Below are 113,608 nucleotides of genomic sequence, written 5' to 3'. Positions count from 1 at the left end.
GACCGAGGTCATGCCGGCCGACGTCCTCGAATCGTTCACCCAGTTCACGGGTAATCCCGCACCCCAGACGAAGATGGTCACCGTTCAAGGGCAGCCGGACTTCGACCAGGCGCTGCAGGTCACGGTGACCGGGCAGCCGAGCTCGTCCGGCCTGGACGGCGAGTACTCCTTCGGCGTGGGCGTCCCGTCCGCGCAGCCCACGGTCAAGGACGAGGCGATGCTGGCCACCTTCTGGGCGCGGTCGGTCACGCCGACCCCGTCCGGATCCGGCCTGGCCCACTTCGTGTTCGAGCAGAACGGCGGGAGCTACAGCAAGTCCACCCAGGCGGCGATGAAGTTCGGGGCCGTGTGGCAGCGCTTCCAGCTGCCGTTCCGGATGGCCGCCGACTACGCGGCCGGGCAGGTCCGCGTCAACTTCTGGCTCGGGTACGGGCCGCAGGTGCTGCAGATCGCGGGCGTGTCGGTGCTGCGGTACGGACCGGGGACCCCGGCCGGGTGGCCGCAGGCCACCTACGCCGGTCGCGACGCGGCCGCGTCCTGGCGGGCCGCCGCCGCCGACCGGATCGAACGCGACCGCAAGGGCAACATCTACGTCAAGGTCGTCGACTCCCAGGGCCACCTCGTCCCGGGCGCCACCGTTCAGGCGGAGATGACCAGGCACGCCTTCAAGTTCGGCTCGGCCGCGGACGGTGTGCGGCTGATGACCCAGAACACCGCGGGGCAGAAGTACCGCGACACGCTGCTGGCCAACTTCAACCAGTTCACGCTCGGCAACAACCTCAAGTGGAACCACTGGGAGAACGTGACCGAGCGGAACACGTACACGCTGCCCGCGCTCCAGTGGGGACGCGACAACGGCCTGTTCGTCCGCGGGCACACCCTGATCTGGCCGTCGTGCGGCAACATGCCCGCCGACGTCTGCGGCCTGCGCAACGACCCCGCCGCGCTGCGGAACAGGATCGACACCCACATCACCGACGAGGCGAGTACGCTCGCCGGCAAGATCGACGAGTGGGACGTGGTCAACGAGCCGTACGCCAACCATGACGTGCAGAACGTGCTCGGCGACGGCGAGATCGACCGCTGGTTCCGGCTGACCCGGCAGGCCGACGCGGGCCCCAGGCTCTACCTCAACGACTACGACATCATCGAGGACAACGGCTGGGAGGTCCGCCACCAGGACCAGTTCGCCGCCCTGGCCCGCTCGCTGAAGGACGGCGGGGCACCCATCGGCGGGATCGGCATCCAGGGGCACTTCGCCGGTGAGCAGCTCACCTCGCCGCAGGACCTGATCACGCTGATCAACAAGTTCGGCGGGATCGGCCTGCCCGTCGCGATCACCGAGTTCGACGTGGGCACCACCGACGAGCAGCTCCAGGCCGACTACACGCGTGACTTCCTCACCGTGATGTTCAGCATGCCGCAGGTCACCGGGGTCAGCACGTTCGGGTTCTGGGAGGGCGACACCTGGGATCCCAAGCGGGCCCTGTTCCGGACCGACTACACGCCCAAGCCGAACGCCGTGGCCTGGCGCGACCTCATCTACGGCAAGTGGTGGACCAGGGCGACGGCCACGACCGGGGCGACCGGATCGACCACGGTGCGGGGCTTCCTCGGCGACTACACCGTCAAGGTCACGGCCGGCGGCGTCACCAAGGAGGTCGCCGTCTCGATGCCGACCATCGCCGGCAAGGCGATCACGGTTGTCGTCGGCTGATGTCAGCACATCGAGTCGGCTCATCGAAAGGAAAGTCCATGTCAGCCATTCAGCTCAGCCGCCGGCAACTCCTGGGGGCCGCCGTCGCCACCGGCGGCGCCGCGTTCCTCGCCGGCTGCGGCGACTCCCGGCAGAACGCCGCCCCGGCGCAGGGCACCACGCTGGCGTACTGGGACTGGTACGTCAGCCAGGCGCCGTGGGTGGACAACGAGATCAAGCTCTTCCAGCAGGCCAACGGCAAGACCACGATCAAGAAGACCACCCAGGTCACCGACAAGTACCTCGACCTCGTGGCGCTGGCCTTCCGCAGCGGCACCGCCCCCGACGTCCTCCTGCTGCCCACCAAGCCGAAACTGGAGACGCACGTCGGCGAGGGCTGGCTGATGCCCCTGGACAAGTGGGCCACCCCCGAGTGGCGGTCGAGGTTCCCCGCCAACAGCTTCGTCGAGGGCGTCAACATCTTCGGCGGCAAGGTCTACTCCGCGCCCTTCAGCGGCCTGGCGCCGGCGCTGCAGCTCTACATCCACAACGGGGTCTTCAAGGAGGCCGGCCTGACCAACCCCGACGGGACGGTGCTCATCCCGAAGACGTGGGACGACATCACCCGCGCCGCCGAGGCGATCACGAGCAAGAGCGGCGGCAAGGTCTTCGGGCTCGGCTTCGGCAACGCGCAGAAGGGGGCCCTGCCGTGGCTGATCGAGCTGTTCTGCCGCGGCGCCGGGTCGCCCGGGGGCACCCAGTCGGTCGACTACCGCACCGGGAAATGGGCGTACGGGACCGACCGCAACTACGCCGACTTCCTCGCTCTGCTCCTCGACTGGAAGAGCCGCGGCTTCATCTACCCGAACTCGATGAGCATCTCGGACGAGCAGGCCAGGGCGTTCTTCTCGAAGGGCCGGTTCGGCATGATCGTCGGCGGCGTGTGGAACCAGGCGCCCTGGGAGGAGGCCGGTTTCAAGGACTACAGCCTCATGACGCTCCCGTCGCCCACCGGCACCCCGCAGGGCTTCTTCTACGGGGCCCCGGGCAGCTACCTGATGGGCATCTCGGCCAAGGCCAGGAACCCCGACCAGGCGTGGGCCTGGCTCGACTGGTTCTACAGCCCCGCCGCCGGCAAGCGCTGGGTGCAGGGCGGCTACGGCCTGTCGGTCTACCCCGAGAACAACGACCCGGCGGGGGTGACCTCGCCGACGTTCAAGCAGTACGTGGCCATGGCGAACACGGCCCTCGTCGGCCCGGTGCCCGCCATCCGCAACCCGGAGATCGCCAAGGTGGAGGTGGCGCCGGTCCAGCCGGACCTCCCGGACGTCGCGGCCGGCATCTACACCGGCCAGCTCAAGGACACGCCCAAGGCGCTCAAGGAACTCGAGGACCGCCTCAACGGCGCCCTGGGCGAGGCCGTGTCGAAGGCCCGCGGGCAGGGGCTCAAGGTCAGCATGGACGACTACGTGTTCGCCGACTGGGACATCGCCAAGCCGTACACCACCAAGCGCGGATGAGCTGATGACGGACATCCAACTGGTCGGCCGGCCCCGCGCGCTGATCGCGGGCAGGGCGTCCCGCCTGCGACGGCGGATCGCCGCGGCGCGCTGGTCCTACCTGTACGTCCTGCCGATGCTGGTGCTGCTGCTGGCGTTCGTGATCTACCCGATCATCGCGTCGCTCGGCTACACCTTCTACCGGTGGGACGGGATCGGCGAGCCCGGCGACTTCGTCGGGCTCGCCAACTTCGCCCGGGTGATGACCGACTCCATCTTCTGGGGAGCCCTGCGCAACACGTTCTTCTACGTGCTGCTCGTGGTGCCCGTCCAGCTCGTTCTCGCGCTCGCGCTCGCCCTCGTGCTGAACAACCGCCGGCTGCGCGGCAGGACTCTGTACCGGACGCTCTTCTTCCTTCCGGTGGTGACGTCGGCCGCGGTCGTCGGCGTGGTCGTCCAGCTGCTCTTCTCCAATTTCGGCGACGTGGTCAACGACGTGTCGATGTCGATCGGCCTCACGGACGAGTACGTGGACTGGCTCGGCGACCCGAGTTTCGCGATGATCATCATCATCGGCGTCGGGATCTGGCACACGCTGGGCTACAACCTCGTCTATTTCCTGGCCGGTCTGCAGACGATCCCCGACGAGCTGTACGAGGCGGCGCGGCTCGACGGCGCGGGCGCCCTCGCGAGCTTCCGCTACATCACCGTCCCCATGCTCAGGTCGGTGGGGGTCGTCATCGTCCTGCTGTCGGTCATCGGCTCGTTCCAGGTCTTCGACCTCGTGCAGGTGCTCACCAACGGCGGGCCGTACTTCGCCACCGAGGTCGTGAACACCTACGTCTACCACCTGGCGTTCGGCGGGTTCGGCGGCACCGGCGTCGAGCGGGACGTCGGCCTGGCCTCGGCGGCGTCGTTCTTCTACGGGATGCTGCTCATCGTCTTCGCCGTGGCCCAGGCCCTCTTCCTGCGGGTGCTGGTCAAGCGCAGGGGAGGTCGCGCATGACCCGGCGCGCGCCGTGGCTGACGCACGCGTTCCTGCTCCTCGGCGGGATCGCCTGGCTGTACCCGTTCCTGTGGACGCTGGGCAGCTCGCTGAAGAGCACCGACGAGTTCTTCGGCCGCGGCCTGAACCCGCTGCCCGGCACGCCGCTGTGGGCCAACTACGGGCAGGCCTGGCAGGGGGCGTCCTTCGGCCAGTACTTCCTCAACACCCTCACCATCACCGTCGCCACGGTGGTCATCACCCTGCTCGTCACCGCCATGGCCGGCTACACGCTGGCCCGCACCGAGTTCCCCGGCAAGGGGCTCGTCCTGGTCGTGGTAGCGGGGACGGTCTTCCTCCCCCACGGCTACACCATCATCCCGATCTTCGACATCATGGACGGGCTCGGCCTGCTCAACAGCCTCTGGTCGATCATCATCGTGCAGTCCGCGGGCGGGATCGTCTTCGGCACCTTCCTGTTCATGGGCTACTTCCGGGCCATCGACCACTCGCTGGAGGACGCCGCCCGGGTGGACGGGGCCGGCTTCCACCAGGTCTTCTGGCGGATCATGCTCCCGTTGTCGGGTCCGATGCTGGCTACAGTCGGCCTGTTCACCGCCATCTCGGCGTGGAACAGCTTCTTCATCCCGCTCGTGTTCACCCTCGCCCGTCCCGAGCTGCGCACCCTGGGCGTCGGGATGTACGCCTTCATCGGCGAGAACTCCACCGACTGGACGCTGCTGTGCGCCGGCTCCGTCATCACGCTCGCCCCCATCATCGCGATCTTCCTGGTGCTGCAGCGGTTCTTCGTGAACGGACTCGCCGGCGCCGTCAAGCAGTGACAGAAAGGTTTCCGTGTCCCATCCCCGGGGAGCCGGTCACCCTCTCCGGTGCAGAACAGGATTGAGCGGGGTGTCCGGGACGGCTCCCACCTCGGCTCCGGGCAGCCACGCACGCAGGTCGTGCCGCTGGTTGTCGTTGACCGGCCGGGAGACCGTGATGTCGGCGTCCATGTAGATCACGGTCATGACCCGGCGCGGGAGGTCCGAGCGGTTCGGCGCGGCGTGGTGGAACGTCCACCCGAGGTGGTAGCTCACCTCGCCGAGCCGGTACGGCGTCTCGACCGACGGGAAGTCCCGCTCGGCCAGCGCCCGCTGCAGCTCCCGCTCGGACTCGTCACTGATGGGCAGGTCACGGCCGTACTCGAAGCGGTGGCTGCCGGCGGCGAAGGCCAGCGGCCCCATCTCGGCCGGCGTCTCCTGCAGGGGGATCCAGACCGTCACGGTCCGGTCGCCGGCCAGCGGCCAGTAGTACTGGTCGGCGTGCCACGGGGTGAGCCCGCCGCCCGGCTCCTTGTACAGCGCCTGGTCGTGATAGAGCCGGACGCCGTCCACGCCGAGCAGCTCGGCCGCGATGCGGGCCAGACGCCGGGAGAAGACGAACTCGCGGACGAGGTCGCTGTGCCGCCACAGGTTGGTGACCTGGAGGAACGCCTTGCCGTACGTGTCGCGTTCGGCGAGGGGGAGGTGCTGGGTGTTCAGGTCGATGACCTTCGCGGTGATCTCGGGTTCGTACGCCGCGATCGTCCCGGCGTCCAGCACGCCGGGCAGTTTCACGAAGCCGTTGTCGTCGAAATGCCGCAGCGCGGCGGCGTCGAGGTCGTACCGGGACCCGAGATCGTGGGGTGTGATCGTCATGTGACCAGCCTCGCCGCACCCTGGTGTTCGAGCCACGCGACGGATGACCGATTCCGATACTTTCATGACGACGGAGCACCATGCGCGCGTTCTACGAGCACATCGAGGCCACCTCCCAGCTCTCTTGGACGCTGTACGTCCGCCAGGCCACGCACTTCCGCTTCGCCTGGCACTTCCACCGCGAATACGAACTGACCCTGATCACCCAAGGCACCGGCACCCGGTTCGTGGGCGACTGCGTCGAGGAGTACGGTCCCGGCGACCTGACCCTGATCGGCCCTCAGCTGCCGCACACGTACCAGTCGGTGCCCGGTCACGGCAGGCACGAGGCGATCGTCGCCCAGTTCCGCCGGGACTTCCTGGGACGGGACTTCTTCGACCGCCCCGAGTTCGCCGACGTGGCCGCGCTGCTCGAACGCTCGGCTCGGGGGCTGGGCTTTCCCCCGTACGCCGTGGACCTCGGTGACCTCGACGCGATGCCGCCGCCCGAGCGGACCCTTGCGCTGATCGACGCGCTCGTCCGGCTGTCGCGTCGCGCCGATGCGCGCCCGCTGGCCGGCGACCGGTACGTCCCCTCCCTCAACGGGGCCACTCGCGACCGCATCGACGCGATCGTCCGGCTGCTCAACGAGGAGTACGCCGGGCCGGTCACGCTCGAAGCCGTCGCCCGCGCCGCCCACCTGGCCCCGGCCTCGGCCAGCCGGTTCTTCCGCCGCACCACCGGTGCCACGATCACCGGCTACCTCACCATGCTGCGGGTCAACGCCGCCTGCCGGTTGCTGAGGGAGACCGACCGCACCGTCTCCGGCATCTCCGCCGACTGCGGCTTCTCCAACCTGTCCAACTTCAACCGCCGTTTCCGGGAGCTGAGGGGCATGTCGCCACGCGAGTACCGGGCGCTCTGGCGGACCTGACAACGGGACCACGGCTGCCGGCTCTTCGCCGGCGGTCGAGCGTGCCGGTCAGGGATGGCTCGTCGAGCTGGCGCGCGGGGATGTTCCTCGACCTGTTCGGCATGTCTCCGCAGCCCTTGCCCGTCGACGATGCCTTGACCCCGGCTCACCGCTCCGGTCCCACCCAGAGGCCATGTCGCTGGACGGGACCCTGAGCGCACGCGACCATAGCTTCATATGCCAGCAAACCAGCTAGGAATAGCACTCTTCGGGCGGCAGTCCGAACAGCGGCGTCTCGGCGATTTCGTGGACGGCGTCCGCAAGAGCGGCGGGGCGATGCTGGTACGCGGCGAGGCGGGGATCGGGAAGTCGGCCCTGTTGCTGGACACGGCGGGGATCGCGGCCGCGCGTGGCATGCGCATCTTGCGGACGGCCGGTGTGGAATCAGAGACGCACATGCCCTTCGCCGGTCTGCATCAGATGTTGCTCCCGCTGCGTACCGAGATCAGGGAACTGCCCGCCCCGCAGCGCGACGCGCTGGGAGCGGCGTTCGGGTTGACCGACGCCCGGGTGCCGGACCCGTTCCTCATCGCCCTGGCGGCGCTGAACCTCCTGGGCGAGGCCGCCGCCCGCTCGCCCGTCCTGCTCCTCGTCGAGGACGCTCACTGGCTGGACCGCGCGAGCGCCGACGTGCTCGCGTTCGTCGCGCGGCGGCTGGACTCCGAACCGATCGTGCTGCTGGCCGCGATACGCGACGGTTTCCAGAGTCCCCTTGACGGGGCAGGGCTGCCGGAGTTGCTCCTCGATCGGCTCGATGACACCGCCGCGACCGCCTTGCTGGACTCCTGCAGCCCCACCCTGACGCCGGCGGTGCGCACACGGGTGCTGCGGGAGGCTGCGGGAAACCCCTTGGCCCTCGTCGAGCTGCCGATCGCCGCGCGGGACAGGAAAGGGCCCCTGCCGCCGGGGTGGCTCCCGCTGACCACCCGGCTGGAACAGACCTTCACCGCCCGCATGTCGGGGTTGCCATCGACCCTTCGGACCGTGCTGCTGGTGGCCGCGCTCAACGACAGCACCGCCCTTTCCGAGGCCCTCGACGCCACCGCGCTGATCACCGGCGTAACGGTCACGGCAGAAGATCTGGCTCCCGCCGTCACCGCACGGCTGGTCGACGTGGACGAAGCCGCGGTGTCGTTCCGGCACCCGCTCATGCGCTCGGCGATCTACCAGGGAGCGAGCATCTCCCAGAGGCACGCGGTGCACGCCGCCTTGGCCGACGTCCTCACCGACCGGCCGGACCGTCGCCTCTGGCACCGTGCGGCGTCCACCCCCAGGCCGGATGAGAGCATCGCCGTCGAGCTGGAGACCACGGCCAAGAGCGTGCGACGTCGGGGCGACCTGTTGTCGGCCGTCGCGGCCCTGGAGCACGCGGTCAGGCTCAGCGAGAATCCCGCTCACCGGTGTGAACGGCTGGTGCGAGCCGCCGAGTACGCGGCTGAGATGGGACGGCGCGACATCGTCATGCGACTGCTGGGAGAAGACGAGCAGCCGCAGCTGTCGGCCCAGCAGCAGGCCCGTATCGTGTGGATCCGCGAGAGCTTCCAGGACGGCATCCGTGACGACAGCGCGGCAGCGCACTCTCTGGCCGATCTCGCCGAGACGATGGCGGCGCAGGGGGACGTCGATCTCGCGCTGAAACTCCTGTCCAGTGCGTCCCTGCGATGTTTCTGGGCTCATGCTGACGAGCGGTCGCGGCAACGCGTCGTCACCGTGGCCGAGGGCCTGCCCGTCGACGATCTGGACGGACGACTGCTGACGGTCCTGGCGTTCGCGGCTCCGATCGAGCGTGGCAAGGTCGTGATCGAGCGATTGCGCCATCTGGCCGCCCACCCGACCGGCGGGCGGCCGGCGGCCCGCCTGCTCGGCAGTTCGGCGTTGATGGTGGGGGCGTTCGACCTGTCGGAGGAGTTCTGCGCCGCGTCGCTGCCGGCCCTGCGCGCGCAGGGCCGGCTCAGCCTCCTGACACGGGACCTCGGGGCACAGGCGTGGAGCGCGGCCCGGCTGGCCGACCTGAGCGTGGCCATCCCCGCGGCCGAGGAGGCCGCCCGTCTGGCGCACGAGACGTCCCAGCCGCTGATGCACGCCATCGCTCAGGCCTCGGGCGCGGTGCTCGCCGCGCTGCGTGGCGAGCAGGATCGCGTGGAGAGCCTCGCGGTGGCGGCCGAGCAGGTGGCCCTGCCCGTCGGGGCCCGCCCCGTGCTGGCCACGGTGCAGCTCGCGCGTGGGCTCGCCGCGCTGGGCGAGGGACGTTACGCCGACGCCTTCGACCATCTGCGGCGGATGCACGACCCCGCCGATCCGGCCTTCCACCTGGCGCTGCGCTGCTTTTCCCTGGCCGAACTCGCAGATGCGGCAGCGCACAGCGGTCAAGGTCGCGCGGTGGCCGGCATCATCGAGGAGTTGGAGGCGGTGGCGCTCACCACGCCGTCGCCGTCCTTGCACGCCGACCTGCGCTACGCCCGGGCCGTTCTGGCCGATGAGGCGGCAGCGGAGCCCTTCTTCGATGCCGCGCTCGGGGCCGACCTGCGGCGATGGCCCTTCGTACGGGCTCGGGTGCTGCTGGCGTACGGTGAATGGCTGCGGCGCCAGCGGCGTACGGCCGAGTCGCGCGCGCCCTTGCGTACGGCTCGCGAGACGTTCGACGCCTTGGGGGTGATCCCCTGGAGCGAGCGAGCACGCCAGGAGTTGCGGGCCTCCGGCGAGAGCAGCCGCAGGCGCAGCAGCGAAGCGCGCGACGTGCTGACCGCGCAGGAACTCCAGATCGCCCAGATGGCGGCCGACGGCCTGACGAACCGGGAGATCGGCGAGAAGCTCTATCTGTCTCATCGAACCGTCAGCTCCCACCTCTACAGGATCTTCCCCAAACTGGGCATCACCTCTCGATCGGCGTTGAGCACGGCCCTGCGCGTGTGACGCTCGGTGACGCAGTCATGTGACGCTCGCGAGGCGGGCAAGGGGCTTCCTACGGTGAGGCCATGACCACAGGGAGATCCTTCAGAAACGGCAGCACGCCGACCGTCGTACTGGTTCACGGCGCCTTCACGGACGCGTCGAGCTGGGCGGGCGTGATCGCCGAGCTCCAGGCTTCCGGGATCCCCGTGACCGCGGTGGCCAACCCGCTGCGCGGACCGGCCACCGACGCCGCCTACCTCGCCGGCGTCGTCGCCGCGATCGACGGTCCGGTCCTGCTGGTGGGTCACTCCTACGGCGGTGTGGTCATCACCCGGGCGGGAGCCCAGCCGGGCAACGTGATCGGGCTGGTCTATGTGACCGCTTTCGCCCTGGAGGAAGGGGAGAGCGTGCTGGACGTCACGGGCCGCTTCCCCGACAGCCTGCTGGGCCCGGCGCTGCGGCCGGCCGTCTTCCGCACGGGCGATGGAGAGGAGGCCGTGGAGCTGTATCTCAAGGACGACCAGTTTCCCGCGGTGTTCGCCGGCGACCTGCCCCGGCGCCTCACCTCGGTGGCGGCCGCCGCGCAGCGCCCCATCGCGGCCGTGGCGTTCGAGGAGAGCTCTCCCGCCGCGAGCTGGAAGACCCTGCCGTCCTGGTACGTCGTGGCGACCGCCGACCAGGCGATCCATCCCGCCGCACAGCGTTTCATGGCCCAACGCGCCGGGGCCGACACCATCGAGGTCGACGCCTCACACGCGATCGCGCTGTCGCAACCGGCAGCCGTGGCCGGCCACATCCGCACCGCCGCCACCGCAACCCAGGCCGTCCAGCACACCCATCCGGCATGACAGCCGTGTTCCTGAGGAGCAACCGATGACCGCACCGACCATTCCCGTCATCTTCATCCACGGCCTGTGGCTGCACGCCACCTCCTGGTCCTCCTGGACCGAGCTGTTCACGACCGCCGGCTACGACGCGACGGCTCCCGGCTGGCCGGGGGACAGCGAAACCGTCGAACTGTCCAGAAAGGACCCCGACAGCATCGCCGACCACGGCATCGACGACGTCGTCGCCCACTACACGGAGATCATCAACGCTCTGGACGTCAAGCCGATCCTGATCGGCCACTCCTTCGGCGGCATGATCGCCGAGAAGCTGCTCGGGCAGGACCTGGCCAGAGCCGCGATCGCGATCGACGCCGCACAGATCAAGGGGGTGCTGCCGCTGCCGCTGTCGGCGCTGCGCTCGACCCTGCCGGTGTTCAAGAACCCGGCCAACAAGCACCGGGCCGTCTCCCTCACCCTCGACCAGTTCACCTACGCGTTCGGCAACGCCATCCCGGCCGAGGAGGCCGCCGAACTGTACGAACGCTGGACCATCCCCGCGCCGGGCAAGCCGCTGTTCGAGGCCGCCGCCGCCAACTTCTCCCCCCACTCACCCGCCAAGGTCGACACCGGCAACAACGCCCGGGGGCCGCTGCTCCTGATCGCCGGCGGCAAGGACCACACTGTCCCCGAGACCGTCACCAAGGCGACCCTCAAGCAGTACCGGGACTCCACCGCGATCACCGACTTCCAGGAGTTCCCCGACCGCGGCCACTCCCTGACCATCGACCACGGCTGGCGTGAGGTCGCCGACGCCTGCCTGACCTGGCTCACCAGGAACAACCTTTAGCCGAAAGCGTTGATCGCCGTCACCGGTCAACGCTGCGGATCGTGCCTCGGCAGGGCAGGATCGCGGTGGTGACCGGTGCCGGCCAGGGAATGCCTGCTGCACCGGTCGGGTATGCCCTGGCATTCGTCCGGCCCGAAACGGAGCCGACTCCCCGAGGAGCCGGCTCCCTCTTCCATGACGCCTTTGATCACTGTTGACCGTCTGGATCGAGCCACGTCGCCTCAGAGCACAGGACGCGTGCGGCCTCGTGCGGCTCCGCCTCTCGCACGACGTACCAGTTCGCCCGGCCGTTGTACCGTTCGGGGCGGAGGATCGTGACGATGCCCGACGCGTAGATCTGCCGGGTGTAGGGGTCGCGGGCATGAACCTGCCGGCCGACCACGAGACTCTCGTCGAACGGCAGGCCGTCGATGATCTCGTCTTCCCATCGCCAGAGGCGCCGGGTGCTCCCGGGATGGAGACGCTCGACTCCCCGCTGCTGGTAGGGCATGGAGAACTCGCGGGCGTGTCGAGGGTTCAGGTCCTTGGCGATGCGTTCGTCGTCGGCGAGCTCGCGCAGGCGCTCTTCCTGGACGTGCGGTTCCCAGCCGTCGAAGCCGTGCGGCAGCCCGAACATCTGGTCGGCGCGGGCGAAGTAGCGATCGACGTAGGGATCGTGGAAGCGTCCCGGCCGGTCCTTGAGGCCGTCGAGGACGTCCTCGGTGATGGGCGTGTCGTCGGAGACGTCGGCGCCCTGCTCCCGAAGCCAGTCGTGGACCGTGACGCCCGTCTCGGCGAGCCGTTCCTCCAACCGCCGAAGCCGGTCACCGAACTCCCCGGGCTGCATGGCGGCCCACTCCTGCGCCGTGGAAACGGGGACGAGTGCCTGGCGGGGCTCCAGCGGCGGAGGCAGCATCTCGGGCGGGAGTGGCAACGGCACGTACTCCTTGGGCATCCGGATGAAGCGCTCCATCGCCCGCATATGAATGAGAGGGTCGAAAACATCGCGGATGGGCCAGAACCGCAACAGCCATCGCAGGTCGGGGGCGTCCTCACCCCGCGCGTCGACCGTTCGCACGTGCGCGGTCAGTCCGTACTGGAAGCACGGCGGGCCGATGAGGAAGTCGTGGCCTCGCCCGTCCATCATGGAAGCCAGGTGGATCACTCCGCTGTCAGCCACGAATGTCGGCTGATCGACTTGCGTCCATGAGTCATCGACACCTGGTGGCTCGGCGTCCCATGCCTCCATGCGGACGGCGGCGATGTAGTGGTAATCCTCCGGGTCTGGGCTGCTGATCGCGGGAAGATCGGTGTCCGCGAGACCGAATTCTCCGTACTCCACGTATAACTCGTCCTCGATGCTGCGGAGCAGTCGCGCCATGGTGCCCTTCCATCGTCCAAGCGGCAGTTGATGATCAAGGACAGCATGCCGTACAGGTGTGACAAACTCGGCCGCCGGCTCGTCGCTGATGCGCGGATAACCCCACGAGGCGATTCCGGGCCAGGCGCGGCACCGCTTCCTCGGCGTCCGTACGGATGGTCGGACGGCGCGGCACCAAGCTTTCGCCTTCCTTGAGCCGGTCACGATTCGAGCCGACGTTCCAGCGAGGCGACGGTGGGCCGCCCGTCTTCGACGACGTTGCCGCCCGTACCGGCGGCGTCGCAGCCGTCGCTCGTCGTGCGCCGCCCCCGGTCGCGCGGGTTCCGTGCCGCAGACGCGAAGCCCTCCGGCGACGTTTCCTCCCTGGCGATCGGCCCGGGGGCGGTCCTCAGCCCGCTCGGGGACGCCGACGGCAAGTTCCTCGGGGCGTCGCCCTCACCCCGAATGGGGCCCCCGCGTACGTCATCAACAGCGACTCGGACGCGCTCACTCTTTTGGCGTGGTCAGCTAGCCGTCCGAGCCGGCATCCGACGGCGGTGCCTCGACGACGAAGACCAGGAAGGCAAGCTTGCCCGCGAAGTCCTGGAAGTCGTCCGGGAACAGCTCACGGGCGGCCGGGTCGGGCTGCGGCTCGCTGATGACGGCGAGGCGGAAGCCGGCGGCGGTGAAGGCGTCGGTCATCGCGTGCAACGGCCTGCGCCAGAAGGTCATCGGGAAGGACTTCCCGTCGAACGTCCACTCGTCGGTATAGCTGGTGGTCGCGAAATAGCTGCGCCGAGGAGGACTCTGGGTCACGTGCTCCACGAAAGGGTGGTTCACCGACGCGATCAGCCGGCCGCCGGGCCTGAGCACTCGCCGAATCTCGGCCAGTGCCGGCCCCCAGTCCTCCAGGTAGTGCAGCACCAGCGACGCGACCACGTCGTCGAACGCACCGTCGGCGAACGGCAGGGGGTCGCTCAGGTCGGCCACCTGCAGGTTCGAGTCGTCACCGAGCCGCTGCCGAGCCAACGCCAGCATCCCGGCGCTGGAGTCGATGCCGGTGACGACGGCACCGCGGTCGCGTAGCACGGCGGACAGGGGGCCTGAGCCGCAGCCGGCGTCCAGGATCCGGCGACCGGCCACGTCTCCGACGAGGGCCAGGATCGAGTACCGCGCCCAGTACTCGTTCAGGATGTTGTTCTCGGTTTCCGCCGAGTACGCCTCGGCGAAACCGTCGTAGTCGTTCACCTGGTCCGGATCTGCGGGCTGGGTTGCGGGCGAAACCCAGGATGGATGCCCTGCGGCGCCATTCTCGGACACGTCGGTTACTCGTTCCATCGTCGCAGCCTAGCGATCTTGGTCTCGTACATCTGGCTTTTTGTGTCAAAGTTCCACGATGCCCGAGGGAGTCCATCTGCTGATCGCCTGGCGCGTGATCCTTGGCAATTCCTCAAGGATCAACAACAACCCCTCCCCCACCACCCTGCCCCGTGATAGATCCCCGGGCTGAGCGAGACCGACATCAAGATCCGCCCCATCGGCCAGGAGACGGCCACCGCAGTCGTGCGGGCCGCCCCAAAACCCGCAGGTTGGCCCTTCGTGGGCCCGAGGTCCATTTCACGGCTTTGCGATCACCCCTGACTTCACACTTGCTTTAGGGGTGTCCGCGATGCATGCAGCGCGGTTACCTTGGCTTCATCGAGCTCGCACGCGGAATATTCAACGCGAATCCCAGGAATGGGAATTTCGCCGACACCGTGCTCTGAGGGGGACCGGAATGCTGAGCTCCGTTGAAATTGTTGTGGGTCTTTTCCCGGGTCAGGGAGCCTATCTGCCGGGCGCTCTGCCACGGCTACGCGCACATGATCCCGGCACCGCCAAGGTGATCGAAACCATTGACACGGTGGCGGACGGCATTCTCGGAAAAGGCCTGAGCCGGGCCTTTTCCGATGATTCCGTCGATCAATTGGTCGAAGCGGCGCCGGACGTGCTCCAGCTGGCTGTTTTCGCCACTTCGGTCGCCGCCTTTCGTGCGCTCTCCGATCAGGGAGCGCGGTTCAGCGTGCTCGTCGGGCACAGTCTCGGCGAAATCGCGGCGCTGGTCGCCGGTGGCGCGCTGGACGCCGCCGAGGGCGCGGAGATCCTCTGCCACCGGATCACCGTGCTGCGCGAGCACGACACCAGCGGCGGCGGGCTGCTGGCGCTGGGCTGCGAGCCCGACCGGGCCCAGCAGATCCTCGACCTGCTGGCGACCTCCGGTGCCGTGATCGCGGTGGACAACGGGCCGGCGCAGACGGTGGTCGCGGGGCGGGCGGACGCGCTGCGCCGCACGGCGACGATCGCCACCGCGATCGGGCTGCCGTCGACCACACTGCACTCGCCGCATCCGTTCCACAGCCCGCTGCTCGCCCAGGCGCGGCAGGAGCTCGCCCGCCGGCTCAGCGGATACGGCCGGAGGGGCCTGCGCATTCCCGTCTTCTCCCCTATTCTCGGCCGCTACTACCGTGATTCCGACGACCTCGGCGAACTGCTCGCCTCCCACCTCGTCACGCCGGTGCGGTTCGGACCCGCCGTGGAGCGGCTGCACCGCTCGGGCGCCGGCGTGTGGGTGGAGGTGGGCGCGGGACGCGCGCTGACGTCCCGGGTCCGCTCGATCGAGTCGTCCGCCTCCGTGCACACGCCGCTGCTGCCGGACCTGGACACGCTCCGCGAGACCGGCCAGTTCCTGGCTCCCGCCGCCGAGCCACGTACGGTCCGGCACACCGGCACGACCATGACGTACCCGCCCGCACCCGCCGCCGTGACACCGGAGCCGAGCACGCCTCCCGCAGTGACACCGGAGCCGAGCACGTCTCCCGCCCCGGTTCCGCCGCAGGACACGAGCGCGCCCTCCGCCCCGACGCCGCCGGCGGAGACACCCGCAGGGTCCACGTCGAGGGAGACGGTCGCCGTACGGGTGCGTGATCTCTACGCCACCACGCTGGAGTACCCGGAGGAGGTCTTCGAGGACGGCGCCGAGTTGGAGGCCGACCTCGGCGTCGACTCGGTCAAGCGGGTGGAGCTGATGGGCAGGCTCGGCGTGCTGTTCGAGCTGGGCCCGCCGCCTGACGACATGCGGATGGCCGATTACCGGACGTTCGGCCAGGTGGTGGACTTCGTCCTCGACTCGCTGGCCAGGGCGGGCACGACATGACGGGCTTCCAGGGCCGCGTCGCCCTCGTCACCGGCGGCGCGGGCAGCGTGGGCGCGCGCATCGTACGCTCGCTCGCCGAGTCCGGCGCCAGGGTGATCATCAACTGCTTCCACTCCTACGACGAGGCCAGGACCCTCGCGGCCGAGCTGGGCGACGGCGTCGAGGTGATCAGGGCGTCAGTGGCCAAGCCGGATCAGGTACGGCGCATGTTCGACCAGGTCAGCGCCACCCACGGACGGCTGGACCTGCTGGTGAACAACGCCGCGGGCGGGACGTTCACCGCCTGGGACGAGCTCGCGGAGGAGCACCTGGACCAGGCGTTCGAGGTCAACGTCAAGGGCGCGCTCTGGTGCGCGAGGGAGGCCCGCCCGCTGCTGGCCCGATCCGGCGCGGGCTGCATCGTCAACGTCTCCTCGCTCGGCGCGTCTTACGCCCCGGCCAACTACCTGCCGATCGGGCTGTCCAAGGCGGCTCTGGAGGCGCTGACCCGCTACCTGGCGGCGGAGTTCGCCCCGGACGGCATCCGGGTGAACACCGCCTCCGTCGCGCTCATGGACAATCCGGTCGGCCGCATGTTCCCGGGGTTCGAGTCGGTGAGCGCCAACCTGGTGGCGGCCACCCCGCTGGGGCGGCTGGCCACCCCGGACGACCTGGCCGACCTGGTCCTGCTGCTGGCCTCTCCCGGCGCGGGATGGATCACCGGGCAGACCGTGGTGGCGGACGGCGGCATGTCGTTGCAGCGCCGCGCCACGTCCCCAGACCCGGAGCAGAAACCAGGCCCGGAGCAGAAGCCGGAACCGGAGCCTGAGCCAGAGCCGGAGACGTATTCCGATCACGACGTGGATCCTGTCGCGGTGGTCGGCATGGGGCTGGCCGTGCCGGGGGCCAACGATCCGGACGGCTTCTGGTCGCTGCTCATGGAGGGCGCGGAGCTGTTCGTCGACGTCCCGCCGGATCGCTGGTCGATGGCGGGCTTCCACGACGACGACCCGGGCGCCGCCGACAAGACCTACCAGCGCCGCTCGGGCTTCATCACCGGTTTCACGCCGCACCGCAAGCTGGCCGCCGAGCGGCCGGACGACGGGCTCGACTTCACCACGGTGTGGCTGCGGCACAGCGTGCACCAGGCGCTGGAGGGCGTGGCCAGGCGGGACGGCGACACGTACACCGCCTGCTTCGGTTTCACCCCCGACGGCAGCCAGCACCTGCAGGAAGCGCTCATCCGCGAGGAACTGGGCGAGGTCCCCGACTCCGTGCTGTGGCACGGTGACGCCACCCGATCGCAGCCGTTCCCGCACCGGATCGGTGCCAGCGCCATCGAGGGCCTGTTGCCGGCGGACACCCGGCTGCTCATGGTGGACACCGCGTGCTCGTCCTCGCTGTACGCGATCGACCTGGGACTGCGTGACCTGTTGTCCGGCCGGGCCGACGTCGCCGTGTGCGGCGGGGCGTTCGCGCTGGTCCCCAGCGGGTCGGTGCTGTTCTCCAAGCTGTACGGGTTGTCCAGGAGCGGAGAGGTGCGCGCGCTCGACAGGACCGCCGACGGCGTGCTGTTCTCCGACGGAGCGGGCGCCGTGGTGCTGAAGCGGCTGTCCAGGGCGCTCGCCGACGGTGACACCGTGTACGGCCTGGTCGCCGGGGTCGGCCTGTCCGCGGACGGCAAGGGCAAGGCCATCTACGCGCCGTCCAGCGCGGGCCAGGAGCTGGCCGTCGCCCGCGCGCTGGACAAGTCGCGCGTGGAAGCCGGCGAGGTCGACTGGGTGATCGCGCACGCCACCGGAACCCCGGCGGGCGACGAGGCCGAGTTCCTGAGCCTGCGCGCGGCCTACGCCGGGACGCATCCGGTCCAGGTGACCTCGAACAAGTCCCTGATCGGCCACACGGGCTGGGCGGCCGGGGTGGTGTCGGTCATCCACGCTCTTCTGGGGCTGCGGCACGAGGTCATTCCCGCTCAGCACCGCTTCTCGGCGGCCCCGGACAGCTTCGGCCTGGAGTCGTGCAATCTGGAGATCCCCGAGCGACCCGTGCCCTGGCCGGCGCGGCCGGACCGGCCGCGCACCGTGGCCGTGTCCGGCTTCGGTTTCGGCGGCACCAACGCGCACCTGCTGATCCAGGAGTTCCGGCCGGGCCGTCGCGGAAAGGCCGGCTACGGAGCCAGGACCGGCGAGCCCATGGTGATCGTCGGCTGGTCGGCGCACGTGCCCGGCGCCGAGAGCAACACGCAGGTCGCAGAGTGGGCGCAGGGCAGGCACATCCTGCCGAACTCCTTCGGCGACGGCTACCCGAGCCCGCCGTTCGCCCGGCTGCGCCTGCCGGCCTCCACGATCCGGGCGACCGACCGCACCCAGCTCATGATCATCGAGTGCATGCACCGGATGGACCCCCGGATCCGCGAATTCTGCGGGCGGCACAGCCGTACCACCGGGGTGGTGGTGGGCCACACCGGGCCCACCAGGAACGCGGTCCTGTACGCGATCCGCGCCCACCTCGACGAGCTCGACCGCCAGGCCGTACCCAAGGCGCAGGAGCTGCGTGAGCGCGTGACCGGACTGATCGCCGCGCCGGACGAGGACTCCTTCCCAGGCGAGATGCCCAACGTCATCCCCGCCCGGCTGTGCAGCTACTTCGACCTGCGTGGGCTCAACATCGCCGTGGACGGCGGCGGAGCCTCGCTCGCCGACGCCTTCGAGGTGGCCGAGTGCTACCTGGACTTCGGCGACGTGGACGCGGTCCTGGTCGCCGCGAGCAACGGCAACAGTCTCACGTCCTGGGGCCGCCTGCTGGGCTGCGGGGAGATCGGCGAGGGGACGTTCCTGTTCGCGATCACCAGGAAGTCGCTGGCGCTGGCCGAGGGCCTGCCGGTGCTCGCCGAGGTGTCCGTGGAGTCCACCGTGGAAGAGATGCTGGAGGCCATCGCATGACCCGCGCGAACTTCCTGGGCGCGCAGGGCGGGCGCGAGCTGATCGCCTTCCTGAGCGGCGCGCAGAGCCGGACGGCGGTCGAGCTCAGGGCCGACCGGCAGGCGAGCCCGCGGGTGATCCGGCTGAGCAGGCAGCCGAAGGCGGCCAATCTGCTGGACCGCCACGTGATCGAGCTGGCGCCCGCCCCACGGCGGCCGATCCGCTCCGCCCCGCCCGCGATCCCGGCGGACTCCGTCGTGCTCACCAACTCCACCGCGTTCCGCACCGCGCTGGCCCACCAGGACGGCCAGGCACCCCGGCACGTACGGGTGCTGGTCGACGCCACCGATCCCAGCCTGCGCGAGGCCCGCTGGTCGGACCCGGTCCGCGAGCTGCTCGCGCTGCACGAGCGCACGTTCATGACGGCCAAAGAGTGCGCGCCACGCCTGGCGGGCGGCTCGTTCGTGGTGAGCGTGGTGGGCGGCGTCACCGAGGCGGGGGTGCCGCTGCCCGTCACCGGGTTGTTCACGGGTCTGGTCAAGAGCCTGGCGCTGGAGCTGCCCGACACGAACGTGCTCGCCACCGTGCATGCGGCGGCGCCGCTGGAGGAGGTGCTGGCCACGGTGAGCGCCGAGCTGGGCGCCGGCCAGCTCCTCCCGGTCACCTATCACGTCGGCGGGCGCCGGCTCACCCCGCGAGCGGTCCCCGCCGAGGCGGTGCCGGCCGGGATGCCGGACGGGATGCCGGCGCTGGGCCAGGACTCCTTGGTGGTGGCCGCGGGCGGGGCGCGCGGCATCGGCGCGCCGATCCTCACGGCGCTGGCCGGGCGATACCGCCCGCGCATCGTGATCCTGGGCAGCTCCCGGTTGCCCGGCGACTCCGGGGAACTGCCCGAGCGCAGCACGTTCATCAGGGCCCAGCTCAACGGGCCGGACCGGGTCAGCGTGGCCGAGGCGAACGCCAGGTTCGACCGGCTGCGCGAGCAGCGGCAGGTCCGGGACACGCTCACCGAGCTGGAGCGGCTGTCCGGACCTGGGCGGGTCCGCTACCTGCGCTGCGACCTCCGGGACCCGGACGCGGTCAGGCATGCCGTCGACTCCGTGGACGGCCCCATCGACCTCCTGCTCAACGTCGCCGGCACCAACCGGGCCTCCGACGTCACCGCGAAGTCCGTCGGCGACTTCCGCACGGTGCGTGACCTCAAGGTGCATACGTACCTCAACCTCAAGGAGGCGCTGCGCGGGCGGGAGCCGCGCCGCTGGTGCAACTTCGGCTCGTTCATCGGGCTGACCGGCCAGCGCGGCGAGACCGACTACGCCGCGGCCAACGACTTCCTCAACATGGCCGCGATGAGCGCGGAGAACGAGTTCACCATCGGCTGGACACTCTGGCGCGACGTCGGGCTCGGCGCCACCCCGCTGATGCGCGCCTTCCTCGCCGAGATCGACGCGTACACCCCGATGCCGACCGAGGAAGGCGTCGACCATTTCCTCACCGAGCTGACCGCCGTGCGGGACGCGCCGGCCACGGTGTTCCTGGGCGACAAGGAACGGGAGCTCGTCAGGGGCATCCGGCCGGAGTTCCTGGACTTCTGCATGGGCGAGGCGCGCGCGCTGCCGTACATCGACACGGTGCTGCGCCGCAACGCCACGGAGCTGGTCGCGGAGCGCACGTTCACCCTGGACAGGGATGGCTATCTGGAGTTTCACCAGGTGCGCGGCTATCCGACCCTGCCCGGCACGTTCGTGCCCGAGCTGGCCGCGCAAGCCGCGGTTTCGCTGGTGCCGAACCGGGTCCCGGTCGTCTTCGAGGACCTGCGGCTGGAGTCGTTCCTGCGGATCTACCGGAAGGACCGGCCCGAGGTCAAACGGCTCACCGCCACGCTGCTGCGCACCGACGAGCGCGAGTCGGTGGTCGCCGTCCGCGTGCTGGGCGACGTGGTGGCGCCGAACGGCGTGACCGTCGCCCGCGACAAGCTGCACTTCTCGGTCACCGTACGGCTGCGCGACGCTCCCGTGCCCGGCCCGAGGTGGACGCACTGGGACGAGCACGGCAGCAGGCCCCTCCGCGACCCCTACCACGCGCCCGGGTCGGACGTACTCCTGCGCGAGGTGTTCCGGTCGACCACCGGCACCCGGGAGCATCCGCTGGGACGGCGAGGCCGGCTCGCGCTCGACGCGCCGGCGCTGCGACGCTGGTTTCCCGACCTGCTGGTCCCCTCCGTCACGCTCGACGGTCTGGTGCGCGTGGCCGTCCTCCACACCGTCGCGGACCGCTGGACGCCCGTCGCGATCCCGCGCACGGTCCGCCGGATCGACCTGTACGGCGGCCACACCGACCTGACGCTCGCCGCGCTGACCGAACCGGTCGAGCTCTACGTCACCCCCGTCGACCTCGACCTGGAGGATCCCGAGCCGGAGAACCGGGCGATCGCGGTGGCCGCCGACGGCGAGGTGCTGCTCCAGGTGAAGGACATCACGGGCGCCATCGTCGGCTACGTGGACCAGGAGACCGGCCAATACCTCGACAGGGAACGATTCGACCGCCAGGAGCGCTCATGACCCGCCAAGGAACCTGCCCTGTCGCCCACGGCCCGGCCGGGCTGCCGGTGATCGGTGACGCCATCCCCTACTTCAAGGACCCGCTGGCCTACACCCTGCGCATGCAGGAACGCGACTCGCTGGTGTCGGTCAAGCTGCCCATCCCGTTCGTGCAGGTCACCGAGCCGGAGGCGATCGAGCGGGTGCTGCGTACCAACCCGGACAACTACGTACGGGGCAAGCTCTACCGCGGATTCTCCGGCGTCATGGGCTCCGGCCTGCTGACGCTCGACACCGACCAGTGGCGCGGGCCGCGCAAGGCCGTCCAGCCCGCGTTCAGCCTGCAACTCGTGCGGAGCAACGCGCGCGAGGCCGTCGGCGCCACCGAGGAGGTCGTCCGCCGCTGGACGGCGCACGCGAAGTCCGGCGACGTCGTGGACGTGGCACCCGACCTGATGGACATCGCCGCCAGGGTCCTGGGCATGGCGCTGATCAGCCAGGACCTGTCGGGCACCGACTACGCGCGAGCCGCCGCGATCGCCAACAAGGTCATCTTCACCCGCACGATCATGGGCTTGCCCGCCATGATCCCCTCCTTCGTGCCGACCCGGTATCACCGCGACCGGAAGTGGGCGGACCGGGTGCTCGACGGCATCATCCACCGGGTGATCAGCTCGCGCCGCGCCGGCGGCGAGTACGGCTCCGACGCCGCCGGGCAGCTGCTCGGCGCCGGTCTTTCCGAGGCGGAGGTGTCGGACAACCTCCGCACCCTGCTGCTGGCCGGCTCCGACACCACCGGCCAGGCGCTCGCCTGGACCATGTACGAACTGGCCAGGCACCCGCAGGCCCGCCGCGCCGTCGAGCGCGAGGTCGACGAGGTGCTCGCGGGCCAGGCGCCCGCACCCGACCGGCTGGGCGAACTGGTGCAGACCACGGCCGCGATCAACGAGGCGCTCCGGCTGCACCCGCCGGTCTGGCAGTTCCCGCGCGACGCCGTCGAGCCGGACTGCCTGGCCGGCCGCACGGTGCCGGCGGGGACGACGGTCCTGCTCAGCGTGTACGGCACGCACCGCTCACCGGAGCACTGGTCCGACCCGGAGGCCTACGATCCCCGGCGTTTCCTCGACGACACCCAGGGCAAGCGGCACAAGTACGCCTTCCTGCCGTTCGGCGGCGGGCGGCGCATGTGCATCGGCAAGGGGCTGGCGATGGCCACGCTGGTGACCGCGGTGGCCATCCTGTCGCAGCGCTACCGGCTGCGGCTGTCGGGTGCGCACACGGTGCGCAGCGGACACTACGTGACTCTGTTCCCCAGCGGCGGGATCCCCGCGGTCGTGCAGGAGCGGACGTGACGACCGCCGCCCCGGTCCGCCCGCACCTGGTGTCCTTCGACACCACCTCCTTCGTCCGGCCGGTCCGTCGCATGATCTGGGAGCCCGTACCGCACCCGCTTCCGCCTCCCTCCCCTGTGGCGCGGCGGCTGCTGGTCATCGGCTCCGACGCGGAGCTGGCCGCGGAGGTGGCGCGCGCGCTCGGCGCGGACCTCTGCGTGCCCGGCCGCGAACCCGAGCGGGACGACTGGGACGGGATCATCGACCTGAACGTCGTGGGCGTCCCCTACCGGTTCGACGGCGGGGAATGGCGGGACGCCCTGGCCAGGACGACCCGGATGGTGCAGCGCAGATACGGTGCCTGGGGAGCCGACCCCCGCGCCGACCGGTACTGCTACATCGCCGTCACCGCCATGGGCGGGCTGATGGGTTACCACGACGGGGCGATCGACTCCCCGCTGGGCGGAATCTGGGCCGGCTTCGCCAAGTGCCTGCCCCGCGAGCTGCCCAACCTCGCGGTGAAAGTCCTGGACGTCGACGCCGTCGACCCGGCCCGCCTGGCCGAGCTGCTGACGGCCGAGCTGGCGGCCTGGGACCTGTTCGAGATCGGCTACCGGCAGGGAGTCCGCCACGCCTTGAACGCGCGGCCGAGCCCGGAACCGCCGCCCCGCGTCGAGCTCGGGTCCGACGACGTGGTGCTGATCTCGGGGGGCGCCCGTGGCGTCGGCTTCGCCCTGGCCCGCGGGCTCGCCGAGGAGGTCGGCTGCCAGGTCGTGGTGACCGGCCGCGACGAGCTTCCGGCCGACGCCGGCTGGCTGACCATGGACGACGCGGACTACTCCGAGTACTGCCGGGCCAGAGTGCGATCCGCCCGCACCGCCAGGGAACTCCGGGACGTACGCGCCGCGCTCAAACGCGAGGCCGAGCTGCGGCAGGTCGGCGCGAACCTGGCAGCGGCCCGGCGGGACGGCCTGCGCATCACGTACGAGCCGTGCGACTGCGTGCGGCCGGAACAGGTCGACGCGCTGTTCGCCCGCATCCCCGATCCCAGCGTGATCGTCCACAACGCGGGCATCGATGTGCCGACGAGGCTCGACAACAAGACCCCGGAAGACGTGGTGCGAACGGTCGACGTGAAGGTGACGGGCTTCGCCAACCTCACCCGCGCGGTGCTCCACACTCCCGGGAGGCGGGACACGCTCAAGGTGTTCTGCAACGTCGGCTCGCTGGCCGGACGCATGGGCGGCATGATCGGGCAGATCGACTACGCGGCGGGTAACGAGGCTCTGTCCAGGCTCGGGTTCTGGGCGCGCAACACGCTCGGGCTGCCCGCGCAGACGTTGTGCTGGCCGACCTGGGAGCGGCTCGGGGTCATCGCCAACTACGACGCTGCGGTCCGCTACGTGTCCACCATCGATCCGGCCGAGGGAGTCCGGCGGTGGATCCGCGAGCTGCGCTCCGGCCACACCGGGGAGGTCATGTTCATCGGCCAGGTCGGCAGCATGCTGGTGCCCACTCAGCTACGCGGCTTCCGGCTCTTCACCGGGCATCCGGATCTGCCCAGGTTGCACGGGCTCGCGCATTTCCTGGGCTCCGTCGAGCTGTTCGAACCGTCTCGCCGGCTACGCAGCAGCGTGATCCACACGCCGGGCTCTCATCCGTGCCTGAACGAGTTCACCGTGGACGGGCGTGCCGCGCTGCCGATCTCGGTGCTGATCGAGCAGGCGTGCTCGGTCGCCGACTGGGTCGTGCCGCCGGACCGGCCGCCGCAGCACCTGGTCGAGGTGCGGGACGTGCAGGTCCGGCTGTCCGCGCTGGTCCTGGCCCCGGACGGGAGCCGGTTCACCACCCGGGCGCTGGGCGAGACCCTGGAGGAAGGCTGGAGCGTCCAGGTCACGATCACGGCGGAGACCGGGGAGACGGCCGGGTCGATGCGACTGCTCTACCGGTCGTCGCCGCCGGCGCCTCCGCCGTCCGTGCCGCCATCGGTCACGCGCGGCGTGGCCGCTTCTGGCGGGCGGCTGGCCTGGTCGGGGCTGGTGCTCGGCGCGGGAGACCGGCTGCCCGCCGTGACCGCCGCCGATCTGTGGACGTCGCCGTTCCCGCCGCAGCACGGGATCGCCCCCGCCGCGCTCGATGCCGTGGTGCGCCGAGCGGGGCCGGTGACGGGCGATGTCGTCGAGATCGCCCGTGTCGTTCCGTATCCAGGGGCGCAGCAGGTCGACGAGCTCCGTCCGGTCGCCGGCGGCTGGGCCGGGCTGAGATCAGGCCGCCAGGTCCTGTCCGTCGAGGGGGTGGCGGCCGGGCCCGCCCTGCCCAGTCCCTGAGCCCGCCCGAGGGCCGTTGCGGCGAGCGCGTCAAAGAAGCGTCAGTGCCTTGGCCACGCCCGGGTCGCGCCCGGTGGCCAGGTCGAGGGCGGTCATGGGGGCGTAGTGGTCGACCGGGACGCCGATCGTGTCGATGATCTCGCGGGCGGGCCCGAGGTGCCGGACCTTGGGCAGGAGCAGGATGCTGCCGTCGTCGAGGAGGTATCCGTCGCTGGGGCCGGAGACGGCCCCGGCGGTGCGGGTCCCGATGAGAGTGCCGAGGTCGTTGTCCTTGACGGCCGCGCTGAAGTCCTCGCAGGCCGAGGCGCATCCGCGGTCGGTGAGGACGACCAGGCGCGAGCCGAGCAGCGGGATGCTGTCGTCGGTCCGGTTGGGCACGCAGTCGCCCTTGAGCGGGCAGAAGTAGCTGGTGACCTTGCCGTGCGCGAACGCGCCGAGCAGCCGCGTCACCTCGCGAGGTGACCCGCCGCCGTTGCCGCGCAGATCGAGGACCACCGCCTTCGGCTTGTCCTTCAGCTTGGCGATGACCTGGTCGGCGGCGCCTTCGTAGAATCCGGGCAGCTGGACGTACGTGACGCCGTCGGAGAGCTTCTTCGACGTCACCGCCGGAGGCTGCTGCGTGACGGGGCCCTCTCTGAGCTCGACGGTGCGGGTCCGTCCCGTTGTGGGGCGCTTGAGCGTGAGCGTCACCGTGCCGGCGGCGAAGGCTTGGACGATGCTCTGGTTCACGGTGTCCCCGATGAACGGCGGTATGCCGTTGGCCTTGACGATGATGTCGCCGGGCCTGATGTCGGCCTTGGCGGCGGGGCTGCCGGGCAGGACGCGGGTGATGAACAACGGCGGCCTGGCCGCCGGGTCGAGTTGCGGGCCCTGCTGGGCCGACACACCCACGATGCCCGTCCCGACCGGCCCGCCTTCCGGTGGAGGAGTCGGCCTGACCGCGCGGGCGTGGTTGTCGTGCAGTCCGGCGACCATCGCGATGATCGCCGCGCGCAGCGCGGGCACGTCACCGGCGCCGAGGGCTTTCGCGAAGGCGGCCCAGTCGGCGTCGCGGTTCCCGGTCAGTTCGGGCAGCTGGAGGTCGGGCCGATCGGCGCCGCGCCGCATCAGGTCCTGGGTATAGGCGGCGAAGGCGCTCTTCAGCAGCGCCTTCGCATCCATGCCCGGACCGCTGTAGTAGTTGTCCAGTACGCAGAAGTACGCCTGCCGGAGCGTGTTCACCGAGGTCGGCGGCGCAGACTCCGGCGGTGGCCCGGTGAGGGCGGTGCAGCGCTCGGCAGGCGCGGAGGTGGGTGCGGACAGGGAGCAGGCCGCCATCAGGATGGCGGCGCAGAGGGATTTGATCACGCCGCCAGCGTGGCCGGAAGCGGGTTGCTCGGCTGTGAACGGATCCGTTAACGCCGCTGTTACCCCGATTCGGGTACGAACATCGCTATGCGGGTTCTGGTGGCCGAAGACGAACGAGACCTGGCCGATCTCGTGGCGGTGGGGTTGCGTCGCCACGCCATGGCCGTCGACGTGGTGTACGACGGGGTCGCCGCGTCGGAGCGGCTGGCGGTGAGCGACTACGACGTTCTCGTACTGGACCGGGACCTGCCCGAGATGCACGGCGACCTCGTGTGCCGTGAGCTGGTGGCGCGCGGGAGCCGTACACGGATCCTGATGATGACGGCGGCCGCGGCGGTGCCGGAGCGGGTGGCCGGCCTCGGGATGGGGGCCGACGACTACCTGCCCAAGCCGTTCGACTACGCCGAGCTGGTCGCACGGGTGCAGGCGCTGGGGCGGCGCAGCCAGGCGCAGGTGCCGCCGGTGCTGATGCGGCACGGGATCGTGGTCGACACCCACCGGCTGCAGGCGTCGCGGGACGGGCGGCACCTGCATCTGTCGCTCAAGGAGTTCGCCGTCCTTGAGGTGCTGATGAGGGCGGACGGCGCGGTCGTGAGCTCTGAACGGCTGCTCGAAGAGGCATGGGACGAGAACGTCGACCCGTTCACGACGGTGGTGCGGGTCGTGGTCAGCCGCTTACGCGCGAAGCTGGGCGATCCGCCCTGCATCCAGACCGTTCCCGGCGCGGGATACGTGCTGTGACGACGGTCCGGGTACGACTCACCCTGATCTACTCCGGATTGTTCCTGCTGACCTCGACCGTGCTGCTGGTCACGGTCAACCTGCTGCTGCGCCACGCGCTGGACAGGAGGATCGGGCGGATCGGGCCGCTCCCGGTGGCGCCGGCGGCGCCGGCGGGGCCGGGCCTCGCGGACCATCAGCTGCCGACGCTGCCCGATCTGGTGGACGAGGTGATCGACTACCAGTGGGGGGTGACCGTGGCGACGGTCGGAATCCTGACGCTGGTGTCAGTGATCGTCGGCTGGCTGGTCGCCGGGCGGATCCTGCGGCCCGTTCACCGGATCACCGCCACGGCGCAGCGGCTGTCCATGTCGACCCTGCACGAACGCATCGCGCTCAGCGGGCCCAAGGACGAACTGAAGGAACTGGCCGATACGTTCGACGCGATGCTCGACCGCCTCCAACGCTCCGTCGAGGGGCAGCGGCGGTTCATCGCGAACGCGTCCCACGAGCTGCGGACCCCGTTGGCCGTCCAGCGAGCGGCGATCGAGATCGGCCTTCCTGAAGACGTCGGCGAGATCCGCGACAAGCTCCTGTTCCACAACCACCGCACCGAGAGCCTCATCGACGCCCTGCTGGTCCTGGCCCAGGCGGAGCACGGCCTTGAGAAGAGGACACCGGTGGCCCTGGACGAGGTGGTGCTGCTCGTCCTGGCCGAAGGCGGCTCGGACGAGGTCACCGTGACGACGCGGATCGAACCGTCAGTCGTCGACGGGGATCCGATCCTGCTGAGCCGGCTCGTCACGAACCTCGTCGACAACGCGGTTCGCTACAACCATCCCGGCGGAACCGTTGAGGTGACGCTCTCCCGTGGAGTCCTGAAGGTCCGGAACACCGGCCCGCACGTGCCCGAGGAACGTTTCGGCGATCTCTTCGAGCCCTTCCGGCGGCTGCAGACGACCCGTGGACAGGGCGCCGGGCTCGGGTTGTCGATCGTCGCGTCGATCGCGAAGGCTCACGGAGCCGACGTGCGAGCGAGCCCCAACCCGGGGGGCGGGTTGGAGCTCGTCGTGATCTTCGCGGAATCCGAGGATGCGGTGCCTGGCGCCTGAGTTCAGGCGACGACAGGTTCGCCGGTCAGGGCGACACCGGCCCGGCGCATTTCGTCCAGTGCGGTACGCGTGGTGTCGGCGGCGACGCCGGCCGTGTAGTCGAGCAGGACCCGCACCGTGAAGCCCGCGCGCGCTCCGTCGAGTGCCGTGGCCTTCACGCAGTGATCGGTCGCGATGCCGACGACGTCGAGTTCGGCGATGTCACGGGCCTTCAGCCAGGCGGACAGTGTCGTGCCGTCCTGGGCCGAGCCCTCGAAACCGCTCTTGGAGGCGGAGTGGGCGCCCTTGTAGAAGACCTCGTCGACGTGCCCGGAGTCGACGGCGGGCGCGAAATTCGGATGGAACTCGCCTCCCTCACTGCCGACGACGCAATGCACGGGGAATGAGTCGTGGAAGTCGGGGTTGTCGGAGAAGTGGGCGCCCGGATCGATGTGGTGGTCACGGGTGGCGAGGACGAAGGCATACTGCCCATCGGCGCGCCGGACCAGCTCGGCGATGGCGGCGGCTCGATCCGCGCCACCCTTCACCGGAACGCTGCCGCCCTCGCAGAAGTCCTTCTGCACATCGACGATGATCAGTGCACGACTCACGGAAATCCCCTTTCCTCGGGTGAGTCACATCCATCCAATTGTGACATTGAGTGCAAGCAACCTCACTATACGTGTTCATGTCAGGGGGTAGAAGGGAGCGCGCCGCTCGTTCGCCCGTCTCCCGCGGGAGCCGCAACCTGCCGTTCGAGCAGCCGATGGCGCTCGGCTCGGCCCAACGCTCAGCGGAAGACGCCGCTGTAGGCGTTGAGGGCGGGCTGGCCGCCGAGGTGGGCGTACAGGACGTTGGAGTCCTTGGGAATCTCGCCGCTGCCGACCAGGTCGATGAGCCCGGCCATCGACTTGCCCTCGTAGACAGGGTCGATGATCATGCCTTCCAGCCGTCCGGTGAGCCTGATGGCGTCGAGGGTGGACTGCACGGGGATGCCGTACCTGTCGCCGGCCCAGCCTTCCAGCACCGTGATCTCCTCCTCGTGCAGGTCCCGGCCCAGGCCGATGAGTTCGGCCGTGGCGCGGGCGATCTTCGCCACCTGGGCACGCGTCTCGGCGAGCTTGGCCGAGCCGTCGATGCCCAGCACGCGCCGGGGACGATCCTGGCCCGCGAAGCCGGCGATCATGCCTGCCTGGGTGCTCCCGGTGACGCTGCACACCACGATGGTGTCGAAGAAGACGTCGAGCTCGCGTTCCTGCCGCTGCACTTCGTACGCCCAGTTGACGAAGCCGAGACCGCCCAGCGGATGGTCGGACGCTCCGGCGGGGATCGCGTACGGGCGGCCGCCGGCGGCCGTGACCCCCTCCAGGGCTTCGTGCCAGCTGTCCTTGAGCCCGATCCCGAAATCGGCCTGGACCAGGCGGACGTCGGCGCCCATGATGCGCGACAGCAGGATGTTGCCGACCTTGTCGTTGACCGCGTCCGGCCAGTCCACCCAGCTCTCCTGCACGAGTACGGCCTTCAGCCCGACCTTGGCGGCGACCGCGGCCACCTGCCGGGTGTGGTTGGACTGCACTCCCCCGATGCTGACCAGGGTGTCCGCGCCCTGGGCGAGGGCGTCGGGGATCAGGTACTCCAGCTTGCGGGTCTTGTTCCCGCCGAACGCCAGCCCGCTGTTGCAGTCCTCCCGCTTGGCCCAGACGCGGGCTCCGCCGAGGTGGTCGCTGAGCCGGTCGAGGCGGTGGACGGGGCTGGGACCGAAGAGCAGCGGATAGCGCTCGAAATCGTCGATGGACATGTACGGCTCCTCAGGTTGAAGGCTCGTTCTCGGAAGCGGCGGGCATGGCATCGAGGAGTGGGACCAGGGTCCCCCAGTTGGCGCGTACGGCGAGCGCCGCCCCCTCCACGTCGCCGGCCGCGCACAACGCGATGATCCGTTCGTGTTGCGCGACCGACCCCCGGCCGCTCAGGGAGGAGAACCGCATCCGCTCCACGCGCCGCAGCACCGGCGTGAACTGGTCAAGAACGGCACGTATCGCATGATTCGCGGACGCGATCACCGGGATGCCGTGGAAGGCGTCATCGGCGGCGAGCGCCGCGTCCGCGTCGTCGCGGCGCAAGGCATCGGCGAAACGCGCGTTGGCCTCGCGCATGGCGTCGAGTTCGCCGGCGGACAGATTCGGCAGCGCCTCCCGTACGGCGAGCTCGTGCATGGCGGCCGTCACCGACTGGGCGGCGCGCACGGACCGGACGTCCACCGTGCTGACGATGGTGTAGCGGCCGGGCTTGGTCCGCACCAGCCCGGCCTGCTCCAGACGCGTCAGCGCCTCCCGGACGGGAGTGCGGCTCACGCCCAGCCACTGTGCCAGATCGCCGTCGTTGAGACGTTCACCCGGGGCGAGCGTGCCATCGACGATGGCGTCTCGGATGGCGCGATAGGCGTTCTCCCGGAGAAGCGACCTGGCGACCACTCCTCGGCTCTGTGGAACCGGCATGCAATATATTGCATGACGCATGTCGCGAGGAGTCAAGCCCCCGTCTCAGAAACGCCCGGCTGGGTGAAGGAGGCCGCTGGCGCAGATGCGGCGGATTCCTTCACCCAGGTCGTCGGCGGAGGCCGCGAGCGACAGGCGGATGTACTCGCCCGAGCGTTCGCCGAAGGCCGGGCCGGGGCCGACCGCGACGCCGTGCTCGGTGATCAGTCTCTTGGCGATCTCCATGCCGTCGAGATCCCGGTTGCCGGTGCGCATCCACAGGTAGAAGGCGCCCTGCGTCCGGTAGACGTCGAAGCCGTGGGCGGCGAACTCCCCGACGGCGAGGTCGCGGTTGGCCCGATAGGTCGCGACCATCGCGCGCTGCTCGTCTTGCGGCCCGGTGAGCGCGGCCCGTGCCGCGTACTGACCCGGTGTGCTGATGCAGGAGACCATCGGCTCCTGCAACCGCGTGATGATCTCCGCGAGCGACGGCGGCGCCGCCAGGTAGCCGATGCGCCAGCCGGTCATCGCGTACGTCTTGGAGAAGGTGAACACCGAGATCGTCCGCTCCGCGCCGCCGACGGCCGCCGTGGAGGCGAAGGTGTCGTCGAACACGACCTGGTCGTAGCACTCGTCGGAGACGATCCACAGGTCGTTCCGCTCGGCGAAGGCGATCAGCTCCGCGAGGGTCCCGGCCGGGAACACCGACCCCACGGGGTTGGACGGCGAGTTCAGCATCAGCACCTTGGTGCGCGGCGTCACGAGCCGTTCCAGCTCGGCGAGGTCGGGGAGGAACCCGCTCTCGGGCGCCAGGGAGTAGGCCGTGGTGGAGGCGCCGAGGATCTTCCCGAACGCGATGTAGTTGGGCCAGGCCGGGTCCGGGATCAGGATGTCGTCGCCCGGCTCGACCAGCGCGGTGAGCGTGGCGAACAGCGCCTGCACCCCGCCGGCCGTGACCACGATGTCCTCGGGGCGGGCGTCGAACCCGTTGACCCGCTTGATCTTGTCGCTGAGCGCCGCCCGCAGTTCGGGGATCCCGGCGTTGGCCGTGTACTTGGTCCGCCCCGCCGCCGCGGCCTCGTCGGCCGCGCGCACCACGTGCGCGGGCGTCGGGAAGCCGGGCTCGCCGATCTCCAGCCGGATCAGGTCCGGGCGGGTGCCGGACATCGCCGGATCCATGATCGTACGGATGCCGTTGTGCTTCATGCCTGCGACGGCGGGGGCAGCGCGCATGCTTGGCTCTTTCCTGGAGGACCGCGTCCGGCGGTCAGTGAATGCTGCGGAGGAACTGCTCGGTGCGCTCGTGCCGGGGGTGGTCGAAGAACTCCTCCGGCGAGGCCGACTCGACGATGCACCCCTGGTGCATGAACACGACCCCGGGCACAGGATCGGGGGACACGACCAGCAGCGGGGTCGTCGGGTGCCACGCGCGGATGATGTCCAGGAAGCCAGTGAACGGGTCCAGCAGCGCGCTGCCACCGAGCTCCAGGGGCGCTGAGCCCGAGGACTATTCCTGATCGAGCGCGACCGCCTGCCGGATGTAGCCACGCAATGCGTCATGGTTGAGGGCGTCCGGGCTCTTGAGCTTGACGTGCCTGGTGGTCTTCCCCACACCCTCCAGCAGGCCGTGGTCGTCGTCGAACTCCGCGCCTCGCGCGAACGCGAACGTGATGTGCGTCTTGCTGTGGCTGATGATCGCGAGGATGGTGCGGCCCTTCCACGCGGGGGAGCCGCGGCTGATCACCTCCGATGCGTCCGGCGCACCCTCGGCCATGAGCTCTCGCAGGATACGGACGATGGTCTGGTGCTGTGGCAGCAGCTTGGTCCGAACGAACTCATCTACGTCGGCACTGGACATGGCACGGCCCTTCTCGGCTACGGGTGCTTCGATGCGCCGCCCATGGTGCGAGGTGGTCTTTACGGTTTGTTTACGCTCACCGCGACATCCCGGTCCGCTGGAGGGCGAAAGAGCGTAAACAGACCGAAGGCGCCTTCGCGCAGGGTTGAGCACGACACGAACCCGAGGGAGGCCCGAGATGCCGGACGCCACACCACTGCGGCTGGTGATCATCATCGGCAGCATCCGCCGCGGGCGGTTCGGCCCGACCGCGGCTTCCTGGTTCGTCGCCCAGGCCCGCACGCGCCGGGAGCTGAACATCGATCTCGTCGACCTGGCCACGGCAGGTCTGCCCGACACCCTCACCGATCAGGACGAGCTCGTCCCGGAGCCGGTACGGGCCCTTGCTCCCAGGCTGGCCGCCGCCGACGCGTTCGTGGTGGTCACACCGGAGTACAACCGGAGTTTCCCCGCTCCGCTCAAGACCGCCATCGACTGGTTCTACGAGGAGTGGCAGGCCAAGCCCGTCGCCTTCGTCTCCTACGGGAGGGAATCGGGCGGCCTGCACGCCGTAGCCCAGTTGCGTGAGGTGTTCGGCGAACTGCACGCCGTCGCCATCCGCACCCTGGTCAGTCTGCCCTGCTACTGGGAGTTGTTCGCCGCCGACGGCAGCTGGCCCAAACCCACCGCGACGTGCAACAACACGGTCAAGACGACGCTGGACGAGCTGACTTGGTGGGCGTACGCGCTGCGCGAGGCGCGTGCCGTGCGCCCCTACACCTACCGATGATCGCAACCCCGTTACAGCCCCAGGAGCATGCCATGCGCAAAGTGATCGTTTCGGTCTTCGCGACGATGGACGGCGTCCAGCAGGACCCGCACGAGTGGTCCCTCGAGTACGCGACCGCGGAATATGAGGCCTACGCCCGCGACCAGTTGTTCGCCGCGGACGCCCTGCTGATGGGACGGGTTACCTACCAGGGCTTCGCCGAGTCCTGGCCGTCGATGAGCGACGACGGGCCCGCGTCCGACGATTTCACCCGCCGGATCAACACCATGCCGAAGTATGTCGTGTCGACCACACTCGACGACGTCAGCTGGACCAACTCGGCCCTGCTCAAGGGCGATGTCGTCGAGGCGGTGCGCGAGCTCAGGCGGCAACCCGGCAGGGACATCCTGATGTTCGGTTGCGGCGGGCTGGCCCGGACGCTGACTCGGCACGACCTCGTCGACGAGATCCGGGTCTGGATTCATCCTGTCGTCCTGGGGCGTGGAGAGAGCCTGTTCACCGGCTGGAGCGAGACACGGTTCCGCCTGACCGGCACGAAGACGTTCGCATCGGGAGTCGTCGTCCTGGCCCACGAGCCGGTAGCCGCCGACGCTGGAGCAGCAGTGGCTGGAGCCCCGCCCACAGCTCGTCGCTGACCTCCCACGGCTTCAGCGAGAGATCAAAACGCAACGAAAGAGGAAGCATCGCCATGACCGACATTCAGCAGCAGACGCAGGACACCATCGACCAGCTGGTCGGGTCCGGCGTCGAACGGGGCTTGCAGGTCGCCGTCTACCACTGCGGAGAGCTGGTGATCGACGCCGTCGCCGGCCAGGCCGACCCGGTGACCGGCCGGCCGGTCACGCCGGACACGCCGTTCCACGTCACCTCGACCGGCAAGGGGGTGACCTCCACCGTCGTGCACGTGCTCGTGGAACAGGGCGTTGTCACCTACGACACCCCGATCGCGGAGCTGTGGCCGGAGTTCGGCGCGCATGGCAAGGAGCGTGCCACCGTGCGCCACGTGCTCAACCACTCAGCCGGCGTGCCCGGCCTCCCACGGGACACGACACCGGAGGATCTGACCGACTGGGACAGGATGTGCGCGGCGATCGCCGACGCGACACCGTGGTGGGAACCCGGCACCAGGACGGGGTACCACCCGCAGTCGTTCGGCTACATCGCCGGCGAGATCGTGCGCCGGGCCACCGGCCGGCCGATCTCCCAGGTGCTCCGCGATGAGGTGGCCGGGCCTCTGGGGGTGGCGGACGAGCTGTTCTTCGGCGTACCCGCCTCCGAGCTCGGCCGGCAGGCCCGCCTGGAGGAGACGGCGGGCGGCATGGAGCTGACTCCCGACATGATTGCCGCCATGGCCGGGCAGGTGCCGTTCTTCAGGGTCGTGAACGGTTGGACGGCGGCGCCGCCGGCGGCCCTGCCGAGCGCGGCCTTCTGCAACCGCGAGGACGTGCTCGCCGCCGACATCCCCGCGGGCGGCGTCATGACCGCCCGAGCCGTGGCACGCATGTACGCCGCCCTGATGGACGAGGTCGGCGGCGTGCGGCTCATCTCCCCCGAGCGTCTCAGAGAGGTCACCACGGTGACGATCAGCGGGGTCGACGAGGTCACCGGGGCTCCGGCCGCCCGGGGGCTGGGGTACGACATCGGCTTCCCCGGACCGCTCGACAGCCCCACCCTGTTCGGCATGGCCGGAAGCGGGGGGACCGCGGCGTACGCCGACACCGCTACCGGCATGGTCATCGCCGTGGCCAAGAACCGCGTGAGCGCCGGCGACTACAGTACGTTCCACCACATCGGCGCGCTCGTCGCCAAGGCCCTCGGCCCGCGCTGACCGGCGTGCGGCCCCACACCGCCCGCCCAGGGCCGCACGGTCCGGCAGCCGGCGAAATTGTCGCCGGCCCGCGTTATGGTGACGGTCATGCGCTTCGGGGTGCTGGGGCCGCTCGCGGTGTGGCGGGACGACGGCGGCGCCGTCGCGGTGCCGGGTCTGAAGGTCCGGGCCCTGCTGGCGGCCCTGCTGACGCACCACGGGCGGCCGGTGCCCGCCGACCTGCTCATCGATCACTTGTGGGGCGACGATCCGCCGGGCAACGCGCCGGGCGCGTTGTCGGCGAAGGCCTCCTACCTACGCCGGGCAATGGAGGAGGCCGAGCCGGGTGGGCGGGCGCTCGTCGTGTCCCCACCGCCGGGCTATCTGCTCCGCGTCGACGCCGACGCGGTGGACGCCCACCGGTTCGAGAGCCTCACCGCCGAGGCCCGCGAGACGGCCGACCCGCGGGCCAAGGCCGAGCTGCTGTCCGGAGCGCTGGCCCTCTGGCGAGGCCCGGCCTACATCGACTTCGCCGACGAGGCGTTCGCACGCACCACGATCGCGCGCCTGGAGGAGCAGCGTCTCACCGCCATGGAGGACCTGGCCGAGGCCCGGCTCACGCTCGGCATGCACGCCGCGGTCGCGGGCGAGCTCGGCGAGTTGCTGGCCCGCCACCCGCTGCGGGAACGGCCACGCGCCCTGCACATGCTCGCCCTCTACCGGGCCGGGCGACAGGGCGAGGCCCTGAGCAGCTACGAGGAGTCGCGGGCCCATCTTGCCGAGGAGCTCGGCGTGGACCCAGGTCCCGCCCTGGCCGGGCTGCACCGTTCGATCCTGGCTCATGACCCAGGGCTCCACGCGCCGCTCGGCCCCGCGCCGGCGACCAACCTGCCCAATGCCATCACCGACCTCATCGGCCGCGACGACGCGGTCGCCGAGGTGCGCGCGCTGCTGCGACAACACCGGCTGGTGACGCTCACCGGTTCGGGTGGGGTGGGCAAGACCCGGCTCTCGATCGACGTCGCCGCCCCGATGGCCGAGACGATGGCCGACGGCGCGTGGCTCGTCGAGCTGGGCGCGTTGCGGCCCGGCCTGCCTGATGCGATGGGGTCGCTCACCGACCTGGTGATGGCGGTCCTGGACATCCACGACGGCGGCGCCGGACCGCAGGAAGCTCCCGCCGACCGGCTCGCCAGAGCCCTGCGCGCCAGGCGGCTGCTGCTGGTGCTGGACAACTGCGAGCACGTGATCGAGCCGGTCGCGGAGCTCGCCGACCTCCTGCTGCGCGCCGTGCCCGGACTGCGTGTCCTGGCGACCAGCCGGGAGCCGCTCGGCCTGGCGGGTGAGGTGGTCTGGCCCGTGCCGGCGCTGGAGGTGCCCGGCCCCGGCGACGACACCGACCCGGCGACGTTGGGGCGGTTCAGCGCGGTGCGGCTGTTCGTGGCGCGTACGGCCGCCGCAGCGCACGGGTTCGCCCTCGCCCCGGACAACGCGGAGGCCGTCGCGGTGCTGTGCCGCAGGCTGGACGGCATCCCCCTGGCATTGGAGCTGGCCGCCACCCGCGTGCGCACGCTGGGGATGCACGGCCTGCTTGCCAGGCTCGACGATCGGTTCCGGCTGCTGACGACAGGACACCGAGGTGCTCCGCCACGGCAGCAGACACTCATGGCGATGATCGACTGGAGCTGGCAGTTGCTCACCGAGGCCGAGCGCACGGTGCTGCGCCGCCTGGCCGTCCACGCCGACGGGTGCACCATGGAGGCCGCCCAGGCGGTCTGCGCGGACGACGGCGTGCGCCCCGACGAGGTGCTCGACATCCTGGCGCGCCTGGTGGACCGGTCGCTCGTGGTCGTGTCCGACCGTCGCCACGACGATCCCCGCTACCGGCTCCTGGAGTCGGTGGCCGTCTACTGCACCGAACGCATGCACGAGGCCGGCGAGCTCCAGCAGATCAGGCGGCGCCACCGCACCCACTACACCCAGCTGGCCGAGCTGGCCGAACCCCATCTCTACGGCCCCGACCAGCGGCGCTGGCTGCAGCGGCTGGACGCCGAGGCAGCCAATCTGCACGACGCGCTCGACGACGCGGCCCGGCAGGGCGCGGCCGACCTCGCGCTGCGCCTGGCCAACGCGCTGGCCTGGTACTGGTTCCTGCGCGGCCGCCTGGCAGAAGCAGGGCGGTCGTTCCAGGCGGCGCTGGACGCCCGGGGTGAGGCGCCCCGGGCCGCCCGAGCCAGAGCCATGGCCTGGCACACCGGCATGTCGTTCCTGCGGGGTGAGATCGCCGGCTGGCCGGCCCGGCACGAGGCGGTGTTGGATGCCTACGAAGGGGTGGCGGACGAGCCGGGGCAGGCCAGGGCCAAGTGGTTCCTCGCGTTCGCCGAGGTCGACCTCGGCGATGTGGTCGCCACCGGGGAGTTGATCGACCGGGCTCTGACCACGTTCCGCGCCGTCGACGATCAGTGGGGAGTGGCGGCCGCGCTCAGCCTGCGGGCCAAACACGCGCACGTGAAAAGCGACTCCGGCGCGCTCGAGCGTGACGGCGCGCAGAGCGCGGCGCTGTTCCGCCGGCTCGGTGACCGGTGGGGGCTGCTGCAGGCCACCGAGTGGCTCGGCGCCCACGCCGTTCTGATCGGCGACTACGAGCAGGCGACCCGCCTGCACCGAGACGGGCTGCGCATGGCCGGAGAGCTCGGGCTCTGGCCCGAGTTCTCCGGGCGCCTGTCCTGGCTGGGCTGGATCGCCATGGAATGCGGCGACTACCCGTCGGCGCGTGAGCACTGCGAGCGGGGGCTTCGGCTCGCCACGGAGCAGGGCTCCCCCCTCGGCGCCGTGTTCGCGGAGATGGGGCTCGCCTTCTCCGCTCGCCGGGAGGGCGACCTGGACGCGGCCGAGGCCCACTTGCTGCACCTGATGGACGCCGCCCGGCACCACACCGGACCAGGACACCCTCTGTATGCGCCGAGCGTCCTTGTCGAACTCGGCTATGTCGAGGAGCTGCGCGGCAACACCGCAGGGGCCATGGCTCGGCACATGGAAGCCTTCGCCATCGCACGAGACCTGAGCGCGGGAGCGGACATCGCACAGGCGCTGTCCGGCCTCGCGGGCGCCTGCGCACTCGACGGCCACCCTCACGAGGCCGCCCAACTGCTCGGAGCAGCCGCCGCGGCCCGCGAGTCGATCCCGAAGGCGGTCACGCCTGCCCAACAGGGCGACCTGGACAGGATCGCCCTCGCGGCCCGTGCCGCACTCGGCGAGGAGGCGTACGCCGCGGCGTACGCGCACGGCCGCGCGCTCCGCCCCGACGAGGCCCGCGCCCTCCTTGACCGACCCGGACGATTCGTGACAGCTTCGCCACCCCCGGTGGTCAGCCCTTGATCGCCCCCACCAGCCCGTTGACGAAGTAGCGCTGCAGAAGCAGGAAGAGCGCGATCACCGGAAGCACCGTGATCAGGGAGGCGGCCATGACCTCGTTGTAGCGCGGCACCTCGCTGGAGATGAGCGACTCCAGCCCCAGCGGCAGCGTGAACCGCGACCGGTCCGAGAGTGACACCCGCGTCAGCACGTATTCGTTCCACGTCGGCACCGCCGTCAGCACGGCAACGGTGATGTGCGCCGGCTTGGCGAGCGGCAGATACACCGACCAGAAGACCCGCGCCTCCCCCGCGCCGTCCGACCTGGCGGCCTCGCGCAGCTCGCGTGGGATGGAACCGTAGCTGTTGGTCAGCAGCAGCACCGTCAGCGGCGCGGTGCCGTTGACGAAGGGGAGCACCAGCCCCAGGTGGGTGCCCAGCAGGCCGAGGTTCTTCTCCAGGATCACCACCGGCAGCAGCACCGTGATGCCGGGCACGAACAGGAGCGCCACGAAGAACCAGTACAGGAAGCGGCGGCCGGGGAAATCCAGGACGGCGAAGGCGTAGGAGGCCAGGCTGTAGACCACCAGCACGCCGATCACGGTCATCGCCGTGACCTGGAGGCTGTTGAGGAAGTAGTCCAGGAAGTGCAACCGGCCCCACGTGGCGATGAGGGTGTCCAGCGTGGGCTCACGCGGCAGCAGGTTGTGTTCGAGGACCTCGCCGCGGGTCTTGAAGGCGCCCGACACCATCCACAGGAACGGATACATGCTGATCAGCGCATAGACGATCAGCCCGGCACAGGCGAAACGCTTCACTGGGCCCTCCGGAGCAGGCGCGCGTTGGCCAGGGTCAGCAGGACGGCTCCCGCGAACAGCAGCCAGCCCAGCGCGCTCGCGTGGCCGAGCGAGGGCGCCAGGCCCTTCATGAAAGCCAGCCGGTACGCCATCAGCCCCAGCACGTCGGTGTGCCCGCCGGGCCCGCCGTTGGTCGCGATCAGGAAGATCTGGAAGCCGTGCAGCGTGTCGCGGACGCCCAGCAGCACGATGGCCATGGTGATGGGCCTCAGCAGCGGCCAGATGATGCGCCGCAGCACGTGCCAGGAGCCGGCGCCGTCGATCTGCGCCGCCTCGACGAGGCTGCGGTCGATGGCCTGCAGCCCGCTGAGGTAGAGCAGCGTGGCCACCGGCACGCTCGACCACACCAGAATGACGATCAACGTCGGCAGCGCGGTGTCCGGGTTGCCGAGGAAGCCCTGCGGCTGCCGCAGGCTGCCCAGGCCCAGCGAGCCGAGCAGCAGGTTGAGCGCGCCGTCGGGCGCCAGCACGTAACGCCAGGCGAAGTAGACGGCGATACCGCTGGTCACGTACGGCAGGAAGTAGACGGAGCGGAGAACGCCACGCAGGCGGGTGATGGAGTTCAGCATCACCGCGAGCGGGAGGGAGACGGCCACGGTCAGCAGCGGCACGGCGACCATGACCTGCGCCGTGTTCCCCGCGGCCCGGCGCAGGTCGCCGGTGAGCGACGGGTCCGCGTACAGAAGGTCGGCATAGTTGCCCAGCCCGGCCCAGCGCCACTCGGGGGTGAAACCGTTCCATTTGGCGAAGCTCAGCAGGAACCCGCTGACGATCGTGTAGGCGCCCATCAGCAGGAACAACGCGACTGCGGGCGCGACGAAGGCCCATCCGATCAGCCGGCGCCGCCACCGCGCGGGCGGCTGCTCGCGCAGCCTCCGCGCGGGGAGCTCGACGGAGGTCGTGCTCACTCGGTGGACTTCCACATCGACGCCATGATCTTGTCCAGCTCGGTGCCCGCCTGCTGTGGGCCGACCTCCCCCAGCGGTGTCAGCCGTACGGTCAGGTCACCCGGCTTGACCTGGTCCCAGTCGGAGGGGAAGAAGCTGTCGTCGGCCGCCTCGTAGCTGCTTTCCGGCGGCCCGGTGAAGTACTTCTGGAGCGCGGCCAGGTCCTTGCCGAGCAGCGACTCCGCCTGCGTGCCCAGGTCCGTGGAGGGCAGGTCGAGGGACTCCTTGGCCACCATGCCCGCACCCTCGGGCGAGGTCACCCAGTCGATCCACTTGACGGCGGCCTCGCGGTTGCGCGTCGTGGCCGTCACACCGAGCCCGGTCAGCGCCAGCGGCGCCATCGAGATCTGCTTGTGCGTGCCCTCGGCCGACGCCGGGATGGGGAAGGCGAGCACCTTGTCGGGGCTCATCCCGTTCTGCGCGAGGAAGGCCAGCGTGAACGTGCCGCCCACGTCGAAGGCCGACTTACCTTGCGCGAAGGCGATGTCGGCCTCGTCGATGCCGAGCGTCGTGGCACCGGGCATCCAGTACGGCGTCAGCCTGGCATACGTCTCCAGCGTCCTGACGCCGTCCGGCGAAGCGAAGCCCTGTGTGGTGCCCTTGCCGAACAGCGCCTGGAAACGCTCCTTGCCGAGGTAGGCGAAGGCCAGCGGCTGATAGATCCAGTTGAAGCCGGTCTGGGAGATCTTCAGCCCCAGCGACAGCCCGCCCTGGCTCTTACCGGTCGTGGCCTCCAGCGCCTTCAGGAACTCCTCCCACGACTTCGGCGGGGTGTCCGGATCGAGCCCGGCCGCCCGGAGCTTGTCCTTGTTGGCGTAGACGATGCCGAAGGCGCCCGCCGTGAACGGCACGGAGAAGCGCTGCCCGGCCTTGCCGTTCTTGATGGGCGAGTCGGCGGCCACCGAGTCGATCTTCTTCTGCGTCAGCACGCCGCTCTCACGCGTGGAGGGCAGCAGGCGCTGCTTCCACCCGTCGGTGACATCGGCCGCCAGGTCCTGCAGCAAGCCCGACGAGCCCATCTCGAAGTCCTCGCCGGACGAATGCACCTCCAGCACGTCCGGCAGGCCGTTGGTCTGCGCGGCGCTCTGGACCTTGCTGACGAACACGTCGTCGGGGGTCACCGCCTCGACCGTGACGCTGATGCCCGTCTTGGCCTTGAACTGCGCCGCCGCCTTGTTCAAGGCGTCGGCGTGCGACTTCTTGAACGTCCACATCCGCAGCGACTGCCCGGCTTGCCCCTGCCCGCCTCCGCCGCCGCTCGAGCAGGCGGCGAGTCCCATCACGAGCGCCACGGCCAGACCGAGCGCGCGCTTGCCCACCGTTGTCATCGGTCTTCCCTTCCCGTACGGCTAGCGCACGCTCTCGAACTTCTCGACCCAGTACCGCGTGCGGCCCAGGTAGGCCGTCTCGGCGGCCCTGCCCTGCTTGCCGTAGGCGCCCTGGAAGGTCTGGTAGCCGTGACCGGGCGGCGGGGTGCGGTCGGCGGACTCGATGACCGAACCCTCGTGCCACTCGTTGAAGGAGGTAACCGACACCCAGGTCGGCGAGCCACCGATGGCCGGGTCGCCGGAGTCATAGGCGCCCAGGGCGGGGTGGAGGTCGGCGCCGACATCCTCCGGCGGGGTGTGGCCGCCCTGCTGCCAGTGACGCCACTCGCCGCTTCCGGCGGGCGTGCCGTACCAGGGGTAGGAGAACAGGTGCACGTTGCTCGACAGGTTCGCTGCGGCGGCCGGCGCCACCTGCGGCGACCAGGCCAGGGCCGCCAGGATGAGCGCAAGGGCGAGATTCCGACGTTTTGCGATCACGGCGTCCTTTCGGGGGGAGAAGGATGCTCCAGGCGCGCGCAAATCGTTAAGATCTCTCGAAATCTACACGTAACGATTGCGGTGTCAAGAGTTCGCCCTCAGGCGGATTGACGCCGTACGAGGCGCGCGGGCACGACCAGCTCGGTGGACGGCTCGTCGATGGCCTCGCGCAGCCGTTCCAGCAGCCGCACGGCCGTGGCCTGGCCTATCTCGCGGGCCGGGTTGGCCATGGTGGTCAGGCCGGGTGAGACCATGCCGGCGGCGTCGATGTCGTCGAAGCCCATCACGGCCAGGTCTTCGGGGACGCGCAGGCCCCGTCGAGCCGCCTCGTCCAGGGCCCCGATCGCCATGACGTCGTTCGCGCACAGGAGGGCGTCGGGCGGCTCGGCCAGCTCCAGCAGCCGCGCCACGCCCTCGGCGCCGCCCGCGCGACTGAAGTGGGTGTGGGCCACGAGGGCCCGGTCGGCCGGCGCGCCGGCCTCGGCGAGGGCCGCGCGGTAGCCGGCCACGCGCTCGGCCGCCGGGCCTTCGGCGGCCGGGCCGCACACGAAGGCGATCCTGCGGTAGCCACAGCCGAGCAGGTAGCGGGTGGCCTCGGCCCCGCCCCCCTCGTCATCGCTGTGCACCAGGTCCACTCCGTGCTGGACCAGCCTGCCGCCCAGCCGGACCACCGGGATGCCGGCCTCGATGACCGGCAGCAGGTCCTCGGCGTGGGTGTGGAACACGGCGAAGGCCAGCCCGTCGACCTGGCGGGCGATCATGTGCTCGATCGCGGCCTGCTCGGTGCGCCGGACGCCGTCGGTGTTGCTGATGATCTGGTCGTAGCCCTCCGGGCCGAGCACGTCCTGAAGGCCGCGGGCCAGCGCCGGGTAGAAGGGGTTGGTGATGTCGGGAATGATCAGCCCGATGGTCTGGCTGCGGCTGGTGCGCAGTCCTCGGGCCAGGACGTTGGGCCGGTAACCGAGCTCCTCGATGGCTTGCAGCACGCGCTGCCGCGTCTCCTCCGCCACCGGGCGGCGGCGGTTGAGCGTGTGGGACACGGTCGTCGCGCTCACCCCTGCCAGCTCGGCGACCCGCCGGATGCTCGGCCGCTCGCCGCGGAGTGCGCGCGAGTGCTCCTCGGGGACCGGCGGAGCGTGATGTGCCGCCGGCGCCCGATGGTGCAGGAGGCTCTCGAACGCGCCGCCCAGGACCGCGTACGTCTCCTCCAGCATGCGCACGCCTCGCGCGACGGCCTCGGCGGGTGGCACCCGCTCGGCCGCCTCCAGCAGGATCGACTCCCACACCTGCCGCAGGGGCCCGAGCGCGGCGACGGCCAGGATCCGCGGCCTGAGGCCGCCGCCCGCCTCCTCCACCAACGCCTCGGCCAGCGCGCGCTCGCGCGCCGCGAACAGCTCCCGGCCGTAGGCGCGCAGCGTCTCGCTGTCGCGGTGGATCCGGCCGAACAGCGCCAGGTCACCGGCCGGCTCGGCACGCAGCAGCCGGCTCAGCGCGACCAGCACCCGCCCGCCGGGCGGGCGCTGCCGCACGACCTCGGCGGGGTCGCCGGCCAGCAGCGGCTCGTGCTCGAAGAACAGCTGCTCCTTGGTGGGGAAGTGGTTGAACACGGTCTTGGCCGACACGTCGGCCGCCTCCGCGACCTCGTTGACCGTGACCGCGTCGAACCCCCGCAGGGCGAACAGGCGCAGCGCCGCCTCCGCCATGGCGCGCCGGGTCTCGGCCTTCTTCCGCTCACGGCGGCCCTGCGGCTGCTGGATCAGCATGCGGTGATATTACATCGGCATAATCCTTTCAGCCGCTGAACTTTTACGACAGGGCGCCTCCAGCCCTCAGTCGGGCTCGTCAGGGTGGCGTGAACCTCCCGGCTCGTCAGGGTGGCGGGAACCTCCCGGCCCGTCACGGCAGCACGTGCCTCGCGGTGAAGCCCAGCACCCGCTCGGCGGCGCGCAGGTCGACCGGAACGGCGCGGCCGGGCAGCGGCGCCCGCCGCTCGCTGCCGGGGTGGAACGCGGCCAGCAGTTCCTCGGTCGGCTCGGACATCAGCGTGTCGGGCGCGGCGACGGCGAGCACGTGGTGGCCCTCGATCGGGCGCGTGACCGCCAGCCAGGCCGCCCGCGCGGCGTCCCGGACGTCCAGGTAGCACCACAACTCCCTGGCTCCGGCGGCCCGGTCGGCGGCCCACTCCTCCGCCGTGCGCCGGAGCTTGTCCTCCGGCCCGCCCAGCCGGGGGAAGCGCAGCGCGACGGTCGTCATCCCATGCCGGCGGCTCATCATGGCCGCCGTGAGCTCGTCCGTCTGCTTGGACAGCCCGTACGGGTCCTCGACCTGCAACGGGATGTCCTCGTCGACGGGCACGTAGGCCGGGTGCAGCACTCGGTCCGCCCAGGCCAGCCCCAGGGCCGACATGCTGCTGGCGATGGCGGCGCGCCGCACGCCCGCCTGCCCGGCCTCCTCCAGCACCACGAACGTGGCCCTGGTGTTACCGCAGAACACCTCCTCCGGCGTGCCCAGCACGGGCGCGGGGAGCGCGGCGAGGTGGATCACGGCGTCCACGTCGTCCAGCGCCTTCCGCACGATCTCCGGATCGCCCGCGCTGCCCACCACCATGCGATCGAGCGGCAGGCCGCCGGGACCGCGCAGGTCCAGGCCCGTCACCGCCACCTGATGGCGCGCGAGGAGATCGAGGGTGGCCCGGCCGACGCTTCCTGCCGCCCCCGTCACCAGCACCCGCCGTGGAAAGCCGGTCATGTACTCCCCAACGTGCAAACCGATTTGTGAGACGCAGCATGACGGACGAGGCCAGGAGCGTCAAGGTAGGTATAGCGACTGTAAGTTTCGCGTCAAGGAAGCGGATTCCGCCCGCCTGGCCCGCGGACAGCACCCAGTGCGGCGACTCCGAAGTCGGCGGTAAGGAGGCCCGCCGCAACTCTCCGTTCGGCGGCCAGGCGGACGTGGGGACGATTTAATGCCACGGAGCCGACCGGCGCAAGACGGTGGAGCGCTCCAGGCGCAAAATTGCGGATAAGTGTTGATTTTTTACGGATCTTCATCGCCATCAACCGTTCATCGACCGAAATGACAGTTCCTTGACAGGCACATTACGGCGCGGTAAGCATCTGTATTGAGGCCAATTGTCGGAAAATCTCACTGCCAAAACGTCAAGCGCAACCTGGGGCAGCACCCCCAGCCCTACCAGCAAAGCGCGGTCGGCGCGCGCCTTGCCTGACGTCCCCCCGGTCAGGAAAGGAAGCCCATGTCTGCGTGGTCGAGGCTGCTCGTCGCGGCGTCGCTGGTGCTCACCAGCGCGGCGGCGATGGACATCCCTCCCGGCGACTATCAGCAGGTCCAGCTGGCCCTCGGGCCGGCCGAGCTAGGCGAGGCCATGTCCCTCGCGGTCCTGCCCGACAGGTCGGTCCTGCACACCGCCCGCGACGGCACGGTCCGCCACACCGATGCCTCCGGCGCTACCAAGGTGGCGGGCAAGCTCGATGTCTACACCCACGACGAGGAGGGGTTACAGGGCATCGCCGTCGATCCCGGCTTCGCCACCAACCGCCTCGTCTACCTGTACTACTCCCCCAAGCTGAGCACTCCCGCCGGAGACGCCCCCGTGACCGGCACCGAGGCCGACTTCGCGCCCTGGAAGGGCCACCTCAACCTGTCGCGCTTCACCCTCAAGGCCGACAACACCCTCGACCTGGCCAGCGAGAAGGTCGTGCTCGAGGTGCCCAACGACCGAGGCCAGTGCTGCCACGTCGGCGGCGACATCGACTTCGACGGCGCCGGCAACCTCTACCTCACCACCGGCGACGACACCAACCCCTTCGAGTCCAGCGGCTACTCCCCGCTCGACGAGCGCACCGACCGCAACCCGCAGTTCGACGCGCAGCGCTCCTCGGGCAACACCAACGACCTGCGCGGCAAGCTGCTGCGCATCAAGCCGCAGCCGGACGGGACCTACACCATCCCGGCGGGCAACCTCTTCCCGCCCGGCACCGCCAGGACCCGGCCCGAGATCTACGCCATGGGGTTCCGCAACCCCTTCCGCATGTCGGTGGACAAGCCGACGGGCACGGTCTACCTGGGCGACTACGGCCCAGACGCGGGCGCCGCCGACTCCAACCGGGGCCCCGGCGGCCAGGTGGAGTTCGACCGCATCACCGCCCCGGGCAATTACGGCTGGCCGTACTGCACCGGGACGAACACCACCGCCGAGACCTACAACGAGTACACCTTCCCCAGCGGCCCGGCCGGCGCCAGGTACAACTGCGCGGGCGGGCCCGCGAACAACTCCTTCCGCAACACCGGGCTCGCCACGCTGCCGGCGGCCAAACCGAGCTGGATCAAGTACGGCGACGCCGGCGCGCCGCCCGAGTTCGGCGGCGGCTCCGAGTCGCCGATGGGCGGCGACGTCTACCGCTACGACGCGAGCTCGACCTCGACGGTCAAGTTCCCGCAGTCCCTCGACGGCCGCTACTTCGCCATGGAGTTCGGCCGCCAGTGGATCAAGGCGATCGAGGTCAAGAGCGACGGCACACCCGGCGTGATCGAGGACTTCCCCTGGGACGGCACGCAGATCATCGACTCGGAGTTCGGCCCGGACGGCGCCATGTACGTGCTGGACTACGGCACCGGCGGCGGCAACCAGGCGCTGTACCGGATCGAGTACCTCGCCGGCGCCAACCGCAACCCCGTCGCCAAGGCCGCGGCCGACAGGACCTCCGGGCAGGCGCCACTGACTGTGGCCTTCTCCTCGGCCGGCAGTTCCGACCCCGAGGGCGGCGCGCTCACCTACGCGTGGAACTTCGGCGACGGCGCCACCTCCACGCAGGCCAACCCGACCCACGCCTACAGCGCCAACGGCACCTTCCGGCCGACCCTGACCGTACGTGACCCGCAGGGCCTGACCGGGACCGCCAGCCTGGTGATCACGGTCGGCAACACCGCGCCCACCGTGACGTTGACCACCCCGGTCGACGGCCGGCTCTTCTCCTACGGCCAGGCCGTGCCCTTCAAGGTCACCGTCACCGACCCCGAGGATGGCACCGTGGACTGCGCCGGCGTCAAGGTGACGTACCTGGTGGGCCACGACAGCCACACCCATGCGATCACCTCCAGGAACGGCTGCGAGGGATCGATCACCATCCCGGCGGACGGCGAGCACGACGCGGCGGCCAACCTCTACGGCGTCTTCGACGCCGAGTACACCGACAAGGGCGGGCTGACCGGCCACGGCCTCCGCACGCTGCAGCCGGTGCACCGTCAGGCCGAGCACTTCGGCGCCCAGCAGGGCATCCAGGTCGCCAACCACGGCGGGGCCGAGGGCGGCGCGACCGTCGGCTTCACCGACAACGGCGACTGGATCTCCTTCGAGCCCTACCTGCTGGCCGGGGCCACCAGGGTGACCGCCCGGGTCTCCTCCGGCGGCCCCGGCGGCACGGTCGAGGTGCGGGCGGGCTCCTCGACCGGGACGCTGCTGGGCACCCTCACCGTGTCCAACACCGGAGGCTGGGACTCCTTCACCGACGTCTCCGCCGCTCTGAGCAACGCCCCCAGCGGCACGACAAAGCTGTTCCTGGTCTTCAAGGGCGTGTCGGGGCAGGGCAACCTGTTCGATGTGGACGCCTTCACCTTCACCACCGGAGCGCCGCCCGGCACCACGGTCGAGGGCGAGTCGTACACCTCCGGCTCCGGGGTGCAGATCGCGAACCACACCCCCGCCAGCGGCGGCCAGACACTCGGCTACATCGAGAACGGCGACTGGGCAGGCTACTCCGGCGTCACCACCACAGGCGCCAAGACCTTCTCCGCCCGCGTCTCCTCCGCCGGAGCGGGCGGCACCATCCAGATCCGCTCAGGATCGGCCACCGGCACCCTGCTCGGCTCGGTCACCGTACCCGCCACCGGAGGCTGGGAGACCTTCCAGAACGTCTCCACCACCCTGACCGGCACCGCCACCGGACCGCTCTTCCTGGTCTTCACCGGCGGCAGCGGCTTCCTCTTCGACATCGACACCTTCACGATCACCAGGTAGGCGGCGATGATTCACAAACTCCTCGGCCTCGTACTCGTCGCGGCGAGCCTCACCGCCGCCCCCTCGGACCCGGCCTACCAGGTGCTGGTCTTCTCCAAGACCGCCGGCTTCCGCCATGACGCGATCCCGGCGGGCATCCAGGCCATCCGCGATCTCGGCGGCGGCAACAACTTCACCGTGACAGCCACCGAGGACGGCGGAGCCTTCACCGGCGCCAACCTCGCGGGTTACAAGGCCGTCGTCTTCCTCAACACCACCGGCGACGTGCTCAACGACACCCAGCAGGCCGCCTTCCAGTCCTACGTCGACTCCGGTGGCGGATACGTGGGCGTGCACGCCGCCGCCGACACCGAGTACGACTGGCCGTACTACGAGAAGCTGGCCGGCGCCTACTTCAAGAGCCATCCCGCCATCCAGCAGGCCACCGTACGCACCGAGAACCGCGCGCACCCGGCGACCGCCCACCTCGGTCCCACCTGGACGCGTACCGACGAGTGGTACAACTACCGCACCAACCCGCGCTCCTCCGTACGCGTGCTGCAGAACCTCAACGAGAGCACCTACAGCGGCGGCGACATGGGCGACCACCCCATCACGTGGTGCCACCCGCAGGGCCAGGGGCGCGCCTTCTACACCGGGCTCGGCCACACCATCGAGTCGTACGCCGACCCCGCCTTCCGTAACGTGCTCCTCGGCGGCATCCGGTACGCGGCCGGGGTCGCCAAGGCCGACTGCCGGCCGGAGACCGGCTACACCACGCTGTACGACGGCTCCACCAGCGGCTGGTCCCAGGCCGGCCCGGGCAGCTTCGCCAACGCCGACGCCACCCTGACCTCGCAGGGCGGGATGGGGCTGCTGTGGCACAACGCCAAGGAGTTCGGCTCGTACTCGCTGAAGCTGGACTGGAAGCTGACCGGCGACAGCAACTCCGGGATCTTCGTCGGTTTCCCCGCCTCGTCCGATCCGCAGTCGGCCATCGACAACGGCTACGAGGTGCAGATCGACGCCACCGACGCCTCGGACCGCACGACCGGGGCGATCTACGGCTTCAAGGCCGCCGACCAGGCCGCCCGCGACGCCGCGCTGAACCCGCCCGGCGACTGGAACACCTACGAGCTGCTGGTGGAGGGCGAGCGGCTGCAGGTCTTCCTGAACGGCGTGAAGATCAACGACTTCACCAACACCGACCCGCGGCGCTCGCTGCTCCAGGGGTACGTCGGCATCCAGAACCACAGCGCCTCGGACCAGGTGGCCTTCCGCAACATCCGGATCAAGGAGCTGGGCGGGAGCAGCGTCACGGTCGAGGGCGAGTCGTACACCTCCGGCTCCGGGGTGCAGATCGCCGGCCACACGCCTGCCAGCGGCGGCCAGACACTCGGCTACATCGAGAACGGCGACTGGGCAGGCTACTCCGGCGTCACCACCACAGGCGCCAAGACCTTCTCCGCCCGCGTCTCCTCCGCCGGAGCGGGCGGCACCATCCAGATCCGCTCAGGATCGGCCACCGGCACCCTGCTCGGCTCGATCGCCGTACCGAACACCGGAGGCTGGGAGACCTTCCAGAACGTCTCCACCACCCTGACCGGCACCGCCACCGGACCGCTCTTCCTGGCCTTCACCGGCGGCAGCGGCTTCCTCTTCGACGTCGACACCTTCACCCTGACGAGCTCGACGAACGGCGGCACGGCGCTGTCGGACAAGGTGCACATCTTCTACTACCCCTGGTACGGATCGCCGCAGGTCAGCGGCGGCTGGCGGCACTGGCCGCAGGGCGGGCACACCCCGCCCGACGACATCGGCGCGGACCTGTACCCTGCCCTGAGCGCCTACGACTCCGGCGACTTCGCCGGCGCGGTGCCCCAGCACATGAAGTGGATCAAACAGGCCGGCGTCGGTGTGCTGGTGCTCAGCTGGTGGGGCCGCGGCAGCTATGAGGACAACCTCGCCAGAGGCATCATGGACGCCGCGGCGAAGGAAGGGCTCAAGGTGGCCTGGCACCTGGAGCCCTACTCCGGCCGCACCGCCGCCTCCACCGTGGAGGACATCCGCTACATCAACCAGACCTACGGCTCGCATCCGGCCTTCCGCAACGCCTTCTACGTCTTCGAGAGCCTGCGCATCACCGACTGGTCGGCCCTGAGCCAGGTCAACCAGAGCAACGTCATCCTCGCCCAGACCACCGACACCACGAAGATCGCGAACTTCAACGGCATGTACACCTACGACGCGATCGCCGGCGCCACGGCGCCCGGCTGGCAGCAGGCCGCGGACTACGCACGCCAGCGCGGCCTGGTGTGGGCCCCGTCGGTGGGCCCCGGCTACATCGACGACCGCGCGGTGCCCGGCAACACCACGCCCACCCTCTCCAGAGACAACGGAGCCACCTACGACAAGGAGTGGTCCAACGCCCTCCAGACCAACCCCACCTGGGTGTCGATCACGTCCTTCAACGAGTGGCACGAGGGCAGCGTGATCGAGCCGGCGGCCGTGCGAACGGGGTACCAGAGCTTCGAGGGCGCCTACGGGCGCACCGGCGCCTCGGCTCAGACCGCCTATCTGGACCGCACCGCGTACTGGGTCAACCGATTCGCGAACGCCGGCTGACGACCGGATCCCGCCCGCCGACCGGCCCGTGCCGGGCGGCGGGCGGGCGTCAGTCGAATGCCGTCAGTTGTCGCTCACGCGCCGCGCTCAGGTGTCCTCGCGTCGCCGCCTCGGCCGCGTCCGGGTCCCCGGCCCCGATGGCCGCGGCGATGCGTTGATGCTCCTCGATCGTCGTGCCGGCGTGGGCGTAGGGGAAGTATCTCCGGTGCAGGTGAAGGTGGACATGCAGGCGCTCGAGGCCGTCGCGGAGCAGGGGGTTGCCCGACGCCTCGGCGATGAGATCGTGGAAGCGGGCGTCGTGGGCGGTGAAGGCCGCGTGCCAGCGCCAGCCTTCGGGGTCGTCCGGCTCCTGCGCGATCGAGGTGGCCGCCTCCGCGATGATCGACTCGCGTTGCGCTGAGGTGGCCCGCTCGGCGGCCCACCGCGCGGAGGCGCACTCCAGCAGCAGCCGCATCTCGAACAGGTGGTTGAACTCGGCGCGCGTGAGCAGCGGGGTGACCGTGTAGCCCACGAGGGGGCGCTTGCGGACCAGCCCGTCGGACTCCAGGCGGGCCAGGGCCTCGCGAATCGGCGTCTGGGACACCTCGAGCTCGCGGGCCAGCGCGTCGATGTTGACGCGGTCGTCGGGCTGCATGCTGTGCTCGAGGATGCGCGCCCTGAGCACGTCGTAGACGTCGTCGCCGAGCGTCGACCGCCTGAGCCGGATCGGTTCGGTGGATGCCATCGGGCCCAATCCTCCCACGGAGTCGACGTGTCGCCGGAAGGTCAAGTCTTGACGTCCTGACGGAACAGGAACTATACCTCCATGAAACATCCTATAGGATCTATGATCCTGAGAGGCTTAGTCATGAATCAACGATCACTGATCCGGCTCGGCGGGCTGGCTGCCGCCCTCGTGCTCGCCGTCACCACCACCGCCGGCTGCACGAGGAAGAGCGACGACACGACGCCGGCCGGCGCGTCCACCCGGACGCCCGACCAGGTCAAGATCGCCCTGGTCCCCGGCGGGGCACATCCCTACTTCCAGCCGTGGAAGGACGCCGCCACCAAGGCGAAGAGCGAGCTCGGCGTCGGCGACGTCACCTTCAACGAGACCTCCGACTGGGACCAGACCAAGCAGAACGACGTGCTGAAGTCCCTCGCCGCGCAGGGCTACAACGCCTTCGGCGTCTTCGGCGTCTCCCCGGAGAACATCAACGCCTCCTTCGAGGACCTCAAGCGGCAGGGCTTCCCGGTCGCCTCGCTGGCGTCCTGCCCGGCCGGCGAGGTCGACAAGGCGGACTTCTGCCTGTCCACCGACGTGCAGCTGGCCGCCTACAAGGCGGCGCAGGCCGCGATCGAGGCCATGGGCGGTCAGGGCGACCTCGTGCACCTGACCGGCAACAAGGTGGATTCCAACACCCAGCGCCGCATCGCGGGGGTGCAGAAGGCGGTCGATGAGACCGGCGGGAAGGTCAAGCTCCTGCAGACCGTGACCGACGTGGACAAGGACCTGCAGACGGCCCAGAAGGCCGTCGCCGACCTCCTCGCCGCCAAGGGCGACCAGATCCAGGGCATCGTCAACACCGCCTACAACCCCGCGGTGGCCTCCGCGGAGGGCGTCGAGCGGTCCAAGCTGCCGATCAAGGTCGTCGCGATCGACGACGACAAGACCATCCTCGCCGGCCTCAGGGACGGCTCGGTCGCCGCGACCGTGCTGCAGAACCCGGTCGGCCAGGCGTCCGTCGGCTCGTACGCGCTGATGAAGCTCGCGGGCGGCTGCACGATGGCGCAACCGGGAGTGATCATCGACTCCGGTTCCTTCGTCGTGACCAAGGACGACATCGACACCTACGACACGGACCGCCAGGCGAAGACGGACGAGCTGAAGAAGGCGTTCGACAGCCGGTACCTGTCCTGCAAGTAGTCCCACGAGCCCCAGGAGGAGCCTCCCTTGCCCGCGATCACTCACGCCGAGGCATATCTTGTCGACCTGGAGGTCGAGACCGTACGCACGGACGCCGTCCAGTCGTTCATCAAGCAGGAGACCGTCTTCGTCGAGATCCGGACCGACGACGGCGGCACCGGCACCGGTTACACGTACACGATCGGCACCGGTGGCACCGCCGTGCTCGCCCTGCTGCGCGACTACCTGCTGCCCAGGCTGGCGGGCGCGGACGCCCGCCGGGTGGAGGCCGTGTGGCACGACCTGTTCGCCGCGACCCGGGCGACCACGGTCGGCGCGATCACCTCCCTGGCCCTCGCCGCCGTCGACACGGCCCTGTGGGACTGGCGGTGCCGCGACGCCGGCCAGCCGCTGTGGGTCCTCGCGGGTGGCGCGAAGGACCGCATCCCGCTGTACGACACCGAGGGCGGCTGGCTGCACCTCACCACCGAGGAGCTCATCGCCGGCGCCAAGGCCAGCCGGTCCGCGGGCTGGCCCGGCGTGAAGCTCAAGATCGGCCGCTCCCCCGTCGAGGACGCGGAACGGCTGGCCGCCGTCCGTGCGGCGGTCGGACCCGACTTCGACCTGATGCTCGACGCCAACCAGTCGCTCACCCCCGCGGAGGCCGTCAGGCGGGCCCGGCTCCTCGAACCGTCCGACCCCTACTGGTTCGAGGAACCGCTGCCGGCCGATGACGTCGCCGGGCACCAGGCACTGGCCGCGGCCTCCTCGATCCCCGTCGCGGTGGGCGAGTCGCTCTACTCCGTGGCGCAGTTCCGCGAGTACCTGCACCGGCAGGCGGCCGGCATCGTGCAGGTGGACGTGGCACGCATCGGCGGCATCACGCCCTGGCTCAAGGTCGCGCACCTGGCCGAGGCGTACAACGTGCCGGTTTGTCCACACTTCCTCATGGAGCTGCACGTGAGCCTCTGCTGTGCGGTCCCGAACAGCCGCTACCTGGAGCACATCCCCCAGCTCAGGGCGATCACCCGGCAGGAGATCGGGATCGCCGACGGGCACGCTCTGGCGCCGACCTCCCCAGGGCTCGGCATCGAGTGGGACCGCGACGCGATCGACGACCGGAGAGTCGCGTGAGCACGCGGACCGCGACGCCGCCGGAGATCCCCGCGGCGGGTCCGCGCGAGCCCTCGAGGATGCCGATCTGGGCGAACCCGCGCCTCGGGCTGCTCATCCTGTTGATCGCCCTGGTCGCGATCTTCACCGTGCTGCGGCCGGCGTTCATGGACACCACGCTCACGCTCGTGCCGCTGCAGTCGGACATCAGCGTGTACGCGGTGGTCGGCCTCTCCCAGCTGGCGGTCCTGTCGCTGGGGCACATGAACATGGCCGTCGGCCGGATGGCGGCGATGAGCGCGTTCGCCATGGGCCTCGCCTACGACCGGCTCGGCGTGTCGCTGCTCGTCGGCCTGGCGATCGGGCTGATCGTGGGCACGTTGCTCGGCGCGCTGGCCGGGCTGATCATCTCGCGTACCGGCGTCAACTCGTTCGTGGTCACGCTGGCGATGGACTTCGCCCTGGTGGGGCTCATCACCATCCTCTACACCAGGTTCACCGACGGCGTCGCCTTCAGCAGCCGGCCCGCCGGCATAGACGCGCTGCGCAACGACACGTTCGCCGACTACTGCATGGGCGACCTGTGCGGCCCGTACATCCCACTCGTCGCGCCACTCGCCCTCGTCGCGGTGCTGGCGGTGGGCCTGCTGTTCCGCTTCGGCAGGCTGGGCCGGGAGATCCTGATGACCGGCGCCAACGAGAAGGCGGCCGAGCTGTCCGGCATCCCCGTCCGGAGCCGGGTGGTCCAGGCCCACGCGCTCAGCGGGCTGCTGGCCGGGCTGGCCGGCTTCCTGCTCGCCGCGAACAACGGCGCGTTCTCGGCGCGCATCGGCGACGCGTTCCTGCTGCCTTCCTTCCTCGGCCCGGTACTCGGCGGCACGCTGCTGGCCGGCGGCGCCGTCAGCGTGCTCGGCACGGTGCTGGGCGCGACGCTCACCCAGGTCATCTACAAGGGCTTGAACCTGCTGCAGTTCCAGCTCGACCAGCTCAATCTCTACATCGGCCTGGTGCTGCTCGGCGCGCTGTCGCTCGATCGGGTACGCCACGTCGCCGCGGAACGAAGGAGGGCACGGGCATGAGCACCGGCACCACGACCGCCGTCCGCGCCGGACTCGGCGGGCGGCTCAAGGATGTCACCGCCCGGCCGGAGTTCACCCTCGCGGTGCTCGCGGCCGCCGGTTTCGTCGCGCTCGCCGTCGCCACGGACGGCAACCTGCTCTCGCGCGGCACGCTGGACGCGTTCTTCCGCTTCCTCGCCGTCCCGATCGTGATCGGGCTCTCCCAGATGGTCGTGCTGGCCATCGGCCAGATGAACCTGTCGGTCGGCACCCTCACGGGCCTGTGCGCCATGGTCGCGGCGTGGCTCATGCTCGAAGCCGGGCTGCCCGCCCCGCTGGCCGTGCTGGGCGCGCTCGGGGTCGGTCTCGCCGCCGGCCTGGTCAACGGGCTGCTCGTCGTGTTCACCCGGATCAACGGGTTCATCGTGACCCTCGCCACCATGACGATCATCGAAGGGCTGCGGTACGGGGTCAACGGCCCCGACACCTTCCAGGGGTACTCGCCATGGCTGCGCGGCCTCGGCACTGCCTCGATGCTCGGGCTGCCGGTCGTCCTCGTCCTCGCCCTGGTGGTGGCCGCCCTGGTGGCCCTGTTCTTCGGCCGCGCGGTCGTGGGCCGGCAGTTGCTGGCGACCGGCGGCAGCCCGTTCGCCGCGCGGCTTTCCGGCATCTCCAACGATCGGTCGATCGTCATCGCGCACGGGCTCAGCGGCCTGCTCGCCGGCGTCGCCGCCGTCATCACGGTCGCCGCCTCCGGCTCCGTCAACTCCAGCATCGGCGACGATCTGCTGCTGCAGAGCTTCGCCGCGCCGATCATCGGCGGGGTGGCGCTCACCGGCGGGGTGGTCAGCGTCGCCGGCACCTGCCTCGCGGCGTTCCTGGTTCGGCTGGTGGACGTCATGCAGGCGCAGTTCGGCATCAACCCGCGCTGGATCGACCTGATCGTCGGCGCGGTCGTCCTCGGTGCGGTGCTGCTCGGCGCCGTACGCCAGAAGCTGTCGAAGGGGTCGTCATGATGCTCACCGCCGAGAACCTGGTGAAGACGTTCCCGGGAGTCCGCGCGCTGGACAGGGCCACCCTGCGGCTCGCCGCGGGCAGCGTGCACGCCCTGCTGGGCGAGAACGGCGCGGGCAAGAGCACTCTCATCAAGATCCTCACCGGTGTGCACAGGCCGGACGGCGGGCGGGTCGCACTCGGTGACGCCGAGCTGCACCTGAACGGGCCACTCGACGCCCAGCGGGCCGGCATCGGCGTGGTGCACCAGGAGCGCAACCTGATCCCCGAGTTCTCCATCGCCGAGAACATCCTGCTCCACCACCTGCCGCGGCGCTTCGGTCTCGTCGACCGGGCGCGGATGCGTGCCGAGGCCCGCCGCTGCCTCGACCTGCTCGACTTGGACCTCGACCCGGGCACCCCGGTCTCCCGGCTTTCCGTGGCGCAGGCGCAGCTGGTCGAGATCGCCAAGGCGCTGAGCGTCGACAGCAAGGTGCTCCTGCTCGACGAGCCGACCGCGTCGCTCACCGGGGACGAGGCCGACCGGCTCTACGGGATCGTGCGCAAGCTGCGCGACAGCGGACACGCCGTCGTGCTGGTGAGCCACAAGCTGGAGGAGGTGTTCGCGGTCGCGGACACGGTCACCGTGCTGCGCGACGGGCGCAGCGTGGCCGAGGCCGAGCCGCTCGCCGGCTACACGCAGGACCAGATCGTCGACCTCATGGTCGGGCGGGCGTACTCCTCGGTCCGCCTCGCCGAGCGACACGTCGACCCGGTGACGCCGCCGGCCCTGCGGCTGGACAAGGTGTGCACCGCGCGGGGACACCGCGACGTCTCCCTGTCGGTGCGCCCGGGAGAGATCCTCGGACTGTACGGCCTGGTCGGGGCCGGCCGCAGCGAACTGGCCAAGGCGCTGCTCGGGCTCGACCGGATCACGTCGGGAACCGTGGAGGTGCGGGGCCGTCCGGTGCGCATCCGCGATGTCGGCCAGGCGCTCCGCGGCCACCGCATCGGCTACGTGACCGAGAACCGCAAGGAAGAGGGCCTCTTCCTCGACCAGCCGATCACCCGCAACGTCGGCGTCACCGTCTGGCGGCGCCTGGCCAGGGCCGGGCTGGTGACCGATCGGGCGGAACGCCGCCTGGTGACCCGGTACGTCGACCGGCTGGGCATCCGGATCTCGTCGCCGTCCCAGCTCGCGGGCCAGCTCTCCGGCGGCAACCAGCAGAAGGTGAGCCTCGCGAAGTGGCTCGCCGCCGAATGCGAGATTCTCATCGTGGACGAGCCGACGGTCGGCATCGACGTACGTACCAAGGCGGCGTTCCACGAGCTGATCGCCGAGCTGGCCGGAGCGGGGCTGGCGCTGCTGCTGATCTCCTCGGACCTGCCGGAGATCGTCACTCTCGCCGACCGGATCGCGGTGATGAACGACTTCAGCCTCAGCGGCGAGCTGGTCAACGACCACGACTACGCGCGGATGAGCCAGGCGATCATCCGGTTGATCCACGCCGAACGGGTGCCCGAGGGGCAGGTGCATCAAGCCTTGTAGGACGACGCCCTCGCCCTGGTGTCCTGAGTCAGTCACGGCAAGCCCGAAGCGGTCGGCCGGTCCACGACCCCGACCAGGGTCAATGAACGCGACGTCCGCCGGGTCAGTGTGAAGATGGTCAGGCTGATGGGCCGGTCCCGAGCCCTGCCCGTCAATGCAGCCCAGAGGCATCTCGATCCGGTCAGTTGGTTTTAAGAAGGGGTTGCATCTTGCCCGTCGCCACGTAACGTCCCGAGCAGCGACCCTCGCCATGGGAGGAGAGATCGGCATGTCCGACGATGAGGCACAGCGCGTTTTCCAGGTGGTCGACTCGTTCGAGCCCGGCAAGTTCGTGCAGTTGCTGGCGGAGGACGCCAGGATGGTGTTCGGCAATGCCGAGCCCATGGTGGGACGCAATGCCATCGCCGAGGGGCTGCGGATATTCTTCGCGACCATCGCGGGCCTCGCGCACAGGCTCGTCAGAACGTGGCAGGTCGACGCCGACACCATCGCCGAGACCGAGGTGACATACCGGCGGCTCGACGGTAAAGACGTCAGCGTCGTGGCCGTGTCGATCTGGCATACCCGCGACGACGGTCTGATCTCGGACTACCGCGTCTTCGTCGACCTGGCGCCCGTCTATGCGGCGTAGAGCCACGTCTACTACGGCGTCGGTACTCATGAGGTCGCCTATTCGACTGTCGTGAGACCTGCTGCTGACCTTCCGCGTTCAGCTCCGGCCGGAAATCCAACTGAACGGCGTTGGTGCTAGGACTGGCCGGCTGAGCGCAGCCGGGTGGCCAGGGCCAGCCCCGCGGCGACGAGGTGGGGCCAGCCGACCAGCCCAAGGACGGTGGAGCAGTCGTGCGGCGCAGAGGTCGCGAGCTGGGCGATCGGTTCGAAGAGCGCGAAGACGAGCAGCACGACCGTGAGGACCGGCCCCGCCAAGCCGCCCCCGAGCACCGCGCCGATCGCGGCCATGCTGACCAAGATGCCCGAGCCCGTGGCTCTGGACAGGTGGTCGGCGACCTCCCCCCACGGACCTTCGAGCTGCGCGAAGCAGCCGGGGAGGCTGCCGGAGTAGGTGGAGATGAGCACCGCCAGTGCGATCCTGGCGAATGGGATGAGCACGATGCCCGTCCAGCAGACCGCCCGCAGCCGGGGCATGGGCGCCCGCCGTTCCCCGCGCGCCAGCAGGAGGGCTACGACCACGACCGCCTGGCATGAGAGTGACATCCAGGGCGAGAACTGCGGGCCGCACGGGGTCGTGTAGGGGATGACGAGCGTGGGCGCGTTGATCGCCAGCGACACCGTCGCGGTGATCGCGCCGAGCACCGGAAACCGTCGTGGTGCCCAGATGGCGAGCAACGCCAGCACAGCCGGCAGCACTGGGACCGTCCACAAGGCGGCGTCCCAGATCGCCGCGCGCAGCGGGGTCGGCTCGGGCCACGTGGCCGGAGCCCAGCCGCAGAAGGTGCCGGGATGCAGGGAGTACAGGAGGCTCGGCGCGGCTGCGGCCAGGATGGCCAGGAGACGGAACATCGGCTAGATCCGGTCGAGCAGGCGAGCGCGGGAGGTCGATGCCAGCACCCCCGCGATCAGGTACGGCCAGTCGAACAGCTCCAGAGGGCTGGAGCAGTTGTGCGGCGCGTTGGACAGGAGCCAGGCGGCGGGCTGGAGCAGTGCGCGCACCAGCAGCACCAGGCCACAGAGCGGTGCAGCCCGATACCCGGAGAGCACGGCACCGATCGCGGCGATCGAGACCCAGTAGTAGAGGGCGTGGGCGGTGTCGAGGTGGTAGAGGGCCAGCGCCCATGTCCCCTTCATGTCCGCGTAGCAGCCGAAGTCGCCGGTGGGGGTGTTCCTGGCCAGGGTCTGGCCGAGCGCGAGCAGCACGACCGCGCTCCAGATGACCGCCCGTGGCCATGGCACCCGCTGCTCCGGGCGGGTCCGCAGGAGAGCGACGACGGCGATCGCCTGGCAGGCCAGTATGGAGCCGAACTGCGGGCCGAAGCCGCCGGTTCCAGAGACCACGAGGGTCGACACGGTGAGCACCAACGCCACGGCCGCGGCGATCGCGCCGACCTTGGGAAGCCATCGCGGCGCCCAGAGCGCGAGGAACGCCAGCAGGACCGGCAGGTAGTCGGTGGCGTAGCCGTAGGCCACCCCGATCGCGAGCTCCAGCGGATCCGGTTGTGGCGGCTCGTGGCCGAACCAGCCGAAGCTGCTGAGCATCAGGATGGATAAGAAGGTCGGCGCGGTGGCCGCCAGGATGGCCAGGACACGGAACATCGGCAGCCTCTCGCGCGAAGGTGATCGGCGGAGAGCGTACCGGACCGCTACGACAAGATGATCTCGAAAGGGACGCGCCCTGCTCGCCATGGTGGGTCAGCCAGGATTGGCGATACTCGTGCAGACCCTGACCTGTGCCCGGCCCGAAGGGCGGTGTGCTCGTCCAGCAGGCGCGCCCAGCCGAGCGGTTTCACAGTCGCACAGCGTAGCGGCGACCATCCTCCTTTGAGTAGGCCTTACTCATGCGGCGCCGCGCGGTGCAAAGCACAGTCGAGACATGAGAGCCTTCCTCGCAGCGGCGCTGCTGGCCACCGGGCTGGCGGCCACCGCCGCGCCCGCCCACGCACAGCGGGCCGACTGCGCCTTCGCCGACAACCCCGTCCGCACCGAGCCCTGGTTCAAGAAGAACAAACCCGAGCTGACCGAAGGCCAGCGTAAGGCGGCGATCGTCCTCATGGAGGGCTTCGCGTCCAACGCCATCCGCTGCCTGGTCAACGCCGAGCGCGCCCGCGTCGGAGTCGCGCCCCTGGAGGACAGCTACCGCCTGTACAAGGCGGCAGACGAGCACGTGCAGGCAGCCAGGCTGCTCAAGTGGTGGATCGACCGGCCGGAGGACCCGAAGAACAAGCAGTGGCACATCAACCCGGTGACGCACTCCGACGTCGGCGTCCGGGTCAGAGCGGCCGGCTACTGCCCGTCCGGCACCTGGCAGGTCAAGGAGAACGTCTTCTCGGGCTGGGACGGCACCGCCACACCGCGCGCGGCCGTCCGCTGGTGGATGAACAGCGACGAGCACCGAGCCGCCATTCTCGACCCGGCCATGAAGCAGACCGGCATCTCGGTCAGGTACGGCAAGGCCCGCCCGGGCCTGTTCACCGACGTGGCCATGCTCACGACAGAGGTGTTCGGCTCCTGCCGTTGAGGTTGGGCACCAGGCTGGCGTTCGCCTGCACGCACAGCGCCAGGACGTCGGTCGCCGCCTGATTCCTCGTGCGTTCCAGGCCACCTGCCGCCACGGCCCGACCGCACCCCCACCTCGACGCCCGCCGCGGCACCTGACCCCAGGAGGTCACAGTCATGGCATGCGTGCGTGGACCGCGTGGTCGCGGTCACCGCACTTTCCCGGGGACGAGCTCTCCAGTGGTTCAAGCAGGTGGACGCCGTGTGCGCGAAGGTCAGGCTGCCGACAACGGCTCGGCGATGACGCTCGAGGTATGTCGGAGTGGGTGACACAACATCCCGCGGACCAGGACTACCGCTACCGGTCGGCGTCGTCCCGCCCGGCGCTGATCTCCTACCGCGACCGGTCGCCGCGGTGGCAGCGGCAGGCCCGCCCCACCAAGCTCCACACCAGCGGCAAGCGGCGGACCCGCGCCGGCTCGGGCTGGTCAGCTTCGAGTGCATCCCGCCGTCATCGCCGTCGTGGCGGCGATGACGGCGGAATGGCCTTGCGGGAAGTCACATCGTTTCGCAGGGAAGGCCCCAGCTCTCATAGCCGCCGCCGGGCTTGTGGTACCAGAGCTCCGCGCAGATGTTGGTGCCTGCGGGCACCGGCCATGTATAGGAGAATTCCCTGAGGGTGCTGCGGTTATAGGTGTAGGTGGGATAGTTCATGTCGCGGCCACCGCCCCAGACGTGGATGTGGTAGGTGCCCGCTGGGCTGCAACCGTCTCCCAGGTGCCTGAGCAGAATGGCGTTGTACGCGGCCCATAGCCCCAGGCAGACACTGACACCGGCCGGACGCGCGAGCCGAGTGGCTGCCGGGGCGCCACCTGCGGCAGCCGATGCCGGTGAGATGGTGGTCGCCATAGCTGCCGCCAACGCGGTCGCCGTCGCCAGGACTCGGGCCTTGGGCCGTACTTTCCGGGATTTTCCTGCTGTCTGCATCGAGTCTCCCCGTGAATTCGCCAGAGCGATTGCAGTCAGCGTCACAGGGCGCAGTCGCCGCCACCAGGGCATGCGCCGGTCATTTCCCGGACTTTCCTGCTGTCCGCGTCTCACGACAAGCTTCATGCTCATCTCGAAAGCGAGGGCGTGCCAGTAACCGCCACCGGAGGCCGAAGCACGTCCTCAAGCATCACCGACCACCATGACAGGGCCGATGACGCGCGGAAACCGGATGGCGTTGTCGCTGGTCTGGTTCTTTCGTGTCCGTTCATCGTCGCGGTCAGCTTTCCTTGCTCAGCTGTCGCGAGCTCATCACCCGATGAGTCAACACGACCCCGCCCGGAGGATCGAAGGCAGAGAGACGTTCAAGGCCCTCGGCATTCAGCGGACCGGCAGGCCGGTGACGGCGCGGCCGATGATCAGGCGCTGGATCTCCGACGTGCCCTCGAAGATGGTGTAGATCTTGGCGTCCCGGTGGAAGCGCTCCACCGGGTGCTCCCTGGTGTATCCGGCGCCGCCCAGGATCTGGATCGCCTGCTCCGTCACCCACACCGCCGTCTCCCCCGCCACGAGCTTCGACATCGACCCCTCCGCCTGCGAGAACTGCCTGCCGTTGCGGGCCATCCAGGCGGCCCGCCAGGTCAGCAGGCGGGCCATGTCCACCCGGGTGGCCATCTCGGCGAGGAGGAAGGCGATCGCCTGGTTCTCGCCGATCTTGCGGCCGAACTGCTCCCGCTCGCGGGCGTAGTCCCTGGCGTACTCGAAGGCCGCCCGCGCGATCCCGACGGCCATGGCGGCGACCGACGGGCGGGTGGTCTCGAACGTGCGCATCGCCGCCTGCTCCCCCGCCCGTTCCCCGTTGCGTACGCGGGACAGCCGGGCGTCCAGCTTCTCCTTGCCGCCGAGCAGGCAGGAGCCCGGTACGCGGACACCGTCCAGGATCACCTCGGCCGTGTGGGAGGCGCGGATCCCGTGCTTGCGGAACTTCTGGCCCATGGACAGCCCGGGGGTGCCGGGCGGGATGACGAAGGACGCCTGGCCCCGGGTGCCGAGGGAGGGGTCTACCGAGGCGACGACCACGTGGACGTTCGCGATGCCGCCGTTCGTGGCCCAGGTCTTGACGCCGTCCAGCACCCAGTCGCCGCCGTCATGGACGGCGCGGGTGCGGATGGCGCCGACGTCCGAGCCGGCGTCGGGCTCGGAGGCGCAGAAGGCGCCCAGCTTGACGTCGTTCTCCGTGCCGAACATCTGCGGCAGCCACTCCCCCATCTGGTCGGGGGTGCCGTTCGCGGCGAGGGCGGCGGCGGCCAGGCCGGTGCCGACGATGGCCAGGCCGATGCCCGCGTCGCCCCAGAAGATCTCCTCGAACGCCACGGGCAGCGCGAGCCCGCTGTCCTCGAACCACTGGGTGGCGAAGAAGTCGAGGGAGTAGAGGCCGATCTTGGCCGCCTCCTGGATGACCGGCCAGGGGGTTTCCTCGCGTTCGTCCCATTCGGCGCCCGCCGGGCGGATCACGTCGCGGGCGAACGCGTGCACCCAGTCGCGTACCTCGACCACGTCGTCGCTGGGCTCCGGGCAGAAGCCGGTCATGTGCGCACTCTCCTCGACCCGATGTTACCAGTGGTAACAGAACACCTTACCGGTCAGTAGTTACGCGGTGGAATACCCCGGAGAGCAGTGTGGCCAGGGCCGCCAGCGCCATGCCGATCGCGAGGCCGTACAGGAGCGGGGTGAATCCCCCGAACGCGGCGGCCAGCTGCGGGCCGACGCTGCCGCCGACCGCGAGCGCGAAGGAGAACAGCGACAGCGCCGTCCCCCGGGCCGGTCCGGCGCCGGCGGAGATCGCCTCGTTCAGGCTGGGCAGGCCGCCGGTGATGGCGGCGACGTAGACGGCCAGCAGCAGCACCAGCGCGGCCGTCCCGGTGAGGCCGACGGCGGCGAGGGCGAGGGCTCCGGCCGCCAGGAACGCCGCCGCCCTGATCGGCGCGTGGATCCGGGCCAGCCACGGCATGAGCAGCGGCACCAGGATGATCGACGGGAGCCCCGCCGCGCGGAGCGCGAGGAGTTCGGAGGACGAGGTCACGCCGTAGATCTGCAGACCGGTGTAAACGGCCACGAAGCCCGCCATCAGCATGACCGTGGCCACGTACCGGAGGCCGAGGACGCGGTGGAACAGCAGGCCCGGCACCGCCCGGTAGACCGACAGCGGCGAGCCGCCGCTCGCACGCGGCAGGTCGGGCAGCGTGACGGCCCGCACGCCCAGGAAAGCCAGCACAAACCCGGCCGCCGACAGCAGGAACAGCCCGCGCCAGCCGATCACGTCCACCAGCAGCTGGGCGGCGACCTGGAGCAGCACGGCCGAGGCGAGGAACGCGCCGGTGATCGCCGCGATCGCGCCCACCCGGCGGCGCGGCTCGACCCGTTCCGCCAGGTACGCCAGGGCCGCGGGCGGGAACATCGCCACCGCCAGCCCCTGCACCGCCCGCAACGCCAGCGCCACTTCGGGGTTCGGGCTCAACGCCACCGCCGCCGAGGTGAGCGCGGCCAGGGGCAGTCCGATCATCAGCATCCGGCGGCGCCCGTACCGGTCGGACAGCGGGCCGAAGATCAGGAAACCGGCTCCGTACCCGATGCCGAACGCGGTCACCAGCCAGGTCAGGCCGCCGGCCGAGGTGCCCCAGCCGGTGGCCATGTCGTGCAGGAGCGGGATCACGATGTACAGCTGGCCGCTGACCAGCACGGCGGTGAGGGTCAAGGCCGCCAGGGTGCGTCCGAACGGCAAGCCGGCCGGCGAGGTCGCCGCGAGGTCGTGCGGCGCGGGGGAAATGGTGGTCGTCATGTGTCGGGACGGTAGCCAACCAACTAGTTGGATGTCAACGGTTCAGTTGGATTGCAACCAACTGGTTGGTGGATATCATGGGCGGCATGGCACCCAAGGTCTCGACCACCGCCACGCGCGCCGCCCTGCTGGAGGCCGCACGGGAGGAGTTCGCCGCGTACGGCGTGGCGGGCGCCCGCGTGGATCGCATCGCCGAGCGCGCCGGCGTCAACAAAGAGCGCATCTACGGGCATTTCGGCAGCAAGGAGAAGCTGTTCGACGAGGTCATCAAGGAGGCGCTCGATGACCTGACGACGCAGATCTCCCTCCCGGGCGCCGATCCCGGTGACTACGTGGCCCGGCTGACGGACTACTACCACTCACATCCCGAGCTGGTGCGGCTGCTGATGTGGGAGGCGCTCAACTACCGGGACCAGGAGGGGCTGCCGGCCGGGCAGGAGGTACGGGTGGAGCGCTGCCGCCGCAAGACGGCCTCGCTGGCGGAGGGTCTGGGCGTGGAACCGTCGCCGGAGGTGGCCCGGACGCTGTTCATGATGACCGGGCTGGCGCTGTTCCCCTCGATGATGCGCCAGCTCGGGCGCATCATCCTGGGCGACGCGGCGGACGACCACGAGGCCATGCGCGACCAGATCGCCGCGTTCGTCACGTCGGGTTTGAAGGAGTCACGGTGATCGTGTTCAAGGAGTCACGGTGATCGTGTTCAAGGCGCCACGGTGATCATGGGCGGGCGCTCGCCGATCCCGATGTCGCGGAGCAGGATGTCGTGCCCGTCCGGCCCCCTCCGGAACTGTGCCAGCCGGACGGACGGCTCGTGGCAGGTCTCGATCTTGCCCTGACGCAGCAGGCGTGACCAGGCGGCCAGCATGATCTGGGACGCCATCCTCCCGAGCGCCTCGGTCGACTGCGGGGCGTGCTCGCGCGAGCCCAGGTCCACCTGCGCGAACGCGTCCAGCCCGGCGAGTTCGAGCAGGTCGATCAGCAGCCCCAGCTCCACGCCGTAACCGGTCAGGAACGGCACGCGTTCCAGGGCCGAGCGGCGGCCGGCGTATTCCCCGGCCAGGGGCTGGACGAAACCGGCCAGGTGCGGCCAGTGGAGGTTGATGAGCGGGCGGGCCACCAGCTCCGTGACACGGCCGCCGCCGTTGGCGGTGCCGTGCAAGGGCCGGTCATAGCAACCCTTCGTGTAGACCACGGTGGGGTCCGCGAACAGCGGCCCGAGCAGGCCGAATACCAGAGAAGCACGAAATTTCCGGATGTCGGCGTCCACGAACACCAGCACATCCCCCGAGGTCACGGCGAGGGACTTCCACAGTGCCTCGCCCTTGCCGTCCATCGGCTTGAGCTGCGGCAGGATCTCGTCCTGCGCGTGCACGCAGGCCCCCGCGCGCCGCGCCACCAGCGCGGTGTCGTCGGAGGAACGCGAGTCGATCACCACGATCTCGTCGACGAGCCCGTCCAGCTCGCGCCGGATCACGCCGACGATCTGGCCCACGGTCTCCCGCTCGTCGCGGGCGGGGAGCACCACGCTCACCGTGGTCTCCCCCTTGGCGGCCTTCAGGTCCCGGAGCGGCCAGTCCTCAGCGGACGAAGTACGGCGCCGCAACCATCCTCGCACTTCAGGCAGCATGCGACCCCTCCCCCCGTATCCCCACATTTCAGATTATGCGGTGGCGGCGTGACGCTCCAGGAACGTGTACACGTCAGCCTCGTCCACCCCGGGGAACGACCCCGGCGGCAGCGCGGCCAGGACGTGGGAGTTGGCGCGGGCGGACGGCCAGGCGTAGCCCTCCCAGCGCTCGGACAGCTCGGCGGGCGGGCGGCGGCAGCAGTCGCCGTTGGGGCAGTTGGACTTGGTGCGGCTGGTGGTCTCCCGGCCCCTGAACCAGCGCGACTCCTTGTACGGCACCCCCAGCGTGATGGCGAAGTCCCGCTCCCGCGACGGATCGACGTGCGCCACGCAGAAATAGGTCCCGGTGGGCGAGTCGGAATACTGGTAGTACACCGAGAACCGGTCGGGCGAGGCGAACACCTGCCGTCCCGACCACTGCAGGCACATCCGCTGCCCCTCGATGGCCCCCTGCTCGTCGGCCGGGAAGACGATGCCGTCGTTCTCGTACGCCTTGTAGATGGTGCCCCCGGCGTCATTGCGCACGAAGTGGCAGACGAGACCCAGGTGGTGGGTGGCGAGGTTGGTGAAGCGGTGGGCGGCCATCTCGTACGACACCGCGAACACGTCCCGCAGGTCCTCCACCGACAGCGCCCGGTCGGCCTTGGCCTCCTGGAGGTAGAGCGCGGCGGCCTTCTCGGGGACGAGGACGGCGGCGGCGAAGTAGTTCGCCTCGGTGCGCTGGCGCAGGAAGTCGGCGAAGTCGCGGGGCTTGTCGTGGCCGAGCGCGAGGTGGCCGAGCGTCTGGAGCAGGATCGTGCGCGGGGTGTGCATGCCGAGCTGCTCGTGTTTGACGTAGATGCGGCGGTTGCGGAGGTCGGTGATGGAACGTACGGATCGCGGCAGGTCCTGCGCGGTGTGCACGGTGTAGCCGAAGTGCGTGACCAGGCTCTGGATCATGCTCTGCGACAGCGCGCCCGTACGGTAGCCGACCGCGGCCAGCGCCTTGGCGGCGGCCTCCTCGATCTCCCCGAAGTAGTTGCCGACCTCGCGCTGCCTGCGCCGCAGCTCGGCGTTGGCGGCCCTGGCCTCCTCCGGGGTGGCGGTGCCGCGGGCCTGCCGGGCGCGCAGCTCGCCGTACAGGCCGAGGAGGTGTTCGAGCACATCGTTCGGGACGCGGGCGGAGACCTTCAGCCGGGGCAGCCCGAGCCCGGCGTAGATGGGGTCGCGCTGCGCCTCCTCCAGCGCGATCTCCAGCTGGGCGCGGCGGTTGGGCGGCTGGCGGCGCAGCAGCTCCTCGATGGGCACGCCCAGCGCGGCGGCCAGCCCCTTGAGCAGCGAGAGCTTGGGCTCGCGCTTGCCGTTCTCCAGCAGCGACAGCTGGCTCGGCGCCCTGCCGACGCGCGAGCCCAGGTCGGACAGGGTGAGGCCGCGCTGTTTGCGCAGGTGCCGGAGGCGCTGGCCGAACGCGATCAGGTCAAGCTCCTGCGTCAAAGACAGCGGTTCTTCGCCTAGCAAGGGCACCATGTCGGCATCTTAGACAGAAATTCGGCCCATTTTCTAGTCTCCTGAACAGGTCGGAGCCGGACTGCCGTGTCGCTCGGATTGGTCTAGGCCAACAGGAAAACTATCGATTTCTTCACTGTTGAATACCCGCCAGTAATGTATGGCATGGAAATTTTCGTCGTTCTTCTCTCGGCTCATGACTATGGGCGGCCCCTCCCAGGGCACACACTCGGCTGTGAGCCCCAGGGGACGACAAGGGAGTGAACAATGATCGATCGCCTCAAGGGAGCTGCTGAGCAGCTGCAGGACGAATGGGACAACGACCCTCGCTGGGAGGGCGTCGAGCGCACGTACGGCGCCGAAGACGTGATCAGATTGCGCGGCAGTGTCCAGGAGGAGCACACGCTGGCCCGGCTCGGCGCCGGCCGGCTGTGGGACCTGCTGAACACCGACGACTACGTCAACGCCCTCGGCGCGCTGACCGGCAACCAGGCCGTCCAGCAGGTGAAGGCGGGACTGAAGGCGATCTACCTGTCCGGCTGGCAGGTCGCCGCGGACGCGAACCTGGGCGGGCAGACGTACCCGGACCAGAGCCTGTACCCGGCCAACTCCGTGCCCGCCGTCGTGCGCCGCCTCAACAACGCGCTGCTGCGCGCCGACCAGATCACCTGGTCGGAGGGCGACACCGACGCCCCGCACTGGCTCGCGCCGATCGTGGCGGACGCCGAGGCCGGGTTCGGCGGGGTGCTGAACGCGTTCGAGCTGATGAAGGGCATGATCGCGGCCGGTGCCGCGGGCGTGCACTGGGAGGATCAGCTCGCCTCCGAGAAGAAGTGCGGCCACCTGGGCGGCAAGGTGCTCATCCCGACCGGCCAGCACATCAAGACCCTGACCGCCGCCCGCCTCGCCGCGGACGTCGCCGGAGTCCCCTCGCTGATCATCGCGCGGACCGACGCACAGGCCGCGACGCTCCTGACCAGCGACGTGGACCCGCGCGACCAGGCGTTCACCACCGGCGAGCGCACCCCGGAGGGCTTCTACCGGGTCAGGAACGGGCTGGGGGCGTGCATCGCCCGCGGGCTGGCGTACGCGCCGTACTCGGACCTGCTCTGGATGGAGACCAGCACGCCCGACCTGGACGTGGCCCGCGAGTTCGCCGAGGCCATCAAGGCGGCGTACCCGGACAAGATGCTCGCCTACAACTGCTCACCGTCGTTCAACTGGAAGCAGCACCTGGACGACTCCACCATCGCCAAGTTCCAGCGGGAGCTGGGACACATGGGGTACAAGTTCCAGTTCATCACGCTCGCCGGGTTCCACTCGCTGAACTACGGCATGTTCGACCTGGCCCAGGGGTACGCCGCGGACGGCATGACGGCGTACGTGGAGCTGCAGGAGGCCGAGTTCGCCGCCGAGTCGCGCGGCTACACCGCGACCAGGCACCAGCGCGAGGTCGGCACCGGCTACTTCGACCTGATCAGCACGGCCGTGGCACCTGACTCCTCGACGACCGCGCTCCGGGGGTCGACGGAAGAGGAGCAGTTCGCCCACTGATCTCGCCGGACCGCCCTCCGGGCATGCGGCGGTTCCCCGGCGAAACGGGCCGCGCCAGTCTCCCCCAGCACTGGCGCGGCCCACTTTCATGCGACGCCACCGACATGGAGAACCTGTCACCGTCACCCGCACGGCAAAGCCCCTTTCACGGTGTGGTGTGTTGTCATTGGAGAAGTGCGCTGACCTTCAACGGAGGGTTTGGTGGGCAAGACGATCTCCTCTGTCCGGACCGCGATCACTCAGTGGATCCCTGGCCGCCGCGTCGCTCCGATTCCGCCGCCACACGGGCCAAATGATCACGAGTCGCTCGTGGCCGCCCTCGAACATGCCACACGCTGGTACGAGTACCGCATCAGCCAAGGGCTCCAGGTCCTCAACTTCTACCTCGTATCGACCGCTGTGAATTCCGCCGCCTACGTCGCCGCTCTCCAGGCGAAGCTTGACGCCGTAGCCGGCGCCGTCGGGCTCGTAGCGGCTCTGGTCTCTGTCGCAGCGGCACTTGCGGGCTGGCGCAGCCGCGGCCTTGCCCGATTGGCCTTGCAGCCGATAGCGGAGATTCAGGATCGGCTGGCTGCGACCCTGAACATGGATTCGCTCCGTCTCGTGCAACGCAATCCTCACCGCACGTTCACCACGCCGATTTCCCTGGTCATGTTCGTCCTTGCCTGCGCCATCTCGGTAGCAGGAGCCTTATACGCATGGCTTCGCTGATCCAGCCCCTCTCTGATCCACGAGTTGTGGACACTTGTACCGACTGGTCGGTATCTTTCCCAGCATGACGCTGGAACGCCGGACCTGGCGCACCCTGGAGCCGTTGCACGGCATGATCTACTTCTCCCCCGAGGCGAGCGCCGCCTACGAGAAGCTCGGGCTGAGCGGCCGGATGGGATACTTCGCCTCCCGAGCCGCCGCTCTCGGTCCGGTGCCCGCCGCGACGGTGATCGCGACCTTCTACAACTTCAACCCCGATCTGGTACGGCAGGCGATCCCGGCCGCCTGGCAGATCGCCTCGCCGTCCGACATCCTGGCCGCCCGGCTCGCATCGGCCGACGCCACGCTGCGCCGCGTGCTGGGCGATGCCGTGGACTCCCCGGAGATGGCGCGGGCGGCAGCGCTGGCCCGCCGGGCGGCGGCGACCGTCGCGGGAGAGCTCAGCGGGCGGCCCCTGTACGCCGCACACGCGGCACTGCCCTGGCCCGAGGCTCCCCACCTGGTGCTCTGGCACGCCCAGACCCTGCTGCGCGAGTATCGCGGCGACGGCCATCTCGCCGCCCTCCTGGCCGCCGGCCTGAGCGGCATCGAAGCCCTGGTCACCCACGCGGCCACCGGCGCCGTCACGTCCGAGGTGCTCCGAAGCACGCGAGGGTGGCCCGAGGCCGACTGGGCTGCCGCCGTACAGGGGCTGGAGGAGCGTGGCTGGCTCTTCGAGGGATCTCTCACCGAGGAAGGGCGCGGATGGCGTGAGGAGATCGAAGAGGCGACCGACCGGATGGGGATGGCACCGTACACCGCGCTCGGCGCCGAGCTCTGCGAGGAGCTGCGCTCTCTCGTCCGGCCGTGGAGCAAGAGCATCGTCGCCGAGCTGATGCCCTGGGCCGCAGGTCGTTAGCTCGGAGCCGAAGTCCGGCTGTGCCGTCACCCACCGACTGCGGGCTCCGGTAATACAGAAGCGCGCACAGGGCCAAATACCCACATTCCGCTTTCCATGAAAGCATCCTGAGGCATTGCGGCCCCGCTTCTCGGCGTCAGGGGTATGTCATGGTGTCCGATTTGTCTAGTGTGTAGATTGACGAGCAATTTACGGGCAAATTGGAGCAAACAAATATTTCTTCTCCCAGCATCCATGCGCTGAAATACCAGTAAGTCAGCGATTCTTTCGCCAGAAAGGCAGCGCAATGGATGTACTCGCTCAGGTCTCCGGCAACGTCACTGCCATTGGCTACGGCCTGGCTGCCATAGGCCCCGGAGTCGGGGTCGGCATCATCTTCGGTCAAGGCGTGCAGGCCATCGCACGGCAGCCCGAAGCCTACGGATTGATCCGCCAGAACATGCTCCTCGGTTTCGTCCTCACCGAGGCATTGGCTCTCCTTGGCCTGGTCGCGCCGTTCATCTTCCAGGTCGTCAAGTAACGGGGCGATTGCGTAACTGTGTTTCACTTGGCGCATGGATCAGCGCCGGTACTTGCAACTGATCGAGCAGGACTACGCACGAATGCGCGAGACGGCCACCCGGGACCTCACCGCCGCAGTGCCCCACTGTCCCGGGTGGAGCACCGCCGACCTGCTCACGCACGTCGGTGACACCTTCCTCCACAAAGTGGAGACGATGCGCCGCGGCGCCTGGCCGGAGCCCTGGCCGCCGGAGCCCGATCCGGGCGGTCCCGCAGCGCACCTGGGCCGCGCCATGGCCGAGCTGCGTGGCGAGCTCACCTCCCGCAAACCGGAGGAGAAGGCACTCACCTGGTACGACCCCGATCAGACCGTCGGCTTCTGGGCCCGCAGGATGTCGCTGGAGGCGGTGGTGCACCGGGTGGACGCCGAGCTCGCGGCCGGCGAGCCCGTCATGCCGATCCCCGCCGACCTGGCCGTGGACGGCATCGACGAGATCCTCGTGACCTTCCTCGCCTTCGCCTCCCGTCAGTGGCCGGAGGACTTCGGCGACGGACTCGCCGGTGCGGACGGCCGCGCGGTGTCGATCTCCGTGGGAACGGATCGCCGTCTCGTCCGCCCGGCCGCCTCGGGCGTCGAGGTTTCCAGGGACGGTTCCACGGCGGAGGCGTCGATCTCGGGCGCGTCCCAGGACGTGCTGTTGTGGCTGTGGGGGCGGGGCGACGGTGCGGGGCTGACCTTCGACGGCGACCCCGAGCTGGTGAAACGGCTGCGGGACCTGCTGAAGGAGGCGACACAGTAGGTCAGGCCAGGGAGCCGGAACGGCCAGGACGGAACTGACCGTTCCGGTGTTGCGTGGCGGTGATCAGTTCAGGCCGCTGCCCTGGATGCCGGCGGCCGCGGCCGATGCCGCCGCGACCACGGTGAACATCGCGACGGTCAGGGTGAGCACGAACCGGCGCCAACGTGTCATCGCACGCCTCCTGTCATCGACTGGCAATCACCGTATATTCGCCGCACGCACGCCGCCGGATCACGAGCCCCCGGTTCGTCAGGCGACCTTCCGGAAGAGCACGATGGCGCGGTAGCGACCCTCCGCCTCCGCGTCGGGCTCGGCCTCGGCGCTGATGACGTCCAGCTCGGCGCCGAGACCGAAGAAGCTGAGCGCCCGGGCCACGGCCTTCTCCCTGATCTCGTCCGGCGTCGCTCCGCTCACCGTGACGCGCAGCGTGAGCGGGAACGTTCTCGTACTCATGATGATCCTCTTTCACAGAAGAGTTGATCCACCTCCGAGCGTAGCCCGCCGTGCACGTCGCCCCAGGCGTGCCGTGCAACAGTTTTCGCACCTTGTTCCTCTCGGAGGTGAAGGAACGACGAAGGGCGAGGACTGTTGGAAGGTGATCCCCGTTTCGCGGAGTTCGTCGCCGAACGCGGTGACGCGCTGCTGCGCTACGGCTATGTGCTGGCCGGCAATCCGCACGACGCGGCCGACCTGGTCCAGGAGGCGCTGCTGAAGCTGCGCGGTGCCTGGTCCCGGCTGCGGCTGAAGGAGAACCCGGAGAGTTACGCGCGCACCACCATGGCCAGGCTGCACATCGCCACCTGGCGGTTGCGCAGGCGTGAGCTGCTCGCCTGGGACCTGCCGGAAGGCGAACACCACGACCTGCTGCCCAGCGGCGACGAGCGCAGGATGTGGCAGGCGCTGGCCGGGCTGCCGCGCAAGCAGCGCGCGGTGCTGGTGCTGCGCTACTACGAGCAGCTCGACGACGCCGAGATCGCCACCGTGCTCGGGATCTCCCGCGGCACAGTACGCAGCCAGGCCTCCCGCGCGCTCGACAAACTGCGCGCGGGCCTCCCGAGCAAGCCGATGACCAGGGGGAACGTACGATGACCGAGGTTGAGGAGACGCTGCGCAGGACGCTCGGCCACGCCGCCGAGCAGGCGCCGGGACTGCCTGCCCTGCTGCCCCAGCGGCTGGAGCGGATCCACCGGCGCAGGAGGCAGCGCGCCCGGATCGCGCTGGCCGCCGCGGCTGTCGTGCTGGTCGGGGCCGGGGCCACGGCCGTGCTGCGCGGCGGCGACACCATCACGGCCGTCCCCGCCAGCGGGCGGGACACCGAGGCACCGGCCGAACAGGTGGAGAAGGTCTGGCCGGAGGCGGTGCGGAAGGTCTCGGCGAAGTCCCCCGACGGGGTGCCGTGGCGACCGCAGACGTTCGTCGACGACCGTACGCTGCTCATGGAGGCCCAGGGAGGCGAATCCGGATCGATCAACGCCATCTACGCCTACGACCTCGACTCCGGCACGCCACGCAAGATCGCCGACGTCCCGGCTTCCGAGGACACGGTGGGCTTCGGCAACGGCTTCGCCGTGGGCGGCGGCCAGGTGGCCTGGTGGAGCGGGACGAAGGACTCCGTCGCGCACCTCTGGACGGTGCCGCTGGACGGCGGCACCCCGAAGATCGTCGCCGACCAGCGCCTCGACACGGCCGACGACGGCAGCGGGATCGACAAGCTGGCCGTGGTCAACGACAAGATCGTTTTCTCGCTGTACACCGGGGGGGTCTTCACCGTTCCCCTCGGGGGCGGGACGGTGGAGCCGGTCCAGGGCGGCGCCGGGATGCATCTGCTGGCCTGGCCGTGGATCGGCGCGCCGGGGAGCGGAGGCGAGCCCCGCGGCATGCCGTACTCCCGGATCCAGAACGTGGAGACCGGCGAGACCCGGACGGCCGTCACCCAGCCGGGCGAGCAGCTGCGTCTCTGCGGCGTGACCATCTGCCTGGGCACGGCCGCGGACGGCACGACCTTCTTCCGGCACCGGGACGGCTCGTCGCAGAAGAACGTGCCCGGCTCCGTGCACTCGGCGTACCAGCCGGTCCAGGACCGCTTCTACGTCTCGGTCTACGGCGCGGGGAGGCCGGAGGGCGTGGGACTCTACGACCTGGACACCGGCAAGTCGGGCGATCTGCGCATACCCGGGGAGGGCAGCACCATCGGGCTGCCGTCCATGGATTCGACCGGCAGGATGCTCAGCTACCCCCTCAAGGACGACCTCTACCTGATCGACCTGTCTAAGATCCGGTAGCCGTCGGCGTCTCCGGGACGGACACGGACGGGTCCGGCGACTCGCCGGGCCCGTCCTGCGGGATCGTGCTGATCGACTGCGACGGCTGCGGGCAGTCCCTCCTGACCGCGTTGCCGCGCCTGCGCACCGGGCTCGCGCAGTCGGCGGGGTCCTCGCCGCCCGGCCCGCTGCTGTTGGCCGGTCCGAACGTGTCCTGCCGGCCGGGCGAGGGGCTGCGCACCGTCAGCGGCGCCTTGGTACGGGCGTGCGGGACGGACGTCGTGGGCGTGCTCGCCGGGGTGGGCGGGGCGGCGGACTTCGTCGGCGGGAGGGTGGCGGCGGGCGTGGACGAGGGGCGGGCGGTCGAGTCCGCGCTGCCGTAAGAGCGCACGATCGGCGGGTCGCCCGGCAGCAGCGAGCCGCCCCCGACGCTCGTGCCGTCGCCGCCCGCCGCGATCACCGTGAGGGCCGCGATGGACACCGTGGCCAGGGCGGCGAAGCTGGCGTGCGACAGATGCGCCCCGGCCTTGGCCCGGCGCCTGCGCGTACGGGAACGCTCCACATCCCCCTCCGGCGTCCCGGACTCGCCGGTCGAAGAGGCGAGACGTACCCGCCCGCCGCCGGGCGGATAGGGCACGGGCGTCCAGATCTCCTCCAGCACCCCGGCCACCGCCTGCCGCAGATCCCACGGCTCGCCGACGCCTCCGGCGGCCAGCAGCGCCCGAAGCAGGTCGGCGGACGTGGGCCGGTCGGCGGGATCCTTGGCCAGCGCCGCCTCGACGGCGGGCCGCAGCATGGCGGGCACGCCCGCGACGCGCGGCGGGTCGAACAGGATGCGCCGGGTCAGCACATCCGCCTCCCCGCTCCCGAACGGGTGATGCCCCGTGGCCGCGAACGCCACCACGCACCCCCACGCGAACACGTCCGACGCGGGCAGCGCCGGGCCACCCGTCAACCGCTCGGGAGCCACCCACCCGGGGCTCCCCATGACCTGCCCGGCCTGCGTGTGCGCGGCCAGCGTGTCGACGTCGCGGGCGATGCCGAAGTCGATGACGCGCGGCCCTCGCGTGGACAGCAGCACGTTGCCGGGCTTGAGGTCCCGGTGCACCAGCCCCGCCTCGTGCACCGCCACCAGGGCTGCGGCCACGCCGAGCGCCGCGCCGTACGCGAGATCGGGCGTGAGCGGCCCCTTGGCCGCGACGACCTGGGAGAGCGCCGGACCCGGGATGTACTCGGTGACCAGGTACGGGCGGTCCTTGTCGGCGCCGTCCTCCAGGACCGCCGCCGTGCAGAACGGCACCAGTCTTCGCGAGAAAGTCACTTCCTCGGCGAAGCGCGCGCGTAAGGTGGCATCGTTGAGATGCACCGCATGCGGCGTCTTGAGCGCGACCAGGCCACCCCGAGGGTGTTCGGCCAGATACACCACTCCCATCCCGCCCGTGCCGAGGCGGCCGAGAAGCAGGTATCGGCCGATGATGACCGGGTCGCCCACCGTAAGCGGCCGCACGCCAGGAGGCATGTCGCCAGCACCACGCGCCATACGGGTTTCGCCTCTCTGATCCGGGACTCGGCAAAGCACACTGTGGCCGGATCCGCGGAGGCTTTCCGCATGTCTGTCATAAGGGGTATTGCAGGTAAGGCGTTCGTTCCTCTGGGGTCAGTAAGTGCTGGGGTTCAGTGGTCTGAAGTGGTGTTTCGGCCCTGGCGTGCCTGGGGAGCCTAGGAGGCGATCGCGGACTCCTCCTCGGCCTCGACCTGACGGTTCCAGTCGCGCTTCATCTCGCGCCACGCCTCGTCGTCGGCCCCCGAGCGCCAGTATCCGGAGATGGACAGCCGGTCCAGCCCGATGCCCCGTTCGACCCGCAGGTGACGGCGCAGCTCCTTCACGAAGCCGGCCTCGCCGTGCACGAACGCGTGCACGTTTCCTTCGGGGAACTCCAGCGTCCGCACCGCCGCCACGAGCTTCTCGCCCACGGGACGGCCGCTCCGGTAGAGCCACGCGACGCGGGCGTCGGCGGCCGTGTCGAGCTTCTGCTCGTCCTCGGGCGCGTCCACCTCGACCAGTACGTGCGCCCGCGCGCCCTCCGGCAGGCCCTCCAGCGCGGCCCCGATGGCCGGCAGCGCGCTCTCGTCGCCGATCAGGAGGTGCCAGTCGGCCTCGGGGTCGGGCGCGTAGCCGCCGCCGGGGCCGAGCATGAGCACGACGTCCCCGGGAGCGGCCTGGGCGGCCCACGGGCCGGCCAGGCCCTCGTCGCCGTGCACCACGAAGTCGAGGGTCAGCTCGCGGCTGTCGGGGTCCCAGGCGCGTACGGTGTAGGTCCGCAGCCGCGGCCAGAGCTCGCGCGGCATCGTCTCGCGGCAGGTCTTCACGCTGAACGGGGTGGGGTATTCGACGCCTTCGTAGGGGAAGACCAGCTTGACGTAGTGGTCCGTCAGGCCGGTGGTGGCGAAGTCGGCCAGCCCGTCGCCCCCGACCACGACGCGGACCATGTGCCGCGAGATCCACTCGGTCCGCAGGACGACGCCACGATGGTGATCCGTGGGCTTCTCGGTCATGCACAGCCCCCTGACTTCAGGTTAGGTATACCTAACCTTACACGTTCTCCAAGCTGTCAGCGTACGCCGGGAACCTCGAAAAGGGCAGTGCCAAAACTGCAGGGCCGAAAACTCACGCCGCCGCGATGTCGCCTCTGGACGCCCGGCGGGCGGCCACGGCTCGCAGGAAGTACGCCATGTGCCGGAAGGCCAGCCGCGCCTCGGGCAGCACGTCCGCCAGGATCGGGAAGACGTGCGGCATCCGGTTCCATTCTTCGTACCGTACCGGCACCCCGGCCTGGCGCGCCCGCTCGGCCACCCGTCTGGCCTCGTCCCGCAGCACCTCGGTCGAGCCGGTCACGATCATGAGCGGCGGCAGCCCCGTGAAGTCTCCGAGCACCGGGGAGACCAGCGGGTCGCTCGGGTCGAGGCCCGAGGTCCACCGGCGGGCCAGCCAGCGCACCCGTCCGGCCGGGAGCATGGGGTCCTGCCAGCGGTTGGCGTTCCGCGGGATGTCGGTCAGGTCGGCCCACGGCGACAGGCAGATCGCCGCGCCGGGCATCGGCAGCTCCCGGTCCCGCAGCGCCAGCAGCGTGGCCAGCGTGAGGTGGCCCCCCGCGGAGTCCCCCGCCAGGATGACGTCCCCGGGCGCGTGGCCGCGCCGCAGCAGGCAGTCGTACGCGTCCAGCGCGTCGGTCAGCGAGTCCGCCAGCGTGTGCACGGGCCCCTGCCGGTAGTCGAGCGCCAGCACAGGGCGCCGGGCCGTCACCGACAGCCGCCAGGTGATGGACCGATGGGTACGCGGCGAGCACGAGAAGTAGCCGCCGCCGTGGAAGTAGAGCACCGCCTTGCCCTCGTCGAGCCCCGGCCCGCCGTGCACCCACTCGCCCCCGCACGCCGAGAACTCCGCGGGCACGATCGCCACGTGTTCGGGCTGGGGCACGGTCACCAGGCCCCCGAGTTCTCCGAGCCGGGCCGCCCAGGCCAGGGCCAGCGGATGGCGCATCAGCACCGTGGACGCCGGCTTCAGGGTGCCCCACATCAGACTGGTCAGGGCGCGGGCTTGCCAGCTCAAGGGATAGTCGGGGAGCACGTCCCGGTCGATCTGCATATCGGCCCTCCGATGAATCTTCTTCCCCGAATGAAGATCCTTCTACCGGCCAGTAAGTATCTCATCTCTTACCTGGATATTTCGGCGCTGTGACACGCTGTCCTCCATGGCTGGATACTCGGGCACACCGCTGCCGCGCAAGCTCGGCGTCAAGCCTGGGCACCAGGTCCTCGCCATCGATGCCCCCGACGGCCTCGACCTGGGCGAGCCTGACGCCGAGGTGCATCGGACCCCGGCCGGCGGGCCGTACGACGTCATACTGGTCTTCTGCCCCGACTCGGCCGCCCTTCACGGGGCGTTCCCATCCGCCCTGGCCCTGCTGGCGAAGAGCGGCGGCCTGTGGGTCTGCTGGCCGAAACGCGCGAGCAAGGTGCCCACGGACCTCTCGGAGAACCCCGTCCGCGACTACGGCCTGTCCATGGGCCTGGTGGACAACAAGGTGGCCGCGATCGACGACACCTGGTCGGGCCTGCGCTTCGTCTACCGTCTCGCCGACCGTTGAACGATTAATTGCGTTGCGGGGCCCACGGCCCGCAACGGATAATTCCATGCTTTCCATCGGCAGACCCGTGCGCGGGTCCGTACACGGTTGGTCACCGTGTCCTCACTCTCCGGAGGTGCAAAACCATACCCCTATATGCCCGGCTCGTCCGGTACGGCTTCCGCAAGCACGCCACCTACGTCTGGGGCGCGATCGCCGGCGCTTTCACCAACAGCGTCTTCGGCATCCTTCGCGCCTACATCCTCATCGCGCTCTGGCAGGCCCGCCCCGGGCTGGGCGGCTACGACGTGACCGACGCCGTCACGTTCTGCTTCATCACCCAGGCGTTCATCGGCCCGTTGCAGCTGTTCGGGGGCGGGCTCGGCATCCCCGAGCGCATCCGCAGCGGCGACATCGCCCTCGACCTGGTCCGGCCCGCCTCGCTCCAGCTCTGGACGCTGGCCGAGGACCTGGGCAGGGCCGCGTACCTGTTCCTGGTCCGCGGCATCCCGCCCATGCTGATCGGCGCGGTGGTGTTCGGCATCACGGTCCCCGCCGGGCCGGGGCAGTGGCTGGCGTTCCTGGCCGGCTTCGCCGTCGCGGTGTTGGTCGGCTTCGGCTGGCGCTACCTGGTGGCGCTGTCGGTCTGCTGGCTCCTCGACGACCGCGGTGTCGCGGTCGTGTCGATGCTCCTGACGACGTTCTTCTCCGGGATGCTCGTGCCGCTGCACCTGTTCCCCGGCTGGTTCGGCGACCTGGTCATGGCGATGCCCTGGGCGGCCATGGTCCAGCTCCCGACCGATCTCTACCTGGGCAAGGCCCCGGTCCTGGAGACGCTCGCGTTCCAGGCGCTCTGGGCCGCGATCCTACTCGGGCTGGGCGCGCTCGCCACCATGGCGATCCGCCGCAAGGTGGTGATCCAGGGTGGTTAGGACCTACTTCCTGCTGCTGTGGACCTGGACCCGCGCCGCGGCGGCGTACCCGGTGTCGTTCGCGCTGATGACCCTGTTCGGGGCCCTCATCTCCGCGGTGGACGTCGCCGTGATCCTGATCGTCTTCGCCAACACGACCACGCTCGCGGGCTTCTCCCGCGACGAGGTCCTCTTCCTGTACGGCGCCGCCGGCGTGTCGTTCGCCATCTGCGACACGTTCGTCAGCAACATCGACCGGATCAGCCAGCACATCAAGGCGGGCACCCTCGACACGTTCCTGATCAGGCCGGTCAGCCCGTGGATCCAGCTCGCCACCGACCGGTTCGTGCCCGCCAGGGTGGGCCGGATCCTGCAGGCGTGCGCCGTGCTCGGCTACGGCGTCGCCGTGCTCGACCTCGACTGGCGGCGCGCCTGGATGATCCCCGTCATGCTGGTCAGCGGGATCATCATCTTCGGGGCGATCTGGACGCTCGGCGGCGCGGTCCAGTTCGTGCTGACCGACGCCCCCGAGGTGTCCAACGCCTTCACCTACGGCAGCGCCCAGCTCAACCAGTACCCGCTCAGCATCTACGGCCGCGACCTGGTCAGGGGCGTGACGTACGTGCTCCCGCTGGCCTTCGTCAACTGGCAGCCCGGCCTGTACGTGCTGGGCAGGGACGACCCGTTCGGCACGCCGGAGTTCCTGCGGTTCTCCGCGCCGGTCGCCGCGCTGGTCCTCGCCCTGCTGGCCGGGCTGGCCTGGCGGCAGGGCATCAGGCACTACCGATCCACGGGGAGTTGAGGATGATCGAACTTGAGAGGGCCGGACGCTCGTTCAAGATCAAGAGGAATGTCGTCCACGCCGTGAGCGACCTGTCGTTCACCGTGTCGGCGGGAGAGTTCGTCGGCTACCTCGGGCCCAACGGGGCCGGCAAGTCCACCACCATCAAGATGCTCTGCGGCATCCTGACGCCGACGTCCGGCCGGGTCCGGGTGGCCGGGCTCGACCCGTCGCGCCGGCGCACGTCGCTGGCGCGGCGGATCGGGGTGGTGTTCGGGCAGCGGACGACACTGTGGTGGGACCTGCCGCTCGTCGACAGCTTCGAGCTGATCCGCCACCTGTACCGGGTGGACCGGGCCACGTTCAGGTCGCGGCTCGACGAGCTGACCGAGACGCTCGACCTGGGCGAGTTCATGCGCACGCCGGTGCGCCAGCTCAGCCTGGGCCAGCGCATGCGAGGCGACCTCGCGGCGGCGCTGCTGCACGCGCCCGACGTGCTGGTGCTCGACGAGCCGACGATCGGGCTGGACGTGGTCAGCAAGGCCGGCATCAGGGAGTTCCTGCAGCGGGTCAACGCCGAGCGCGGCACGACCGTGCTGCTGACCACGCACGACCTCGGCGACATCGAGCGTCTGTGCCGCCGGGTCATGGTGATCGACCACGGGCGGCTGGCGTTCGACGGCACGCTCGACGACCTGATGGCCACGTCTCCCGGCCAGTCGAGCATCGAGGACGTGGTGACCCGCCTCTACACGGGGACGGCCCAGTAGGGACAACTCAGTAGTAGCTGCCCTCCGGCGTGGCCTCATAGTCCTCGTCGACGTCGTCGTACTGGCGCGACCAGCGCGACGGCATCAGGACGGGGATGAACAGCGCCACGCCGAGCAGGGCGAACACGCCGGACGTGAGCAGGGTCTTGGCGCCGAGACCGGCGTCCAGGATGATCTGGTTGACCGACGGGGCGCTCGGAATGAGGGAGATCGCCCTGTTCACGTCGAGTGCGTACACGACCGTCCAGGCCAGCAGGACCAGCGACGGCACGAACGTCGCCATGGGCGAGATCCGGCCCGCCACCACCAGTCCGACGACCAGCCCGACGGCGGCCATCGCGCCCAGCGCGATCCACATCTTCTGATTGTCCGGTGGTGTCGCCGCGGCGTTGCCGACGGCCTGCTGGACGGCCCAGCCACCGCCCGCCAGCACGGCCGCCGTCACCACCAGCCCGATGAGGAAACCACCCAAGTGCCGCAACGTTCTCACCTCAATGTCAACGCGGTCGGCACGACCCTAGCCCTAAATGCCCGTTTTGGACCAGCCACTGTGCGGCTTCGGACTTCGGGTCTCATGACTCACTGCCCCATGAGAGCATGGGGCACACCCATGCGTGCGCACCTTCCCCTCAGACTCGCGCGGACGGCCGCCTTCGCCGCCGTCTGCGTGGCTCTCGCCGCCTTCGCTCACGTGCTGGGCGGCGGTTCGGCGCCCGCGCCGTGGGTCGCCGGACTGGGGCTCGCGGGCGTGTCCGCGCTGGGGCTGGCGCTGTGCGGCAAGGAGCGCTCCGCGGCGACGATCAACGTCGTGCTGGTGGGGGCGCAGCTGGCGCTGCACGAGCTGTTCGCGGGCGACGGCGCCGCCTACTTCTCCGTGCGCGGCCTGTTCGAGCTGGGGGCCGCGGCGCACGGCCACGGCCAGGGTGGCCTGGCGGTCAACACCGGGATGCTGCTCACGCACGTGACGGCCACGCTGATCACGGGCCTGTGGCTGGCGCGCGGCGAGGTCGTGCTCTGGTCGCTGCTGCGCCTCGTCGGCCGCCGTCTCATACTGCTCCCGGCGGTCGCCGTGCCGCCGTTCGCGCGGCCCGCCGCGCCGATCGTCCGGGCGAGGGTCGTCCCGCTCCAGCCGGAGTTCCGGCACAGCGTTGCCAGGCGTGGTCCTCCACTTCCCGCCTGACCGTCTGACACCCCTTGTTCATCCCCGTACACCAAGTGGAGTTCCCGCATGTCCTTCGCACGCCGTGCGGCGACCGTGCTCGCCGCCGCCACCGCCCTCACCGTCGGCCTCGCCATCCCGGCCCTGGCCCACGTCACCATCCAGCCGGGCACCGCCGAGCAGGGCGGATTCACCAAGGTCGCGTTCCGGGTGCCGAACGAGCGCGACGACGCCTCGACCACCAAGATCGAGGTCTCCTTCCCCGTCGACCATCCGCTGGCCTTCGTGTCGGTCAAGCCCCTGCCGGGCTGGGACGTCAAGGTCACGCAGGGCAAGCTGCCCAAGCCGGTCAAGACCGAGTACGGCGACCTCGAAGAGGCCGTGACCAAGATCGTGTGGTCCGGCGGCAAGATCAACCCGGGCGAGTTCCAGGAGTTCGAGGTGTCCATGGGGCAGTTGCCCAAGGACACGGACTCGCTGGTGTTCCCGACGAAGCAGACCTACTCGAAGGGTGAGGTCGTGGACTGGTCGGACGCGCCCAAGACGGACGGGACCGAGGCGGAGCACCCCGCCCCGACGCTCAAGCTGGTCCCCGCGAGCGGGGGCGACGAGCACGGCATGGCCTCGGCGTCCGCGTCGCCCTCGGCCGCTCCGGCCGCCGCCGCTCCCTCGGTGACGCCGGTGGCGGCCACGTCGGCCTCCGACGGCACCGCCCGCCTGCTCGGCGGCGCCGGCCTCGTGGTGGGCGTCATCGGCGTCGTGATCGGCGCGCTCGGCCTGCGCCGCCGTCCCGCCGCCTGACGTTCCCCGCGTCCCGCGCCCCGGCCGTCCGCCGTCGGGGCGCTGCCGCTGTCAGGAGGTGATGTCCTTGCCGGAGAAGCGCGCCCAGGCGATCGAGCCGAACAGCACGATGTACGCCCCGAACGCCAGCAGCCCGTCCCGCAGGCTCCCGAAGTCGATCGGGCTGCGCAGCACGGCGTCGAAGTTCGTGAACTTGGACGGCAGCAGGTAGGGCGTGATCGAGCCCAGCTCGGGGATCGCCCGGAGCACCTGGCAGACGATGACCAGCACCATGGTGGCCGCGATGGCCCCGATGGACACCTCGGTGAACGTCGACAGCGCCACCGCGACCGCGGCCAGGGCGGCCATCCCGGCGCCGACGTACCCGACGGCGATGAGGATGCGCAGCAGCCCGTCGGCCATCGAGATCGTGCTGCCGGACAGCAGCGTCACGTCCCCGGCCGGGAAGAGGATCAGGCCCGTCACCAGCGCCGTCAGGGCCACCACAGCGGTGACCGCGTACGCGAAGACGACCGCGTTGAGGTATTTGACCAGCAGCAGCCGGGTGCGCCCCGCAGGGGCGGCCAGCAGGTAGCGCAGGGTCCCCGCGCCGGCCTCGCCCGCGATCGAGTCGCCGGCCACGACGCTGACGGCGACCGGCATCAGCAGCAGCACCAGGAACGAGAACGACACGAACGTCAGCATCAGGCTGTTGCCCACGACGTCCTGGACGAGCCCGCCCATCCCCTCCTCGGAGGCCACGAGCCGCAGCGCCACGCCGATGACGATCGGCACGACGCCGAGCACGGCCAGCATCATCAGGTTGCGCGGCCTGCGGAACGTCAGGCCCAGCTCGGAGCCGAGCAGCCGCCAGAACGCCCACGCCCTTCCCGCCACGGGGGCGGGAGCGGAAGCGGACGGCTCCGGCGGGCGGCGTTCGGTGGTGCGCATGGACTCCGCGACGGGCACCAGCCCGGGCGTGCGGCGCTCCTCCTGGGTCGCCGCCCCCGTGGTCCCGACGGCGGACCCCAGGGTCCCCGCCGTCTCAGCGGTCGACTCAGCCGTCGACATCGAAGCCCTCCCCTGTCAGTCCCACGAACACGTCCTCCAGGCTCGGCCGCACCACGGCCAGCCCGCGAACGGCCACGCCCTCCCCCACCAGCGCGGCGTTGACGCGCTCCGGCGCGTGGCCGCCGAGCTCCGCCGTGACCTCCCCGCCCGAGGTCAGCACGTCGGCGAGGCCGAGCGTGCCGAGCACCCGCGCGGCGTCCGCCACGTCCGGCGTCTCCACCCGGACGCGCGTCACGAGCCCGCCGTTCAGCGAGGCGATCGTGCCCTGCGCCACGAGCTTGCCGGTACGCATGATCGCGGCGTGCGTGCACATCTGCTCCACCTCCGCCAGCAGGTGGGAGGAGACGAAGACCGTGGTGCCGTCGGCTGCGATCTCCTTGACCAGCGCGCGAACCTCGCGCGTGCCCTGCGGGTCGAGCCCGTTGGTGGGCTCGTCCAGGATGAGCAGCTCGCGCGGCCCCAGCAGGGCGGCGGCGATGGCCAGGCGCTGGCGCATGCCGAGCGAGTAGTTGCGGAAGCGCTTGGCCGCCGCGGCCGACAGGCCCACGCGGTCGAGCGCCTCGGCGATGCGCCGCTTCGCGCTCGCGCGGGGCGCGGTCGGGTCGGCGGAGTCGAAGCGCATCAGATTGGCCGCGCCCGACAGGTACGGGTAGAAGGCCGGCCCCTCGACCAGCGCCCCCACCTTGGGCAGGGCCTGGGCCTGGGGCAGGCCGAGCACGGAGTATCCACCCGACGTCGGCGCGACCAGGCCGAGCAGCATGCGGATCGTGGTGGTCTTGCCCGAGCCGTTCGGCCCCAGGAAGCCGAACACCGAGCCGCGCGGCACGGCCAGGTCCAGCGTGTCCACGGCGACCTGGCCGCCGCGGAAGCGCTTGGTCAGGCCCTCCGTGACGATCGCGAACTCCCCCGCGTTCACCCCCGGGGGCAGGGCCGCCCCGGAGGGCGCCCCTGCTTCCTGCGTGACGGTGGTCACTTGGTGCCCGCCGCCTTGGTGATCTCCTCCGGGGTGACCGCGCCGACCAGGAGGCGGCCGTCGTCGGTCAGCAGGGCGGTGACGAGCTTGGTCTTGATCAGCTTGCCGGAGCCCCACGTGCCGCTCACCGGGGTGGCGGACTTCAGCACGCTGTCGATCAGCGCGCTCGGGTCGGCACCCGCGCCCCCGCCGGGGCCCTGACCGTGGCTGGGTCCCTCGCGACCGTCCGACGGCGTCGCGGTCTTCAGGTCCGACAGCGAGAACGGCACGACCGCCACGGTCGTCCAGCCCTGCCCCACGACCTTCGCCCGCTCCGCGACGTCCTTGGCGTGCTCGGCGCGATCCGCCGCCACGTCCTGGTCCATGCCGGCCCCGAGGGTCTTCTCCTCCACCTTGGCGCCCGCGGGCGGGGTGAAGGTGAAGTTCTCGGCCGCCGGCGGCGTGAACGTCACCTGCGTGAACCCGACCTGGAACGCCGGCTCCGCCGAGCCCTTGGCGTAGACCTGCACCTGCAGCGGGACGTACGTCTCGCCGTCGAGCGCGATGCGGATCTCCTGGACCAGCGAGCCCGCGTCCTTGGGCGCCAGCACGAGCTGGTAGACCGGCCGGCCCGCCACCTGGGCGGTGTTGATCACGCGGACCGCCGTGTGCTGGTCGACGTTGGCCAGCAGGTGCTCGGCTACCTGCTGCGGCGTCACGTCGGTCGGCCGCGGCGTGGGCAGAGCGCGCTTGTCCTGCCCGGCCTCCTCCTTGATGGTCAGCTTGGTGGCCGTGTTGGTGGCGCTCTCCCAGTACCAGCCCGTGTCGCCGTTCACGATCAGGTTGGTCTCGTTCAGCTGCGTCGGCAGGGCCACCCGGACCTTGTCGTCGCCGCCGTACCAGACCTTCACCTCGTGCGAACCGGACAGCAGGCTCAGCGGCGACGCCTCGCCGGTCTGCGGCAGCGCCGGCAGGCCGAGCGAGGCCGTCTGCTGCACCGTGCCGGACATCGGCGCGATGCCGCCTTCCTTGCCGGTCGCCGCCACGGCGTCGGCCAGCAGCTGCTGTGCCGACCGCTCCGGCAGCACGGGGTCGCCGCTCACCGCGGCTATGACGGGGCCGGCGCCGATCGCGGCTCCGATCACGGCCGCCGCCGCGATCGGGACTCCCCACCTCACGAACGTGCCTCTGCGCATCTCACTCCTTAACGGTATGTCGATGTTCAGAGCCTGCGTGATGCATCCTTAGGCGGACCTGAGACTGTCTGAGACGGCTCTCAGCCTTCTCAGCGTTGTCTCAGGCCAGGAACAGGAGAATTGCCACATGAGAGTACTTGTCGTCGAGGACGAGCGGCGGATGGCCGCCGCGCTCCAGCGGGGGCTCCAGGCTGAGGGGTTCGCCGTGGACCTCGCCCACGACGGCGAGGAGGGCCTGCACGCGGCCAGGCAGGGTGACTACGACATCGTGGTGCTCGACATCATGCTGCCCCGGCTCTCGGGCTACAACGTGTGCAAGCAGCTGCGCGCGGAGGAGAACTGGGTGCCGATCCTCATGCTGTCGGCCAAGGACGGCGAATACGACATGGCCGACGGGCTCGACCTGGGCGCCGACGACTACCTGACCAAGCCGTTCTCGTACGTGGTGCTGGTGGCCAGGCTGCGGGCGCTGCTGCGGCGCGACGCGGGGCGGCGGCCGTCGGTGCTGGTGGCCGGCGACCTGTCGCTCGACCCGGCCCGGCGCAGGGTCGAGCGGGACGGGAGCTCGATCGAGCTGACGCCGAGGGAGTTCGCGCTGCTGGAGTACCTGATCCGGCGGCGGGACGAGGTCGTGTCGAAGGCGGAGATCCTGGAGCACGTCTGGGACACCTTCGACACCGACCCGAACGTGGTCGAGGTGTACGTCGGCTACCTGCGGCGCAAGATCGACGCCCCGTTCGGCAGGAACGCGCTCCAGACCGTGCGCGGCGCGGGCTACCGGCTGGCGGGCGACGGTGGCTGACTCCCCGCTCGTCTGGTGGCGGCGGCAGGGGCTGCGGTTCAGGCTCACGGTGGCGGCCGCCGCGGTGCTCGCGCTCGCCCTGGCCGTGTCGGCGTCAGTGCTGGTCAGCGTGCTCGAACGGGCGCTGATGGACACGGTGGACGAGTCCACCAGGCAGACGGCGCAGGCCGTGCGCGTGGCGGCCGACGCCGGGACGCTGACCAGCCCGATCACCACGCACGACGGCACGATCGTGCAGGTCATCGACGCCGGCGGGCGCATCACGCACGTGACGTACGGCACCGACCGGCTGGTCCCGCTGCTGGACGCCAAGGCCCGGGACAAGGTGCTCAAGCGGGGGCAGGCCACGCTCCTGGACGGGCGGCCGTACGCGGTCCCCGGGTTCCTGCGGGTGATCGTGCTCAGTGCGGACCGCGGGCAGACCGTCATCGCGGCCCGGCCCATCAGCGAGATCCAGACCAGCCTGGTCACGGCCGGACGGGTGCTGCTGGTGGGCACGCCCGCGCTGATCGTGCTGCTCGCGGTGGCGAGCTGGCTCATGATCGGCCGCACGCTGCGCCCGATCGCGGCCCTGCGCAGGGGCGCGGCGGACATCACGCACACGGCCAGGTCGCGCCGGCTGCCGGTGCCGCAGTCGCGTGACGAGGTGTACTCGCTGGCCACCACGCTCAACGGCATGCTGGCCAGGCTGGAGGAGGCCGAGCAGCGCCAGCGGGCGCTGGTCTCCGACGCGGCGCACGAGCTGCGCAGCCCGCTGGCCAGCATCAGGCTGCAGCTCGAGGTCGCGCTGGGACATCCGGAGGGTCAGGACTGGCGGGAGACCGCCGAGGGCGTCCTGGAGGACACGATGCGGCTGTCCAGGCTGGCCGAGGACCTGCTGGCGCTGGCCAGGCTGGACGAGCGCGGCGGCGTGCCCGCCAGGCGGGAACCCGTCGAGCTGGACGAGGTGGTCCGCCAGACCGTCGACAGGTACGCCGAGGCGCGCTTGACGGTGTGCGACCCGGTCGTGGTGCGCGGAGACGCCCTCGACCTGAGCCGGGTGCTGACGAACCTGATGGACAACGCGGTACGCCACACCTCTTCCAAGGTCGAGGTGGCCTTGACCGCGGACGGAGTGCTGACGGTGACCGACGACGGGCCCGGCATCCCTGAGCAGGATCGCGAGCGCGTCTTCAACCGGTTCACCAGGCTGGACTCCGGGCGCAGCCGTGATGAGGGCGGCGCCGGGCTGGGGCTGGCGATCGTACGCGAGACCGTGCGTGCGCACGGCGGCACGGTCGTCCTGGAGGACGCCGCGCCTGGACTGCGGGCCGTGGTGCGGTTGCCGGTCTCCCGCTAGGGGGTGCGGGTGAGGGAGCGCCGCCGCCTGGACTGAGGAGCGCAGGGAGCGCAGCGACTGGAGCGACGAGGGAAGGCGGCGGCTCCCCAGCGACCGAACCCCGCCTCCATGGAGTGGAGGCCATGAGCATGGATCGTTCCTAATCGGGTCAGGCCGCTGTCCCCTTTTCCGCCGTGGACAGGAAGTCCTGGGCGATCAGCGGCAGGCGGCGGCGGGCGTGCACGACGGCGATGACGCGCCGCACGGCGGGTTCGAGCGAGCGCACGATCAGGCCCGCGCGACTGGCCTGTTCCGCCAGGCCGCGGTACCAGAGCAACGACGCCTGGCCCGCGCGTACCGCGTTGAGCCAGCCGTTGCGCTCGTCGGTTTCGAGCACGACCACGGGGCTCACCGAGTACTTGCCGAACATCGCGTCCAGCTCCCTGCGCCGCACGCTGCCGCGGGCCGGCAGCGCCAGGCGCATGCCGTGCAGCTTGCCCATTGGCACCGGGTTGGGCAGGTCGAGCCCGGGCGGGGAGATCAGCACGATCTCCTGGCGCTCGAGCGGATGGGTGATCAGGTCCGTGGGGACCGGGAGATCGGTGAGCCCGAGGTCGGCCCGCTGATCTCTGATGGCGCTGACGACGCCGTCTCTGCCGTCGCAGCGAACGATGTGCACGCGTACTCCCGGATGCTCGGCCGCATAAGCCGGGAGCAGCCGCCCGGCCAGGCCGGGTTCGAGGCTGGGCGTGGACGCGATGCGGAGCTCCGCTTCCGTGACGCCGCTGTGGTTGGCCAGGCCCTCGATCTCGTGAACGGCATCGAGTGCCTCCCTCGCCAGCTTGACCACGCGACGGCCCTGCGCGGTGACGACCACGCCACGGCCTGAACGAGCGAAGAGCGTCATACCGAGCTCCCGCTCCAGATCGCGGATCGCGCGGGACAGCGCAGGCTGCGCGATGTAAAGCGATCTTGCCGCGTCGGTCATGGTGCGGTGCTCCGCAGTCGCGACCACATAGCGGAGCTGCTGGAGATTCATGCCAAAGAAGCTAGGGCAACGCCCGCCGCGCGGACCGGGAGATAACCGAGATCACCTCGAATGATTTCGGACCGTAACCGATCACTGCTACATCCGTGACGGGTGAGAAATGAGTATGCTTTTGCCCCAAATTTGGCAAGGGTCCGGCAAGTCGCGGCGCAAAGCCATCGATTCCAGACAACCGGGCGAACGGGGAGACACGGTGACAGGGAACGGGCATTATCCACCCCCGCCACAGGGGCCAGGGCAGCCACAGAGGCCTCCCTCATTGCCGTGGCCGCCGCCGAACTACCGCCAGCCGCAGCCGCCGAGCCAGCAGCCGTACCCGACGCCTCCGCCGCCTCCCCCACCGCCTCCCCCGCCCCCGGGACCGCCTCCGCAGGGGAACCCGTACCAGCAGGCGCCGCCCCACCCTCAGGGGCCCGCTTACCCGCAGCAGGCCTATCCCCAGGGCGGCCCGCAGTACCCGCCACCGCCGCCACCCTACGGGCAGCAGCAGCAATACCGGCAACCGCCGCCCCCGCCTCCGCCGCCACCCCCGCCGCCCCCTTTGCCGCCGGCGCAGTGGGGGCCGCCGCAGCGCAGGAAGTCCGGCATGGGCGTCTTCGGCGTGATCGGCGGCGTGCTCGGGGGGATCGCCGCGCTGTTCGTGCTGATCGTCATCGCGTCGGCGCTGTTCAAGAGCGCGTCGAGGTCGGAGACGACGACACCGGTCGCGATCCCGACGTACGAGCCTTCGGAGCGCGCCACCGGCGACCCGTTCCCGACCCGCACGCGGCAGCCGACCCCGGCGGAGTCCGACTCGCCGACGCAGCAGCCCACCCAGGAGGAGACCGAGGAGCCGGAGACGACCCCGACGCAGCCTCCCAAGGTGACGCTGAACACGAGCCTGAAGAGCAACACCATGTACCGGGCGGGCTCGCTGCCCAGGCTGAGCTGCTCCGGCGGGAGCGCCAACATCTTCAACCACAGTCAGCTCAAGGCGCTGATCCTGAAGACCGGCAAGTGCATGGACCAGGCATGGGGGCCGATCCTGGAGAAGCAGGGCATCCAGTTCAGCGCGCCCAACTACGCCATCGCCGCCAAGCGGGGCCGGGGCGCGTGCGGCGACTATCCGTCGGCCGGGAGCATGGTGCCGTACTACTGCCCGCGCAACAACACGATCTACGCCTCCACCTCGGCCATGTCCCGGGGCAACGGCAACGCCCGCGGGTACGGCCAGATCATCCAGTGGCACGGCGGCATCATCAGCATGATGGCGCACGAGTACGGCCACCACATCCAGAACATCACCGGCCTGATGGACTCCTGGTGGCGCGCCACCCTCGACTCCTCCGGCCAGAGCGGCAAGCTGGCGCTCAGCAGGCGGCTCGAGCTGCAGGCGACCTGCTTCGGCGCCATGTGGATGCGGTCGGTGGCGGCGACGTACCCGGTGAGCACGTCCCTGCGTGGCCGCCTGTTCTCGTTCTACGCCCAGGTGGGCGACTATCCGGGGTGGCCGCGCGACCACGGCACGCCCGCCAACAACAACCGGTGGTTCCGGCAGGGCTGGGAGCGGGACAAGACGTACCAGTGCAACACCTGGATGGCGCCGTCCTCGACCGTCTCCTGAAAAAAGTTACGACCTACCCAAAACCCCATAAACGCGGCCCATCGTGCACGTAGTGTTCATCTCAGCTTGGGCACATGTCTCTGATGTCCAGATATGGGGACTAGAATCCTGGCAATCTTGTGCCCAACGGGGGGCAACGACAGTTTTGCCTGGTAGGCGTGTAAGGAGCCGGGTGTGAGCAATCGCGATGGGGCAGAAACCGTGCCAGGGGGCAACAAGAAACGGCGACCCGTTCGCCGTCCGCGCCCTGGCTCCTCCTCCCCTCGCTTCGCCAAGCCCCTGACGACCGGATCCGTACTCGGGTGGACCGCTTTGTCCGCCATCGCGCCCGGCGCCGCACATCTGCGCGCCGGGCGCCGCCGTACCGGGCTGATCCTCCTCAGCGTGTACGCGGTGATGCTCCTGGCGGCCCTGGCTTACGGGCTGACCCGGAACCTGCAGAACCTCACCGCGTTCGTCGGCGACGGGATGATGATCACCGTGGTCGTGGTGGCCTCGGTCCTCGCGCTGCTGTGGTTCGCCGTACTGGTGACCTCGTACGTCGCGCTCGGGCCCAACCGCCTCAACCAGCAGGGCCAGGTGCTGACCGGCATTGTGGTCGGGGTGCTGTGCGTGGCGGTGATGTCGCCGTTCGCCCTGACCGCCAACTACGTGCTGACCGCGCGGGAAGCGATCAAGCAGATCTTCCCCTCGACACCCGACCCCGACGTCCCCGCCCCGGTCAAGGAGGGCGAGGACCCGTGGGGCGGCAAGGACCGCGTGAACTTCCTGCTGATCGGCGGCGACGCGGCCGGCAACCGCACCGGCGTGCGCACCGACAGCATGAACGTGGCCAGCATCGACCTCAAGACGGGCAACACCGTCCTGTTCAGCCTGCCGCGCAACCTGCAGCACGTGCGCTTCCCGCCGAACTCGCCGCTGCACAAGCAGTTCCCGAACGGCTACATGGCCGAACTCTCCAACGGCGGCCTGCTCAACGAGGTCTGGCAGTACGCCAACGAGAACCCGCAGCTCATGGGCGGCAAGAACAAGGGCCCCCGGGCGCTGATGGACGCCATCGGCTACACGCTGGGCCTCAAGATCGACTACTACATGCTGATGAACATGTTCGGCTTCGCGGACCTCGTGGACGCCATCGGCGGCCTCAAGATCCGGGTCGAGCAGGACGTCAAGTGGGGCGGCCACTTCGGCACGGCGGGCACCATCAAAGCCGGCTACCGGAAACTGACGGGCGAGCAGGCCCTCTGGTACGGCCGCTCCCGGGTCAACAGCGACGACTTCTCCCGCATGGCCCGCCAGCGCTGCGTCATCGGCGCCTTTGCCCAGCAGGCCACACCCACCGTGATCCTCGCCAACTTCACCAAGATCGCCGGCGCGGCCAAGCGGCTGGCCCAGACCAACATCCCGGAGCACCTGCTGCAGCCGCTGGTGCAGCTGGCGGTCAAGGTCAAGGACGCCCGGATCACGAGCATGCAGTTCGTTCCGCCGGAGTTCTGGCCGGGCTCGCCCGACTGGGCGAAGATCCGCGTGGCCTCCAGGAAGGCGATCGCCGACTCCGGCCGGCCCGCCCGTCAGGCCCAGACGGCCAACGTGAGCGCGTCCCCGAGCGTCACGTCCTCGGCCACGCCGACCCGTACGCGCCAGGCGGCGGCGCCCACGCAGACGCCGACCAGGAACACCCAGAAGGGCGCCAAGTCCCTCGACGAGCTCTGCGGCCTGTAACCACGGCACCGGCGGCGGGGAATCCCCCCGCCGCCCCGGCCGTCAGGCGGTGACCGACTTCCGGGGCAGCAGCACCATCGCCCCGATGTAGAGCACCGCCGCCACGATCAGCAGCCCCTTGTACCCGATCACCAGCGCCGCGTACTCCAGGCAGCCGCCCACCATGGCCCCCAGCAGGTTCGCGCCGAAGGAAGTGGTCGCGTCGGCCGTCTCGGCGAAGCGCTTGGCGAAGACGACGTTCGCGGCGAAGATCGGCAGGAACGCCACCACCACGGCCGCCACCGCGCGCAGGGGCACCGGCAGGGACAGCAGCCACGAGTTCGGCACCAGCCAGGACAGCAGCAGTCCCGCGAGCAGCACGCCGTACATGACGGGCAGCGGCGGGGTGCGGAAGTGGCGGGTGACCTCGACGGCGGCGAGGACCGCGACCAGGACGCCGGCGAAGACGATCGCGTTGACCACCCACGTGGTGCCGAACAGCAGCGCGAACCCGGTCACGCTCTTCGTCTCCAGCAGCATGAACGCCACGCCGAGCAGGAACAGGTCCGCGTACGGCCGCATCCGCTCGTAGGGCCCGGCGACGACGCGGACGGCGAAGAGGCTGACGATGAGGATCAGGCCGAGCGTGATGATGTAGATCGGTGGGATCGTGGCGTCCTTGAGGTAGAGGAACGGCCGGTCGTCGTTGGCTGGCTGCGGGGTGCCGGGGGCGGCGCCGGGCCACTCCGACGCGCAGCGCTGCGCGTCGGCCGTCACGCCCGCCGTGATGACGGCCTGCTGGCCGGCGGTGCTGACGACGTCGACGCACGGCTTGTGGCCGAAGGCGCTCTGCATGGTGGAGGCGAGGCGGTCGACCAGCCAGCTCTCCCGGTAGTAGTTGTACATCGAGAAGGTGCCGCCCGGCTTGAGGTGGGCGCGGGCGGCCTTCATGGCCTCCTCGGTGAACAGGTAGCTCTCCAGGCGCAGCGAGCTCGCCCCGGAGACGAGGGTGAGCGAGTCGGGCAGGGCGAAGAGGATCAGGTCGTACTTGTCGCCGGTGCGCTCGAGGAAGGCCCGCCCGTCGGTGATGTGGGTGGTGACGCGCGGGTCGTCGTACGGCTTGTCGGGGTGGACCGAGCCGCCCAGCTCGCGCAGCTTGGGGTCGATCTCCACGGCGTCCACCCGATTGGCGCCCTTGGACAGCGCGATGGCCACGTCGGTGCCGCTGCCCGCGCCGACGATGAGCACGTCCTTGGGCGGCTTGCTGGTCCGCTCGTACGGCAGGCCGTACTGGGCCTCCCACTGCAGCCGGGCGGCGGCGGGCACGGCCTGCTGGTGCGGGATGCCGTTCACGGAGATGTCGGTGACGGGCACGCCGAGCTGGGTGAGCTGGCGCGCGGTCACCTTGTAGTACGGCGACCAGATGGCCCCGGCGGTCAGCGTCTCCATCAGCAGCAGCCCCACCACGGCCAGTGAGGGCACGGTCACCAGGCCGAGGTAGAGCGAGCGCGGCCGGGGCATGAGCAGCAGCCCGTAGCAGATGGCCGCGACCAGCCCCCAGAACACCGGCGGCGCGCTCAGGAACGACAGCGCCGTGAACGCGGCGATCCCGCTGAGGCTGCCGATCAGGTCGTAGCGGTAGGCCTCCAGGCGCGGCAGCTCGGGGAAACAGCGCCCGACGAGCTCGGCGGGGCCCATGAGCACCAGCGCGGCGGCGGCGAAGATCACCGGCAGGATCAGCCACGCGGGCGGGCCGCTGGTGGACAGGCTCGTCCAGTACAGGACGCCCTCGGTGTTCCTGTCGACGGTCACGGGGAACGTCAGGACGACGGCGACCAGGACGGCCAGCACGACGGGCGAGTAGTACGGCTGCCGCCGCGACCGCCCCACGCGCAGGAAGCCGAGCCCGATGCCCAGGAACGAGCCGAGCAGCACGAAGTTGGTGAAATAGCTGAGGTGGACGATGTTGGACCCGGTCCACCGGATCAGCGCCAGCTCGAGGAACAGCATGAAGGCGCTGGCGAGGACGAGCCTCGGCCGCACCGCCAGCCAGTGAGCTTTTTCTCCGTCGTCGACCGGCATCTGCGCCTGGAGCGTCATGATTCGACACCGTAGTGAACAGACCGGGAACACGGAAGCCTGACGCCCCGGAAGAAATGTCATCCGGTTCGCACTAATTAGGGTATTTGCGCAGGTCAAACCCTTGAAAGGCGCTGGACGCCGGGGCGATGAATGGAGGAATCTTGGGGAGTTCATTCCCTCCACGAGATTCGGTGGTGACACATGCGGGTCCTGATCCAGCTCCGCCCCTCCCCCGATCTGGTCGCGGCCGTCGCCGACCCGGATCAGAGCGCCACCACGGCCGACGTGGCCGACGGGCTGCCCGGGGTCGAGCTCGACACCGCGTACGTCCCCGTGGCGGTCGCGCGGCCCGTCCCGATCGCCGGGGGCGACCCCCTCTCGCTCAACCAGCCGCTCGACTTCTCGCTGGCCGCCGAGGACGCCTCCGTGCTGGTGCGCGGCACCATCTCGGACGACGAGCTGGCCTCCAGGGTCACGCTGCTGCCCGCGCTGCGGCCCGACGTGGTCGGCGTCTACGCCGACCCGGTGATCACGACCACGCGCACGTGCGGGGGCGACCCGCCGGTCGGCACCTGGCACGACGTGGAGCGGCTGCTGAACGTGCCGGGCCTGAGCGCCGAGGGCCTCGACGGCAACGGGGTGGCGCTGGCCGTGCTCGACACCGGGATCAACGCGGCCCACACCGCCAGGCAGCTCGGCAGGGGCGTCACGCTGGACGCCGAGCGGTCCTGGAGCCCGCAGGGCGTGTCGGGCAAGGCGGGCGAGTTCGAGGTCGATCACGGGACGATGTGCGCGTTCGACACGCTCATCGCCGCTCCCCAGGCGTCGCTGATCGACATCCCGGTCCTGCTGTCCACCCGGCCCGGCGGCTCGGCGCTGGACGGGCTGCTGTCGGACGCGGTGTCGGCGTTCGCGCACCTGCGCAGCGTGCTCGCCGCCCAGCCCGCCGAGACCAGGGCGCTGGTGGTGAGCAACTCGTGGGGCTCCTTCTCCCCCGAGTGGGACTTCCCCGTCGGGCATCCGGGCAACTACTCCGACAACGCCGCCCACCCGTTCAACCTGATGGTGGCCGAGCTCGACCAGGCGGGCGCGGACGTGCTGTTCGCGGCGGGCAACTGCGGCACCCAGTGCCCCGACGGCCGGTGCGTCTACCCCAACCGGCCCATCGTCGGCGCCAACTCCCACCCGAAGGCCCTGTCCGTCGGCGGCGTCGACATCAACGGGGAGCGCGTGGGCTACTCCTCGCAGGGCCCCGGGCGGCTGACCGCCCGCAAGCCCGACTTCTGCGCCTACACCCACTTCTCCGGGTCGAAGGCGTTCGGCGACGACGAGCCCGACTCGGGCACCTCCGCGGCGACGCCGGTGGCCGCCGGGCTCGTCGCCGCCGTCCGCACCCTGTGGCCGTCGACCCGGCTGTCGCCCACCCAGCTGCGGGCGCTGCTACGGCGCACCGCCGAGGACCGCAGCGAGGTGGGCTTCGACTACGACTACGGCTACGGGAACGTGGACCCGGCGGGGATCATCGCCGCGCTGCGGCGGCGCGCCAGGAACGCGGCCTGAACGGCGCTCTCAGGCGTTCTCCCGGTTGAAGACCCGGGTCCCGACCGTGAGGCTGACCGCGGCGAACACCACGGTCACGGCCACTCCCAGGCCCACGGTGCCCGTCAGGTAGTGCCCCTCGAACAGGTCGCGCAGCGCCTCCAGCGTGTACCTGAACGGGCTGATGTGCGAGATGGCGTCGAGCCAGCCCGGCGCCATCGACATCGGCAGGAACGAGCCGGACAGCAGGACCAGCGGGATCACCGCCGTGGACATCACGGGCGCGAACAGGTGCTCGTTCATCGTCAGCGCGATGGCGTACGACAGCGCGGCCAGGCTGCTCCCGAGCACGATCACCAGCACGAACCCGGCCGCCAGCCCCGGCGCGGGAGCCCGCAGGCCGAAGGCGAAGGCGACCGCCAGGAGCAGCAGCGTCTGGATCGTCAGGGTGAGCGCGTTGTTGAGCACGCGCCCGAGCAGCAGCGCCAGCCGGCTGGCCGGGGTGACGCGCATGCGCTCCAGCACGCCGGAGCGCTTCTCGAACACCACCCCGAACCCGGCGAGCCCCATGCTCATGAGCCCGAGCTGGATGATGAGGCCGGGGACGAGCGTCTCCCATGTGCCGAACGTGGTGAAGATGGGCCCGAACAGCACCAGGAAGAGCAGCGGCTGGATCGCGCCGAAGATCATGCCGACCTTCTGCTGGAGCGTGACGCGCACGCCGTGGCGGAACAGCACCCAGGTGTCACGCAGCATCAGACGCCCGCTTCCTCGCGCAGGGACCTGCCGGTGATGTCCAGGAACACCTCGTCGAGCGTGCGCCCGCCGGTCTTCAGCTCGGCCGGGGCGCCCTCGGCCACGATCCGGCCGTGGTCGATGATCACTATCCGGTCGCAGAGCGCGTCGGCCTCGTCCAGATAGTGGGTGGTGAGGAAGACCGTCATGCCCCGCTCGCCGCGCAGCGAGCGGATGTGGCCCCACAGGTTGGCCCGGCTCTGCGGGTCGAGGCCCGTCGTGGGCTCGTCGAGGAAGAGCAGGACCGGGTCGTGCAGCAGGGCGAACGCGATGTCGAAGCGGCGGCGCTGCCCGCCGGACAGCGCGGCGCCGGGCTTCGACTCCAGGCCCGCGAGTTCGAGCCGCTCCAGCGCCTCCCGCGTCTTGGCCTCGGCCGTCGCCCGGTTCAGGCCGTACAGCATGCCCTGGAGCACGAGCTCGCCCATCAGCGGCGAGGTCGGCGACGTCCCGCCGGTCTGGGAGACGTAGCCGATGCGCCTGCGCACCTCCTTCGCGTCGCCGAGCAGGTCGTGGCCGGCCACCGTGGCGGTGCCGGACGTGGGGCGCAGCAGCGTGGTCAGCATGCGCATGGTCGTGGTCTTGCCGGCGCCGTTCGGACCGAGGAACCCGACGATCTCGCCGGGCCCGACCGATAGGTCGACGCCTTTGACGGCCTCTGTGCCGCCGTCGAAGGTCTTGCTCAAACCTGAAGTCCTGATCATTTCATCGCCTCCAAAATTAGAGTAACCACAATTTTGGTGTCACTGCAAACTTGGTACGATGGAGGCATGCAAGAGGGGATGCGGGAGCGGAAGAAGCGCGAGACCAGGCAGCGCATCGCGGACGTCGCGATGGGGCTGTTCATGGCCAAGGGGTTCGACAACGTGACCGTGGCCGAGGTGGCGCGGACCGCCGACGTGTCGGTCAACACGGTGTTCAACTACTTCGGCACCAAGGAGGACCTGTTCGCCGACCGGCAGGACGTGGCGATCGACCTGGCGCCGCAGGTGCTGCGCGAGCGCGAGCCCGGGGAGAGCGTGGTGGGGGCGTTCCGCCGCGACTTCTTCGACGCGCTCGACACGCGCCACTGGCGCTACGGGTTCAGCCAGGGGTCCGATGTGTTCGCCCGGATCGTCGGCGAAGCGCCCTCGCTGGTGGCCAAGCTGCGTGAGATGCACGAGAAGCGGGAGGACGCGCTGACGCGGGCGCTGGCCGACGAGCTCGAGGCCGACGCCGACGACCTCACGCCCCGCCTGGTCGCCACCCACATCCTCAGCACGACGAGGATCCTCACCCACTCTTCGGTGCGCAGGCAGCTGGCGGGCGAGCAGTGGGAGAGCATCGAGCCCGACCTCAGGGCTCAGGCCGACAAGGCGTTCGACCTGCTGGAGTCGGGCATCGGCGAGCTGCTATCGGGAAAGGGCGCCGGTGACCAGCATGAGCCCGAACATTAGGACGACGAAGCCGAGGGTGATCATCATCAGGACCGAGCTGACGATGCCGCAGATGCGCCCGGCCTGCACCATGCCGCGGTTCTCGTAGTAGTAGCCGCTCTCGTCGATCTCGCGCAGCGCCCTGTTGCCCATCGACCAGGCGAAGGGGCCGATGAACGTGCAGACCACCAGGCTCAGGATGCCCAGCACCAGGATGGCGGTGCCCTGGGGGTGGGTCTGGGGTGGCGGCCCGTAGTAGGAGGGACCGTAGTTCGGATAGGACATGCTCGCTCGGCGCCCTCACCATTCGTCGCTCAGGTGCGTTTTTATACCACAGACATCGGCTTGATCATGTTGCGCCATCATGGTGGGGCACATGACCAAGCCCTTAGGAGCCTGCCCCCGTGCGTGAACGCACCGCCGCCTTCCTCGCCCGCGAAAGCTTCCAGCGGTTCATCGTCGGCGTCATCCTGCTCAACGCGGCCACGCTGGGTCTCGAGACCTTCCCCGCGGTGGTCGCGCGCTTCGGCCACCTGCTCACCGTGGTCGACCACATCGCGCTGTACGTCTTCGCCGTCGAGCTGATCGCCAAGATCTACGTCGAGCGCTCCAGGTTCCTCCGCGACCCGTGGAACGTCTTCGACGCCGCGATCGTCCTCATCGCCTTCATGCCCGCCACGGGCGGCCTGTCCGTGCTGCGCTCGCTGCGCATCCTGCGTGCCCTGCGGCTGCTGTCGGTCGTGCCGAGCCTGCGCCGCGTCGTCTCGGCGCTGCTGCGGGCCATGCCGGGGATGAGCTCGATCGTGGTGCTGCTCGGCCTGGTGCTCTACGTGGCCGCCGTCATGGCCACCAAGCTCTACGGGAGCACCTCCCCCGAGCGCTTCGGCAGCCTGCCGACCTCGCTGTTCACTCTCTACCAGACGATGACCGGCGACGACTGGGGCAACATCGCCAGGGAGGTGATGACCCGCCATCCGTCGGCCTGGGTCTTCTTCACCATCTTCATCCTGATCTGCACGTTCGTGATCCTGAACCTCTTCATGGCCGTGGTCGTCAGCGCCATGGACGAGGAGAACGCCGAGGAACGCGCCGAGGAGCGCGCGGTGCTGGAGGACACCAGCGAGCACACCCAGCGGATCCTCGACGAGCTGGCCGAGCTGCGCAAGGAGGTCGCCGAGCTACGCCGGCTGGACTGAGCCCTCCTGGGCCGTGCCGCCGCGGTGCCGGTAGGCGACCCGCCACAGGGCGACGACCAGCAGCAGCGCGACCACGGCCCAGCCCTCGACGAGCCCGGACACCGCGCCCACCGCCAGCGGCGCGGCCACGGACGGCAGGGCCCATCCCCAGATCCACCGCCGCTCGGCGCCGCTCGCCACGCCGAGCACGGCGGAGGCGGCGAAGTAGACGGCCAGACCGGCGGCCAGCACCCAGCCGATGCCGCCGTGCGGGTGCGCGGCCGGGTCCGCGGCGACCGCGCCGAGCCCGGCCGCGGTCGCGGTGATGCCCGCGGTCATCGCGAAGTGCGCGGGCAGCGCCACATACGCGCGCAGCCCCCGCTCGGCCGCGCCCGGCACCGCGCTCACGCCGTACTGCAGGGTCAGCCACCACAGCGAGACGATCAGCCCGAACCCGGTCACCGCCGCCAGACCGAGCTGCAGGTCCCAGGAATGCCCGGAGGAGGCCATCACGACCTGCATGACGGCCTCGCCGAGCACGATGATCACGAACAGGCCGAGCCGTTCCCCGAGATGAGCGGGGTCGAGCACGGCGGCCTTGACCCGCGCCGCCGGGCGCACCACCGGCCCGTCGCCCCTCCGCCGGTCACGCTGCTCCAGCCGCTGCGCCTGCCGCAGGGCCTGGTGCTGCATCTCCTTGATCAGGCGCTCCGGCCTGCGGCTCTGGAGCACGGAGAAGATCAGGTCGAGCACGGCGCCCAGCCCCCACAGGAAGTAGCGCGCCGGGCCTTGGACGCCGATGGAGGCGAACCACGGGATCAGGCCCGCGCCGAGCTGGGCCGCCGGCCACGCCGTCAGGATCGTGCCGGCGCGCTGCAGGGTCTGCGAGGCGCCGACCCTGCAGGTGATGTAGGCGGCGATGAACCAGCCGTCATGCGTGTCACCGGTCTCCTTCAGCACGTGCGCCACGTCGGGCGCGGCCGCGGCCATCACCGCGATGCCGAACATGCCGATCAGCATGCCGCGGGTGCGGGTGCGATCGGCCTCGGCGTTCGAATAGAGCGTCAGTGTCGTCCACACGCTCCACACGGCGTAGTAGAGCACCGCGAACAACGCGACGCTCTCCCACGTGGGGTGCTCCAGCCGGTGGGCCAGCTGCGCCACCGCCACGACGACCACCAGGTCGAAGAACAGCTCTAACCAACTCGCATGACGCTCTACCGGTTCGCTCACGGCTAACGAGAATAGAACTCCACGACGAGTTGCTCCTCCACGGGGACCACGATCTGTTCGCGTTCGGGGCGGTTCACCAGCGTGAACGTCAAATTGGCGTGATCCACGGAGAGGTAGGCCGCGGTGCGCTCGTCGGCGTACACGCCTTCGGCGGCGGCCACGAACGGCTGCATCCTGCGGGAGCGCTCCCGCACCGTGACCACCTGCCCGGGCTTGACCAGGTAGCTGGGGATGTCCACCTTGCGGCCGTCCACGGCGATGTGGCCGTGGTTGACGTACTGCCGTGCCGCGTAGATGGACGGCGCCAGCCCGGCGCGCAGCACGAGCGAGGCCAGGCGGCTCTCCAGCAGCGTGACCAGCTCGGCGCCGGACGCGCCCGACTTGCGGATGGCGAGGTCCCAGTAGCGGCGCAGCTGCCGCTCCGACACGTCGTAGTACCAGCGCAGCTTCTGCTTCTCCATCAGCCGCAGCCCGTAGTCGCCGGTGCTGCGGCGGTTGGTCTTGCGGCCGTGCTCGCCCGGCGGATAGGGGCGCTGCTCGAAGTAGCGGACGGCTTTCCTGGTCAGCGGGACGCCCGCGCGTCGCGACAGTCGCACCTTGGGGCCGGTGTAGCGCACGTTCACCTCAATGTGATTAGGTAATCCTTACTTAGGGAAGCCTAACCTATCATTGAACGGAGGGCCCATGCTGCCGATCCCCGAGCGGGTCCGCACCCTCGCCGCGACCGCGAACGTCGCCAAGCTGTCCGTCGACGGAGCGCCCTCGCCGGCCCGGGGAGGCGTGGACGAGCGCGGCCGGCCCGTGCTCCTGGTGCTGCCCGGCGAGCCGCTGCACCCCTTGCGCGAGGACGCCGTCGTGGCGGTGAACCTGACGGCGATGCGGCAACTGGGTGAGGCCACCCATCCGCGCGGGCTGCTCGAGGTGCAGGGGTGGGCGGAGGCCGTGCCGGAGAGCGAGGCACGGGGCGCGGCGGTCGCGGTGGCCGCCCACAGCGCCGACGAGAGCCTGTTCGACGCGCTCGAGCGGTTCGGGGAGCGCTCCGCGCCCCGGCTGCTGCGGCTGGACGTGGGGCAGGTCGTGTACCTGACCGGGCAGGAGTCGGGGCTGCTGGACGCCGACGACTACCTGGGCGCGGCGCCGGACCCGCTGGCGGAGACGGCCGAGCGGGTGCTCTCGCACGTCAACACCTCGCACCGGGCGCAGCTCACCGCGGGCGTGTCCCGGCAGCTCGGCGAGGAGGCCGGCGAGGTGTGGCTGTGGGAGCTGGACCGGTTCGGGGCGACCGTACGGGTGAACGAGGCGCTGATCCGCTTCCCGTGGCCGACCCCGGCCCGCTCCGGCCTGTGCCTGGAGACGGCGCTGCGCGGGCTGCTGTGCTCCTGTTGATGATCACAATTAACTCTCCGATTTGTCCGGATCGGCCCTGGCATCGGCGGCACCTCTCTAGCATTTGAGGCGTGACCGGCACGGAGCGATCATCGGAGCCCGACCCGTTCGCCGACGAGGGCGGGCGGCGAGGGCGGATACTGATGATCGCCGGCGCGCTGGTCGGCACGCTCATGCTGGCCTCGGCGGGGATCCTGGTGGGCGGGGCGTCCACCGCCAGGCGACTGGACGGGGTCGACTGGCACCGCACCGGCCCCGGCGCCCGTGACGGCTCCATCCCGGTCGCCACCGAATCCCGCCTCCGCACCGCCCCCACCGCCCTCGGCCCCACGCCCACCTCCCTCGGCCCTTCCGCGTCCCCGGCACACCCCTCCTCCGCCGTGCATCGCCGCCCCACTCCAAAGCGGGCGCTCTCGGCACGGCCGACCCCACGGCGGACGAACTCCACGCGGCCGACCCTCGCCTCGATTTCCCGTACGCCCACGCCCGAGCCGGCCACGGCCTCCGCAGCGGTGCAGCCGACCCGCTCGTCCGCCGCGCCGCCTCCCACCGCCGCCACGCCGCCCGGCCGCACGCATGTTCCGCCCGGCCAGACGCGCCACCCCAGAAAGCACTAAATCTCTTCTACGGCTGTGCACGCCCGTCCTTTACGGCTCCGCACGGTGGGCCGCACGCGCCGACGTCCGTTTCCGCCCGTCATGGCCGGTCGTGAAGGCTCACGGGTTGCTCGCCGTGACGACGCGCACTCTTGACCGGCTCCGTGGCAACCCCCTCCCCCGCAAGAATCTTGGTCTCATTGTGGAATGAAGCATTCCGTTCTGCTATTCTGGAACAGAACAAGCCGTTCCGATTCAGGAGGCCGTGGATGACCATCCTCGACACCCGCCCCGCGCAGACGCCCGCCACCCCCGCCCCCTACAAGTGGCGCTGGCCCGCGCTCGCGGTGGTCCTCGCCGGTTCGGTGATGGAGCTGCTCGACGCGACCGTCACCAACGTCGCCGGCCCGACGATGCGGGCCGACCTGGGCGGCGGCGACTCCCTGATCCAGTGGCTCGGCGCGGCCTACACCCTCGCCATGACCGCGGGCCTGCTGACCGGCGGGCGGCTCGGGGACATCGTGGGGCGCAAGCGCATGTTCCTCATCGGCGTCGTCGGGTTCACCATCGGGTCGCTGCTGTGCGCCCTGGCCGCCTCCCCCGAGACGATCATCGCGGCCAGGGTCGTGCAGGGGCTGTTCGGGGCGGCGATGATCCCCCAGGGCATGGGGCTGATGAAGGAGATGTTCCCGCCCAAGGAGCTGGCGGTCGCGATGGGGATGTTCGGGCCGGTCATGGGGTTGTCCGCGGTGGGCGGGCCGATCCTGGCGGGCGCGCTGACCGGCGTCGACTGGCGGCTGATCTTCCTGATCAACCTGCCGATCGGGGCCGCCGCCGCGCTGGCCGCCCTGCGCTTCCTGCCCGCCTCCCGCCCGGTCAAGGGCGTGCGGCTCGATCTGCCGGGCGCCGTGCTGGCCTCCGCGGGCACCGTTCTCATGGTCTTCCCGCTGGTCCAGGGGCGCGAGAGCGGCTGGCCGGCGTGGGCGTTCGCGATGATGGCGGCCTCCGCGGCGGTGTTCGCGGTCTTCGCGGCCTATGAGAAGCGCAGGGCCCGGCGCGGCGGCGACCCGCTGGTGGCGCCCAGCCTGTTCGGCAAGCGGGCGTTCGTCTCGGGCATGGCGACCGGCACGATCTACTTCGCCGCCTTCACCGGGTTCTTCCTCGTGATCGGCCTCTACACCCAGCTCGGCCTGGGCTACTCCCCGCTCAAGGCGGCGCTGACCAGCGTGCCCTCGTCGCTGGGCATGATCGTGGGCATGGGCGTCGCGCAGGCCGCCCGCAGGCACGGCCGCAAGGTGCTGCTGGCCGGCGCGATCGTCATGGGGCTCGGCGTGACCGGTGTGATCGCCGTCGCCTCCCCCGGGGTCTCGCCGTGGCAGCTCGCCCCGGCGCTGGCGGTGGCCGGGCTGGGCAGCGGGCTGATCATGAGCCCGTACTTCAGCATCGTGATGGCCGCCGTCGAGCCTCAGGAGACCGGCTCCGCCTCCGGCGCGCTGACCGCGCTCCAGCAGGTGGGCGGTGCGCTGGGCCTGGCCCTGCTGGGCACCCTCTACTTCGGCACCGGGAGCGTCACGATCACGCTGTGGGTGGCGGCCGGGATGATCGCCGCGACGTTCGCGGTCGGCCTGATGCTCCCGAAGCAGGCCCGCGAGGACTGACGATCCCCCGAAGACGGCCGGCTCACCCGAGCCGGCCGTCTTCGCGTCTGCGGGACTGCTCCATGCCGTCCAGCAGGTAGCCGAGGCCCTCGTCGAACGTGGCGTCCCACGCGTGGTCGAGCCCGTGCTCGGCGAGGGCCGGGTAGCGGTCGGCGCGCTCCCTGAGGAACTCGCCGGTGTCGTCCCGGTCGCGGTCCTGCCAGGTCACCTGCATGATGACCGAGCCCATGACGTAGTTGGACAGGCTGTACGCGGCGGGTTTGGGGGCGGCGAATCCGGCGGCGGCCAGGGTCGCGTAGAGGAACTCGGTGCGCTCCAGCGCGTTCGGGCCCATGAGCGGGCGGTCGAGGATGGTGGCCGACCACGGGTGCCGCAGCAGGGCCGCGCGCCAGCCTCCGATGAGCTCGCGTACGGCCTCCTGCCACCCGGAGCCGCCCGCCGGCCGGCGCACCTCCCCGAAGACGGCGTCCAGGGCCAGGTCGAGGACCTCGTCCTTGGTCTTGACGTGCCAGTAGAGCGTGGTCGAGCCGGTGTCGAGCCGCTCGGCCAGGCGGCGCATGGTCAGCCGGCCCACGCCTTCCTCGTCGAGCAGCGCGACCGCCTCGGCCACGATCCGGTCGAGCGTCAGCGTCTGCCTCGGCGCCTTCTGGGGGCGCGACCACACGGTTTCCACCCGGAGATAATACGTTGTTCTAGTGACCGGATCGATGGTCTAGTTAGTCGAACGACGATCGAGTGGAGGTGGCCGTCATGGGGCACATCGAGGTGAGCGGGCTGACGTACCTGCTGCCGGACGGGCGGCCGCTGCTGCTCGAGACGTCCTTCAAAGTGGGCGCCGGCGCCAAGGCGGCGCTCGTCGGGCCGAACGGCGCGGGCAAGACCACGCTGCTGCGGCTGATCGCGGGCGAGCTGGCCCCCTCGGACGGCCGCGTCGCGAGCAGCGGCGGGATCGGCGTGATGCGGCAGTTCCTCGGCGCCGGCACCGTGCACGACCTGCTGATCGGCGTCGCCCCGCGGCGCGTCCGCGAGGCCGCCGCCGCGCTGGAGGCGGCCGGGGCGGCGATCGCCCGGAGCGACGACGAGCCCGCCCAGCTCGCCTACGCCCAGGCCATCGCCGACTACGCCGACGCGGGCGGCTACGAGCTGGAGGTGGTGTGGGACGTGTGCGCCACCGAGGCCCTGGGGCTGCCGTACGAACGGGTGAAGGACAGGGAGCTGGGCACGCTGTCGGGCGGGGAGCAGAAGCGGCTCATGCTGGAGGCGCTGCTGCGCGGGCCGGACGAGGTGCTGCTGCTGGACGAGCCCGACAACTACCTGGACGTGCGGGCCAAGCAGTGGCTGGAGCGGGCGATCAGGGGCTCGGCCAAGACGGTGCTGCTCGTCTCGCACGACCGGCAACTGCTGGCCGAGGCCGCCGACCGGATCGTCACGGTGGAGGGGCGCGGGGTGTGGGTGCACGGCGGCGGGTTCGCGACGTACGCCGAGGCCCGCAGGCGCCGCAAGGAGCGCCTCGACGAGCTGCGCCGGCGCTGGGAGGACGAGCGAGCCAGGCTTCGCCGGCTGGTCCACACGCTGCGCCAGCGCTCGGCGAACAACGACGCGCTGGCGGGGGCGTACCAGTCGGCGGTCACGAGGCTGGAGCGGTTCGAGCGGGCGGGGCCGCCGCAGCGCGCGCCGAAGGAGCAGAACGTCCGGATGCGGCTGCGCGGCGGGCGCACCGGGAAGCGGGCGGTGACCTGCGAAGATCTGGAGCTCACCGGGCTGCTGCGGCCGTTCTCCACCGAGGTCCGGTACGGCGAGCGGGTCGGCGTGCTGGGCCGGAACGGCACCGGCAAGTCCCACTTCCTGCGCCTGCTGGCGGGCGAGCCGATCGCGCACACCGGCGCGGCCCGCCTGGGCGCCAGGGTGTCAGCCGGGCATTTCACCCAGACCCACGCACGGCCCGACCTGGCCGGGCGGGCCGCCGCCGACGTGGTGATGCGGGAGTACGCGCTGACCCGCAACGAGGCGATGGCGGCGCTGGCCCGCTACGAGCTGGCGGCGGCGGGCGGGCAGCCGTTCGAGACGCTGTCGGGCGGGCAGCAGGCGCGGCTGCAGATCCTGCTGCTGGAGCTGTCGGGGGCGACGCTGCTGCTGCTCGACGAGCCGACGGACAACCTGGACCTGGCCAGCGCGGAGGCGCTCCAGCAGGGGCTCGCGGGGTTCGAGGGGACGGTGCTGGCGGTCACGCACGACCGCTGGTTCGCCGCCGACCTCGACCGCCATCTGGTGTTCGGCGCGGACGGGCTCGTACGGGAGAGCGACGTCCCCCGTTGGGATCTCTGAGTCCCGTACCGCGGACGATGCGCGCGTTGGAGCGCCCACGCGCCGCATGCAGCACGATCGTCGCTCGCTGCCGGGCCTGGTGTGGGGTCTTGTGGCCGTGCGCCATCTTCTTGAGCCGGTGGCGCTCGGAGGCGGTCAAGGTGATGGGCACGGCGCGTGCGGCGGGCACGGGACGAAGCGGCCGATCCTCCCGGAATGGTCAGCGGCCGGTGCGAACGGCGATGAGGAACCCTCCGCTCGAAGGACCGGGGACGGGACGGCCGTAGGAGGCGGCGAGTTCGGCAAGATCGTGAGGCTGAGGTTGCCAACCGCGTCGGCTGAGCCAGCCGGGGGCATCTTCGCCCAGTCCGCCCTTCCACAATGATGTGTACTGGTCCATCGTCGGCATGCCACGAGTCTGCGCAAGGAGGGCCGAACCAGCGATGTCGCCGTGTTCAAAGGCCAGTCGGCTGCCCGGCGCGGAGAGTTCACCGACTGCGGTCAGCAGACGCGCCGCCTCATCGGCCGTCAGGTAGAGCAGCAGTCCTTCCGCGAGCCATGCCGTCGGTGCGGTGGGATCGAACCCGGCCGCGACCAGCTCGCCCGTCCAGCTCTCGCGCAGGTCGACCGGAACAATGCCGCGCTCGCACGTCGGCACCGCGTCGCATGCGGCCAGCACCGCCTCCTTGAACGCGAACAGCTCGGGAAGGTCGAGTTCGAACACGCTCACGCCGCCCGGCCACGGCAGCCGCAGAGCACGTGTGTCGAGCCCGGCGGCGAGCAGAACCACCTGTGCGCACCCGGCGGCCGTGGCGGTGAGCAGATAGTCATCGAAGAACCGTGTGCGCAGCACTCCATGGAAGGCGAACACGGCGCCCAAGGAGGCCAGCGGCCCCAGTGCGGCAAGGTCTTCGGCGGACGTGGGCTCCTCGGGAAACGCCCCGGGCGCAGCGTCCAGGAATCTCTGGGCGTACGGGTCGTCGAACAGCCGGTCGTCCCTGAGGCTCTCGCGGGCCCTCGCTATCGCCACCCCCAGCGCCGTCTTCGCCACGCCCTTCAGTGAGCCGTCTGGCTCCATCACCGCCTCCTCGATCGAAACTTATTCATCGCCAACGATACATCTCTGGCGATGCTTCTGTGGCGATGTAGCCTTCACACATGGATGGCGGACAGTTGCACCGGCTTGGCAAGCGCCTCATCGAGCTGTCCTCGCAGGTCACCGGCGAGACCGGCGACCTGTCGCTCACTCCCGGAGAGGCCGCTGTCCTGGAAGACGTGATCAAGCACCCCGCCAGCTCGATCAGCGAGATCCACCAACGGACAGGCTTTGTGCAGAGTCATGTGTCCGCGTCGGTCTCGCGCCTCAAAGCGCGTGGGCTGGTGCAAACCGAACCCGACGCGAGCGACGGGCGGCGCACCCGGGTCCGAGTCGCGGAAGGAGCCATGCAGGCGATCGGCCGCCGCGCAGCCCGCAGCATCGACGAGGCGATCGGCCGCACCATCGGCGACCCCGGTCGGGCTCGCCGGACGACCGAGCTATTGCAGGAGCTGGCCGACATCCTGCTGTGACCCGGGCCGGCAAACCTTAAGTGCCGCCCCTACCTCGCCGAGGCCCTGCCATCACCACAGTCGCCTCACGCCAACCACCGAAGGATTTCCGGAGCCGACCACTTAGGGGGCGGCGACGCGCTCGCGGCGCAGGGTCGAGATCGTCATCGTCTCGTCCACGGCGTCCGGCGAGAGCACGTGGTCGAGCACCATCACCGCGCACCCGCTGATGCCCGCGCCCGCCCCCAGCCGGCTCGGCTCGATGCGCAGCCGCCGGGTGGCCAGGGCCGTGGAGCGGCGGTAGACGACCTCGCGGATGCTCGACACCAGCGGCCCGAAAGCCTCGGCCACGTCGCCGCCCAGCACCACCACCGACGGGTTGAGGATGTTGACCGCCCCGGCCAGCACCTCGCCGATCCGGCGGCCGGCCTCGCGCACCGTGGCCATCGTCTCGGCGTCGCCCGCGCGCACCAGCGCGGTCACGTCGGCGATCGTCTTGACGTCCTTGCCCTGTGCCCGCAGGTCGCGCAGCAGCGCGGTGCCGCTGGCCACGGAGTCGACGCAGCCGGTGTTGCCGCAGCGGCACAGCACGTCGCCGCCGTCGAGCACGGGGATGTGCCCGATCTCGCCCGCCGCACCCAGCGCGCCGCGCAGGATGCCGCCCCCGGCGATCACGCCCGCGCCGATCCGCGTCGAGATCTTCACGAACATCAGGTCGTCCAGGTCGGGGTAGGCGCCGCGGTGCTCGCCGATGGCCAGCACGTTGACGTCGTTGTCCACGAGCACGGGGACGGGGAAGCGCTCGCGGATGATCGGCGGGATCACCACGCCGGTCCACGAGGCCATCACGCGGGCGCTCTCGGCGCGTCCCTGCGCGAACTCGACCGTGGCCGGCACGCCCATCCCGACGCCTCTGAGCATCGAGCGGGGCCGGTCGCCGAGCAGCTCGTCCCAGGAATCCATGATCACCGGGAGCACGACGTCGGGCCCCTGCTCCACGTCCATCGCGAACTCGCGCCCGGCCAGCTCCCGCCCGGCCAGGTCGCAGACGGCCACCCGGGTGCGGCTGGCGCCGAGCGCCGCCACCAGCACCACGCCGCCCGTGGCGTTGAACTCCAGCCGGACCGGCGGCCGCCCGCCCGTGGACGGGGCGTCGTCGCGCTCCACGACCAGGCCGCGTTCCAGCAGCTCACCCACGCGCAGCTGCACGGCGGGGCGCGACAGACCGGTCACCCGGCCCAGGTCGGCCCGCGTCGCGGCCTCTCCGGTGCGGATGAGGCGGAGCACCTCACCACTGGTGGCGAGGGTCGCGGCGGTACGTCGAGGCATCGGCTAAGTGAATCACATGGGGTTAGGTCATGAAAAGTCCAGACTTTTTTATCTCAAATGCCAAAACTCCGCTTGTGTGGGACCCAAACTCTCGTTAGTGTCCGTTCTGTCCCTGCTTGGTAGATCATCGGAGCCCGCAACCGTGTCCCCCGTGTCGACAACCAGCCCCACCCATACCGCCGACCTCGTCGTCTTCGGCGGCACCGGCGACCTGTCCATGCGCAAACTGCTCCCGGCGCTCTACCACAGCGACAGGGACGGACGGCTCTCCCCGGAGACCCGCGTCATCGCCATGTCCAGGGGCGGCCTGACCGACGCCGACTTCCGCGGCAAGGTGGACGCCGAGGTACGCGACCAGGTCCCGATCGACGATCCCGCCATGTGGCAGCGCTTCCTCGGCCGCCTGCACCACGTGTCGGTCGACGTCGGGGGCGCCGACAAGTCGGGCTGGGGGGCACTGAGCCGGCTGCTGGCCGGGCACGAGCAGCGCGACCGGGTCTTCTACCTGGCCAGCCCGCCCCGCACCTTCGGCCCCTTCTGCCGCGAGCTGGAGGAGGCCGGGCTGGTCACGCCGCTCTCGCGCGTGGTGCTGGAGAAGCCGCTGGGCCACGACCTGCCGAGCGCGCAGCGGATCAACGACGAGGTCGGCGCCATTTTCGACGAGCGCCAGATCTTCCGCATCGACCACTACCTGGGCAAGGAGACCGTCCAGAACCTGCTGGTCCTGCGCTTCGCCAACGCCTTCCTCGAGCCGATCTGGAACTCCCTGTGGATCGACCACGTCCAGATCACCGCCGCCGAGACCGTCGGCACGCCGGGCCGGCGCGGCTACTACGACCACGCGGGCGCGCTGCGCGACATGGTGCAGAACCACCTGCTCCAGCTCCTCACGCTGACCGCGATGGAGCCGCCGGCCCGCAACGACCGTGAGGCCATCCGCGACGAGAAGGTCAAGGTCCTGCAGGCGCTGCGCCCGATCACGGGCACGGAGGTCGACCGCTTCACCGTGCGGGGCCAGTACACCGAGGCCGACGGGATGCCGGGCTACCTCGACGAGCCCGCCTCCACGCCGCCGACGGACGCCTCGCGGCGGGTGGAGACGTTCACCGCGATCCGGGCCGAGATCAAGAACTGGCGATGGGCGGGGGTGCCGTTCTACCTGCGGACCGGCAAGCGGATGCCGTACCGCAGGTCGGAGATCGTGGTGCAGTTCAAGGACGTGCCGCACTCCATCTTCCCCGGTGGCACGCCGAACCGCCTGGTGCTGCGCCTGCAGCCGGAAGAGGGCATCGAGCTGCACATCATGGCCAAGGAGCCGGGCGCGGGCGAGGTGACGCTGAAGCCGGTGCCGATGTCGCTGAGCTTCGGCAAGACGTTCACGGCGCGGGTGCCGGAGGCGTACGAGCGGCTGCTGACGGACGTGCTGGCCGGGAACCCGACGCTGTTCATGCGGCGTGACGAGGTGGAGGCGGCCTGGCGCTGGATCGACCCGATCCTGTCGACCTGGGAGTCGTCCGGAGACCTGCCCGAGCCCTACCCCGCCGGGACCACCGGTCCCGCCGGAGCCCACGAACTGCTCGGCCGCAGCGGTCGCGAGTGGCACGAGGAGGACGTGTGAACAATCGATTCCGGGTTCATGGACCCGACGAAGGAGGCACCGTGAACCCCGTCATCCAGGACGTCACCGACCGCATCGCCGAGCGGAGCGCCACCAGCCGGGCCGCGTACCTGGCGCGCATCCGGCGCGACGGCGAGGCCGCCAGGGCGAAGGGCCCGGCCCGCGCCCACCTCGGCTGCGCGAACCTGGCGCACGGCTTCGCCGGCGCGCCCGCCGACGACAAGCTCGCGCTACGCGGTGCCGCCAAGCCGGGCGTGGCGATCGTGACGAGCTACAACGACATGCTCTCGGCGCACCAGCCGTACGAGACGTACCCGCCGGAGCTGAAGGCCGCGGTGCGCAAGGCCGGCGGCGTGGCGCAGGTGGCGGGCGGCGTGCCCGCGATGTGCGACGGCATCACGCAGGGGCGGCCCGGCATGGAGCTGTCCCTCTACAGCCGCGACGTGATCGCGATGGCCGCGGCGATCGCGCTGTCGCACGACATGTTCGACGCGTCGCTGCTGCTGGGTGTGTGCGACAAGATCGTGCCCGGCCTGTTCATCGGGGCGCTGCACTTCGGGCACCTGCCCGCGATCTTCGTCCCGGCCGGGCCGATGGCCTCGGGCCTGCCGAACAAGGTCAAGGCGCGCACCCGCCAGCTCTTCGCCGAGGGCAAGGTGGGCCGCGACGAGCTGCTCGACGCCGAGGCGAAGTCGTACCACTCCCCCGGCACCTGCACCTTCTACGGCACCGCCAACTCCAACCAGGCGCTGATGGAGGTCATGGGCCTGCACCTGCCCGGCTCGACCTTCGTCAACCCGCACACCGAGCTGCGCCACGCCCTCACCGAGGCGGCCGGGCGCCGCGCGGTGGAGATCACCGCGCACGGCCCGGAGTACACGCCGATCGGCGAGCTGGTCGACGAGAAGGCCATCGTGAACGCCTGCGTCGCCCTGCTGGCCACCGGCGGGTCCACGAACCACACGATCCACCTGGTCGCCATGGCCGCCGCCGCGGGCATCGTGCCGACCTGGGACGACTTCGCCCGCCTGTCGGGGGTCGTGCCGTCCCTCACCAAGATCTACCCGAACGGCCAGGCGGACGTGAACCACTTCCGCGACGCCGGCGGCATGCAGGTCCTCATCGGCGACCTGCTGGACGAGGGCCTGCTGCACGGGGACGTCATGACCGTGGCCGGCCACGGCCTCGACCGCTACCGCGAGGCTCCCGAGCTGGTGGACGGCGAGCTGGTGTGGGCGCCGCTCACCGGCGGCAGCTCCGACCTGGACGTGCTGCGGCCGGTCGCGGCGCCGTTCTCGGCGGACGGCGGGATCCACATGCTGTCGGGCAACCTGGGCCGGGCCGTCTCCAAGGTCTCGGCGGTCAAGCAGGAGCACCTGGTGATCGAGGCGCCGGCGAAGGTGTTCGACGACCAGCTGGAGCTGCTGCGGGCGTTCGAGGCGGGCGAGCTGGACGGGCAGGACTTCGTGGCGGTCATCCGCTACCAGGGTCCGAGCGCGAACGGCATGCCCGAGCTGCACAAGCTCACGCCGCCGCTGGCCGTGCTGCTCGACAGGGGTCAGCGGGTCGCGATCGTCACGGACGGCCGCATGTCCGGCGCGTCCGGGAAGGTGCCCGCGGCCATCCACCTGTCGCCCGAGGCCGCCGACGGCGGGCCGATCGCCCTGGTGCGGGACGGCGACATGATCAGGCTGGACTCGACGGCGGGGACGCTGGAGCTGCAGGTGCCCGCCGAGGAGCTGTCCCGCCGCCTGCCGGAGGGCCGCCCGCTGAGCGACGCGCAGTGGGTGGGGACCGGGCGCGAGCTGTTCGCGGCCTTCCGCCGGATGGCGGGCCACGCGGAGCAGGGCGCCGGGATCTTCGGCATCAGCGGCGCCGAGTCGCCCGACCACGGCCCCGGCCTGGGCTTCCTCGCCGAGGCCGGCGCCTCGCACCTGGAGACGGGCGCCCCGGCCGGCGCCCAGCACGCCGGGCTGGCGAGGTGACGGTTCAGAAGTCGATGGCTCACCGTCCCGTCTGGGACGGCAAGAGCGTTCGTGGGATCCTTCGGTTCATGGCGAGCGATCTTGACGCCGCCCTGGACGCCGGAGGTATGTGGTGAGTGCCTTTGACCTTCCGTGGCTGGTCGCCGACATCGGCGGGACCAACGCCCGGTTCGGCCTGGTCACCTCGTCGGGAGCGCGGCCGGCCAACGTGGCGGTCCTGGCGGGGTCCGACTACCCGACCCTCCCCGAAGCCGTAGCCGCCTATCTCGCGGAACACGCGGGCGGAGTGCGACCGGGGGCGGCGTGCCTGGCCCTGGCCGGGCCGATCGACGGCGACCACTACCGGCTCACGAACTCGGCGTGGGCCGGGTCCGTACGGGATCTCGGCGTCCCGTACGCGGCGCTGCTCAACGACTTCGAGGCGCTGGCGGTGTCGCTGCCGCACCTGGAGGGTGACGACCTGGTCTCGCTGGGCGGCCCCGAGCCGGGTCACGGGGTCAAGGCCGTGCTGGGGCCGGGGACCGGCCTCGGCGTGGGCGGGCTGGTGCCCGTGGAGCACGGCTGGACGCCGATCCCGGGCGAGGGCGGGCACGTCACGGTGCCGG

At 70.4% G+C, this 113,608-nt stretch carries 99 protein-coding genes (2 of these 99 cut by a window edge); 57 read left to right on the top strand and 42 right to left on the bottom strand.

What is annotated here, in order from left to right; all coding sequences use genetic code 11:
- The 4 genes in view from ABZX61_RS08110 to ABZX61_RS08095 are tightly spaced (at most 38 nt apart) and all read left to right on the top strand, a layout consistent with a single transcriptional unit that may run on beyond the window.
- On the top strand, positions 1 to 1,717 hold the 3' portion of the coding sequence (locus ABZX61_RS08110) for an endo-1,4-beta-xylanase (protein WP_355192531.1). 95 nt of this gene lie to the left of the window's left edge; 1,717 of the gene's 1,812 nt are visible here — the last part of the coding sequence; its start codon lies beyond the left edge, outside the window; the stop codon is at positions 1,715 to 1,717.
- 38 nt (positions 1,718 to 1,755) lie between these two features.
- On the top strand, positions 1,756 to 3,216 hold the full coding sequence (locus tag ABZX61_RS08105; RefSeq protein ID WP_355192529.1) for an extracellular solute-binding protein: 1,461 nt from the start codon (positions 1,756 to 1,758) through the stop codon (positions 3,214 to 3,216).
- A 4-nt stretch (positions 3,217 to 3,220) separates the two neighbouring features.
- Entirely contained in the window at positions 3,221 to 4,201 is a 981-nt protein-coding gene (locus ABZX61_RS08100; protein WP_355192527.1) for a sugar ABC transporter permease, read from the top strand.
- Positions 4,198 to 5,022, top strand: coding sequence for a carbohydrate ABC transporter permease (locus tag ABZX61_RS08095; protein WP_355192525.1), 825 nt, complete (start codon positions 4,198 to 4,200; stop codon positions 5,020 to 5,022). The genes ABZX61_RS08100 and ABZX61_RS08095 overlap by 4 nt, the downstream gene beginning before the upstream one ends.
- A gap of 36 nt (positions 5,023 to 5,058) precedes the next feature.
- Here the strand turns inward: ABZX61_RS08095 and ABZX61_RS08090 are convergent, their stop codons facing one another.
- Positions 5,059 to 5,877 (bottom strand): phytanoyl-CoA dioxygenase family protein, encoded by an 819-nt coding sequence (locus ABZX61_RS08090; protein WP_355192523.1) that lies wholly within the window; start codon positions 5,875 to 5,877, stop codon positions 5,059 to 5,061.
- A gap of 80 nt (positions 5,878 to 5,957) precedes the next feature.
- Between ABZX61_RS08090 and ABZX61_RS08085 the strand changes: the two genes are divergently transcribed.
- The 4 genes from ABZX61_RS08085 (at position 5,958) to ABZX61_RS08070 (ending at position 11,396) form a co-directional block, all read left to right on the top strand.
- Positions 5,958 to 6,791, top strand: coding sequence for an AraC family transcriptional regulator (locus ABZX61_RS08085; RefSeq protein WP_355192521.1), 834 nt, complete (start codon positions 5,958 to 5,960; stop codon positions 6,789 to 6,791).
- 216 nt (positions 6,792 to 7,007) lie between these two features.
- Positions 7,008 to 9,743 (top strand): AAA family ATPase, encoded by a 2,736-nt coding sequence (locus tag ABZX61_RS08080; RefSeq protein WP_355192519.1) that lies wholly within the window; start codon positions 7,008 to 7,010, stop codon positions 9,741 to 9,743.
- A 62-nt stretch (positions 9,744 to 9,805) separates the two neighbouring features.
- Positions 9,806 to 10,570 (top strand): alpha/beta hydrolase, encoded by a 765-nt coding sequence (locus ABZX61_RS08075; RefSeq protein ID WP_355192517.1) that lies wholly within the window; start codon positions 9,806 to 9,808, stop codon positions 10,568 to 10,570.
- 25 nt (positions 10,571 to 10,595) lie between these two features.
- Entirely contained in the window at positions 10,596 to 11,396 is an 801-nt protein-coding gene (locus ABZX61_RS08070) for an alpha/beta hydrolase (protein ID WP_355192515.1), read from the top strand.
- A 187-nt stretch (positions 11,397 to 11,583) separates the two neighbouring features.
- Here ABZX61_RS08070 and ABZX61_RS08065 read toward each other — a convergent pair whose 3' ends face one another.
- Together ABZX61_RS08065 and ABZX61_RS08060 are read right to left on the bottom strand one after the other, a co-directional pair.
- The gene (locus ABZX61_RS08065) at positions 11,584 to 12,756 is read right to left on the bottom strand and encodes a hypothetical protein (RefSeq protein WP_355192513.1); all 1,173 of its coding nucleotides are present in this window, start codon (positions 12,754 to 12,756) and stop codon (positions 11,584 to 11,586) included.
- Positions 12,757 to 13,263: 507 nt separating this feature from the next.
- The gene (locus ABZX61_RS08060; RefSeq protein ID WP_355192511.1) at positions 13,264 to 13,983 is read right to left on the bottom strand and encodes a class I SAM-dependent methyltransferase; all 720 of its coding nucleotides are present in this window, start codon (positions 13,981 to 13,983) and stop codon (positions 13,264 to 13,266) included.
- Positions 13,984 to 14,404: 421 nt separating this feature from the next.
- Between ABZX61_RS08060 and ABZX61_RS08055 the strand changes: the two genes are divergently transcribed.
- The 5 genes from ABZX61_RS08055 to ABZX61_RS08035 are packed head-to-tail and all read left to right on the top strand — an operon-like array spanning position 14,405 to position 25,026.
- A complete protein-coding gene (locus ABZX61_RS08055; RefSeq protein WP_355192509.1) occupies positions 14,405 to 15,928 on the top strand; it encodes an acyltransferase domain-containing protein in 1,524 nt (507 codons plus the stop codon).
- On the top strand, positions 15,925 to 18,849 hold the full coding sequence (locus ABZX61_RS08050; RefSeq protein WP_355192507.1) for an SDR family oxidoreductase: 2,925 nt from the start codon (positions 15,925 to 15,927) through the stop codon (positions 18,847 to 18,849). Before ABZX61_RS08055 ends, ABZX61_RS08050 begins: the two co-directional genes overlap by 4 nt.
- The gene (locus ABZX61_RS08045; protein WP_355192505.1) at positions 18,846 to 21,389 is read left to right on the top strand and encodes an SDR family NAD(P)-dependent oxidoreductase; all 2,544 of its coding nucleotides are present in this window, start codon (positions 18,846 to 18,848) and stop codon (positions 21,387 to 21,389) included. Before ABZX61_RS08050 ends, ABZX61_RS08045 begins: the two co-directional genes overlap by 4 nt.
- On the top strand, positions 21,386 to 22,720 hold the full coding sequence (locus tag ABZX61_RS08040) for a cytochrome P450 (protein WP_355192503.1): 1,335 nt from the start codon (positions 21,386 to 21,388) through the stop codon (positions 22,718 to 22,720). The genes ABZX61_RS08045 and ABZX61_RS08040 overlap by 4 nt, the downstream gene beginning before the upstream one ends.
- Positions 22,717 to 25,026, top strand: a complete 2,310-nt coding sequence (locus ABZX61_RS08035; protein ID WP_355192501.1) for an SDR family NAD(P)-dependent oxidoreductase — start codon at positions 22,717 to 22,719, stop codon at positions 25,024 to 25,026. Before ABZX61_RS08040 ends, ABZX61_RS08035 begins: the two co-directional genes overlap by 4 nt.
- A gap of 30 nt (positions 25,027 to 25,056) precedes the next feature.
- On the opposite strand, the gene ABZX61_RS08030 is transcribed toward ABZX61_RS08035, so the two are convergent.
- Positions 25,057 to 26,373 carry a S41 family peptidase gene (locus ABZX61_RS08030; protein ID WP_355192499.1) on the bottom strand — a complete coding sequence of 439 codons (1,317 nt, stop codon included), beginning with the start codon at positions 26,371 to 26,373 and terminating at the stop codon, positions 25,057 to 25,059.
- Positions 26,374 to 26,460: 87 nt separating this feature from the next.
- Here ABZX61_RS08030 and ABZX61_RS08025 point away from each other — a divergent pair, with 87 nt between their 5' ends.
- Both ABZX61_RS08025 and ABZX61_RS08020 read left to right on the top strand, forming a co-directional pair.
- Complete coding sequence (locus ABZX61_RS08025; protein ID WP_355192497.1) at positions 26,461 to 27,114, top strand: response regulator transcription factor; 654 nt, start codon at positions 26,461 to 26,463, stop codon at positions 27,112 to 27,114.
- Positions 27,111 to 28,205, top strand: coding sequence for an ATP-binding protein (locus ABZX61_RS08020; protein ID WP_355192495.1), 1,095 nt, complete (start codon positions 27,111 to 27,113; stop codon positions 28,203 to 28,205). Before ABZX61_RS08025 ends, ABZX61_RS08020 begins: the two co-directional genes overlap by 4 nt.
- A 2-nt stretch (positions 28,206 to 28,207) precedes the next feature.
- Here the strand turns inward: ABZX61_RS08020 and ABZX61_RS08015 are convergent, their stop codons facing one another.
- The 6 genes from ABZX61_RS08015 to ABZX61_RS07990 form a co-directional block, all read right to left on the bottom strand.
- On the bottom strand, positions 28,208 to 28,795 hold the full coding sequence (locus ABZX61_RS08015) for an isochorismatase family protein (RefSeq protein ID WP_355192493.1): 588 nt from the start codon (positions 28,793 to 28,795) through the stop codon (positions 28,208 to 28,210).
- A 179-nt stretch (positions 28,796 to 28,974) separates the two neighbouring features.
- Positions 28,975 to 29,982, bottom strand: coding sequence for a 1-aminocyclopropane-1-carboxylate deaminase (locus ABZX61_RS08010; protein WP_355192491.1), 1,008 nt, complete (start codon positions 29,980 to 29,982; stop codon positions 28,975 to 28,977).
- A gap of 10 nt (positions 29,983 to 29,992) precedes the next feature.
- Positions 29,993 to 30,655, bottom strand: a complete 663-nt coding sequence (locus tag ABZX61_RS08005; protein ID WP_350740862.1) for a GntR family transcriptional regulator — start codon at positions 30,653 to 30,655, stop codon at positions 29,993 to 29,995.
- A gap of 69 nt (positions 30,656 to 30,724) precedes the next feature.
- Positions 30,725 to 31,891, bottom strand: coding sequence for an aminotransferase class I/II-fold pyridoxal phosphate-dependent enzyme (locus tag ABZX61_RS08000; protein ID WP_355192489.1), 1,167 nt, complete (start codon positions 31,889 to 31,891; stop codon positions 30,725 to 30,727).
- 34 nt (positions 31,892 to 31,925) lie between these two features.
- The gene (locus ABZX61_RS07995; protein ID WP_355192487.1) at positions 31,926 to 32,057 is read right to left on the bottom strand and encodes a hypothetical protein; all 132 of its coding nucleotides are present in this window, start codon (positions 32,055 to 32,057) and stop codon (positions 31,926 to 31,928) included.
- Positions 32,058 to 32,165: 108 nt separating this feature from the next.
- The gene (locus ABZX61_RS07990) at positions 32,166 to 32,516 is read right to left on the bottom strand and encodes a DUF1801 domain-containing protein (RefSeq protein WP_355192485.1); all 351 of its coding nucleotides are present in this window, start codon (positions 32,514 to 32,516) and stop codon (positions 32,166 to 32,168) included.
- Positions 32,517 to 32,694: 178 nt separating this feature from the next.
- Between ABZX61_RS07990 and ABZX61_RS07985 the strand changes: the two genes are divergently transcribed.
- The 4 genes from ABZX61_RS07985 to ABZX61_RS07970 all read left to right on the top strand — a co-directional run bounded on the left by ABZX61_RS07985 (position 32,695) and on the right by ABZX61_RS07970 (position 38,470).
- Complete coding sequence (locus tag ABZX61_RS07985) at positions 32,695 to 33,285, top strand: NAD(P)H-dependent oxidoreductase (protein WP_355192483.1); 591 nt, start codon at positions 32,695 to 32,697, stop codon at positions 33,283 to 33,285.
- A gap of 32 nt (positions 33,286 to 33,317) precedes the next feature.
- Positions 33,318 to 33,920, top strand: a complete 603-nt coding sequence (locus tag ABZX61_RS07980) for a dihydrofolate reductase family protein (RefSeq protein WP_355192481.1) — start codon at positions 33,318 to 33,320, stop codon at positions 33,918 to 33,920.
- A 53-nt stretch (positions 33,921 to 33,973) separates the two neighbouring features.
- Complete coding sequence (locus tag ABZX61_RS07975; RefSeq protein ID WP_355192479.1) at positions 33,974 to 35,113, top strand: serine hydrolase domain-containing protein; 1,140 nt, start codon at positions 33,974 to 33,976, stop codon at positions 35,111 to 35,113.
- Between the two features lie 87 nt (positions 35,114 to 35,200).
- Complete coding sequence (locus tag ABZX61_RS07970) at positions 35,201 to 38,470, top strand: BTAD domain-containing putative transcriptional regulator (protein WP_355192477.1); 3,270 nt, start codon at positions 35,201 to 35,203, stop codon at positions 38,468 to 38,470.
- On the opposite strand, the gene ABZX61_RS07965 is transcribed toward ABZX61_RS07970, so the two are convergent.
- The 6 genes from ABZX61_RS07965 to ABZX61_RS07940 all read right to left on the bottom strand — a co-directional run bounded on the left by ABZX61_RS07965 (position 38,460) and on the right by ABZX61_RS07940 (position 44,802).
- Positions 38,460 to 39,263: a carbohydrate ABC transporter permease gene (locus tag ABZX61_RS07965; protein WP_355192475.1), complete on the bottom strand. Its 804-nt coding sequence runs from the start codon at positions 39,261 to 39,263 to the stop codon at positions 38,460 to 38,462. The genes ABZX61_RS07970 and ABZX61_RS07965 overlap by 11 nt on opposite strands.
- Entirely contained in the window at positions 39,260 to 40,210 is a 951-nt protein-coding gene (locus ABZX61_RS07960) for a sugar ABC transporter permease (protein WP_355192473.1), read from the bottom strand. The genes ABZX61_RS07965 and ABZX61_RS07960 overlap by 4 nt, the downstream gene beginning before the upstream one ends.
- On the bottom strand, positions 40,207 to 41,577 hold the full coding sequence (locus ABZX61_RS07955) for an extracellular solute-binding protein (RefSeq protein ID WP_355192471.1): 1,371 nt from the start codon (positions 41,575 to 41,577) through the stop codon (positions 40,207 to 40,209). Before ABZX61_RS07955 ends, ABZX61_RS07960 begins: the two co-directional genes overlap by 4 nt.
- 21 nt (positions 41,578 to 41,598) lie before the next feature.
- Positions 41,599 to 42,054 carry a hypothetical protein gene (locus ABZX61_RS07950; protein ID WP_355192469.1) on the bottom strand — a complete coding sequence of 152 codons (456 nt, stop codon included), beginning with the start codon at positions 42,052 to 42,054 and terminating at the stop codon, positions 41,599 to 41,601.
- A gap of 98 nt (positions 42,055 to 42,152) precedes the next feature.
- Entirely contained in the window at positions 42,153 to 43,817 is a 1,665-nt protein-coding gene (locus ABZX61_RS07945) for a substrate-binding domain-containing protein (RefSeq protein WP_355192467.1), read from the bottom strand.
- 133 nt (positions 43,818 to 43,950) lie between these two features.
- Positions 43,951 to 44,802: an NAD(P)-dependent oxidoreductase gene (locus ABZX61_RS07940; RefSeq protein ID WP_355192465.1), complete on the bottom strand. Its 852-nt coding sequence runs from the start codon at positions 44,800 to 44,802 to the stop codon at positions 43,951 to 43,953.
- Positions 44,803 to 45,307: 505 nt separating this feature from the next.
- Between ABZX61_RS07940 and ABZX61_RS07935 the strand changes: the two genes are divergently transcribed.
- Positions 45,308 to 48,088 (top strand): carbohydrate-binding protein, encoded by a 2,781-nt coding sequence (locus tag ABZX61_RS07935; RefSeq protein WP_355192463.1) that lies wholly within the window; start codon positions 45,308 to 45,310, stop codon positions 48,086 to 48,088.
- Between the two features lie 6 nt (positions 48,089 to 48,094).
- Entirely contained in the window at positions 48,095 to 50,692 is a 2,598-nt protein-coding gene (locus tag ABZX61_RS07930) for a ThuA domain-containing protein (RefSeq protein WP_355192461.1), read from the top strand.
- Positions 50,693 to 50,741: 49 nt separating this feature from the next.
- Here ABZX61_RS07930 and ABZX61_RS07925 read toward each other — a convergent pair whose 3' ends face one another.
- Positions 50,742 to 51,416, bottom strand: coding sequence for a GntR family transcriptional regulator (locus ABZX61_RS07925; protein WP_350740844.1), 675 nt, complete (start codon positions 51,414 to 51,416; stop codon positions 50,742 to 50,744).
- A gap of 123 nt (positions 51,417 to 51,539) precedes the next feature.
- Between ABZX61_RS07925 and ABZX61_RS07920 the strand changes: the two genes are divergently transcribed.
- The 6 genes from ABZX61_RS07920 (at position 51,540) to ABZX61_RS07895 (ending at position 57,921) form a co-directional block, all read left to right on the top strand.
- Entirely contained in the window at positions 51,540 to 52,598 is a 1,059-nt protein-coding gene (locus ABZX61_RS07920; protein WP_355192459.1) for a sugar ABC transporter substrate-binding protein, read from the top strand.
- A 27-nt stretch (positions 52,599 to 52,625) separates the two neighbouring features.
- Positions 52,626 to 53,711 carry a mandelate racemase/muconate lactonizing enzyme family protein gene (locus ABZX61_RS07915; RefSeq protein ID WP_355192457.1) on the top strand — a complete coding sequence of 362 codons (1,086 nt, stop codon included), beginning with the start codon at positions 52,626 to 52,628 and terminating at the stop codon, positions 53,709 to 53,711.
- The gene (locus tag ABZX61_RS07910; protein WP_355192455.1) at positions 53,708 to 54,769 is read left to right on the top strand and encodes an ABC transporter permease; all 1,062 of its coding nucleotides are present in this window, start codon (positions 53,708 to 53,710) and stop codon (positions 54,767 to 54,769) included. The genes ABZX61_RS07915 and ABZX61_RS07910 overlap by 4 nt, the downstream gene beginning before the upstream one ends.
- A complete protein-coding gene (locus ABZX61_RS07905) occupies positions 54,766 to 55,764 on the top strand; it encodes an ABC transporter permease (RefSeq protein WP_355192453.1) in 999 nt (332 codons plus the stop codon). The genes ABZX61_RS07910 and ABZX61_RS07905 overlap by 4 nt, the downstream gene beginning before the upstream one ends.
- Positions 55,761 to 57,290 (top strand): sugar ABC transporter ATP-binding protein, encoded by a 1,530-nt coding sequence (locus tag ABZX61_RS07900; protein ID WP_355192451.1) that lies wholly within the window; start codon positions 55,761 to 55,763, stop codon positions 57,288 to 57,290. The genes ABZX61_RS07905 and ABZX61_RS07900 overlap by 4 nt, the downstream gene beginning before the upstream one ends.
- Before the next feature lie 268 nt (positions 57,291 to 57,558).
- On the top strand, positions 57,559 to 57,921 hold the full coding sequence (locus tag ABZX61_RS07895) for a nuclear transport factor 2 family protein (RefSeq protein ID WP_355192449.1): 363 nt from the start codon (positions 57,559 to 57,561) through the stop codon (positions 57,919 to 57,921).
- Positions 57,922 to 58,037: 116 nt separating this feature from the next.
- On the opposite strand, the gene ABZX61_RS07890 is transcribed toward ABZX61_RS07895, so the two are convergent.
- Both ABZX61_RS07890 and ABZX61_RS07885 read right to left on the bottom strand, forming a co-directional pair.
- Positions 58,038 to 58,811: a hypothetical protein gene (locus ABZX61_RS07890; protein WP_355192447.1), complete on the bottom strand. Its 774-nt coding sequence runs from the start codon at positions 58,809 to 58,811 to the stop codon at positions 58,038 to 58,040.
- A gap of 3 nt (positions 58,812 to 58,814) precedes the next feature.
- On the bottom strand, positions 58,815 to 59,561 hold the full coding sequence (locus tag ABZX61_RS07885) for a hypothetical protein (RefSeq protein WP_355192445.1): 747 nt from the start codon (positions 59,559 to 59,561) through the stop codon (positions 58,815 to 58,817).
- A 277-nt stretch (positions 59,562 to 59,838) separates the two neighbouring features.
- Between ABZX61_RS07885 and ABZX61_RS07880 the strand changes: the two genes are divergently transcribed.
- Positions 59,839 to 60,483 (top strand): CAP domain-containing protein, encoded by a 645-nt coding sequence (locus ABZX61_RS07880; RefSeq protein WP_350740828.1) that lies wholly within the window; start codon positions 59,839 to 59,841, stop codon positions 60,481 to 60,483.
- Between the two features lie 536 nt (positions 60,484 to 61,019).
- Here ABZX61_RS07880 and ABZX61_RS07875 read toward each other — a convergent pair.
- The 3 genes from ABZX61_RS07875 to ABZX61_RS07865 all read right to left on the bottom strand — a co-directional run bounded on the left by ABZX61_RS07875 (position 61,020) and on the right by ABZX61_RS07865 (position 64,287).
- Positions 61,020 to 61,370 carry a hypothetical protein gene (locus ABZX61_RS07875; protein ID WP_355192443.1) on the bottom strand — a complete coding sequence of 117 codons (351 nt, stop codon included), beginning with the start codon at positions 61,368 to 61,370 and terminating at the stop codon, positions 61,020 to 61,022.
- Positions 61,371 to 61,829: 459 nt separating this feature from the next.
- Positions 61,830 to 63,038 (bottom strand): acyl-CoA dehydrogenase family protein, encoded by a 1,209-nt coding sequence (locus tag ABZX61_RS07870; protein ID WP_355192441.1) that lies wholly within the window; start codon positions 63,036 to 63,038, stop codon positions 61,830 to 61,832.
- Positions 63,039 to 63,084: 46 nt separating this feature from the next.
- Positions 63,085 to 64,287 (bottom strand): MFS transporter, encoded by a 1,203-nt coding sequence (locus ABZX61_RS07865; protein ID WP_355192439.1) that lies wholly within the window; start codon positions 64,285 to 64,287, stop codon positions 63,085 to 63,087.
- 86 nt (positions 64,288 to 64,373) lie between these two features.
- On the opposite strand from ABZX61_RS07865, the gene ABZX61_RS07860 reads away from it, so the two are divergent.
- A complete protein-coding gene (locus ABZX61_RS07860; RefSeq protein ID WP_355192437.1) occupies positions 64,374 to 64,958 on the top strand; it encodes a TetR/AcrR family transcriptional regulator in 585 nt (194 codons plus the stop codon).
- Between the two features lie 29 nt (positions 64,959 to 64,987).
- On the opposite strand, the gene ABZX61_RS07855 is transcribed toward ABZX61_RS07860, so the two are convergent.
- Positions 64,988 to 65,914: a glucosyl-3-phosphoglycerate synthase gene (locus ABZX61_RS07855; RefSeq protein WP_355192435.1), complete on the bottom strand. Its 927-nt coding sequence runs from the start codon at positions 65,912 to 65,914 to the stop codon at positions 64,988 to 64,990.
- 33 nt (positions 65,915 to 65,947) lie between these two features.
- Positions 65,948 to 67,387, bottom strand: a complete 1,440-nt coding sequence (locus ABZX61_RS07850) for a helix-turn-helix transcriptional regulator (protein WP_185073509.1) — start codon at positions 67,385 to 67,387, stop codon at positions 65,948 to 65,950.
- Between the two features lie 279 nt (positions 67,388 to 67,666).
- On the opposite strand from ABZX61_RS07850, the gene aceA reads away from it, so the two are divergent.
- The 5 genes from aceA (at position 67,667) to ABZX61_RS07825 (ending at position 71,863) form a co-directional block, all read left to right on the top strand.
- Positions 67,667 to 68,953: an isocitrate lyase gene (gene aceA, locus ABZX61_RS07845; RefSeq protein ID WP_355192433.1), complete on the top strand. Its 1,287-nt coding sequence runs from the start codon at positions 67,667 to 67,669 to the stop codon at positions 68,951 to 68,953.
- Positions 68,954 to 69,154: 201 nt separating this feature from the next.
- On the top strand, positions 69,155 to 69,664 hold the full coding sequence (locus ABZX61_RS07840; protein WP_350740814.1) for a hypothetical protein: 510 nt from the start codon (positions 69,155 to 69,157) through the stop codon (positions 69,662 to 69,664).
- A 64-nt stretch (positions 69,665 to 69,728) separates the two neighbouring features.
- Positions 69,729 to 70,562 carry a hypothetical protein gene (locus tag ABZX61_RS07835; protein WP_355192431.1) on the top strand — a complete coding sequence of 278 codons (834 nt, stop codon included), beginning with the start codon at positions 69,729 to 69,731 and terminating at the stop codon, positions 70,560 to 70,562.
- Between the two features lie 286 nt (positions 70,563 to 70,848).
- A complete protein-coding gene (atpE, locus tag ABZX61_RS07830; RefSeq protein ID WP_350740810.1) occupies positions 70,849 to 71,082 on the top strand; it encodes an ATP synthase F0 subunit C in 234 nt (77 codons plus the stop codon).
- 34 nt (positions 71,083 to 71,116) lie between these two features.
- On the top strand, positions 71,117 to 71,863 hold the full coding sequence (locus ABZX61_RS07825) for a maleylpyruvate isomerase family mycothiol-dependent enzyme (protein WP_355192429.1): 747 nt from the start codon (positions 71,117 to 71,119) through the stop codon (positions 71,861 to 71,863).
- A 249-nt stretch (positions 71,864 to 72,112) separates the two neighbouring features.
- On the opposite strand, the gene ABZX61_RS07820 is transcribed toward ABZX61_RS07825, so the two are convergent.
- Entirely contained in the window at positions 72,113 to 72,316 is a 204-nt protein-coding gene (locus tag ABZX61_RS07820) for a hypothetical protein (protein ID WP_355192427.1), read from the bottom strand.
- 135 nt (positions 72,317 to 72,451) lie between these two features.
- Between ABZX61_RS07820 and ABZX61_RS07815 the strand changes: the two genes are divergently transcribed.
- Positions 72,452 to 72,952 carry a SigE family RNA polymerase sigma factor gene (locus ABZX61_RS07815; protein WP_355192425.1) on the top strand — a complete coding sequence of 167 codons (501 nt, stop codon included), beginning with the start codon at positions 72,452 to 72,454 and terminating at the stop codon, positions 72,950 to 72,952.
- On the top strand, positions 72,949 to 74,145 hold the full coding sequence (locus ABZX61_RS07810) for a hypothetical protein (protein WP_355192423.1): 1,197 nt from the start codon (positions 72,949 to 72,951) through the stop codon (positions 74,143 to 74,145). The genes ABZX61_RS07815 and ABZX61_RS07810 overlap by 4 nt, the downstream gene beginning before the upstream one ends.
- Here the strand turns inward: ABZX61_RS07810 and ABZX61_RS07805 are convergent.
- From ABZX61_RS07805 to ABZX61_RS07795, 3 genes are all read right to left on the bottom strand, one after another.
- On the bottom strand, positions 74,132 to 75,631 hold the full coding sequence (locus tag ABZX61_RS07805) for a protein kinase (RefSeq protein WP_355192421.1): 1,500 nt from the start codon (positions 75,629 to 75,631) through the stop codon (positions 74,132 to 74,134). The genes ABZX61_RS07810 and ABZX61_RS07805 overlap by 14 nt on opposite strands.
- A 212-nt stretch (positions 75,632 to 75,843) precedes the next feature.
- Positions 75,844 to 76,680, bottom strand: a complete 837-nt coding sequence (locus tag ABZX61_RS07800) for a siderophore-interacting protein (RefSeq protein ID WP_350740799.1) — start codon at positions 76,678 to 76,680, stop codon at positions 75,844 to 75,846.
- Between the two features lie 112 nt (positions 76,681 to 76,792).
- Positions 76,793 to 77,770: an alpha/beta hydrolase gene (locus ABZX61_RS07795; protein WP_355192418.1), complete on the bottom strand. Its 978-nt coding sequence runs from the start codon at positions 77,768 to 77,770 to the stop codon at positions 76,793 to 76,795.
- Positions 77,771 to 77,876: 106 nt separating this feature from the next.
- Between ABZX61_RS07795 and ABZX61_RS07790 the strand changes: the two genes are divergently transcribed.
- The 4 genes from ABZX61_RS07790 to ABZX61_RS07775 all read left to right on the top strand — a co-directional run bounded on the left by ABZX61_RS07790 (position 77,877) and on the right by ABZX61_RS07775 (position 80,713).
- Positions 77,877 to 78,272: a hypothetical protein gene (locus tag ABZX61_RS07790; protein WP_350740795.1), complete on the top strand. Its 396-nt coding sequence runs from the start codon at positions 77,877 to 77,879 to the stop codon at positions 78,270 to 78,272.
- A gap of 125 nt (positions 78,273 to 78,397) precedes the next feature.
- Positions 78,398 to 79,183, top strand: a complete 786-nt coding sequence (locus ABZX61_RS07785; protein WP_355192721.1) for an ABC-2 family transporter protein — start codon at positions 78,398 to 78,400, stop codon at positions 79,181 to 79,183.
- Positions 79,176 to 79,964 carry an ABC-2 family transporter protein gene (locus ABZX61_RS07780; RefSeq protein WP_355192416.1) on the top strand — a complete coding sequence of 263 codons (789 nt, stop codon included), beginning with the start codon at positions 79,176 to 79,178 and terminating at the stop codon, positions 79,962 to 79,964. Before ABZX61_RS07785 ends, ABZX61_RS07780 begins: the two co-directional genes overlap by 8 nt.
- Before the next feature lie 2 nt (positions 79,965 to 79,966).
- Positions 79,967 to 80,713: an ATP-binding cassette domain-containing protein gene (locus tag ABZX61_RS07775; RefSeq protein WP_355192414.1), complete on the top strand. Its 747-nt coding sequence runs from the start codon at positions 79,967 to 79,969 to the stop codon at positions 80,711 to 80,713.
- A gap of 7 nt (positions 80,714 to 80,720) precedes the next feature.
- On the opposite strand, the gene ABZX61_RS07770 is transcribed toward ABZX61_RS07775, so the two are convergent.
- Positions 80,721 to 81,203, bottom strand: a complete 483-nt coding sequence (locus tag ABZX61_RS07770; protein WP_350740787.1) for a hypothetical protein — start codon at positions 81,201 to 81,203, stop codon at positions 80,721 to 80,723.
- Between the two features lie 120 nt (positions 81,204 to 81,323).
- Between ABZX61_RS07770 and ABZX61_RS07765 the strand changes: the two genes are divergently transcribed.
- Positions 81,324 to 81,893 carry an MFS transporter gene (locus ABZX61_RS07765; RefSeq protein WP_355192412.1) on the top strand — a complete coding sequence of 190 codons (570 nt, stop codon included), beginning with the start codon at positions 81,324 to 81,326 and terminating at the stop codon, positions 81,891 to 81,893.
- A 48-nt stretch (positions 81,894 to 81,941) separates the two neighbouring features.
- A complete protein-coding gene (locus tag ABZX61_RS07760) occupies positions 81,942 to 82,673 on the top strand; it encodes a YcnI family protein (RefSeq protein ID WP_355192410.1) in 732 nt (243 codons plus the stop codon).
- A 51-nt stretch (positions 82,674 to 82,724) separates the two neighbouring features.
- On the opposite strand, the gene ABZX61_RS07755 is transcribed toward ABZX61_RS07760, so the two are convergent.
- The 3 genes from ABZX61_RS07755 to ABZX61_RS07745 are packed head-to-tail and all read right to left on the bottom strand — an operon-like array spanning position 82,725 to position 85,871.
- The gene (locus tag ABZX61_RS07755) at positions 82,725 to 83,723 is read right to left on the bottom strand and encodes an ABC transporter permease (protein WP_355192408.1); all 999 of its coding nucleotides are present in this window, start codon (positions 83,721 to 83,723) and stop codon (positions 82,725 to 82,727) included.
- Positions 83,710 to 84,696: an ABC transporter ATP-binding protein gene (locus ABZX61_RS07750; RefSeq protein ID WP_350740779.1), complete on the bottom strand. Its 987-nt coding sequence runs from the start codon at positions 84,694 to 84,696 to the stop codon at positions 83,710 to 83,712. The genes ABZX61_RS07755 and ABZX61_RS07750 overlap by 14 nt, the downstream gene beginning before the upstream one ends.
- Positions 84,693 to 85,871 carry a DUF2092 domain-containing protein gene (locus ABZX61_RS07745; protein WP_355192405.1) on the bottom strand — a complete coding sequence of 393 codons (1,179 nt, stop codon included), beginning with the start codon at positions 85,869 to 85,871 and terminating at the stop codon, positions 84,693 to 84,695. The genes ABZX61_RS07750 and ABZX61_RS07745 overlap by 4 nt, the downstream gene beginning before the upstream one ends.
- A gap of 127 nt (positions 85,872 to 85,998) precedes the next feature.
- Here ABZX61_RS07745 and ABZX61_RS07740 point away from each other — a divergent pair, with 127 nt between their 5' ends.
- Together ABZX61_RS07740 and ABZX61_RS07735 are read left to right on the top strand one after the other, a co-directional pair.
- Positions 85,999 to 86,673 (top strand): response regulator transcription factor, encoded by a 675-nt coding sequence (locus ABZX61_RS07740; protein WP_350740775.1) that lies wholly within the window; start codon positions 85,999 to 86,001, stop codon positions 86,671 to 86,673.
- Entirely contained in the window at positions 86,666 to 88,012 is a 1,347-nt protein-coding gene (locus ABZX61_RS07735; protein ID WP_350740773.1) for an ATP-binding protein, read from the top strand. The genes ABZX61_RS07740 and ABZX61_RS07735 overlap by 8 nt, the downstream gene beginning before the upstream one ends.
- A 148-nt stretch (positions 88,013 to 88,160) precedes the next feature.
- Here ABZX61_RS07735 and ABZX61_RS07730 read toward each other — a convergent pair whose 3' ends face one another.
- Positions 88,161 to 89,030, bottom strand: coding sequence for a LysR family transcriptional regulator (locus tag ABZX61_RS07730; RefSeq protein ID WP_350740771.1), 870 nt, complete (start codon positions 89,028 to 89,030; stop codon positions 88,161 to 88,163).
- Positions 89,031 to 89,625: 595 nt separating this feature from the next.
- Between ABZX61_RS07730 and ABZX61_RS07725 the strand changes: the two genes are divergently transcribed.
- Positions 89,626 to 90,642: a neutral zinc metallopeptidase gene (locus ABZX61_RS07725; protein ID WP_355192403.1), complete on the top strand. Its 1,017-nt coding sequence runs from the start codon at positions 89,626 to 89,628 to the stop codon at positions 90,640 to 90,642.
- Positions 90,643 to 90,954: 312 nt separating this feature from the next.
- Positions 90,955 to 92,364: an LCP family protein gene (locus ABZX61_RS07720; RefSeq protein WP_355192401.1), complete on the top strand. Its 1,410-nt coding sequence runs from the start codon at positions 90,955 to 90,957 to the stop codon at positions 92,362 to 92,364.
- Between the two features lie 42 nt (positions 92,365 to 92,406).
- On the opposite strand, the gene ABZX61_RS07715 is transcribed toward ABZX61_RS07720, so the two are convergent.
- On the bottom strand, positions 92,407 to 94,443 hold the full coding sequence (locus ABZX61_RS07715) for a spermidine synthase (RefSeq protein WP_355192399.1): 2,037 nt from the start codon (positions 94,441 to 94,443) through the stop codon (positions 92,407 to 92,409).
- Between the two features lie 183 nt (positions 94,444 to 94,626).
- Between ABZX61_RS07715 and ABZX61_RS07710 the strand changes: the two genes are divergently transcribed.
- Positions 94,627 to 95,985, top strand: a complete 1,359-nt coding sequence (locus ABZX61_RS07710) for a S8 family serine peptidase (RefSeq protein WP_355192397.1) — start codon at positions 94,627 to 94,629, stop codon at positions 95,983 to 95,985.
- Between the two features lie 9 nt (positions 95,986 to 95,994).
- Here ABZX61_RS07710 and ABZX61_RS07705 read toward each other — a convergent pair whose 3' ends face one another.
- Positions 95,995 to 96,720, bottom strand: a complete 726-nt coding sequence (locus tag ABZX61_RS07705; RefSeq protein ID WP_355192395.1) for an ABC transporter permease — start codon at positions 96,718 to 96,720, stop codon at positions 95,995 to 95,997.
- Positions 96,720 to 97,442 (bottom strand): ATP-binding cassette domain-containing protein, encoded by a 723-nt coding sequence (locus ABZX61_RS07700; RefSeq protein ID WP_355192393.1) that lies wholly within the window; start codon positions 97,440 to 97,442, stop codon positions 96,720 to 96,722. Before ABZX61_RS07700 ends, ABZX61_RS07705 begins: the two co-directional genes overlap by 1 nt.
- An 84-nt stretch (positions 97,443 to 97,526) precedes the next feature.
- Here ABZX61_RS07700 and ABZX61_RS07695 point away from each other — a divergent pair, with 84 nt between their 5' ends.
- Complete coding sequence (locus tag ABZX61_RS07695) at positions 97,527 to 98,192, top strand: TetR/AcrR family transcriptional regulator (protein ID WP_355192391.1); 666 nt, start codon at positions 97,527 to 97,529, stop codon at positions 98,190 to 98,192.
- On the opposite strand, the gene ABZX61_RS07690 is transcribed toward ABZX61_RS07695, so the two are convergent.
- Positions 98,148 to 98,456: a DUF4190 domain-containing protein gene (locus tag ABZX61_RS07690; RefSeq protein WP_350740757.1), complete on the bottom strand. Its 309-nt coding sequence runs from the start codon at positions 98,454 to 98,456 to the stop codon at positions 98,148 to 98,150. The genes ABZX61_RS07695 and ABZX61_RS07690 overlap by 45 nt on opposite strands.
- Positions 98,457 to 98,575: 119 nt before the next feature.
- Here ABZX61_RS07690 and ABZX61_RS07685 point away from each other — a divergent pair, with 119 nt between their 5' ends.
- A complete protein-coding gene (locus ABZX61_RS07685) occupies positions 98,576 to 99,367 on the top strand; it encodes an ion transporter (protein WP_355192389.1) in 792 nt (263 codons plus the stop codon).
- Here ABZX61_RS07685 and ABZX61_RS07680 read toward each other — a convergent pair.
- Both ABZX61_RS07680 and rpsD read right to left on the bottom strand, forming a co-directional pair.
- Positions 99,350 to 100,579, bottom strand: coding sequence for a low temperature requirement protein A (locus tag ABZX61_RS07680; RefSeq protein WP_355192387.1), 1,230 nt, complete (start codon positions 100,577 to 100,579; stop codon positions 99,350 to 99,352). The genes ABZX61_RS07685 and ABZX61_RS07680 overlap by 18 nt on opposite strands.
- A gap of 2 nt (positions 100,580 to 100,581) precedes the next feature.
- Positions 100,582 to 101,196, bottom strand: a complete 615-nt coding sequence (gene rpsD / locus ABZX61_RS07675; RefSeq protein ID WP_355192719.1) for a 30S ribosomal protein S4 — start codon at positions 101,194 to 101,196, stop codon at positions 100,582 to 100,584.
- 67 nt (positions 101,197 to 101,263) lie between these two features.
- Between rpsD and ABZX61_RS07670 the strand changes: the two genes are divergently transcribed.
- The 3 genes from ABZX61_RS07670 to ABZX61_RS07660 all read left to right on the top strand — a co-directional run bounded on the left by ABZX61_RS07670 (position 101,264) and on the right by ABZX61_RS07660 (position 104,219).
- On the top strand, positions 101,264 to 101,965 hold the full coding sequence (locus ABZX61_RS07670; RefSeq protein ID WP_355192385.1) for a DUF2470 domain-containing protein: 702 nt from the start codon (positions 101,264 to 101,266) through the stop codon (positions 101,963 to 101,965).
- 71 nt (positions 101,966 to 102,036) lie between these two features.
- Entirely contained in the window at positions 102,037 to 102,582 is a 546-nt protein-coding gene (locus ABZX61_RS07665; RefSeq protein ID WP_355192383.1) for a hypothetical protein, read from the top strand.
- Between the two features lie 248 nt (positions 102,583 to 102,830).
- Positions 102,831 to 104,219, top strand: a complete 1,389-nt coding sequence (locus tag ABZX61_RS07660) for an MFS transporter (RefSeq protein ID WP_355192381.1) — start codon at positions 102,831 to 102,833, stop codon at positions 104,217 to 104,219.
- A 22-nt stretch (positions 104,220 to 104,241) separates the two neighbouring features.
- On the opposite strand, the gene ABZX61_RS07655 is transcribed toward ABZX61_RS07660, so the two are convergent.
- Entirely contained in the window at positions 104,242 to 104,892 is a 651-nt protein-coding gene (locus ABZX61_RS07655; protein ID WP_355192379.1) for a TetR/AcrR family transcriptional regulator C-terminal domain-containing protein, read from the bottom strand.
- A 77-nt stretch (positions 104,893 to 104,969) separates the two neighbouring features.
- Between ABZX61_RS07655 and ABZX61_RS07650 the strand changes: the two genes are divergently transcribed.
- Complete coding sequence (locus tag ABZX61_RS07650; protein ID WP_355192377.1) at positions 104,970 to 106,544, top strand: ATP-binding cassette domain-containing protein; 1,575 nt, start codon at positions 104,970 to 104,972, stop codon at positions 106,542 to 106,544.
- A gap of 199 nt (positions 106,545 to 106,743) precedes the next feature.
- On the opposite strand, the gene ABZX61_RS07645 is transcribed toward ABZX61_RS07650, so the two are convergent.
- Complete coding sequence (locus ABZX61_RS07645) at positions 106,744 to 107,601, bottom strand: SAM-dependent methyltransferase (RefSeq protein WP_355192375.1); 858 nt, start codon at positions 107,599 to 107,601, stop codon at positions 106,744 to 106,746.
- A gap of 80 nt (positions 107,602 to 107,681) precedes the next feature.
- Between ABZX61_RS07645 and ABZX61_RS07640 the strand changes: the two genes are divergently transcribed.
- Complete coding sequence (locus ABZX61_RS07640; protein ID WP_355192373.1) at positions 107,682 to 108,092, top strand: MarR family transcriptional regulator; 411 nt, start codon at positions 107,682 to 107,684, stop codon at positions 108,090 to 108,092.
- A gap of 102 nt (positions 108,093 to 108,194) precedes the next feature.
- Here ABZX61_RS07640 and ABZX61_RS07635 read toward each other — a convergent pair whose 3' ends face one another.
- Positions 108,195 to 109,400, bottom strand: coding sequence for an ROK family transcriptional regulator (locus tag ABZX61_RS07635; protein WP_350726898.1), 1,206 nt, complete (start codon positions 109,398 to 109,400; stop codon positions 108,195 to 108,197).
- Between the two features lie 151 nt (positions 109,401 to 109,551).
- On the opposite strand from ABZX61_RS07635, the gene zwf reads away from it, so the two are divergent.
- From zwf to glk, 3 genes are all read left to right on the top strand, one after another.
- The gene (zwf, locus tag ABZX61_RS07630) at positions 109,552 to 111,018 is read left to right on the top strand and encodes a glucose-6-phosphate dehydrogenase (protein ID WP_350726897.1); all 1,467 of its coding nucleotides are present in this window, start codon (positions 109,552 to 109,554) and stop codon (positions 111,016 to 111,018) included.
- A gap of 41 nt (positions 111,019 to 111,059) precedes the next feature.
- The gene (edd, locus tag ABZX61_RS07625) at positions 111,060 to 113,003 is read left to right on the top strand and encodes a phosphogluconate dehydratase (RefSeq protein ID WP_355192371.1); all 1,944 of its coding nucleotides are present in this window, start codon (positions 111,060 to 111,062) and stop codon (positions 113,001 to 113,003) included.
- Between the two features lie 112 nt (positions 113,004 to 113,115).
- Positions 113,116 to 113,608, top strand: partial view of a glucokinase gene (gene glk, locus ABZX61_RS07620; protein ID WP_355192369.1) — the 5' portion only. The gene runs 473 nt beyond the window's last position; only the first 493 of its 966 coding nucleotides appear in the window; it begins with the start codon at positions 113,116 to 113,118; the stop codon falls past the right edge of the window.

Origin of the sequence: Nonomuraea sp. NPDC003709, assembly GCF_040610775.1 — a bacterium.
Classification (GTDB): domain Bacteria; phylum Actinomycetota; class Actinomycetes; order Streptosporangiales; family Streptosporangiaceae; genus Nonomuraea; species Nonomuraea angiospora_A.
The sequence above is the reverse complement of the archived record's forward strand: the minus strand, read 5'-3'. Positions and strand labels throughout refer to the sequence as shown.

Bases quoted from the DNA above. Each gene is read 5' to 3' on its own strand.
- ABZX61_RS07985 (WP_355192483.1), top strand. From the start codon at position 32,695: ATGCCGGACGCCACACCACTGCGGCTGGTGATCATCATCGGCAGCATC.
- ABZX61_RS07790 (WP_350740795.1), top strand. From the start codon at position 77,877: ATGGCTGGATACTCGGGCACACCGCTGCCGCGCAAGCTCGGCGTCAAG.
- ABZX61_RS07870 (WP_355192441.1), bottom strand. From the start codon at position 63,038: ATGACCGGCTTCTGCCCGGAGCCCAGCGACGACGTGGTCGAGGTACGC.
- ABZX61_RS07710 (WP_355192397.1), top strand. From the start codon at position 94,627: ATGCGGGTCCTGATCCAGCTCCGCCCCTCCCCCGATCTGGTCGCGGCC.
- ABZX61_RS07925 (WP_350740844.1), bottom strand. From the start codon at position 51,416: ATGGCATCCACCGAACCGATCCGGCTCAGGCGGTCGACGCTCGGCGAC.
- ABZX61_RS08000 (WP_355192489.1), bottom strand. From the start codon at position 31,891: ATGCGCGCTGCCCCCGCCGTCGCAGGCATGAAGCACAACGGCATCCGT.
- ABZX61_RS07835 (WP_355192431.1), top strand. From the start codon at position 69,729: ATGACGCTGGAACGCCGGACCTGGCGCACCCTGGAGCCGTTGCACGGC.
- aceA (WP_355192433.1), top strand. From the start codon at position 67,667: ATGATCGATCGCCTCAAGGGAGCTGCTGAGCAGCTGCAGGACGAATGG.
- ABZX61_RS07740 (WP_350740775.1), top strand. From the start codon at position 85,999: ATGAGAGTACTTGTCGTCGAGGACGAGCGGCGGATGGCCGCCGCGCTC.
- ABZX61_RS07645 (WP_355192375.1), bottom strand. From the start codon at position 107,601: ATGGAGCCAGACGGCTCACTGAAGGGCGTGGCGAAGACGGCGCTGGGG.
- ABZX61_RS07820 (WP_355192427.1), bottom strand. From the start codon at position 72,316: ATGAGTACGAGAACGTTCCCGCTCACGCTGCGCGTCACGGTGAGCGGA.
- ABZX61_RS07945 (WP_355192467.1), bottom strand. From the start codon at position 43,817: ATGCTGATCCAGCAGCCGCAGGGCCGCCGTGAGCGGAAGAAGGCCGAG.
- ABZX61_RS07900 (WP_355192451.1), top strand. From the start codon at position 55,761: ATGATGCTCACCGCCGAGAACCTGGTGAAGACGTTCCCGGGAGTCCGC.
- ABZX61_RS07855 (WP_355192435.1), bottom strand. From the start codon at position 65,914: ATGCTGCCTGAAGTGCGAGGATGGTTGCGGCGCCGTACTTCGTCCGCT.
- ABZX61_RS07660 (WP_355192381.1), top strand. From the start codon at position 102,831: ATGACCATCCTCGACACCCGCCCCGCGCAGACGCCCGCCACCCCCGCC.
- ABZX61_RS07825 (WP_355192429.1), top strand. From the start codon at position 71,117: ATGGATCAGCGCCGGTACTTGCAACTGATCGAGCAGGACTACGCACGA.
- ABZX61_RS07775 (WP_355192414.1), top strand. From the start codon at position 79,967: ATGATCGAACTTGAGAGGGCCGGACGCTCGTTCAAGATCAAGAGGAAT.
- ABZX61_RS08010 (WP_355192491.1), bottom strand. From the start codon at position 29,982: ATGTCCATCGACGATTTCGAGCGCTATCCGCTGCTCTTCGGTCCCAGC.
- ABZX61_RS08025 (WP_355192497.1), top strand. From the start codon at position 26,461: ATGCGGGTTCTGGTGGCCGAAGACGAACGAGACCTGGCCGATCTCGTG.
- ABZX61_RS08090 (WP_355192523.1), bottom strand. From the start codon at position 5,877: ATGACGATCACACCCCACGATCTCGGGTCCCGGTACGACCTCGACGCC.
- ABZX61_RS07935 (WP_355192463.1), top strand. From the start codon at position 45,308: ATGTCTGCGTGGTCGAGGCTGCTCGTCGCGGCGTCGCTGGTGCTCACC.
- ABZX61_RS07970 (WP_355192477.1), top strand. From the start codon at position 35,201: ATGCGCTTCGGGGTGCTGGGGCCGCTCGCGGTGTGGCGGGACGACGGC.
- ABZX61_RS07875 (WP_355192443.1), bottom strand. From the start codon at position 61,370: ATGGCGACCACCATCTCACCGGCATCGGCTGCCGCAGGTGGCGCCCCG.
- ABZX61_RS07690 (WP_350740757.1), bottom strand. From the start codon at position 98,456: ATGTCCTATCCGAACTACGGTCCCTCCTACTACGGGCCGCCACCCCAG.
- ABZX61_RS07880 (WP_350740828.1), top strand. From the start codon at position 59,839: ATGAGAGCCTTCCTCGCAGCGGCGCTGCTGGCCACCGGGCTGGCGGCC.
- ABZX61_RS07895 (WP_355192449.1), top strand. From the start codon at position 57,559: ATGTCCGACGATGAGGCACAGCGCGTTTTCCAGGTGGTCGACTCGTTC.
- ABZX61_RS08105 (WP_355192529.1), top strand. From the start codon at position 1,756: ATGTCAGCCATTCAGCTCAGCCGCCGGCAACTCCTGGGGGCCGCCGTC.
- ABZX61_RS07920 (WP_355192459.1), top strand. From the start codon at position 51,540: ATGAATCAACGATCACTGATCCGGCTCGGCGGGCTGGCTGCCGCCCTC.
- ABZX61_RS08045 (WP_355192505.1), top strand. From the start codon at position 18,846: ATGACCCGCGCGAACTTCCTGGGCGCGCAGGGCGGGCGCGAGCTGATC.
- ABZX61_RS08095 (WP_355192525.1), top strand. From the start codon at position 4,198: ATGACCCGGCGCGCGCCGTGGCTGACGCACGCGTTCCTGCTCCTCGGC.
- ABZX61_RS07755 (WP_355192408.1), bottom strand. From the start codon at position 83,723: ATGTCGACGGCTGAGTCGACCGCTGAGACGGCGGGGACCCTGGGGTCC.
- ABZX61_RS08085 (WP_355192521.1), top strand. From the start codon at position 5,958: ATGCGCGCGTTCTACGAGCACATCGAGGCCACCTCCCAGCTCTCTTGG.
- ABZX61_RS07860 (WP_355192437.1), top strand. From the start codon at position 64,374: ATGGCACCCAAGGTCTCGACCACCGCCACGCGCGCCGCCCTGCTGGAG.
- ABZX61_RS07670 (WP_355192385.1), top strand. From the start codon at position 101,264: ATGCTGCCGATCCCCGAGCGGGTCCGCACCCTCGCCGCGACCGCGAAC.
- ABZX61_RS07940 (WP_355192465.1), bottom strand. From the start codon at position 44,802: ATGACCGGCTTTCCACGGCGGGTGCTGGTGACGGGGGCGGCAGGAAGC.
- ABZX61_RS07730 (WP_350740771.1), bottom strand. From the start codon at position 89,030: ATGAATCTCCAGCAGCTCCGCTATGTGGTCGCGACTGCGGAGCACCGC.
- ABZX61_RS07975 (WP_355192479.1), top strand. From the start codon at position 33,974: ATGACCGACATTCAGCAGCAGACGCAGGACACCATCGACCAGCTGGTC.
- ABZX61_RS07905 (WP_355192453.1), top strand. From the start codon at position 54,766: ATGAGCACCGGCACCACGACCGCCGTCCGCGCCGGACTCGGCGGGCGG.
- ABZX61_RS07980 (WP_355192481.1), top strand. From the start codon at position 33,318: ATGCGCAAAGTGATCGTTTCGGTCTTCGCGACGATGGACGGCGTCCAG.
- atpE (WP_350740810.1), top strand. From the start codon at position 70,849: ATGGATGTACTCGCTCAGGTCTCCGGCAACGTCACTGCCATTGGCTAC.
- ABZX61_RS07795 (WP_355192418.1), bottom strand. From the start codon at position 77,770: ATGCAGATCGACCGGGACGTGCTCCCCGACTATCCCTTGAGCTGGCAA.
- ABZX61_RS08050 (WP_355192507.1), top strand. From the start codon at position 15,925: ATGACGGGCTTCCAGGGCCGCGTCGCCCTCGTCACCGGCGGCGCGGGC.
- ABZX61_RS08065 (WP_355192513.1), bottom strand. From the start codon at position 12,756: ATGGCGCGACTGCTCCGCAGCATCGAGGACGAGTTATACGTGGAGTAC.
- ABZX61_RS07745 (WP_355192405.1), bottom strand. From the start codon at position 85,871: ATGCGCAGAGGCACGTTCGTGAGGTGGGGAGTCCCGATCGCGGCGGCG.
- ABZX61_RS08075 (WP_355192517.1), top strand. From the start codon at position 9,806: ATGACCACAGGGAGATCCTTCAGAAACGGCAGCACGCCGACCGTCGTA.
- ABZX61_RS07715 (WP_355192399.1), bottom strand. From the start codon at position 94,443: ATGACGCTCCAGGCGCAGATGCCGGTCGACGACGGAGAAAAAGCTCAC.
- ABZX61_RS07890 (WP_355192447.1), bottom strand. From the start codon at position 58,811: ATGTTCCGTCTCCTGGCCATCCTGGCCGCAGCCGCGCCGAGCCTCCTG.
- ABZX61_RS08080 (WP_355192519.1), top strand. From the start codon at position 7,008: ATGCCAGCAAACCAGCTAGGAATAGCACTCTTCGGGCGGCAGTCCGAA.
- ABZX61_RS07990 (WP_355192485.1), bottom strand. From the start codon at position 32,516: ATGTCCAGTGCCGACGTAGATGAGTTCGTTCGGACCAAGCTGCTGCCA.
- ABZX61_RS07760 (WP_355192410.1), top strand. From the start codon at position 81,942: ATGTCCTTCGCACGCCGTGCGGCGACCGTGCTCGCCGCCGCCACCGCC.
- ABZX61_RS07695 (WP_355192391.1), top strand. From the start codon at position 97,527: ATGCAAGAGGGGATGCGGGAGCGGAAGAAGCGCGAGACCAGGCAGCGC.
- ABZX61_RS07885 (WP_355192445.1), bottom strand. From the start codon at position 59,561: ATGTTCCGTGTCCTGGCCATCCTGGCGGCCACCGCGCCGACCTTCTTA.
- ABZX61_RS08055 (WP_355192509.1), top strand. From the start codon at position 14,405: ATGCATGCAGCGCGGTTACCTTGGCTTCATCGAGCTCGCACGCGGAAT.
- ABZX61_RS07635 (WP_350726898.1), bottom strand. From the start codon at position 109,400: ATGCCTCGACGTACCGCCGCGACCCTCGCCACCAGTGGTGAGGTGCTC.
- ABZX61_RS07640 (WP_355192373.1), top strand. From the start codon at position 107,682: ATGGATGGCGGACAGTTGCACCGGCTTGGCAAGCGCCTCATCGAGCTG.
- ABZX61_RS07650 (WP_355192377.1), top strand. From the start codon at position 104,970: ATGGGGCACATCGAGGTGAGCGGGCTGACGTACCTGCTGCCGGACGGG.
- ABZX61_RS08070 (WP_355192515.1), top strand. From the start codon at position 10,596: ATGACCGCACCGACCATTCCCGTCATCTTCATCCACGGCCTGTGGCTG.
- ABZX61_RS08040 (WP_355192503.1), top strand. From the start codon at position 21,386: ATGACCCGCCAAGGAACCTGCCCTGTCGCCCACGGCCCGGCCGGGCTG.
- ABZX61_RS07705 (WP_355192395.1), bottom strand. From the start codon at position 96,720: ATGCTGCGTGACACCTGGGTGCTGTTCCGCCACGGCGTGCGCGTCACG.
- ABZX61_RS07725 (WP_355192403.1), top strand. From the start codon at position 89,626: ATGGGCGTCTTCGGCGTGATCGGCGGCGTGCTCGGGGGGATCGCCGCG.
- ABZX61_RS07955 (WP_355192471.1), bottom strand. From the start codon at position 41,577: ATGACAACGGTGGGCAAGCGCGCGCTCGGTCTGGCCGTGGCGCTCGTG.
- ABZX61_RS07865 (WP_355192439.1), bottom strand. From the start codon at position 64,287: ATGACGACCACCATTTCCCCCGCGCCGCACGACCTCGCGGCGACCTCG.
- ABZX61_RS08100 (WP_355192527.1), top strand. From the start codon at position 3,221: ATGACGGACATCCAACTGGTCGGCCGGCCCCGCGCGCTGATCGCGGGC.
- ABZX61_RS07800 (WP_350740799.1), bottom strand. From the start codon at position 76,680: ATGACCGAGAAGCCCACGGATCACCATCGTGGCGTCGTCCTGCGGACC.
- ABZX61_RS07765 (WP_355192412.1), top strand. From the start codon at position 81,324: ATGCGTGCGCACCTTCCCCTCAGACTCGCGCGGACGGCCGCCTTCGCC.
- ABZX61_RS07810 (WP_355192423.1), top strand. From the start codon at position 72,949: ATGACCGAGGTTGAGGAGACGCTGCGCAGGACGCTCGGCCACGCCGCC.
- ABZX61_RS07930 (WP_355192461.1), top strand. From the start codon at position 48,095: ATGATTCACAAACTCCTCGGCCTCGTACTCGTCGCGGCGAGCCTCACC.